This window comes from Embleya sp. NPDC055664 (genome assembly GCF_053618075.1).
Map to the genome: position 1 here is coordinate 1 of NZ_JBSHGZ010000033.1, position 115,343 is coordinate 115,343.

General features: G+C 72.7%; 91 protein-coding genes and 1 riboswitch (1 of these 92 running past the window's edge). Of the genes, 67 read left to right on the top strand and 24 right to left on the bottom strand.

The features are described from left to right. The 5 genes from ACWGR4_RS36675 to ACWGR4_RS36695 all read right to left on the bottom strand — a co-directional run. Positions 1–1,144, bottom strand: a 1,144-nt coding sequence (locus tag ACWGR4_RS36675; RefSeq protein WP_452134302.1) for an RNA polymerase sigma factor, incomplete at its 3' end; no start/stop codon positions are given. A gap of 243 nt (positions 1,145–1,387) precedes the next feature. Then, positions 1,388–2,116 carry a hypothetical protein gene (locus ACWGR4_RS36680; RefSeq protein WP_452133422.1) on the bottom strand — a complete coding sequence of 243 codons (729 nt, stop codon included), beginning with the start codon at positions 2,114–2,116 and terminating at the stop codon, positions 1,388–1,390. A 154-nt stretch (positions 2,117–2,270) separates the two neighbouring features. Continuing rightward, the gene (locus ACWGR4_RS36685; protein WP_452133423.1) at positions 2,271–3,212 is read right to left on the bottom strand and encodes a 5'-3' exonuclease; all 942 of its coding nucleotides are present in this window, start codon (positions 3,210–3,212) and stop codon (positions 2,271–2,273) included. Positions 3,213–3,288: 76 nt separating this feature from the next. Beyond that, positions 3,289–3,663, bottom strand: a complete 375-nt coding sequence (locus ACWGR4_RS36690) for an STAS domain-containing protein (protein WP_020552020.1) — start codon at positions 3,661–3,663, stop codon at positions 3,289–3,291. Between the two features lie 217 nt (positions 3,664–3,880). Next, positions 3,881–5,125, bottom strand: a complete 1,245-nt coding sequence (locus ACWGR4_RS36695; protein ID WP_452133424.1) for an amino acid deaminase/aldolase — start codon at positions 5,123–5,125, stop codon at positions 3,881–3,883. Positions 5,126–5,280: 155 nt separating this feature from the next. Here ACWGR4_RS36695 and ACWGR4_RS36700 point away from each other — a divergent pair, with 155 nt between their 5' ends. Both ACWGR4_RS36700 and ACWGR4_RS36705 read left to right on the top strand, forming a co-directional pair. Beyond that, positions 5,281–6,840 (top strand): carboxyl transferase domain-containing protein, encoded by a 1,560-nt coding sequence (locus ACWGR4_RS36700; protein WP_452133425.1) that lies wholly within the window; start codon positions 5,281–5,283, stop codon positions 6,838–6,840. 1,230 nt (positions 6,841–8,070) lie between these two features. After that, entirely contained in the window at positions 8,071–8,808 is a 738-nt protein-coding gene (locus ACWGR4_RS36705; RefSeq protein WP_380001056.1) for an SseB family protein, read from the top strand. 412 nt (positions 8,809–9,220) lie between these two features. Here the strand turns inward: ACWGR4_RS36705 and ACWGR4_RS36710 are convergent, their stop codons facing one another. Then, complete coding sequence (locus tag ACWGR4_RS36710; protein ID WP_380001054.1) at positions 9,221–9,589, bottom strand: DUF1844 domain-containing protein; 369 nt, start codon at positions 9,587–9,589, stop codon at positions 9,221–9,223. A gap of 374 nt (positions 9,590–9,963) precedes the next feature. On the opposite strand from ACWGR4_RS36710, the gene infC reads away from it, so the two are divergent. The 7 genes from infC to pheT all read left to right on the top strand — a co-directional run bounded on the left by infC (position 9,964) and on the right by pheT (position 17,356). Continuing rightward, positions 9,964–10,659, top strand: coding sequence for a translation initiation factor IF-3 (gene infC, locus ACWGR4_RS36715; RefSeq protein WP_380001155.1), 696 nt, complete (start codon positions 9,964–9,966; stop codon positions 10,657–10,659). Between the two features lie 94 nt (positions 10,660–10,753). After that, positions 10,754–10,948, top strand: a complete 195-nt coding sequence (gene rpmI / locus ACWGR4_RS36720) for a 50S ribosomal protein L35 (RefSeq protein ID WP_078978620.1) — start codon at positions 10,754–10,756, stop codon at positions 10,946–10,948. Between the two features lie 120 nt (positions 10,949–11,068). After that, positions 11,069–11,461, top strand: a complete 393-nt coding sequence (gene rplT / locus ACWGR4_RS36725; protein WP_020552013.1) for a 50S ribosomal protein L20 — start codon at positions 11,069–11,071, stop codon at positions 11,459–11,461. A 73-nt stretch (positions 11,462–11,534) separates the two neighbouring features. Next, positions 11,535–12,383 (top strand): TrmH family RNA methyltransferase, encoded by an 849-nt coding sequence (locus ACWGR4_RS36730; RefSeq protein WP_380001051.1) that lies wholly within the window; start codon positions 11,535–11,537, stop codon positions 12,381–12,383. A gap of 136 nt (positions 12,384–12,519) precedes the next feature. Continuing rightward, positions 12,520–13,569, top strand: a complete 1,050-nt coding sequence (locus ACWGR4_RS36735; RefSeq protein ID WP_380001049.1) for a sensor histidine kinase — start codon at positions 12,520–12,522, stop codon at positions 13,567–13,569. A gap of 158 nt (positions 13,570–13,727) precedes the next feature. Continuing rightward, the gene (pheS, locus tag ACWGR4_RS36740; protein WP_380001047.1) at positions 13,728–14,849 is read left to right on the top strand and encodes a phenylalanine--tRNA ligase subunit alpha; all 1,122 of its coding nucleotides are present in this window, start codon (positions 13,728–13,730) and stop codon (positions 14,847–14,849) included. Further along, positions 14,849–17,356 carry a phenylalanine--tRNA ligase subunit beta gene (pheT, locus tag ACWGR4_RS36745; RefSeq protein WP_452133426.1) on the top strand — a complete coding sequence of 836 codons (2,508 nt, stop codon included), beginning with the start codon at positions 14,849–14,851 and terminating at the stop codon, positions 17,354–17,356. Before pheS ends, pheT begins: the two co-directional genes overlap by 1 nt. Positions 17,357–17,451: 95 nt before the next feature. On the opposite strand, the gene ACWGR4_RS36750 is transcribed toward pheT, so the two are convergent. Then, entirely contained in the window at positions 17,452–19,338 is a 1,887-nt protein-coding gene (locus ACWGR4_RS36750; RefSeq protein WP_452133542.1) for a hypothetical protein, read from the bottom strand. A gap of 77 nt (positions 19,339–19,415) precedes the next feature. On the opposite strand from ACWGR4_RS36750, the gene ACWGR4_RS36755 reads away from it, so the two are divergent. Further along, positions 19,416–20,090: an SDR family oxidoreductase gene (locus ACWGR4_RS36755; RefSeq protein WP_452133543.1), complete on the top strand. Its 675-nt coding sequence runs from the start codon at positions 19,416–19,418 to the stop codon at positions 20,088–20,090. A 394-nt stretch (positions 20,091–20,484) separates the two neighbouring features. Here the strand turns inward: ACWGR4_RS36755 and ACWGR4_RS36760 are convergent, their stop codons facing one another. Then, positions 20,485–22,359: a hypothetical protein gene (locus ACWGR4_RS36760; RefSeq protein WP_452133544.1), complete on the bottom strand. Its 1,875-nt coding sequence runs from the start codon at positions 22,357–22,359 to the stop codon at positions 20,485–20,487. 79 nt (positions 22,360–22,438) lie between these two features. Beyond that, on the bottom strand, positions 22,439–24,322 hold the full coding sequence (locus ACWGR4_RS36765; RefSeq protein ID WP_452133545.1) for a hypothetical protein: 1,884 nt from the start codon (positions 24,320–24,322) through the stop codon (positions 22,439–22,441). A 463-nt stretch (positions 24,323–24,785) separates the two neighbouring features. On the opposite strand from ACWGR4_RS36765, the gene argC reads away from it, so the two are divergent. The 23 genes from argC (at position 24,786) to ACWGR4_RS36880 (ending at position 56,473) form a co-directional block, all read left to right on the top strand. Next, entirely contained in the window at positions 24,786–25,814 is a 1,029-nt protein-coding gene (gene argC / locus ACWGR4_RS36770; RefSeq protein WP_452133546.1) for an N-acetyl-gamma-glutamyl-phosphate reductase, read from the top strand. Then, a complete protein-coding gene (gene argJ, locus ACWGR4_RS36775; protein ID WP_452133547.1) occupies positions 25,811–26,965 on the top strand; it encodes a bifunctional glutamate N-acetyltransferase/amino-acid acetyltransferase ArgJ in 1,155 nt (384 codons plus the stop codon). Before argC ends, argJ begins: the two co-directional genes overlap by 4 nt. Before the next feature lie 32 nt (positions 26,966–26,997). Further along, complete coding sequence (argB, locus tag ACWGR4_RS36780; protein WP_452133548.1) at positions 26,998–27,975, top strand: acetylglutamate kinase; 978 nt, start codon at positions 26,998–27,000, stop codon at positions 27,973–27,975. Next, positions 27,972–29,189 (top strand): acetylornithine transaminase, encoded by a 1,218-nt coding sequence (locus ACWGR4_RS36785; RefSeq protein ID WP_380001030.1) that lies wholly within the window; start codon positions 27,972–27,974, stop codon positions 29,187–29,189. Before argB ends, ACWGR4_RS36785 begins: the two co-directional genes overlap by 4 nt. A gap of 45 nt (positions 29,190–29,234) precedes the next feature. After that, positions 29,235–29,798 (top strand): arginine repressor, encoded by a 564-nt coding sequence (locus tag ACWGR4_RS36790; RefSeq protein ID WP_235618828.1) that lies wholly within the window; start codon positions 29,235–29,237, stop codon positions 29,796–29,798. 113 nt (positions 29,799–29,911) lie between these two features. Beyond that, positions 29,912–31,108, top strand: coding sequence for an argininosuccinate synthase (locus ACWGR4_RS36795; RefSeq protein WP_452133549.1), 1,197 nt, complete (start codon positions 29,912–29,914; stop codon positions 31,106–31,108). Continuing rightward, positions 31,105–32,523 carry an argininosuccinate lyase gene (gene argH / locus ACWGR4_RS36800; protein WP_380001026.1) on the top strand — a complete coding sequence of 473 codons (1,419 nt, stop codon included), beginning with the start codon at positions 31,105–31,107 and terminating at the stop codon, positions 32,521–32,523. Before ACWGR4_RS36795 ends, argH begins: the two co-directional genes overlap by 4 nt. A 239-nt stretch (positions 32,524–32,762) precedes the next feature. Next, positions 32,763–34,007, top strand: coding sequence for an alpha/beta hydrolase family protein (locus ACWGR4_RS36805; RefSeq protein ID WP_452133079.1), 1,245 nt, complete (start codon positions 32,763–32,765; stop codon positions 34,005–34,007). After that, positions 34,004–35,551 carry a wax ester/triacylglycerol synthase family O-acyltransferase gene (locus ACWGR4_RS36810; RefSeq protein ID WP_452133080.1) on the top strand — a complete coding sequence of 516 codons (1,548 nt, stop codon included), beginning with the start codon at positions 34,004–34,006 and terminating at the stop codon, positions 35,549–35,551. The genes ACWGR4_RS36805 and ACWGR4_RS36810 overlap by 4 nt, the downstream gene beginning before the upstream one ends. Beyond that, on the top strand, positions 35,548–36,378 hold the full coding sequence (locus tag ACWGR4_RS36815) for an SDR family NAD(P)-dependent oxidoreductase (RefSeq protein WP_452133081.1): 831 nt from the start codon (positions 35,548–35,550) through the stop codon (positions 36,376–36,378). The genes ACWGR4_RS36810 and ACWGR4_RS36815 overlap by 4 nt, the downstream gene beginning before the upstream one ends. A 339-nt stretch (positions 36,379–36,717) precedes the next feature. Then, entirely contained in the window at positions 36,718–37,194 is a 477-nt protein-coding gene (locus ACWGR4_RS36820; RefSeq protein WP_078978635.1) for a GNAT family N-acetyltransferase, read from the top strand. Between the two features lie 381 nt (positions 37,195–37,575). Continuing rightward, positions 37,576–38,649, top strand: coding sequence for a methionine ABC transporter ATP-binding protein (locus ACWGR4_RS36825; RefSeq protein WP_380001017.1), 1,074 nt, complete (start codon positions 37,576–37,578; stop codon positions 38,647–38,649). A gap of 2 nt (positions 38,650–38,651) precedes the next feature. Next, on the top strand, positions 38,652–39,308 hold the full coding sequence (locus ACWGR4_RS36830; protein ID WP_078978636.1) for a methionine ABC transporter permease: 657 nt from the start codon (positions 38,652–38,654) through the stop codon (positions 39,306–39,308). Between the two features lie 82 nt (positions 39,309–39,390). Then, on the top strand, positions 39,391–40,212 hold the full coding sequence (locus tag ACWGR4_RS36835; RefSeq protein WP_452133082.1) for a MetQ/NlpA family ABC transporter substrate-binding protein: 822 nt from the start codon (positions 39,391–39,393) through the stop codon (positions 40,210–40,212). Positions 40,213–40,689: 477 nt separating this feature from the next. Beyond that, on the top strand, positions 40,690–42,786 hold the full coding sequence (locus ACWGR4_RS36840) for a putative cobaltochelatase (RefSeq protein ID WP_452133083.1): 2,097 nt from the start codon (positions 40,690–40,692) through the stop codon (positions 42,784–42,786). A gap of 686 nt (positions 42,787–43,472) precedes the next feature. Continuing rightward, positions 43,473–44,087, top strand: coding sequence for a cob(I)yrinic acid a,c-diamide adenosyltransferase (cobO, locus tag ACWGR4_RS36845; protein WP_395786771.1), 615 nt, complete (start codon positions 43,473–43,475; stop codon positions 44,085–44,087). Beyond that, positions 44,084–45,475: a cobyrinate a,c-diamide synthase gene (locus tag ACWGR4_RS36850; protein ID WP_452133084.1), complete on the top strand. Its 1,392-nt coding sequence runs from the start codon at positions 44,084–44,086 to the stop codon at positions 45,473–45,475. Before cobO ends, ACWGR4_RS36850 begins: the two co-directional genes overlap by 4 nt. 120 nt (positions 45,476–45,595) lie before the next feature. After that, positions 45,596–46,810 (top strand): precorrin-6y C5,15-methyltransferase (decarboxylating) subunit CbiE, encoded by a 1,215-nt coding sequence (gene cbiE, locus ACWGR4_RS36855; protein WP_380001005.1) that lies wholly within the window; start codon positions 45,596–45,598, stop codon positions 46,808–46,810. Then, complete coding sequence (locus ACWGR4_RS36860) at positions 46,807–47,313, top strand: cobalamin biosynthesis protein (RefSeq protein WP_452133085.1); 507 nt, start codon at positions 46,807–46,809, stop codon at positions 47,311–47,313. The genes cbiE and ACWGR4_RS36860 overlap by 4 nt, the downstream gene beginning before the upstream one ends. Positions 47,314–47,521: 208 nt before the next feature. After that, complete coding sequence (gene cobC / locus ACWGR4_RS36865; protein ID WP_380001001.1) at positions 47,522–48,625, top strand: Rv2231c family pyridoxal phosphate-dependent protein CobC; 1,104 nt, start codon at positions 47,522–47,524, stop codon at positions 48,623–48,625. Then, complete coding sequence (gene cobT, locus ACWGR4_RS36870; RefSeq protein ID WP_452133086.1) at positions 48,622–53,847, top strand: nicotinate-nucleotide--dimethylbenzimidazole phosphoribosyltransferase; 5,226 nt, start codon at positions 48,622–48,624, stop codon at positions 53,845–53,847. Before cobC ends, cobT begins: the two co-directional genes overlap by 4 nt. Before the next feature lie 229 nt (positions 53,848–54,076). Continuing rightward, entirely contained in the window at positions 54,077–55,300 is a 1,224-nt protein-coding gene (cobA, locus tag ACWGR4_RS36875) for a uroporphyrinogen-III C-methyltransferase (protein WP_452134137.1), read from the top strand. A 369-nt stretch (positions 55,301–55,669) separates the two neighbouring features. Further along, on the top strand, positions 55,670–56,473 hold the full coding sequence (locus tag ACWGR4_RS36880; RefSeq protein ID WP_380000996.1) for a TrmH family RNA methyltransferase: 804 nt from the start codon (positions 55,670–55,672) through the stop codon (positions 56,471–56,473). Positions 56,474–56,521: 48 nt separating this feature from the next. Here the strand turns inward: ACWGR4_RS36880 and ACWGR4_RS36885 are convergent, their stop codons facing one another. After that, positions 56,522–57,409 carry a hypothetical protein gene (locus ACWGR4_RS36885; protein WP_452129604.1) on the bottom strand — a complete coding sequence of 296 codons (888 nt, stop codon included), beginning with the start codon at positions 57,407–57,409 and terminating at the stop codon, positions 56,522–56,524. 419 nt (positions 57,410–57,828) lie between these two features. On the opposite strand from ACWGR4_RS36885, the gene ACWGR4_RS36890 reads away from it, so the two are divergent. Beyond that, complete coding sequence (locus ACWGR4_RS36890) at positions 57,829–58,950, top strand: DUF2637 domain-containing protein (RefSeq protein WP_380000992.1); 1,122 nt, start codon at positions 57,829–57,831, stop codon at positions 58,948–58,950. Between the two features lie 595 nt (positions 58,951–59,545). Here the strand turns inward: ACWGR4_RS36890 and ACWGR4_RS36895 are convergent. After that, positions 59,546–61,717 (bottom strand): protein kinase domain-containing protein, encoded by a 2,172-nt coding sequence (locus tag ACWGR4_RS36895; protein ID WP_452129605.1) that lies wholly within the window; start codon positions 61,715–61,717, stop codon positions 59,546–59,548. 196 nt (positions 61,718–61,913) lie between these two features. Here ACWGR4_RS36895 and ACWGR4_RS36900 point away from each other — a divergent pair, with 196 nt between their 5' ends. Together ACWGR4_RS36900 and ACWGR4_RS36905 are read left to right on the top strand one after the other, a co-directional pair. Continuing rightward, positions 61,914–62,141, top strand: a complete 228-nt coding sequence (locus ACWGR4_RS36900) for a hypothetical protein (RefSeq protein WP_380000988.1) — start codon at positions 61,914–61,916, stop codon at positions 62,139–62,141. Between the two features lie 797 nt (positions 62,142–62,938). After that, positions 62,939–63,514 carry a phosphoribosyltransferase family protein gene (locus ACWGR4_RS36905; protein ID WP_452129606.1) on the top strand — a complete coding sequence of 192 codons (576 nt, stop codon included), beginning with the start codon at positions 62,939–62,941 and terminating at the stop codon, positions 63,512–63,514. 46 nt (positions 63,515–63,560) lie between these two features. Here the strand turns inward: ACWGR4_RS36905 and ACWGR4_RS36910 are convergent, their stop codons facing one another. Further along, entirely contained in the window at positions 63,561–63,878 is a 318-nt protein-coding gene (locus ACWGR4_RS36910; protein ID WP_380000984.1) for a WhiB family transcriptional regulator, read from the bottom strand. Between the two features lie 301 nt (positions 63,879–64,179). On the opposite strand from ACWGR4_RS36910, the gene ACWGR4_RS36915 reads away from it, so the two are divergent. The 7 genes from ACWGR4_RS36915 (at position 64,180) to ACWGR4_RS36945 (ending at position 76,027) form a co-directional block, all read left to right on the top strand. Next, complete coding sequence (locus ACWGR4_RS36915; RefSeq protein WP_380000982.1) at positions 64,180–66,069, top strand: penicillin-binding transpeptidase domain-containing protein; 1,890 nt, start codon at positions 64,180–64,182, stop codon at positions 66,067–66,069. Between the two features lie 257 nt (positions 66,070–66,326). Next, positions 66,327–66,557, top strand: a complete 231-nt coding sequence (locus tag ACWGR4_RS36920; RefSeq protein ID WP_126640696.1) for a hypothetical protein — start codon at positions 66,327–66,329, stop codon at positions 66,555–66,557. A 121-nt stretch (positions 66,558–66,678) separates the two neighbouring features. Further along, complete coding sequence (locus tag ACWGR4_RS36925; protein WP_380000980.1) at positions 66,679–67,083, top strand: hypothetical protein; 405 nt, start codon at positions 66,679–66,681, stop codon at positions 67,081–67,083. Positions 67,084–67,328: 245 nt separating this feature from the next. Further along, complete coding sequence (locus ACWGR4_RS36930) at positions 67,329–68,741, top strand: HEAT repeat domain-containing protein (RefSeq protein ID WP_380000979.1); 1,413 nt, start codon at positions 67,329–67,331, stop codon at positions 68,739–68,741. 101 nt (positions 68,742–68,842) lie between these two features. Further along, positions 68,843–70,390, top strand: coding sequence for a hypothetical protein (locus ACWGR4_RS36935; RefSeq protein WP_380000977.1), 1,548 nt, complete (start codon positions 68,843–68,845; stop codon positions 70,388–70,390). Beyond that, the gene (locus ACWGR4_RS36940) at positions 70,387–71,235 is read left to right on the top strand and encodes a hypothetical protein (protein WP_380000975.1); all 849 of its coding nucleotides are present in this window, start codon (positions 70,387–70,389) and stop codon (positions 71,233–71,235) included. The genes ACWGR4_RS36935 and ACWGR4_RS36940 overlap by 4 nt, the downstream gene beginning before the upstream one ends. A 208-nt stretch (positions 71,236–71,443) precedes the next feature. Next, complete coding sequence (locus ACWGR4_RS36945) at positions 71,444–76,027, top strand: hypothetical protein (RefSeq protein WP_452129607.1); 4,584 nt, start codon at positions 71,444–71,446, stop codon at positions 76,025–76,027. A gap of 6 nt (positions 76,028–76,033) precedes the next feature. Here ACWGR4_RS36945 and ACWGR4_RS36950 read toward each other — a convergent pair whose 3' ends face one another. After that, positions 76,034–76,579, bottom strand: a complete 546-nt coding sequence (locus tag ACWGR4_RS36950) for a nuclear transport factor 2 family protein (RefSeq protein WP_380000971.1) — start codon at positions 76,577–76,579, stop codon at positions 76,034–76,036. A 99-nt stretch (positions 76,580–76,678) separates the two neighbouring features. Here ACWGR4_RS36950 and ACWGR4_RS36955 point away from each other — a divergent pair, with 99 nt between their 5' ends. Then, positions 76,679–77,803, top strand: a complete 1,125-nt coding sequence (locus tag ACWGR4_RS36955; RefSeq protein WP_452129608.1) for a serpin family protein — start codon at positions 76,679–76,681, stop codon at positions 77,801–77,803. Here ACWGR4_RS36955 and ACWGR4_RS36960 read toward each other — a convergent pair. Then, a complete protein-coding gene (locus ACWGR4_RS36960) occupies positions 77,755–78,378 on the bottom strand; it encodes a helix-turn-helix domain-containing protein (protein WP_452129609.1) in 624 nt (207 codons plus the stop codon). The genes ACWGR4_RS36955 and ACWGR4_RS36960 overlap by 49 nt on opposite strands. Before the next feature lie 37 nt (positions 78,379–78,415). Here ACWGR4_RS36960 and ACWGR4_RS36965 point away from each other — a divergent pair, with 37 nt between their 5' ends. Then, positions 78,416–79,687 (top strand): MFS transporter, encoded by a 1,272-nt coding sequence (locus ACWGR4_RS36965; RefSeq protein ID WP_452129610.1) that lies wholly within the window; start codon positions 78,416–78,418, stop codon positions 79,685–79,687. 83 nt (positions 79,688–79,770) lie between these two features. Then, positions 79,771–80,748: an LLM class F420-dependent oxidoreductase gene (locus ACWGR4_RS36970; protein ID WP_452129611.1), complete on the top strand. Its 978-nt coding sequence runs from the start codon at positions 79,771–79,773 to the stop codon at positions 80,746–80,748. Between the two features lie 15 nt (positions 80,749–80,763). Here ACWGR4_RS36970 and ACWGR4_RS36975 read toward each other — a convergent pair whose 3' ends face one another. The 4 genes from ACWGR4_RS36975 to ACWGR4_RS36990 form a co-directional block, all read right to left on the bottom strand. Then, on the bottom strand, positions 80,764–81,630 hold the full coding sequence (locus ACWGR4_RS36975) for an amidohydrolase family protein (protein WP_452129612.1): 867 nt from the start codon (positions 81,628–81,630) through the stop codon (positions 80,764–80,766). A 106-nt stretch (positions 81,631–81,736) separates the two neighbouring features. After that, positions 81,737–82,930: a lipid-transfer protein gene (locus ACWGR4_RS36980; protein ID WP_452129613.1), complete on the bottom strand. Its 1,194-nt coding sequence runs from the start codon at positions 82,928–82,930 to the stop codon at positions 81,737–81,739. Continuing rightward, positions 82,927–83,373 (bottom strand): Zn-ribbon domain-containing OB-fold protein, encoded by a 447-nt coding sequence (locus ACWGR4_RS36985; RefSeq protein WP_452129614.1) that lies wholly within the window; start codon positions 83,371–83,373, stop codon positions 82,927–82,929. Before ACWGR4_RS36985 ends, ACWGR4_RS36980 begins: the two co-directional genes overlap by 4 nt. Before the next feature lie 102 nt (positions 83,374–83,475). Then, entirely contained in the window at positions 83,476–84,423 is a 948-nt protein-coding gene (locus ACWGR4_RS36990) for an AurF N-oxygenase family protein (protein ID WP_452129615.1), read from the bottom strand. Positions 84,424–84,599: 176 nt separating this feature from the next. Here ACWGR4_RS36990 and ACWGR4_RS36995 point away from each other — a divergent pair, with 176 nt between their 5' ends. The 16 genes from ACWGR4_RS36995 to gcvP all read left to right on the top strand — a co-directional run bounded on the left by ACWGR4_RS36995 (position 84,600) and on the right by gcvP (position 105,160). Beyond that, positions 84,600–86,657: an acetoacetate--CoA ligase gene (locus tag ACWGR4_RS36995; protein ID WP_452129616.1), complete on the top strand. Its 2,058-nt coding sequence runs from the start codon at positions 84,600–84,602 to the stop codon at positions 86,655–86,657. Positions 86,658–86,792: 135 nt separating this feature from the next. Beyond that, positions 86,793–88,151, top strand: coding sequence for a glycosyltransferase 87 family protein (locus ACWGR4_RS37000; protein WP_452129617.1), 1,359 nt, complete (start codon positions 86,793–86,795; stop codon positions 88,149–88,151). Positions 88,152–88,299: 148 nt separating this feature from the next. After that, positions 88,300–89,733 carry a glycosyltransferase 87 family protein gene (locus ACWGR4_RS37005; RefSeq protein ID WP_380000949.1) on the top strand — a complete coding sequence of 478 codons (1,434 nt, stop codon included), beginning with the start codon at positions 88,300–88,302 and terminating at the stop codon, positions 89,731–89,733. Between the two features lie 63 nt (positions 89,734–89,796). Further along, complete coding sequence (locus ACWGR4_RS37010) at positions 89,797–90,453, top strand: CDP-alcohol phosphatidyltransferase family protein (protein WP_201260924.1); 657 nt, start codon at positions 89,797–89,799, stop codon at positions 90,451–90,453. Between the two features lie 112 nt (positions 90,454–90,565). Next, positions 90,566–93,061, top strand: a complete 2,496-nt coding sequence (locus tag ACWGR4_RS37015) for a sugar phosphate nucleotidyltransferase (RefSeq protein WP_380000947.1) — start codon at positions 90,566–90,568, stop codon at positions 93,059–93,061. 223 nt (positions 93,062–93,284) lie between these two features. Continuing rightward, positions 93,285–94,262: a DUF881 domain-containing protein gene (locus tag ACWGR4_RS37020; protein WP_452129618.1), complete on the top strand. Its 978-nt coding sequence runs from the start codon at positions 93,285–93,287 to the stop codon at positions 94,260–94,262. Further along, positions 94,259–94,591, top strand: coding sequence for a small basic family protein (locus tag ACWGR4_RS37025; protein ID WP_020548716.1), 333 nt, complete (start codon positions 94,259–94,261; stop codon positions 94,589–94,591). The genes ACWGR4_RS37020 and ACWGR4_RS37025 overlap by 4 nt, the downstream gene beginning before the upstream one ends. A 367-nt stretch (positions 94,592–94,958) precedes the next feature. Continuing rightward, on the top strand, positions 94,959–95,897 hold the full coding sequence (locus tag ACWGR4_RS37030) for a DUF881 domain-containing protein (protein ID WP_452129635.1): 939 nt from the start codon (positions 94,959–94,961) through the stop codon (positions 95,895–95,897). Between the two features lie 74 nt (positions 95,898–95,971). Next, the gene (gcvH, locus tag ACWGR4_RS37035; RefSeq protein WP_380000943.1) at positions 95,972–96,358 is read left to right on the top strand and encodes a glycine cleavage system protein GcvH; all 387 of its coding nucleotides are present in this window, start codon (positions 95,972–95,974) and stop codon (positions 96,356–96,358) included. A gap of 379 nt (positions 96,359–96,737) precedes the next feature. Beyond that, the gene (locus ACWGR4_RS37040; RefSeq protein ID WP_126640676.1) at positions 96,738–97,256 is read left to right on the top strand and encodes an FHA domain-containing protein; all 519 of its coding nucleotides are present in this window, start codon (positions 96,738–96,740) and stop codon (positions 97,254–97,256) included. Further along, on the top strand, positions 97,253–98,014 hold the full coding sequence (gene ftsR / locus ACWGR4_RS37045) for a transcriptional regulator FtsR (protein ID WP_380000941.1): 762 nt from the start codon (positions 97,253–97,255) through the stop codon (positions 98,012–98,014). Before ACWGR4_RS37040 ends, ftsR begins: the two co-directional genes overlap by 4 nt. A 160-nt stretch (positions 98,015–98,174) precedes the next feature. Then, on the top strand, positions 98,175–98,648 hold the full coding sequence (locus tag ACWGR4_RS37050) for a bifunctional nuclease family protein (RefSeq protein ID WP_020548711.1): 474 nt from the start codon (positions 98,175–98,177) through the stop codon (positions 98,646–98,648). 367 nt (positions 98,649–99,015) lie between these two features. Next, positions 99,016–99,630: a MerR family transcriptional regulator gene (locus ACWGR4_RS37055; RefSeq protein WP_380000939.1), complete on the top strand. Its 615-nt coding sequence runs from the start codon at positions 99,016–99,018 to the stop codon at positions 99,628–99,630. Between the two features lie 47 nt (positions 99,631–99,677). Further along, positions 99,678–100,364 (top strand): SanA/YdcF family protein, encoded by a 687-nt coding sequence (locus tag ACWGR4_RS37060; protein ID WP_452129619.1) that lies wholly within the window; start codon positions 99,678–99,680, stop codon positions 100,362–100,364. 97 nt (positions 100,365–100,461) lie between these two features. Further along, positions 100,462–101,871 carry a DNA polymerase IV gene (locus tag ACWGR4_RS37065; protein ID WP_452129620.1) on the top strand — a complete coding sequence of 470 codons (1,410 nt, stop codon included), beginning with the start codon at positions 100,462–100,464 and terminating at the stop codon, positions 101,869–101,871. 71 nt (positions 101,872–101,942) lie between these two features. Continuing rightward, positions 101,943–102,039: riboswitch (glycine riboswitch) on the top strand. A gap of 199 nt (positions 102,040–102,238) precedes the next feature. Then, positions 102,239–105,160: an aminomethyl-transferring glycine dehydrogenase gene (gcvP, locus tag ACWGR4_RS37070; protein WP_380000932.1), complete on the top strand. Its 2,922-nt coding sequence runs from the start codon at positions 102,239–102,241 to the stop codon at positions 105,158–105,160. A gap of 37 nt (positions 105,161–105,197) precedes the next feature. Here gcvP and ACWGR4_RS37075 read toward each other — a convergent pair whose 3' ends face one another. From ACWGR4_RS37075 to ACWGR4_RS37100, 6 genes are all read right to left on the bottom strand, one after another. Next, positions 105,198–105,797 carry a TetR/AcrR family transcriptional regulator gene (locus ACWGR4_RS37075; protein WP_380037859.1) on the bottom strand — a complete coding sequence of 200 codons (600 nt, stop codon included), beginning with the start codon at positions 105,795–105,797 and terminating at the stop codon, positions 105,198–105,200. A gap of 184 nt (positions 105,798–105,981) precedes the next feature. Then, positions 105,982–106,182: a DUF5999 family protein gene (locus ACWGR4_RS37080; RefSeq protein ID WP_126640671.1), complete on the bottom strand. Its 201-nt coding sequence runs from the start codon at positions 106,180–106,182 to the stop codon at positions 105,982–105,984. Positions 106,183–106,334: 152 nt separating this feature from the next. Then, entirely contained in the window at positions 106,335–106,904 is a 570-nt protein-coding gene (locus ACWGR4_RS37085; protein WP_380000928.1) for a hypothetical protein, read from the bottom strand. A gap of 222 nt (positions 106,905–107,126) precedes the next feature. Continuing rightward, positions 107,127–108,116, bottom strand: a complete 990-nt coding sequence (locus ACWGR4_RS37090; RefSeq protein WP_452129621.1) for a hemolysin family protein — start codon at positions 108,114–108,116, stop codon at positions 107,127–107,129. Then, complete coding sequence (locus tag ACWGR4_RS37095) at positions 108,113–109,423, bottom strand: hemolysin family protein (protein ID WP_452129636.1); 1,311 nt, start codon at positions 109,421–109,423, stop codon at positions 108,113–108,115. Before ACWGR4_RS37095 ends, ACWGR4_RS37090 begins: the two co-directional genes overlap by 4 nt. Positions 109,424–109,623: 200 nt before the next feature. Beyond that, entirely contained in the window at positions 109,624–110,460 is an 837-nt protein-coding gene (locus ACWGR4_RS37100) for a polysaccharide deacetylase family protein (RefSeq protein ID WP_452129622.1), read from the bottom strand. A 301-nt stretch (positions 110,461–110,761) separates the two neighbouring features. Between ACWGR4_RS37100 and ACWGR4_RS37105 the strand changes: the two genes are divergently transcribed. The 5 genes from ACWGR4_RS37105 to ACWGR4_RS37125 form a co-directional block, all read left to right on the top strand. Further along, a complete protein-coding gene (locus ACWGR4_RS37105) occupies positions 110,762–112,240 on the top strand; it encodes a glutamate--cysteine ligase (RefSeq protein WP_380000922.1) in 1,479 nt (492 codons plus the stop codon). A gap of 28 nt (positions 112,241–112,268) precedes the next feature. Continuing rightward, positions 112,269–113,072 (top strand): CPBP family intramembrane glutamic endopeptidase, encoded by an 804-nt coding sequence (locus ACWGR4_RS37110; protein WP_452129623.1) that lies wholly within the window; start codon positions 112,269–112,271, stop codon positions 113,070–113,072. Between the two features lie 194 nt (positions 113,073–113,266). Next, the gene (locus ACWGR4_RS37115; protein WP_452129624.1) at positions 113,267–113,845 is read left to right on the top strand and encodes a hypothetical protein; all 579 of its coding nucleotides are present in this window, start codon (positions 113,267–113,269) and stop codon (positions 113,843–113,845) included. A 99-nt stretch (positions 113,846–113,944) separates the two neighbouring features. Further along, positions 113,945–115,165 carry a hypothetical protein gene (locus tag ACWGR4_RS37120; protein ID WP_452129625.1) on the top strand — a complete coding sequence of 407 codons (1,221 nt, stop codon included), beginning with the start codon at positions 113,945–113,947 and terminating at the stop codon, positions 115,163–115,165. Beyond that, positions 115,162–115,343, top strand: the beginning of a protein-coding gene (locus ACWGR4_RS37125; RefSeq protein ID WP_452129626.1) for a VMAP-C domain-containing protein. Its footprint extends 1,831 nt past the window's final position; 182 of the gene's 2,013 nt are visible here — the first part of the coding sequence; the start codon lies at positions 115,162–115,164; its stop codon lies off the right edge, out of view. Before ACWGR4_RS37120 ends, ACWGR4_RS37125 begins: the two co-directional genes overlap by 4 nt.

Consider the following 115,343-nt stretch of genomic DNA (forward strand, 5'->3'; position numbering starts at 1 on the left):
CCCCGCTCGCGACGCCGCCCGCGCCGGTGGCGCCGACCGCCAGGCCGAGCCCGCCGGCCACCGCCGCTCCCGCCGCGGCGGCGCCGGCGGCCACGGCGGTACCGCTGAGGAAGATCGGCGCGGTGATGCCGATCAGCGCGAGCGCGATCGGCCCGTACCGGTCGCGGACGTCGGCCATCTCCGCGTAGGTGTCGTGACACCTGCTGCACTTCTTCAGGTGCGCGTCGATGGTCTCCCGGCGCCGCTCCGAGTCCATGCGGTTGCGCAGGTGCCGGCCGTAGTGCCGGGTGAACTTCTTGCACTTCTCGTCGTCGACACCGCCGGTGGCGAACGCCACGAAGTAGTTGTCCTTGAGTTCCTGGCGGGCCCGCTCCAGGATCTTGCGCACGTTGTCCGGGTTCTCGCCGACCAACGGGGCGACCTGGACGGCCTGTTCGCCCTCGATGTCGACGTGCCAGAGCACCGTTCGGGAGCGCTCGGGCAACTCCTTGAACGCCTGGTACGCCAGTCGCGTGTCGTCGGCCCTCACCAGGGGATCCTGGTTCTCGCACGCCGATTCGAAGAGGGCGAAGTCCTCGGTGAGCCATTCGCGCCGGTTGTTCCGGGTCCAGCTGATCGCCAGGTGGCGCACGGTGGTGAGCAGGTAGGCCCGGAACGCCTCCCGGGGCCCGCCGCCCGCCCGCAGCGCCTCCAGGGTGGCCGCGAACGCGTCGGCGCACAGGTCGTCGGCGGCCTCGGGGGTGCGGGTGCAGGTGCGGGCGAAGGCGCGTACCGAGCGCACGTGTCGCTGGTACAGCAGACCGTAGGCGTTGCCGTCGCCGGCGCGTACCCGCTCGGCCAACTCCAGGTCCGAGGGCCCCTCGGACACGGGTAGCGCCTCGTCGTCCCGCGGTGGGCGCCCGGCGCCGTCGCCGCCCGATTCGGGCGTGAAGGGGTCGGTCGTTGCGGCGTGGGCCGACCAGGGCTGGGCCGGTTCGGCTGCGGCCGGCTCGGCGGGCCAGAGGTCGCCGTCGTACACCCGAGGGTGATGCACGCCGCGCTGGCCGGGGACGAAGGGGGCGCCGGATCCGGTCGCCTCCGCGGCGCCGCCACCCATGTCGCCGCCGCTGGGGTCCGGGGTCGCCGAGTCGTCCTCGCGTGCCACCGTTTGCCCCCTTGTGCCCTTGCCGTGCCCGATCGTTCGCACAGCATCGTGACCATCCGGCCACGGTCTGTCCAGAAGCGGTGGGCCTCGGCAAGGCACCCGGAGTGCGCTCCGGCGCAGGTGGTGCGACACGGGCGCGGATGGTCGAGGTCCGCGCCCGTGTCGACGGTGGAACCGGGGTCGGGGTGACGCTGCGTCGTTCGGGTGACGAACGGAAGTGCGAAGAGGTGGTTCGTCACGGTGCTATCGACCCGTCGTGCCCGGCGCGGTGGTCAGGCGCACGCTCGACCGGGGGATCCGAGGCGCGCCGCCGGGCGCTCCGCCGGGGCCGTCCAGCGGGTCGACGGGGGCGCGGCACAACCGGTCGAGCCGGTCGGGCAGTTCCGGGTCGTCGCCGTCGAGCAGGGCCATCAGCCGGCCGGGCGGCACCGCGTAGGCGACGTCGCCCAGGGCCCGCTCCAGGTGGCGGGCGGTGAGCAGCAGGTGGCGCAGGTGCCCCCACAGCAGCGACTCGGGCACCTCCAGGCGCACCACGACGATGCGCACGTGTTCGCCGGCGGCGGTGCGCTCGACGAGGCGCTGCTGGAGGAGGGCGGCGGAGGGGAGTTCGGTGATCGGGTCGGTGCCGGCGGGCAGGGTGCCGGGCGGGTTGGCCCGGGCGCGGGTGCTCAGGTAGGCCTGGACGAGCGGGCCGGGGGCGCTGTGCGCGAGGGCGCACAGGAACAGCGCGTCCAGTTCGGCCAGGGCCACGTCCAGCGGGATCTCGGCGGCGGCCCGGTCCCGGGCCAGGGCCAGGCAGGCGGCGTGGACCCGGCCGCCGCGGACGAAGGCGTCCAGGCACTGCTCGACGGCGTCGCTGTGCCAGGCGACGCGGGGGGGCCAACCGGCCCGCAGGGTCACCCGCTGCCACTCGCCTCGGAGCCAGTCGCGGTCGGGTTGGGCGGTGATCGGGGTGTCACACTCGGTACGCATGGCGGTCGAGAGCAGGCTTTGCGGCGAACGTGACAAAGTTCGCCGAAGTTTTCTTGAATGTGACCCGGGTCACATTCGCGCCCGTGCGCCCGGCGCGTTCCGGAGCGACCCTTTCGAGTGGCCGGCCGCCGTCCTTAGGTGGAGATTCCGGGCATCACCGGCGGGCGGCGAGCACGTCGAGCAGTCGGTGCACCGGCCCGGTGAGGCCCCACTGCCGGCGCAGCGCGTCCAGCGCCTGCGGATCGGCCGGTTCGGTGGGCAGCGGCCGATCCCACTCGGCCGCCGGCGGCAGCGGGACGTCGCGCACCACGCGCACCACACCGGGCGCCACGTCGAGGTAGTCGCTCGCCTCGACGATCCGCGCCCGCCGGGCCGGGGTGAGCCTGGCCCGCGGATCGGCCGCCGCCCGGCGCACCCCCGCCAGGTCGCCGTATTCGACGATCAACTGGGCGGCGGTCTTGTCCCCGATGCCCTTGACCCCCGGCAGCCCGTCGCTGGCGTCGCCGCGCAACGTGGCGAAGTCGGCGTAGGCCGCCGCGGGTACGCCGTAGCGGGCCAGCACCGCCGCCTCGTCGATCACCTCGTGCGCGGCCACACCCTTGACCGTGTAAAGCACCCGGATCGCGCGCGCGTCGTCGACGAGCTGGAACAGGTCACGGTCGCCGGTGACGATGTCCACCGCCGACGGCGCCCGGGTGGCCAGCGTGGCGATCACGTCGTCGGCCTCGAAGCCCGCGACCCCCACGCGCGGGATGCCCAGCGCGTCCAACGTCTGTTCGATCACCGGCACCTGCGGACCGAGCGTGTCCGGGATCTCCTCCTCGTCGGGACCGATCTCCTCGGCGACCCGGTGCGCCTTGTAGGAGGGGATTGCGTCGACCCGGAACTGCGGCCGCCAGTCGGCGTCCATGCACGCGACCAGCCGGGTCGGCTCGCGGTCCTCGACCAGGCGGGTGATGAAGTCGAGCAGGCCGCGCACGGCGTTGACGGGCGTGCCGTCGGGGGCCTTGACGGATTCCGGGACGCCGAAGTAGGCGCGGAAGTACAGGGACGCGGTGTCGAGGAGCATCAGACGTTCGGTCACGAGCCCGATCATGCCGCACCGCACCGACGCGGGACCCGACCTTCGTGCGGTCGTGCGGGTCGCGCCGGCCCGCCCGCCGGCGCCGGCGTCAGTCGGCGAACTCGTCCAGCACTTCCTGGAGGGTGTCGCGCACCCCGAGGACGTCGATCAGGCCGGTCATCCGCAACGTCGCCCGCACGTTGCGGTCGGGCGCGGCCAGCCGCAGTTCGCCGGAGAACGCGTGCATCGACTTGAACGCGTCTATCAGCACACCCAGGCCGACCGAGTCGCAAAAGTTCAGCCCGGTGGCGTCCACCACCACCCGGCGACACCCGCCGTCGATCAACTCGATCAGGGTGCGGTGCAACAACGGGGCGTTGTGCAGGTCCAGTTCGCCGGCCAGGTGGACGACCGCACAACCGCGCCAGATCGTCACCCCGGTGACGGGATGTTCCTGCCCGAGGGTGCCCAAGCGCGCGATCATGGCTGCGACCTTTCACCGGCCGGACGTACCGCCGCGCCGATACGGCGCCGGCAATGGGCATTGTGGGCCATCCGGAGTGGTGCCCGACAGCCCCTCAACGGGTCGTTTTTTGCGCGGTGGGCAGAACGGGTGGGTCTTGTCCGGGTAACGGCAGGTCGGTTCGGTGCCGGCGGCCGACCCGAAGGGCCGCGTCGGGTCCCGGTTTCGGCTTCGCGGCCTACAGGAACGTGTGGCCCTCGCCCCGATACGTGGGCACCGTACGCACGACCCGGTCGCCCTCGACCAGATGCAGCGCGTCGAAACGTTCGCACAACTCGCCCGCCTTCGCGTGCCGGAACCACACCGAGTCGCCGATCCGCAGATCGTCGGCCGGCGCGCCGCGCAGCGGGGTCTGCACCTCGCCCGCGGCCTCCTGCGCGTGGTACGTCAGGCCCGCGGGCAGGTACGGCTGCGGCAGCCGGTCGGGCGCCGGCACACCGGACGCGGGGTAGCCGCCGCCGAGCACGCTCACGCAGCCGTGGCCGGGCCGGCGCACCACCGGCAGGGCGAACAGCGCGGCGGGCCGGCCCCGGAAGGCGCTGTAGTGGTCGAACAGACGCGGCTGGAACAGCCCGGAGCCGGCCGCGACCTCGGTGATCGAGGTCTCCGCCACGGTGCGCTCCACGCTGCCGGTACCGCCGCCGTTGACGAACTCCAGCGGCGCGACCGCCCGCACCGCGCGCACGATGTCGGCTCGGCGCCGGCTCAGTTCGGCGCCCGAGCGCGCCTGCATCGCCCGTACCACCCGGCCGTACAGCGCGCGGCCCTCGGGCGCGTCGCCGACACCCGCGATGTGCGCCTCGTAGGCCATCAGGCCGACCAGTCGAAAGCCCGGCCGCCGCACGACCGCCTCGGCGACCGCAGCCACCTGCTCCGGGGTGCGCAGCGGCGAGCGGTGTGCGCCGATGTGCACCCGGCCGCCGAGCAGTTGCCAGGAGGTGTCGATGTCCAGGCACACCCGCACCTCGGCCCGGGGCCGCACGTCGGCGAGCGCGCGCTCGATCAGGTCCAGCTGCGCCGGGTCGTCGATCATGATCGTCACCCGCGCGGCGGCCTCGGCGTCGGCGGCCAGCCGGCGATACGCCGCGCGGTCCGCGGAGGGGTAGGCCACCAGGATGTCGGTGACGCCCTCGGCGGCCAGCCACAGGCCCTCGGGCAGGGTGAAGGCCATCACGCCGCGGTAGCCGTCCATGGCCAGCACCTCGCGCAGCAGCGGCAGGCAGCGCACCGACTTGCTGGCCACCCGCACCGGCGTGCCGGCCGCGCGGCGCACCAGGTCCGCGGCGTTGGCCCGGAAGGCATCCAGGTCGACGATCGCGAAGGGGGCGTCCAGGTGCGCGGTGGCCCGGTCGTAGCGGGACCGGTCGGCGCTCGCGGTCGGCGTCGGGGCGGGAGCGGACACGGGGGGCGCGGCGGAGACCATTGCCGCAGCCTGCCAGATCGACGTACCGATCGGTAGCACTCGCGGGTAGGACTTGCGGATGGGGCTCGTGGCCCGTGGTGGGCTCGTCGGGCGGCCCTGGCCCGCCTGCGCCGAGTCGCGCCGACGGGGCGTTGACGGTGCGTTAGCTTGATCGTATGAGTCACCCCGAGCGGGTGCGGGCGCTCGACCTGATCGACCGCGTCCTGGACCCGGGCAGCTTCCGGGCCTGGAACGACCCGCTGCCGACGCTCGCCGCCCCGGACCCGGACTACGCGGCCGAGCTGGCCGCGGCCCGCGAGCGCACCGGCCTGGACGAGGCGCTGGTCACCGGCGAGGGCCGGATCCACGCGCGCCGGGTCGCGGTGGTGGCCTGCGAGTTCGACTTCCTGGCCGGCTCGATCGGCGTCGCGGGGGCGGAACGGCTCACCCTCGCGGTCGAGCGCGCCACCGCCGAGCGCCTGCCGCTGGTCGCCTCGCCCACCTCGGGCGGCACCCGCATGCAGGAGGGCACCGTCGCCTTCCTGCAGATGGTCAAGATCTCCGCGGCGGTGGCCGCGCACCGCGCCGCGGGTCTGCCGTACCTGGTCTATCTGCGCCACCCCACCACGGGCGGCGTGTTCGCGTCCTGGGGCTCGCTCGGCCACGTCACCGCCGCCCAGCCCGGCGCGCTGATCGGCTTCCTCGGGCCGCGGGTGTACCAGGCCCTGCACGATCGCCCGTTCCCCGGCGGGGTCCAGGTCGCGGAGAACCTGTACGAGCACGGGCTGATCGACGCGGTGGTGCCGCCGGAGGAGCTGCGCCGGGTGGCGATCCGGGTCTTCGACGTGCTCGGCCCGGGTGCCGCGCCGCCGGGAGTGTCCGGGCCGTCCGGGCCGTCCGGGCCGTCCGGGTCGGCCGACCCGGACGCCGAGGTCGTCGCCGAACCGCTGCCGGACGTGCCGGCCTGGACGTCGGTGCGGCGCTCGCGTGATCCGCGCCGCCCGGGCCTGCGCACGCTGCTGCGACACGGCGCGCGCTCGGTCACCCCGCTGCGCGGGACGGGGGAGGGGGAGAGCGAACCGGCGCTGCGCCTGGTGCTGGCCCGGTTCGGGGTCGGGGCCGGTCCCGGGGCGCCGTGCGTGGTGCTGGGCCAGGACCGCACCCGGCAGAGCGAACACGGCCCGTTCGGCCCGGCGGGGCTGCGCCAGGCCCGACGCGGAATGCGGCTCGCGGCCGAGTTGGGGCTGCCGCTGGTGACCGTGGTGGACACTGCCGGGGCGGCGCTGTCCCCGGAGGCGGAGGAGGGCGGGCTGGCCGGGGAGATCGCCCGATGCCTGGCCGAACTGGTGCTGTTGCCCGCGCCGACGGTGTGCCTGCTGCTGGGCCAGGGCTCCGGCGGCGGCGCCCTCGCGCTGCTGCCGGCCGACCGGGTCGTCTGCGCCCAACACGGCTGGCTGTCGCCGCTGCCCCCGGAGGGCGCGTCGGCGATCCTGTACCGCACCACGGATCGCGCCGCCGAGATCGCCGACCGCCAGGGCGTCCGAGCCGCCGACCTGCAGCGCAACGCCATCGTCGACCGCGTGGTCCCCGAACACCCGGACGCGGCCACCGAACCCGTGGCGTTCGTACACCGAGTCGCCGAAGCCCTCCGCGAGGAACTCGACACCCTACGAACCATGGACACCCCGACCCGATTGGCGAGGAGACGATCGCGCTACCGAAGCCTGGGCCTCTGACCACCCGAGCACAGAGCCAGGACACCCCCGCCCCCGGCCCCCACCTCTCGACGCGGCACACCGGAACGGCCTCCGGCCGCGACTCGGACGTGCACGGAAGGCGCAGCGGGGCGCCCCCTGTGGGGCGTGAGTGCCTCGCGACTCGGGCTGCCTCGTCTCCGGTGGGCGCGCCCCTGTGGGGCGTCAGCGCCTCGCGACTCGGGCTGCCTCGCCCAATCTGGTGGGCACACTCCTGTAGCGCGTGAGCACCCCGCGACGCGGCGTCCTACACCCGACGCGCACCCCCATCGGCGCGTCAGTGCCCACGCCTCGGGCTGCTCCCGGGATCGACGCGCGCAGCGCGGAGAGCGGCGGAGCCGCAGAACTTGGGCCGGGTGGCCCGGAGCGAAGCGGGGGAGAGAAAAAAGTGGTGCCTCGCGAGCCGGCGCGAAGCGCCCGATAAGAAGCAACGCCGCGGGATACGAGTTTGGTTGCTTGGGCGGCTGGTGCTGCGAGTGTGGTCGCTTGGGCGGCTCGTATTGCGAGCCCGGTCGCTTGGTTGGCTTGTGTCGCGGCCCTGGCGCGCCTTGGTCGCCCCGCAACTTTGGCCGGGCCCTGGCGGCCTCTGGGGCCCTGTCGGGGTGGTTGCGGAGTGGTTTCTCCTCCGCTTCGCTCCGTCGGGGGCGGAAGCGCGGGGGGCGTTGCCGCTGCGCGGCGCCTTGGGGGTTCCGGCTCCGCTGCGCTCCACCGGTGGCGGAGGGGTACGGCTCCGCTGCGCTCCACCGAGGCGCCTTCGCCCGTCCGCCTCGTGCCCCGGGCGGCCAGGATGCCTCGTGCCGTTTCGTTGGTGTGTCGACCCCGGTGCCTCGGTGGGCGCCGGCACACGATGGATGTCTGTGCGGCAGGGGCGGGGCAAGTGGGCGACTTTGGGTTCACTCGAATGGGTGAGCGTGGTGGGAGTCCCCGACGGCAAATCCCGCCGGACCTACGCTGAACGCGGTTCGGGATCCGGGCCGGTTTCAGCCCGACCCGTCCGAGCACGGGCCAGGACGGGCCGGCTCGGCCCGGCGCCTCGTCCGGCCTCCCGGGGCTGTGGCGGCTCGATCGCGCCGTCGCGGGTCGGGTGACGGGGCGGGCGAGCCGGACCTCGATAGGGAGGTCGCGGGTCGGCAAGTGGTCGCCGACCCGCGATGCTCCCGGGGGCCGGTCCGGGGTGGTGGCGGCGGTTGGTGGGTGGCCTACAGTCGACGGGTGGATTTCAGCGGCAAGAGCATTCCCGACACCGGATTCCCCGACGACGACGGCAGCGCCCACCCCGCGCTGGCACAGGCGCTGGCGGCGCCGGAGGTGGACGACGAGGCGGTCTCCCGGGCCCTGTGCGAGGCGCGACTGCTGGTTCCGGTGGTGGCGATCCTGACCGAGGAGGAGGACGTCGCGCCGGGAGAGTTGCGGCGGGAGAAGTCCAGCGACATGGCGGTGCCCACGATCCAGGGTCCGGACGGGCGGCGGGCGCTGCCGGCGTTCACGTCGGTCGCGGCGCTGGCGCGTTGGCGGGCGGACGCCCGGCCGATCCCGGTCGAGGCCGCGCGCGCCGCGCACGCCGCGTACGCGGAGGAGGCGGACACGCTGTTGCTCGACCTGGCCGGGCCGTATCCGTACGAGCTGTCGGGCAGTCGGCTGCGAGCGGTGGCGGAGGGGCGGGCGCATCTGGCTCCGCACCGGGATCCGGAGGTGCTGGGCGCGGTGCGGGAGGCGGTGCACTCCGAGAGCGCGGTGTCGGCGGTGTACCTGACCGAGGGCGGCGGCAACGATCTGACGCTGAGCCTGGTGGCGGCGGCGTCGCCGATCGAGGTGACGGAGGCCGCGCGGCGGATCGTGGGGCGGTTGGCCGAGGACGACGTGGTCCGGGCCCGGCTGGATCGTGGGCTCGACCTCGCGATGTTGCCGCCGGGCGCTTCGCTGGAGGCGGAGCCGCTCTTTTCGCGCTAGACGCGACCGGGGTTCGTCCTCAAGCGCCGGACGGGCCGAGTTGGGCTCGGGTCGCCTCCGGGGCCGGGCTGCGCCCCGCTTGTCCTCAAGCGCCGGACGGGCTGGATTGGGTTCGGGTCGCCTCCGGAGCCGGCCTCCGGCCCGGTTGTCCTCAAGCGCCGGACGGGCTGGATGGGTTGCTCGGTTTGGGATTTGGTGATGCTTTGCCGATCCTCAGTTGCCGGATGGGCTGGGGGCCGACTTGCCCCCGGGCCGGGCTGCGCCTCGCTTGTCCTCAAGCGCCGGACGGGCTGGATGGGGGGTGCTCGGCTTGGGGTTCGGTGGTGCTTTGCCGATCCGGAGTGGGTCCGTGCCGCGCTTGTTTTCGGGGGGCGGACGGGGGCCGGGCCGGGTTGTCCGGCCCGGCTTGGGGTTAGTGGACTGGGCCTGTGAGTTTTTCGCCTGGGCCCTTTCCGGGGACGTCCGGGTATGTGGAGGCCTCGCGGAAGGCCAGTTGGAGGGTTTTGAGGCCGTCGCGCAAGGGGCCCGCGTGGTAGGAGCCGACCTCCGGGGCCGCGGCGGTGACCAGGCCCGCCAGGGCGGTGATCAGTTTGCGGGCCTCGTCGAGGTCCTTGTGCGCCTCGCCGTCCTCGGCCAGGCCCAGTTTGACCGCCGCCGCGCTCATCAGGTGGACGGACAGCGTGGTGATGACCTCGACGGCCGGCACGTCCGCGATGTCGCGGGTCATGACGTCGACGTCGTCGGCCGGGCCGGGTGCAATATGGGGGGCGCTCTCGCTCATGGGGACCAGTCTCGGGTATGCCCCCGAATCGGGGAACAACGGGGCCCTTCGGCATGTTCGAGCCAGTGGTAGAGTGGTGTATCGACCGACCGGGCATCTGCATGCCCGGCCTGCAAGCGGAGGCTCCGTCTCCCACCCGATCGACCTCACGGACGACGGGTACCGGTCCGGTGCGACGCACTTCGTGTGCGTCCGTTCCACGTTTGCCGCCCTTTGGGCGGCTTCGTCAGCCGGTGGTGGAGCCTCGCATGCAACCGTGCGAGGCTTTTTCGCGTTGCCTGGATGGCTTCGCGGAGAACCTGGCTCGGGGGGAAGTAACACCGAGACACATGTGACCGCTTCGCCCGCGGTCGCTTCAGGTATGAGGAGGCCCCATCAGCGCCGAGCCCCGCATCAACGACCGGATTCGCGTCCCCGAGGTGCGACTCGTTGGTCCTGGCGGCGAGCAGGTCGGAATCGTCCCGCTGGCCAAGGCCATGGAACTTGCCCAGGAGTACGACCTCGACCTCGTAGAGGTCGCGGCCAACGCCCGGCCGCCGGTCTGCAAGCTCATGGACTACGGCAAGTTCAAGTACGAGTCGGCCATGAAGGCCCGTGAGGCGCGCAAGAACCAGGCGCACACGGTCATCAAGGAGATGAAGCTCCGGCCGAAGATCGACCCGCACGACTACGACACCAAGAAGGGTCACGTCGAGCGGTTCCTGAAGCAGGGCGACAAGGTCAAGATCACGATCATGTTCCGTGGTCGCGAGCAGTCCCGGCCCGAACTGGGCTACCGACTGCTGCAGCGTCTCGCGACGGACGTCCAGGAGCTCGGGTTCATCGAATCGAACCCGAAGCAGGACGGCCGCAACATGATCATGGTTCTCGGCCCGCACAAGAAGAAGACCGAGGCCATGGCCGAGGCTCGCGAGGCCCAGGCGGCGCGCAAGGACGCGCGTCGGGTGGCCGTCGAGTCCGGGGACGAGCGCCCCGACGAGTCGGAAGCCGGCAGGGCCGAGGCCGCCGCTCAGGCCGCCGAAGCCCCCGTCGAGTCCGACGCGGAGCCGAAGGCCGAAGAGCAGGTCTGACCCGGAACGGGTCGCCCCGCGCCGATTTGCACACACACCTGTGCCTGCCCGGTGGTACCGGGCGGGTACGGCACGACGAGGAGACTGCGGCGACATGCCGAAGAACAAGACCCACAGCGGTGCCAGCAAGCGCTTTCGTATCACCGGCTCCGGCAAGGTGCTGCGCCAGCGTGCGGGTCGCCGTCACCTTCTCGAACACAAGCCCTCGACCCTGACCCGGCGCCTCGCCGGTGTCGTCGAGGTGGCCCCGGCCGACGCCAAGAAGATCAAGAAGCTGCTCAAGAAGTAGTAGTAGGCAGCAGTCGTCGCACCGGCTGACGAGAACCCACCGGTCGGCGACAGGCGACGGTCCCAGACTTACCCGGGCCGCGGTCGACACACCGCGGTCTGACATCAAGGAGTTCATCAAGTGGCACGCGTCAAGCGGTCGGTCAACGCCCACAAGAAGCGCCGCGTCATCCTCGAGCGGGCGTCCGGCTACCGCGGCCAGCGGTCCCGTCTGTACAGGAAGGCCAAGGAGCAGGTCACCCACTCCATGGTCTACAACTACAACGACCGCAAGAAGCGGAAGGGGGACTTCCGTCAGCTGTGGATCCAGCGCATCAACGCCGCTGCCCGCCTGAACGGGATGACCTACAACCGCTTCGTGCAGGGCCTCAAGGCCGCCGGTGTGGAGATCGACCGCAAGATGCTCGCCGAGCTCGCGGTCAACGACGCCCCGGCGTTCGCCGCCCTCGTCGAGGTAGCGCAGAAGGCCCTCCCGGCCGACGTCAACGCGAAGAAGGAAGACGCCGCGGCCTGATCGTCGACCCACGTCGTCGATGTCGCAGCACTTCCCAGACCGTTGCAGGTCGAGAGCAGAGAACGGTAACGCGATGGCGAGCCCCGAGCTGACGTCCACCCGATCACCACGAGTGGCGGCGGCTCGGCGGCTCGCCAAACGCGCTTTCCGGGCCCGGGAGCGGTTGTTCCTGGCCGAGGGACCGCAGGCGGTGCGCGAGGCGGTGGCTCTGCCGGGCACGCTGCGCGAGATGTACATCACCCCCGAGGTGGCCGAGCGCTACCCCGATCTGGTCGCCGGCGCGCACGAGGCCCGGGTGCCGGTGTTCACCGCCACCGACGAGGTCGTCGCCGCGATCAGCCAGACCGTCACCCCCCAGGGTGTGGTGGCGCTGTGCCGGTTCGTGGACGTGCCCCTGGAACACGCGATGGACGCGCGGCCGCACCTGGTCGCGGTGTTGGCCAACGTGCGCGACCCCGGCAACGCGGGCACCGTACTGCGCGCGGCCGACGCCGCCGGCGCCGAGGCGGTCGTCCTCACCGACGCTTCCGTGGACCCGTACAACCCCAAGGCCGTGCGCGCCTCGGTGGGCAGCCTCTTTCATCTGCCTGTCGTCACCGGCGCCCGGATCGAGGACACCGTCGCCGCGCTGCGCGCCGCCGGGATGCGGATCCTGGCCGCGGACGGCGCGGGCGAGGCCGATCTGGACGGCGAACTGGACGCGGGCGGGCTCGCCGGACCCACCGCGTGGATATTCGGCAACGAGGCGTGGGGGCTTCCCGAGGAGACCCGCGCGCTGGCCGACGCCGTGGTGCGGGTGCCGATCCACGGACGGGCCGAGAGCCTGAACCTGGCGACCGCCGCGGCCGTGTGTCTGTATGCCTCCGCCCGCGCGCAACGCGGACACGGGGGCTGCCGCTCCGGCGCGCGAAACGCGCGATGACCCCGACGTACTCGGCTTGACCGGCGAGTGCCGGGGAACGAGTCGGTTGCGTCCGGCGCACCCGGACGGCACGCTGCGCCTTGGGATAGTGTGTCCGGCCCGGAACTCCCTCGGGCCCGAAACGGGAAGGGGGCCGATGGACGCCGACATGCTGCCCGACGGCCTGGTGGTCGCCGACGAGAACGGCACGGTGGTCACCTTCAACACCGCCGCCGCCCGGATCACCGGGACACGTCCCGAGGACGCGCTCGGCAAACACATCGCCGACGCGCTGCCGCTGGAGGACATCGAGGGCCGGCGCTGGTGGGTGTGCACCGACCCGTACGGCGGACTGTCCACCCGGACCCGCCAACCCGAGCGCAACCTGCTGCTCGCCGGGCGGGAGATCCTGGTCACCGCGTCCTACGTGCGCCCCGACGGTCCGCGCGGGCCGTTGAGCAAACTCGTGGTGTCGCTGCGCTGCACCGACGCGCGTAGGCGGATCGAGCGCGGCCACTCCGACCTGATCGCCACCGTCGCGCACGAGTTGCGCTCGCCGCTCACCTCGGTCAAGGGCTTCACCGCGACGCTGCTCGCCAAGTGGGAGCGGTTCACCGACGAGCAGAAGCGGCTGATGCTGGAGACGGTCGACGCCGACGCGGACCGGGTCACCCGGCTGATCACCGAACTCCTGGACATCTCCCGAATCGACGCCGGCAGACTGCAACTCAACCGCCAGGTCGTCGACATGGAGGAGGCGGTACACCGGCACCTGCGCGCGCTCGAATGCAACGGCCTGCCGGACGAGCGCTTCGTGGTCGTGGTGGACGGGCCGCTGCCCCGCATGTGGCTCGACGCCGACAAACTCGACCAGATTCTCGGCAACCTGCTGGAAAACGCGGTGCGCCACGGCGCGGGAACCGTCACCATCGAGATGCGCGCGGTCTCCATCGGGTCCGCGCCCGGCGCGTACGGGACGGAGATCACGGTGAGCGACGAGGGCCCGGGCATCCCGGACGAACTCCTCGAGCGCGTCTTCACCCGCTTTTGGCGCGGCAACCGCCGCGGTGGCACCGGCCTGGGGCTGTACATCGTCAAGGGCCTGGTCCAGGCGCACGCGGGCACCATCGGCGTGGATCGCGCCGAGTGCGGCGGGGCCCGATTTCGATTCACCCTGCCGGCCGCGATGCCGGACGTCCTCATGTAGCGCTCCCCGCGCGGAGGAAGTCCCACCCACGTCGTCGCGGTCCGGCGGCCGCGGACACGCACGCCCATCGGGCGTCAGTAAACTCGGAGCGCGGACGTCGCAGGACGTCATTGCCGCCTCCACCACCGGCGGATCCCCCACAGGAGCACTGGACACAGATGTCGGCACCGAACAAGTCGTACGACCCGGTCGAGGTCGAGGCGTTGAAACCCGAGGAAGTCGAGCGGGCCAGGGACGCGGCGCTCGCCGCGGTCGCGGCCGCCGCCGACCTGGCCGCGCTGCAGGAGGCGAAGGTCGCGCACACCGGCGACCGCTCGCCGCTGGCGCTGGCCAACCGCGAGATCGGCGCGCTCCCGCCGCAGGCCAAGGCCGAGGCGGGCAAGCGCGTCGGCCAGGCCCGCGGCGCGGTCAAGCAGGCCCTGGAGCGGCGCCTGGTCGAGCTGGAGGCGGAGCGTGACGCGCGCGTGCTCGTCGAGGAGGCGGTCGACGTCACGCTGCCGTGGGACCGTGCCCCGCGCGGCGCCCGGCACCCGCTGACCACGCTCTCCGAGCGCATCGAGGACCTGTTCGTGGCGATGGGCTACGAGGTCGCCGAGGGCCCGCAGGTCGAGGCCGAGTGGTACAACTTCGACGCGCTCAACATCCTGCCGGACCACCCCGCGCGGACCATGCAGGACACCTTCTTCGTGCGCGCCGAGGACGGCTCCGCGGATTCCGGCGTGGTGCTGCGCACGCACACCTCGCCCGTGCAGATCCGCACCATGCTCACCCGCACGCCGCCGATCTACGTGATCTGTCCGGGCCGGGTGTACCGCACCGACGAGCTGGACGCCACGCACACTCCGGTGTTCGGCCAGATCGAGGGCCTGGCCGTCGACAAGGGCCTGACCATGGGCGACCTCAAGGGCACGCTCGACCACTTCGTGCAGGCCATGTTCGGCGAGGGCATCGTCACCCGGCTGCGCCCGTCGTACTTCCCGTTCACCGAGCCCTCCGCCGAGCTCGACCTCAAGTGCTTCGTGTGCCGGGGCGCCTCGGTGGGCGACCCCGAGCACCCGTGCCGGACCTGCCGGTCCGAGGGCTGGATCGAGTGGGGCGGCTGCGGCATGGTCAACCCGCGCGTGCTGATCGCGTGCGGCATCGACCCCGAGGTGTACAGCGGTTTCGCGTTCGGTGTGGGTCTGGAGCGCGCGCTGATGTTCCGGCACAACGTCGAGGACATGCGGGACATGGTCGAGGGTGACGTCCGGTTCACCCTCCCGTTCGGGATGGAGATCTGATGCGGGTCCCGCTTTCGTGGCTGCGGGAGTACGTCGACCTCCCCGCCGGCGAGTCCGGGCGCGACGTCGCCGACAAGCTCGTGGCGCTGGGCCTCGAGGTCGAGACGGTCGAACAGCTCGGCGCGGACCTCAAGGGTCCGCTCGTGGTCGGACAGGTGCTCGAGATCGAGGAGCTGGAGGGCTTCAAGAAGCCGATCCGGTTCTGCAAGGTCGACGTCGGCGACGCCAACGGCACCGGCGAGCCGCAGGAGATCATCTGCGGCGCGCGCAACTTCGAGGTCGACGACAAGGTCGTGGTGATCCTGCCGGGCGGCGTGCTGCCCGGCCCGTTCGAGATCACCGAGCGCAAGACCTACGGGCGCGTATCGCGCGGGATGATCTGCTCCGCCCGCGAGCTGGGCATGGGCGACGACCACGACGGCATCATCGTGCTGCCGATCGAGGCGCAGATCGGCGCGGACGCGATCGAACTGCTCGGTCTGGTCGACGAGGTGCTCGACATCGCGGTCACCCCGGACCGCGGCTACTGCCTGTCGATGCGCGGTGTGGCCCGCGAGGCGGCGATCGCCTACGGGCAGCCGCTGCGCGATCCGGCGCTGCTGGACGTGCCCGACGCCAACGGGTACGGCTACCCGGTGCGGGTCGAGGACCCGGCCGGCTGCGACCGGTTCGTGGCGCGCACCGTGGTCGGCGTCGACCCCGACGCGCCCTCGCCGCTGTGGGTGCAGCGCCGCGTGCAGATGAGCGGCATGCGGCCGATCTCGCTGGTCGTGGACGTGACCAACTACGTCATGCTCGAACTGGGCCAGCCGCTGCACGCCTACGACCGGGGCCGGCTGCAGGGTCCGATCGTGGTGCGCCGCGCGCAGGCCGGCGAGAAGCTGACCACCCTCGACGACGTCGAGCGCACGCTCGACCCCGAGGACCTGCTGATCTGCGACAACCGCGGGCCGATCGGCCTCGCGGGCGTGATGGGCGGCGAGAGCACCGAGATCGGCGACGACACGAGCGACATCGTGATCGAGGCCGCGCACTTCGACCCGGTGGCCATCGCGCGCACCGCGCGTCGGCACAGGTTGTCCTCGGAGGCGTCGCGCCGGTTCGAGCGCGGCGTGGACCCGGAGGCGGCCCGCGCCGCGGCGCAGCGCGCGGTCGACCTGCTGGCCGCGCTCGGCGGCGAGCGGGCCCAGGCCGAGGCGGGCGTGACGGAGGTGGACGCGCCGCGCGAGCCGGTGCGGATCACCCTGGCCGCCGACCACCCGGCGAAGGTCGCGGGCGTGCCCTACACCCGCGAGACGGTGGCCCAGCGGCTGCAGGAGGTGGGCTGTTCGGTCGAGGGCATCGACACGCTCACCGTCGGCCCGCCGACCTGGCGGCCCGACCTGACCGACCCCAACGACCTGGCCGAAGAGGTCATCCGGTTGGAGGGCTACGACCGGGTGCCGGCCACGCTGCCGCAGGTGCCGGCCGGTCGCGGGCTGACGGCCGACCAGCGGCGCCGGCGCCGACTGGGCCGGGCCCTCGCGGGCGCGGGCTACACCGAGGTGCTGAACTACCCGTTCCTGGGGCAGAGCGCGTTCGACGACCTCGGCTTGGCCGAGGACGACGCGCGGCGGCGCACCGTGGTGCTGGTCAACCCGATCTCCGAGGAGGAGCCGGCGCTGCGCACCACGCTGCTGCCGGGCCTGCTGGACACGCTGCGCCGCAACCTCGGGCGCGGCAACACCGATCTCGCGCTGTTCGAGTCGGGTGTGGTCTTCCGGCCGAACGCCTCGACCCCGCCCGCGCCCGTGCTCGCCGTGGACCGGCGGCCGAGCGAGGCGGAACTGGCCGCGCTGGCCGCGGCGTTGCCGCACCAGCCGCAGCGGATCGCGGTCGTGCTGTCCGGGGAGCGCGAGCGCTCCGGGTGGTGGGGCAAGGGCCGGCCGCAGATCTGGGCGGATGCGATCGAGGCCGCGCGGGTGGTCGCGGACGCCGTCGGGGTCGAGCTGACCGTGCGGGCGGATCGGCACGAGCCGTGGCACCCCGGGCGCTGCGCCGCGCTGGTGGCGACCGCGCCGGACGGCAGCGAGCGGGTCGTCGGGCACGCCGGCGAGCTGCACCCGAGGGTGCTCAAGACGCTGCACCTGCCGGAGCGGGTCGGCGCGATGGAGTTGGACCTGGACCTGCTCACCGCCGACCTGGACGGGGAGCGCCCGGTCCAGGCCGGGCACGTCTCCTCCTACCCGGTGGCCACCCAGGACGTGGCGCTCGTGGTGCCCGACTCGGTGCCGGCCGCCGCGGTGCAGGCCGCGCTGGTCGAGGGGGCCGGGGCGCTGCTCGAATCGGTGCGCCTGTTCGACGTGTACACCGGCTCGCAGGTCGGCGAGGGCAGCAAGTCGCTGGCCTACGCGCTGCGTTTCCGGGCGGAGGACCGCACGCTCACGGTCGAGGAGGCGACGGCCGCGCGGGACGCGGCGGTGGCGCTCGCGGCGGAGCGGACCGGGGCGGTGCTGCGCGGGGCGTGACGCCTCTCGGGCCGGATCGATCGACGTGGGCCCGCACACCGTGACGGTGTGCGGGCCCACTCGCATGTGCGGGGTCGCCGGTCGGGGGCGGGTGCTCAGGGGTGGGTGGGGGCGGTGGGCAGGATGCCCGGGGCCAGGACGTCGACGCCGCAGATCTGCCTGGCGGCGGCGATCGGGTCGTTGGGGAAGCGGAAGGACGTGCGGCGCACGGCGCCGGTGAGATTGGCGACGAAGCGGTGCCGGGTCAGCGGGGCGTGGGTCGAGTCCAGCAGTTCCTTGAGCCGGCCGCGGTTCGTGTCGCCGCAGGTGAGGGTGTAGCGGGCGGCGGCGACGCGGATCGGGTCGATGCCCGGGGGTGGCGGGGCGGCCGGGTCGGCGTACTGGGCGAGCACCCAGGCCGGGTCGACCTGCTTCTCGTGCCCGGGGCGGCCCCGGGTGGACAGCCGTACGTGCGCGGCGAGCGGATAGGCCAGGCCCAGGTCGTCGAGGGCGACGCCGGTGAGCGGGACGGCCGCGCCGAGCATGCCCAGGGAGGGCCACATCGCCACGATCGGCGCGGCGATGTCCGGGCGCAGCGGGGCGTTGAGGGTATGCGCCGGCGAGCGGTCGACCAGGGTGTGCCGGTATCCCGGGCGGGGGCCGCGGACGACGGTGGGGAAGCCGGGAAAGCCGTCGATGAAGGCGTCGGCGGTGACGGGGTTGGCCACGCCCAGGACGGAGGTGTAGAAGCCGCGTTCGTCGGCGATGCCGTTCGGGCCGATGCGGTCGTAGGGGACCCGGAAGGCGGACGCGCACAGCAGGGCCCACGCGGCCAGGGCGGCCACGGCGGGGATCGCGAGTCGGCTCGCCGGGACCATCAGGATCGGCAGGAGCAGCAGGAACAGGCCCGGGAGGAGCATCCGGGCGTGCATGAAGTCGCCCCCGACGCGGACCACGTAGAGCAGCATGGCGAGACCGCACAGGACGGGGGTCGCGTAGAGCGTGCGGCGCACGCGGGTGCCCGGGGGTGTGGTCGCGGTGGTGGGGGCGGTGCGGCGTCTTGTGGTGAGCACGCCGGCGGTGCCGAGGGCGGTGAGGGTGAGCAGGGGCAGCCACAGGTGGTACGGGTCGGCCAGGTCGCGGACGTAGGCCCAGCCCCGGGTCCAGTCGCTCGCGCCGGCTTCCTTGGTGATCGCGGGCAGCGGGAGCAGGACGCCGTAGTAGCCCATCCGGAAGATTTCGTAGGCCAGCGGGAGGGCGGTCGCGGTGGCGGTGAGGGCCGCCGCGCGGCGGGGGCGCGGGCGGTGGATCAGGGCGAGGGCGGTCAGGAAGCCGAGCGTGGCGATGGCCAGTTCGGGGCGGACCGTCGGGCCCAGGCCCGCCAGGGCGGCGAGGCCGTATGCGCGGCGGGTGTGCGGGCGCGGGTGCGGGCGGGTGTGCGGGTCGGCGGCGAGGCGGACGAGCAACCACCAGCAGCCGGCGATCCACAGGGTGGTCAGGCCGGTTTCGAGGCCGGAGGTGGCGAAGTCCCAGGTCGGCGGCAGGGCGAGCAGGATCGGGGCGCCGCAGGGGAGCAGCGGGGCGTGTCCGACGGCAGGCAGGTACAGGCGGCGGCCGGCGTCGGCGGCCAGGAACCAGCCGAGTACGGCGCACAACAGGCCGAGGCGTACGGCCAGGGGCGCGGGGTCCTGGCCGGTCAGGCGCGTCGCGACCACCAGGAGCCACTGCCAGAGCGTGCCGGTGGCGGCCTCGGCGCGCTCGCCCGGGTTGAACACGGGGCCGTTGCCGGCCAGGATCTGGCGGACCGGGCGGGCGTAGATCAGGCCGTCGTCGCACACCCAGCTGCGGCTGCCACCGAGGACGGCGACGAACACGGCGGGCAGCAGGACGGCGGCGATGTTCCACCGGGCGCCGTGTGGTGTGCGCGGGTGTGGGAGAGGGGTGGGGGCGGGGCGGTCGGCGGGCGGTGGGCCCTGGTCGGCCGGGGTGGTGGTCAGGGTCATCGGCGGCCTCCGGGCGGGTCGGACGGCGCCGGTGGGATCGTCCGTTCCGCCGGGCGCGCACCTCGTAGGGTGGCGCCATGAGTACTTACGTGATCACCGGTGCGGGTAGCGGTATCGGCGCGGAGATCGCCCGGCTGTTGCGGGAGAACGGTCACGATCTGGTCGCGATCGTGCGGTCGGAGCGGCGGGCGGCGGATCTGGCTGGGCCGGGAGTGCGGACGGTGGTGGCCGACCTGGAGCGTCCGGAGACCATCGCGGAGGCGCTGGCGCCATTGGCGGACGAGACGTTCGCGGGGCTGGTGCACAGTGCGGGCGTCGCGGAGCTGGGCACGGTGGCGTCGACGGCCGTCGCGGTGTGGGCGCACACGCTGACCGTGAACGTGGTCGCGGTGGCGGAGGTGACGCGGGTGTTGTTGCCGGCGTTGCGGCGGGGGCGGGGCGATGTGGTGTTGCTGAACAGTGGGGCGGGGTTGCGGACGAGTGCGGGGTGGACGGCGTATGCGGCGAGCAAGCACGCGTTGAAGGCGTTCGCGGACGGGCTGCGGGAGGAGGAGCCGGGGTTGCGGGTGACCAGTGTGTATCCGGGGCGGACGGCCACGGCGATGCAGCGTGGTGTGCGGGAACAGGAGGGCGGGGCGTACGAGAGCTCGCGCTACAGCGATCCCGTGACGGTGGCGGGGGTCGTGGTGTCGACGCTTTCGCTTCCGGGGGATTCGGTGGTCAATGACGTGACGGTGCGCTCGCGGGGTTGACGTGAGGTTGTCGTCCTCAAACGCCGGACGGGCTGGTGTGGTGGGTTCGGCTCACGGAGCCGGGTTGTGTCCCCGGTTTGTCCTCAAGCGCCGGACGGCTGGGGTTGGGCCGGGTTCGGTTCCGGGGCCGGGCTGCGCCCCGCTTTGTCCTCAAGCGCCGGACGGGCTGATTGGGTTCGGTTCCGGTGCGGGGCTGTGGGCCTGTTTGTCCTCAAGCGCCGGACGGCTGGGGTTGGGGCGGGTTCGGTTTCGGGGCCGGGCTGTGTCCCGGTTTGTCCTCAAGCGCCGGACGGGCTGATTGGGGCCCGGTTGCGTCCCGCCTTGTTCTCAAGCGCCGGACGGGCTGGAGGCGGGCTGTGTTCCGTTTGCTTATCGAGTGCGGGTGTTTTGGGCTTCAGCGGTCGGTGTTGTCTTTGGGGAGGACGTCCTTTTGGAGGACGTCTACGCCGCAGATTTTTTTGGCTGCAGTTACCGGGTCGTTGGGGAAGCGGAATGAGGTGCGGTCCCAGGCGCCGGTGAAGTTCTTTTTGAAGCGGCTCCAGGTCATGGGTTCTTGGACCGAGTCCTGGAGTTCCTTGATTTTTCCGGTGTTCGTGTTGCCGCAGGTGAGGGCGTAGCGGGCGGCCTTGACGCGGATCGGGTCGATGCCCGGGGGGAGGACGGCGTCCGGGGAGGTGTACTGGGCGAAGACCCAGGCGATGTCGATTTCCTTTTCGTGGCCCGGGCGGCCCCGGGTGGTGAGTTCGACGTGGGCGGCCAGGGGATAGGCCAGGCCGAGGATGTCGACGGAGACGCCGTCGAGCGGGGTGTTCGCGCCGTTCATGCCGAGGTTGGTCCATACCGTGGCGACCGGGGCGGGCAGCTTCGGGTCGAGGGCGGTGACGTAGAAGCCGTCGTACCAGGGGTAGACGATCACGTGCTTGTGGTCGGCGCGGGCGGCCTGGGCGGCGGCGGGGAAGCGTGGGTAGTTGGCCACGTACGAGTAGGCGGTGACCGGGTTGGCGACCTTGAGCGCGCCGATGTAGAAGGCACGTTCGTCGGCGATGCCGCGCGGGCCGATGCCCTCGTAGGGCACCCGGAAGGCGACCGCGCAGACCACGGCCCAGCCGATCAGCACGGTGGCGGCGGGCACCGCGAGCCGGTTCGCGGGGACCACGAGGACGGGCAGCAGCAGGGTGAACAGGCCGGGCAGCAACATCCGGGCGTGCATGAAGTCGCCGCCGACGCGGATCACGTAGAGCAGCATGACCAGGCCGCACGCCACGGGGACGGCGAGGACGGTGATCCGGGTCCATCCGGCGCGGTCGATCGTGCGCGGGTCCAGTCGGGCGCGGGCGCGAGCGGGGTCGCGGCGTACCCGCAGTACCGCCTGGGCGAGCACGCACGCGGCGAGTACGACGAACGGGATCCACAGGTGGTACGGCCCGGTCAGGTCGCGGACGTAGTTCCAGCCCCGGGACCAGTCGCTCGCCGACGCCTCCTTGGTCACGGCGGGCAGCGGCAGCATGACGCCGTAGTAGCCCATCCGGAAGATCTCGTACAGCAGGGGGAGGGTGAACGCGGTGCCGAACAGGGCGAGGGCGCGGAGCGGGCGTGGGCGGCGGATCACGGCGAGCGCGATCAGGAATCCGAGGGTGGCGATGGCCAGGTCGGGGCGGACCGTCGGGCCCAGGCCCGCGACGAAGGCCAGCGCGTAGGCGATGCGGGCGCGCGGGTCGTGAGGGAGGCGGACCAGGAGCCACCAGCAGCCGGCGATCCACAACGTGGTCAGCCCGGTTTCCAGGCCGGAGGTGGCGAAGTCCCACACCGGCGGCAGCGCGAGCAGAGCGATCACGCCGAACGGCACCAGGACGGGGACGCGCGCGGTGCGTTCGTGCAGCCGACGGGTGGCCTGGAGCGCGAGGACGTAGCCGGCGGTGGTGCACAGCAGGCCCAGGTAGACCGCGAGGCGGCCGACGTCGCTCTGGGTGATCCAGGACGCGAGCACCAGGATCCACTGCCACAGCGTGCTCGTGGAGGACTCGGCGCGTTCGCCCACGTTGAACACGGGGCCGTTGCCGGCCAGGATCTGGCGCACGGTGCGGGTGAAGATCAGGCCGTCGTCGCTGATCCAGCGTCGGTGCCAGCCCAGGATCAGCACGATCAGGGCGGGCGTCAGCACCATCGCGAGGTTCCAGCGGGTCGTGCCGCGGGTGGACGGGCCGTCCTGGGGGGGATCGGCCCGTCGCCCGAAGCGCGAGCGCCCGGACAGCACACTCACGAGGCTCATGGTTCGTTGACTCCAGTCGGGGCGGGCGGGCCGACCACACCATAACCACTGATGATCGACCGCCGGTCCGATGACGGGCTCAGGAGGGCGAGCAGAATTTCTTCTCGGCCTCGATCGGGTTGGCCGGGATCCGCAGCTTGGTTCGGTCCACGGCGCCGGTCAGGTTCTTCCAGAAGCGCGATGCGGACATCGGTTCGTCGACCGAATCGACGAGTTCGGCGAGGTCGCCGCAGCGCAGCGCGGCCCGGGCGGCGCGGATGTCCTCCTGGGTGGCGGCGTCCGGCGGGACCAGCGCGTCGCCGGCCGGGTCGACGTAGAGCGCGACGTTCCAGGCGAACGGCAGCAGCTTCTTGTGGCCGGCGGCGGTGTGCCGGGTCTCGGTGATGTGCGCGCCGACGGTGTTGGACAGGCCCCACACGTCGACCACGATCCCGCCGAGCGGGGTTATCGAGCCGCCGACTCCGAGTCGGCCGATGACCAGGCCCTTGTCGTGGTCGAGGTCGGTGCGCAGCGGCAGCGGCGGCACCTTCATGTAGTTGGGGTCCACGAAGAGCAGACGTTCGCCGCCGGTCTTTTCGTTGCGGAACGCCTCTTCTATCGTCGGCAGCGTCCGGATGTGCGCTTCCTCGGTGGTGGGGTTGTCGGTCCTGGTCCACGCGGCGTAGGTGTCGCGTTCGTTCCAGACCTGGTTGCCGTTGCCGTCTGGGGCCGGCGTGGTGATCACGCCGGAGCGCAGCGTGCTGCCGCAGACCACCGCCCAGACCGCGACCAGCACGATGACGGGGGTCACGAGCCGGTCCAGGGGGGCGAGCAGCAGCGGGAGCAGGACCAGGAGCAGTACGGGCAGCCACATGCGGCCGTGCATGAAGTCGCCGCCGACCTTGAGCACGTACACGGTCTGGCCCAGCGCGGCGACCAGGGGGGTGCCGATGACTATCCAGGTGCGCCGGTCGGCGGGGCGGCGCCGGGTGAGCGCGAGGGCGACCGCGACCACGATCAGGATCATCGGGATCCACAGGTAGTACGGCTTCATGTAGTCGGTCAGGTAGTCCCAGCCGCGGCCCCACAACGATCCCGACGCCTCCTTGGTGAGGGCGGGCATCGGGAAGATCAGGCCGTAGTAGCCCATCCGGAAGATCTCGTAGGCGGCGGGCAGGAACCCGGCACAGGCAAGCATCGCCAGGGCCTTGGGCCAGCGCGCGCCGATCAGCAGGAACTGGGCGGCGAGCAGGATCACCATGGTCAGGCCCAGGTCGGGGCGGACCAGGGGGCCCAGGCCGAACCAGAAGGACAGGGCGAGGGTGTGCCCGGTGGTGTGGGTGCCGACCGGGCGCAGCCAGGTGCCGATCAGCAGCCACCACGACAGGCCGATCCAGAACAGGATCAGGCCGGTCTCCATGCCGGCGGTGGCGAAGTCCCACACGGAGGGGACGGCGATGAACACGAGTACGCCGGCGGGCAGCAGCAGCCGGGTGACCGCCAGGCCGCGGAAGAGCCGGCGGGTGCCGTCCAGGGACAACCACAGGCCGACGACCGACAGGATCAGGCCGGTGTAGACGGCGGTGGGCGCGTAGTCGAACGGGGTGATGCCGCCGAGCAGCGCGAGCAGCCATTGCCACAGCGTGCTGGTGGAGGTCTCCACACGTTCGCCGGCGCTGTAGACGGGACCGTTGCCGGCCAGGATCTCGCGGACCGCGCGGGTGAAGATGAGGCCGTCGTCGGTGATCCAGCGCTGGTGCCAGCCCATGATCGCGAAGACCAGCGTGGGCAGGCCCAGGGCGAGCAGGTCCGGCAGTGGGACGCGGGCGCGCCTGCGCTCGGCGGTGGGCCGGGTCGGCGCGGCGGTGGTGTCCGCGGTGCCCGCCTCGGGAGCCGATGGGGGCTCGCCGGTCGGGGACTGTAGGTCCGGGTCGGCGACGCGTGCGGCGTCGGCGGGCCCGGAGGTGCCGGGGGGAGGGGTCACGTGGTCTCGTTCGTTTCCTGGGCGGGGGCGCCCGCCGTCTGCTGCACGTCGTTGCCGTCCCGCCGGCCGTCGACCGCCCGCCGGGGGCGCGTATCCGAAGTCCGCTGATCCTAACGCACCGGCATGCGCCCTATTGGGTGACCCGTGGACGGGGAAGGCTTGTCCGGAGCGGTCTCGGGCGGGTCTTCGGGCCCCTGCCGGGCCTCACGACGCGCGGCGCCGCACCTGGGCGCATCGGAGAAACGGGCGAATGGGGCCACTATGCGCCTGCTTCTGCGCTGCGCCGACGCACGGCATCCGCCCGTCGGGCTCCTCGTGGCGCTCACGCCGAACGGAGCCCGGCGGGGCACCGGCGGGACACCAAAGGGGGCTCGAAGGCACGGTCGGGGGAGGGCGGTCACCCAACGTACTTGCATAGTGATTCGACCATCCGTATAGTCATGCTCCTGACAAGGAGGCGGTAATGGGGGCCAAGGCGGCACTGGCGGGGGCGAGTGGATACGCGGGTGGGGAGATCCTGCGCCTGCTGCTCGCACACCCGGAGATCGAGATCGGCACGCTCACGGCGGGGTCCAACGCGGGCCGACGCCTGGGCGAGCTGCAGCCGCACCTGCTGCCGTTGGCCGACCGCGTCCTCGTCGAGACCACGGCCGAGAACCTGGCGGGGCACGACGTGGTCTTCCTGGCCCTGCCGCACGGACAGTCCGGCGCGCTGGCCGCGCAACTGGGCGCCGACGTGCTCGTGGTGGACTGCGGCGCCGACTACCGGCTGCGCGACGGCGCCGACTGGGAGGAGTTCTACGGATCCCCCCACGCCGGGACGTGGCCGTACGGACTGCCCGAGCTGCCGGGCGGGCGCGCCGCGCTCGCCGGCACCCGGCGGATCGCGGTGCCGGGCTGCTACCCGACCGTCTCGCTGCTGTGCACGGTGCCCGCCACCGCCGCCGACCTGGTCGAGCCCGACTGGGTCGTGGTCGCCGCGTCCGGCACCTCCGGGGCGGGCAAGGCGCCCAAGCCGCACCTGCTGGGCAGCGAGGTGATGGGCTCCGCGAGCGCCTACGGCGTCGGCGGGGTGCACCGGCACACCCCGGAGATCCTCCAGGGGCTGCGCGCGGTCACCGACGCGCCGGTCACGGTGTCCTTCACCCCGACGCTGGTGCCCATGTCGCGCGGCATCCTGGCCACCTGCACCGCCCGGCTGCGGCCGGGCGTCACCGCCGAGGCGGTCCGCGCGGCCTACACCGCGGCCTACGCCGACGAGGGCTTCGTCCACCTGCTCGCCGAGGGCCAGTGGCCCGCGACCGCGATGGTCTACGGCGCCAACACGGCCGTCGTACAGGTCACCGTCGACGAGCGGGCGGGCCGCGTCGTGGTGGTCGGCGCGATCGACAACCTCGCCAAGGGCACCGCCGGCGGCGCCATCCAGAGCACCAACATCGCCCTCGGCCTCGCCGAGGACCTGGGACTGAGCAAGACGGGGGTAGCGCCGTGAGCGTCACCGCAGCACAGGGCTTTCGCGCCGCGGGCGTGGCCGCGGGCCTCAAGAGCACGGGCGCGCCCGACGTGGCGCTGATCGTCAACGACGGCCCCTCGATCGCCGGGGCGGCGGTGTTCACCGCCAACCGGATCAAGGCCGCGCCGGTGGTGTGGTCCGAACAGGTGGTCAAGGCCGGCCTCGTGCAGGCGGTCGTGCTCAACTCCGGCGGCGCCAACGCCTGCACCGGCACCGAGGGCTTTCGCAACACGCACGCCACCGCCGAGCGGGTCGCCGAGGCGCTGGGGCTGAACGCCGGCGAGATCGTGGTGGCCTCCACCGGCCTGATCGGTGTGCAACTGCCGATGGAGCGGCTGCTGCCGGGCGTCGACAAGGCGGCGGCGGCACTGAGCGCCGACGGTGGCGAGGCCGCTGCGATCGCGATCAAGACCACCGACACCGTGCACAAGCAGTCCGTGGTCACCGACCCCGCCGGGTGGACCGTCGGTGGCATGGCCAAGGGCGCGGGCATGCTCGCCCCCGGCCTGGCCACCATGCTCGTCGTGCTCACCACCGACGCCGCGGTCGACGCCGAGACGCTGGACGCGGTGCTGCGCGGCGCCACGCACACCACGTTCGACCGGATCGACTCCGACGGCTGCATGTCCACCAACGACACCGTGCTGCTGATGGCCTCCGGCGCCTCCGGTGTCGAGCCCGACCTCGCCGCGTTCGCCGAGACGGTGCGCACCGTCTGCGGCGACCTCGCCCGGCAGCTGATCGGCGATGCCGAGGGCGCGAGCAAGGACATCCGGATCGACGTGACGGGCGCCGCGACCGAGGCCGACGCGCTGGAGGTGGCCCGCTCGATCGCCCGGAACAACCTGTTCAAGTGCGCCGTGCACGGCGAGGACGCCAACTGGGGCCGCGTGCTCGCCGCGATCGGCACCACCGCCGCGACCTTCGATCCCGACCGGCTCGACGTCGCCTTCAACGGCGTGTGGGTGTGCCGGGACGGTTTCGTCGGCGAGGACCGCGAGCTGGTCGACATGACCCCGCGCGAGACGCACATCGTGGCCGACCTCAACGCCGGCGAGGCCGCCGTGACGGTGTGGACCAACGACCTCACCGCCGAATACGTCCACGAGAACTCGGCCTACTCGTCGTGACCGGTACCGACAGCCAGACGAGGGGGAGCGGGATGCGGACGGAATCGGCCGACAAACAGGGGCGCAACAACGCGGCACTGGCCAAGGCGCACACGCTGATCGAGGCGTTGCCGTGGTTGGAGCGCTTCTACGGCAAGACCGTGGTGATCAAGTTCGGCGGCAACGCCATGGTCGACGACGCACTCAAGCAGGCGTTCGCCCAGGACCTGGTGTTCCTGCGGTTCGCCGGGCTGCGCCCGGTGATCGTGCACGGCGGCGGCCCGCAGATCAGCGCGCAGCTCGACCGGCTCGGCATCGAGTCCTCCTTCGCCGGCGGCCTTCGAGTGACCACGCCCGAGGCGATGGACGTGGTGCGCATGGTCCTCGCCGGCCAGGTGCAGCGCGAGATCGTCGGCCTGATCAACCGGCACGGGCCGTTCGCCGTCGGGATGACCGGCGAGGACGCGCACACGATGACCGCGGAGAAGCGGCTCGCGGTCGTGGACGGCCAGTCGGTCGACATCGGCCTGGTCGGCGACATCGTCGAGGTCGACCCCGGCGCGATCCGGGCGCTGCTCGACGACAACCGGATACCGGTGATCTCCTCGATCGCGCGCGGCGCCGACGGGCACGTCTACAACGTCAACGCCGACACCGCGGCCTCGGCGCTCGCGGTGGCGCTCGGCGCGGAGAAGCTGGTCGTGCTCACCGACGTCGAGGGGCTGTACGCCGACTGGCCCGTCAGCGACGAGGTGATATCGCGCCTGGACGCCGACGAGTTGGCCACGCTGATGCCGAACCTGTCCACCGGCATGCTGCCCAAGATGGAGGCGTGCCTGCGAGCCGTGCAGGCCGGGGTGCCGGCCGCGCACGTGCTCGACGGGCGTGTCGCGCACTCGCTGCTTCTCGAGGTGTTCACCGACGAGGGCATCGGGACCATGGTGGTGCCCGCCCGGGACAAGCACGCGGGGGCCGCGGCCGACATCGAGCACGTGGACAACGACGACGAAGACTCCGAGGGGGCGGCGTGACCATCACCGAGAGCGGTGCCGCCGGTGCGTTGACGCAGCGGTGGAACCAGGCGCTGATGCACAACTACGGCACACCCGCGATCGAGCTGATCAGCGGCTCGGGCGCGCGCGTCGTGGACGGCGCGGGCAACACCTACGTCGACTTCCTCGGCGGCATCGCGGTCAACGCGCTCGGCCACGCGCACCCGGCGATCGCCGCCGCGGTGAGCGCGCAGCTGGGCCGACTGGGCCACGTGTCCAACCTCTACATCGCCGAACCGCCCGTGGCGCTTGCCGAGCGGCTGCTCGCGCTGTTCGGCCGCCCCGGCCGGGTCTACTTCGGCAATTCGGGCGCCGAGGCCAACGAGGCCGCGTTCAAGATCGCCCGGCGCACCGGCCGGCCGCAGATCATCGCCGCCGAGGGCGGCTTCCACGGCCGCACCATGGGCGCGCTGGCGATGACCGGCCAGCCCGCCAAGCGCGAACCGTTCGCCCCGCTGCCCGGCGGCGTCGACTTCGTGCCCTACGGCGACGTCGACGCGTTGCGCGCCGCCGTCGGTCCGCAGACCGCGGCGGTGATCCTGGAGCCCATCCAGGGCGAGAACGGCGTGGTCATGCCCGGCGAGGGCTACCTGGCCGCGGCCCGGGAGATCACCGCCGCGCACGGCGCGCTGCTGATCCTGGACGAGATCCAGACCGGCATAGCCCGTACCGGCGCCTGGTTCGCCCACCAGCCGCTCGGCATCGAGCCCGACGTGGTCACGCTGGCCAAGGGGCTGGGCGGCGGGTTGCCGATCGGCGCCTGTGTCGCCTTCGGGCCGGCGGCCGAGTTGTTGCGGCCGGGCCAGCACGGCACCACGTTCGGCGGCAACCCGATCTGCTGCGCCGCCGCGCTCGCGGTGCTCGACACGATCGAGAACGACGACCTGTGCACCCGTTCGGCGCAACTCGGCGAGCGGCTGCGGGCGGGAATCGACAAGATCGCCCATCCGCTGGTCGACGAGGTGAGCGGAGCGGGCCTGTTGATCGGTATCGTGCTCACCGCACCGGTGGCGCAGACCGTGCAACAGGCGGCGCAGGACGCGGGTTTCCTCGTCAACGCCGCCGTGCCCACCCGGGTCCGGCTCGCCCCGCCGCTCGTCGTCGACGACGCGGACGTGGACGCGCTGCTCGGGGCGCTGCCCGCAATCCTGGACGCCGGCCTCGCCGCCGCACCCGCCGGAGGAACTTCGTGAACACCGTCCGACGACGACGCGTGCGGCGCTAGGCGGGGTCGGCCCATGAGCAGCGAGCCCGGCGCCGGCGAGCCCGGCACCGACGCGACCCCGGTCGAGGGCGTATATGCGGTGCCCAGCACCCGGATCGCCCGCCACCGGCGGATCGTCGACATCCTGACCCGACACCCGGTCCGGTCGCAGAACCAACTCGCCCGGCTGCTCGCCGAGGACGGCCTCGCCGTCACCCAGGCCACGCTGTCGCGGGATCTCGACGAACTCGGCGCGGTGAAGATCCGCGACGCGGAGGGATCGCTGATCTACGCCGTGCCGGCGGAGGGTGGTGATCGCACTCCGCGGGCACCGCTGGAGGAGTCCGCGGTCGAGGGACGGCTGTCCCGGCTGGCCGGCGAACTGCTGGTGTCGGCCGAGGCGTCGGGCAACCTCGTGGTGGTGCGCACACCGCCCGGGGCGGCCCAGTTCCTGGCCTCCGCGATGGACCACGCCGAGTCCCGGCTGATCCTGGGCACCATCGCCGGCGACGACACCATCCTGATGGTCTCGCGCGACCCGGAGGGCGGCGCGGCGCTCGCCGCGCACCTCCTGGCGCTCGCCGAGCACAAGGGATAGCCGGGCCCGGTCCGCCCGCGACCATCGACTTCCGCACACCGCCCGATCGCTCGGCTCGGGCCGAAGCCGGCACCACATCTGCCGAATCGCTCATTCGTAAGGAGAAATCGCTCGTGACCGAGCGCGTCGTACTCGCCTATTCCGGAGGTCTAGACACCTCCGTCTGTATCCCATGGATCGCCGAGGAGACCGGCGCCGAGGTCATCGCGGTGGCCGTCGACGTCGGCCAGAACGGCGAGGACCTGGACATCATCCGCAAGCGGGCGCTGGCCTGCGGCGCGGTCGAGGCCGAGGTCGCGGACGCCCGCGACGAGTTCGCCGACGGCTACTGCCTGCCGGCCATCCGGGCCAACGCGCTCTACATGGACCGCTACCCGCTGGTCTCCGCGCTGTCTCGACCGGTGATCGTCAAGCACCTGGTCGCCGCCGCGCGGAAGCACGGAGCGACCACGGTCGCGCACGGCTGCACCGGCAAGGGCAACGACCAGGTCCGCTTCGAGGTGGGCATCTCCTCGCTCGCCCCGGACCTGACGTGCATCGCCCCGGTCCGCGACTACGCGATGACCCGGGACAAGGCGATCGCCTTCGCCGAGGCGAAGAACCTGCCGATCGTCACCACGAAGAAGTCGCCGTACTCGATCGACCAGAACGTCTTCGGGCGAGCCGTGGAGACCGGCTTCCTGGAGGACATCTGGAACGCGCCGATCGAGGACGTGTACGAGTACACGCAGAATCCGGCCGACGCGCGGGACGCCGACGAGGTGGTGATCACCTTCGAGCACGGCGCGCCGGTGGCCGTCGACGGCCGCGAGGTCACCGTGCTCCAGGCGATCGAGGAGCTGAACCGGCGGGCCGGCGCGCAGGGCGTGGGCCGGATCGACATGGTCGAGGACCGGCTGGTCGGCATCAAGAGCCGCGAGGTCTACGAGGCCCCGGGCGCGATCGCGCTGATCACCGCGCACCAGGAGCTGGAGAACGTCACCGTCGAGCGCGAGCTGGCCCGCTACAAGCGCACCGTCGAGCAGCGCTGGGCCGAACTGGTCTACGACGGCCTGTGGTTCTCCCCGCTCAAGCGGGCCCTCGACGGCTTCGTCGCCGAGGCCAACCGGCACGTGTCCGGCGACGTCCGAATGACCCTGCACGGCGGGCGGGCCGTGGTCACCGGTCGGCGCAGCGACCAGTCGCTCTACGACTTCAACCTCGCCACCTACGACACCGGCGACACGTTCGACCAATCGCAGGCCAAGGGCTTCATCGAGCTGTTCGGGCTCTCCGGCAAGATCGCGGCGCGTCGGGACGGTGAATCGTGACCGAGAACACCGACCGGGTGAGCCTGTGGGGCGGCCGTTTCTCCGGCGGCCCCTCCGAGGCTTTGGCCCTGCTCTCCGCCAGCGTGCACTTCGACTGGCGGCTCGCGCCGTACGACATCGCCGGCTCCCGGGCGCACGCCCGGGTCCTGCACGCGGCCGGACTGCTCACCGACGACGAGCTGACCCGCATGCTGGCCGGCCTGGACACGCTGCAAGAGCATGTCGAGTCCGGTGTCCTGGTCGCCACGATCGCCGACGAGGACGTGCACACCGCGCTGGAGCGCGGCCTGCTCGACATCCTCGGCCCCGACCTGGGGGGCAAGCTGCGCGCGGGCCGCTCGCGCAACGACCAGATCGCCACCCTGGGCCGGATGTACCTGCGCGACCACGCGCGGATCCTGGGCCGGCTGCTCGCCGACCTCCAGGAGGCGCTGATCGAGCAGGCCGCGGCGCATCCCGACGCGGTGATGCCGGGTCGCACCCACCTCCAGCACGCCCAGCCGGTGCTGCTCGCGCACCACCTGCTCGCGCACGTGCAGGCCTTCGCGCGCGACGCCGACCGGCTGCGCGACTGGGACCGGCGCGCCGACGTGTCGGCGTACGGGTCCGGCGCGCTCGCCGGGTCCTCCCTCGGGCTCGACCCCGAGTCGGTGGCCCGCGACCTCGGCTTCTCCGCTTCCGCGGCGAACTCGATCGACGGCACCGCCTCGCGCGACTTCGCCGCCGAGTTCGCGTTCGTCACCGCGATGCTCGGGGTGAACCTGTCCCGGCTGGCCGAGGAGATCATCGTGTGGAACACGAAGGAGTTCTCCTTCGTGACGCTGGACGACGCCTTCTCCACCGGTTCCTCGATCATGCCGCAGAAGAAGAACCCCGACATCGCGGAGCTGGCGCGCGGCAAGTCGGGCCGGCTGATCGGCAACCTGACCGGGTTGATGGCCACCCTGAAGGCGCTGCCGCTGGCCTACAATCGCGACCTCCAGGAGGACAAGGAGCCGGTCTTCGACTCGTGCGACACGCTCGAAGTCCTGCTTCCGGCGTTCACCGGGATGATCGCCACGCTCACCTTCCACCGCGAGCGGCTGGCCGAACTGGCGCCGGCCGGCTTTTCGTTGGCCACCGACATCGCCGAGTGGCTGGTCCGCCGCGGCACTCCGTTCCGGGTGGCACACGAGGTGGCCGGCGCGTGTGTGAAGTATTGCGAGCCGCGCGGGATCGAGCTGTGGGACCTGACCGACGATCAACTCGCGGAGATCTCGCCGGAGTTGACCCCGGAGGTGCGCTCGGTACTGACCGTGTCCGGCTCGGTCGCCTCGCGTGACGGACGCGGGGGCACCGCCCCGGTCCGGGTCGCCGAGCAACTCGGCGAGCTTCGGGCGGACCTGGCCGGCCAGCGCAAGTGGGCCGGCGGGTAACGCCGTACGGCACCGGGATCGACCTGAGACGATGGGCCCGCAACCTCCGGGGGGAGGTGGCGGGCCCATCGTCGTGTCCGCATGTCATGGGGCGTCCGGTTTCGGGGTGGTTGCACGAGTGTGAGCGGAAGTTGCGGTTCCAGTCCCAATTGTGAAATCGCGGTTACCAAAAGCGATTGCGTGTGTTCGCTCCGTTGATTCCGTACTAGGGTCGGTTCACATCGAGGGGAGGGATCGGCATGCTCGATCACCTGCGTCGAATACGTTCCCAGGGGGAGAAGTCCGCCGCCATGACGGCGGATCTCCCGGTCGGCGCGCTGCTGCGCAGTGTTCCCCCCTCGGTGGGCTTCGGGGTGCGCTCCTATGTGCGGTCGTTGCGCGCCGAGCGGCGCCGATATCCAGAGATGCCCACCGTGTTCCCCACCCCGGGACTGGTCTCCGCGGCCTTCCTGGACGAACTCGTGGTGGCCGTCCTGGCCGGCGGCCGGCTGTCCCCCGACCCCGAGGACGCCCAGCGGATCCGGACCGAGATCGCCGACGCGCTGGCCAAGTTCCGCGCCGAGGGCTACCTCGACGATCCGACCCGCTTCCATCCCGAACCGCCCGCCCCGGAGGACCCGGTGTTCCGGGACCGGCTCTACGGCACCATCGGCTACGAGCAACTGACCTTCGACAGCGGGTACATGCCCCGCGCCGGGGTACCGGGGGCCACCCGGTGGCAGGGCGCGGGAGCGAATCAGCGGGTGTGGGCGTACGTACTGCGCCACCCCGGAGCGCCGCGACCGTGGCTGGTGAACCTGCACGGCTTCGGCATGGGCCGACCCGGCGACCTGGCCGCTTTCCGCTCGCCGCGGCTGCACCGCGAACTCGGCGTCAACGTGATCCACCCGGTGCTGCCCATGCACGGGCCGCGCAAGAGCACGCGCACCCACGACGGCACGTTCATCTCGTTCGACTACCTCGGCAACGTGCACGGCCTGGGACAGGCCGTGTGGGACGTGCGCCGCTGCCTGGACTGGGTGCGCGCGCAGGGCGACGGCGACACCCCCGTCGCCGTGCACGGGCTCTCGCTGGGCGCCTACGTCGCCGCCCTGGTCGCGGGCCTGGAGGAGCTGGACTGCGTGGTCGTCGGCGTGCCCTCGGTCGACATGGCGTGGGTGATGTCGCACCACGTACCCGAGGACATCGAGCGCGAGGTGCGCGCGGCGGGCCTGCTCGGCGCGGACGCCGAGACGGTCCACCGCGTGGTCTCGCCGCTGGCGGTGACGCCCCGGGTGCCGCTGGAGCGGCGCTTCGTCTACGCCGGCCTGGCCGATCGTATGGCCACGCCGCAGCAGGCGTATCGGCTCTGGAAGCACTGGGAGGAACCATCCGTCTGCTGGTACCGCGGCTCGCACATCGGAGCCGTGTGGAACCGGCAGGCGCACCGCTTCATCGAGGATGCCCTGACCTCGTCGGGCATCGGGAGGAGGAATACCTGGTGAAGCTCTCCGGTCTGGATTCGGCATTCCTGGCCCTGGAGTCGCAGGAGTGGCCGGCGCACGTCGTCTGCCTGACCATCGTCGACGCCTCGGACACCGGGGGCCGCGTCGACCGCGCCGCGTTCGCGCGCACGCTGGCCGCCCGGCTGCCCCGACTGCCGCTGCTGCGCCGCAAACTGGTCCGCGGCCCGTGGGGGCTGGCCCGGCCGCACTGGGTCGAGGACCCCGACTTCGAGCTGGGCAACCATCTGCGTCGGGCCACCCTGGCGGCTCCCGGCGGCCGGCGTGAACTGACCGCCATGGCCGAGGAGATCTACCGCCACCGCCTGGACCGCGACCGCCCGCTGTGGGAATGGTGGATCGTCGACGGCCTGGAGAACGGGCGGGTCGCGCACCTGTGGAAGGTGCATCACGCGTGCATCGACGGGCGTTCCGGCGCCGCGATGCAGGAGATCTTCTTCGACGCCGTCCCGAACCCGCCGGCCGAGCAGGCGCCCGCGCCGGTGCCCGGGCCGAGCGAGCCGGGGGCCGTGCCCGAGGGGTGGGAGGCGATCCGCGAGGGCGCACTCTCGCTTGCCGGCACGCCCGTGCGGGTGGGCCGGCAACTCGGCCGCCTGGGACAGGGCGTGCTGCAGGCCGCGCTGACCGGGCGGCTGAGTCGGGCGCTGCCGCTGAACGTGCCCAGGACCCGGTTCAACGCGCCGATCGGCCCGCGCCGCGCGTACGGCTTCTGCAGCGTCTCGCTCTCCGACGTCAAGCTGGTCAAGAACGCCTTCGGGGTCAAGGTCAACGACGTGGTACTCGCGATGGTGGCCGGCGCGCTGCGCGAACACCTGGATGCCCTGGACGAGTTGCCTGAGCGGGAACTGGTCGCCACGGTGCCGGTGGACGCCACGCACGGCGGCGAGCGAGCCGGCGGCAACCTGATCACCGGGATGCTGGTGGGGCTGGCCACCGATGTGGCCGAGCCCGGTGAGCGACTGCTGTGCGTGCACGAGAACTCCGACGCGGCCAAGGCCGTACAGAGCGCGATGGGCAGCGAGTTGCTCACGGGTCTGGCCGAGGCGCCGCCGCCGGCGCTGCTCGGTGCGCTCGGCGGGCTCTACCGCGAGGCCCGACTCGCGTCCGTGCTGCCGGCGTTGTGCAACGTCACGGTGTCGAACGTGCCCGGTCCGCGCAGGCCGCTGTATGCCCACGGGCAGCGAGTGGAGGCGTTTCATTCGATGGGGATCATCGCCGACGGCTTCGGACTGTTCATCGGTGGCATGAGCTACGACGACCGGATCGACATCGGTGTGCTGGCCGACCGGGACGCGCTGCCGGACCCGTTCGCCCTGGCGGACGCCATCGTCGAGCAGTTGAACCACCTGCTGAAGGCGGCGGACGAGGTCGCGCCGCCGCGCCCGACGCGGGATCTGCCGCCCGAGCCCTACGGCGCGGCTGACCCGGAGGGTGGGGCCGGGGCCGTGCCCAAGGTGCCCGGTCCGCGACGGGTCGAGGAGGATCGTGCGGTCGATGCCGCCGGGTTCGAGGCGGATCGCGCGTGAGCAGGACGGCACTGGTCACCGGGGCCAACTCCGGACTCGGCCTGGCCACCGTGCTGGCGCTGGCCCGGGCGGGCGTGGACACCGTCGGCAGCGTGCGCACGGCGGCCAAGGCCGAGTCGGTCCTGGCCGCGGCGGACGCGGCCGGGGTCGAGGTCCGCACCGTGCTCCTGGACGTCACCGACGCGGCCGGCGGCAAGGACGTGATCGAGCAGGTCCGTCCCGACATCCTGGTCAACAACGCCGGCGGCACCTCGTTCGCCCCCGTGCTCGACGTGTCGGAGGAGGACGCCCGCCACCAGCTGGAGACCGCGCTGTTCGGCCCGATGCGGCTGGCCCGCTTCGCCGTTCCGCACATGCGCGAGCGCGGGTGGGGCCGGGTGGTGCAGATCTCCTCGCTGGCCGGACGGGTCACGTATCCGCTGCTCGGCTGGTATCAGGCCGGGAAGCACGCGATGGAGGCGGCGTCCGACGCGCTTCGGGTGGAACTGGCCGGGGCCGGGATCGACGTCGTGGTGGTCTCGCCCGGCGGCTTCCGCAGCGGCGCCACCGAGGAGATGGCCGACGCGGTCGAGCGCCATCGCGGCACCGCGTTCGCGACCGCGTTCCGCCGGATGGACCTGGGCTTTTCGATCATGAAGCCGCTGTGGAGCGAGCCGGAGACGATCGCCGACACGATCGCCCTGGCCGCCACCACGAAGTCGCCGAGATCGCGCTACGTGGTCGGGGCCGACGCACACCTGACGCTGCTCGTACACCAGGCCACCGAACCGTTCGCGATGGTGCGCGCGCTCAAGGAGGGAGTCGTCCGCCGCGTCACGGGTCTGTAGCCGGCCGGGCCGCGGCCGGCCGGATCGATCGGCCGGGTCGCCCCGGAACGGGCGTGAACGCCGCGCGTAGTGGCCACAGCGCGCGTTCCGCGACACGCATTTTTCCGGCGATTCACCCCATCGGGGGGCACTTCGTCGAACACGCTGCCTGAACGCCGGATTGCGCGTAGGTGAGGGCCGGGTAGAAGTCCGGGAAAAGCCGTGTGGAACAGTGACGAACGCAGTGTTCACGCGCGTGTTCGAGAAGGGGACAACCCTCCCCCTTCGCATCGGGCACGGGGCTCGACGCTGCGGCACACACATCCGCGCGGTGATCAGGGCGATCAGGGGAGCAATCCGATGGGGCAGAACGTGGGTATCGGCACGGCGGACGTATCCGACGCCGAGCAGATTCTCAAGCTTCAGTACCTCTGTTACCAGGGCGAGGCCGCCCTCTACAACGACTACGGCATCGAGCCGCTGACGCAGAGCCTGGAGAGCCTGCGCGCCGAGTTCGAGACGCACACCGTGCTGGTGGCGCGCCTGGGCGAGGAGGTCGTCGGCTCGGTGCGCGGCACCATCGACGACGGCGTGGCCCGGATCGGCAAACTGATCGTGCACCCCCGGCTGCAGCGGCACATGCTCGGCACCCGGCTGCTGCGCGCGATCGAGGCGAAACTCGCCGACGCCGCCGAGTACGAGCTGTTCACCGGCCACCGCAGCGAGAACAATCTGCGGCTGTACGAACGCCTCGGCTACGTCTCCGGCCGGATCGAGAAGGTCAGCCCCCGGCTGAGCCTGGTCTACCTGCGCAAGACCGCCGTCCTCGCGGCCTGATCGACGCCCGCGAGGCGAGCAGCACCCCCGAAGCCCCGGCAACCATGGAATCCATGGCCGTCGGGGCTTCGTCGGCTCCGGTCGCAGGTGCTCGGCGGGATGACATTTCCTTTGCGAGGCGTGTGTCTGCTTTAATCGGATCATGTTCACGACGGCTCACATCTCCGGCACCGCGGCTACCGCCACGGGTTGTCGTTGCATGCGCCGTTCGTGTCAGATGTGTCGAATGTGTGGCTGTTGAGGATTTGAGGGCCTGATCCCTCTCCCGGGCCGAGCGCTCCGCGCCCCCGGTGCAACCCCCGCCACGCCCCCTGTGTGATCGAGTCGCGCGGCCCTTCGTCGGGCCCGATTCGGCGCGCACATCCACCCGAGGACTTCACGGTGATCCGTACCACTGCCCTGAGCAAGGTCTATCGCAGCCGAGAACGGCAGGTGACCGCGCTCGACGGGGTCGACCTGCACGTGCGCGAAGGCGAGATTTTCGGTGTGCTCGGCCGCAGCGGCGCCGGCAAGAGCACCCTGATCCGCTGCGTCAACCTCCTGGAGCGCCCCACGTCGGGCACCGTCGAGGTGGGCGGGCGCGAGCTGACCTCGCTGTCGGCGAGCGCGCTGCGCGCCGAGCGGCGCGGCATCGGGATGATCTTCCAGCACTTCAACCTCCTCTCCAGCCGCACCGTCGCCGGGAACGTCGCGGTACCGCTGGAGATCGCTGGGGTGCCGCGCCGGGACCGGGCCCGCCGGGTCGCCGAACTGCTCGACCTGGTCGGCCTCGCCGAGCACGCCAAGGCGTACCCCGCGCAGTTGTCCGGCGGGCAGAAGCAGCGGGTGGGCATCGCCCGCGCGCTCGCCGCCGAACCGCGCGTACTGCTGTCCGACGAGGCCACCTCGGCGCTCGACCCGGAGACCACCCGCTCGATCCTGGCCCTGCTGCGCGACCTGCGCGACCGACTCGGCCTGACCATCCTGCTGATCACCCACGAGATGGACGTGGTCAAGAACATCTGCGACTCGGCCGCGCTGATGGAGGGCGGCCGGATCGTCGAGTCGGGGACGGTGCCCGAGCTGCTCGGCCGCTCCGACTCGCGGCTGGCCCGGGAGATGTTCCCGCTGGGTACGCCCGCCGTGCTCGCGGGCCGCACGCTGGTCGACATCACCTTCCGCGGCGAGGAGACGGCGCAGCCGTTCATCTCCACCCTCGCGCGCACCTACAACGTCGACGTCAACGTGCTCGGCGCGGCCGTGGAGAGCGTCGGCGGGCGGCAGATCGGCCGGATGCGGATCTCGCTCGACGGCACCTTCGAGCGCAACGTGGTGCCGATCGGCTACCTGCGCGAGCAGGGCCTCCAGGTCGACGTGATCGACGAGGCCGAAGCCGAGTCGGGGACCGACCACACCACATCGGACGCCGACGTCGCCGCCGCCGACGGCGTGGCGCTCGCGGGCAAGGAGCTCTGACGATGACCTGGTCCGAGATGCGGCCACTGCTGGAGACGGCCACCCAGGAGACGTTGTACATGGTCGGCGTCGCGACGCTGATCACCGTACTGATCGGCCTGCCGATCGGGCTCCTGCTCGTGCTCACCGACCGCGGCGGGCCGTTGTCCTTCGCGCCGGCGAACAAGCTGCTCGGCCTGGTGGTCAACGTGGGGCGGTCGATCCCGTTCCTGATCCTGCTCGTCGCGCTGATCCCGTTCACCCGCTGGGTGACCGGGACCACCATCGGCACCGACGCCGCGATCGTGCCGCTGACCGTGGGCGCCATCCCGTTCTTCGCGCGCCTGGTGGAGACCGCGGTGCGTGAGGTGGATCGGGGCCTGATCGAGGCCGCCCAGTCGATGGGCGCGGGCACGTTCACCGTCGTGCGCAAGGTGCTCGTGCGCGAGGCGGTGCCGTCGATCATCTCCGCGATCACCGTGACCGTCGTCGCGATCGTCGGCTACTCCGCGATGGCGGGTGTGGTCGGCGGCGGCGGGCTCGGCGACCTCGCCATCCGCTACGGCTACCAACGCTTCGAGACGAACCTGATGCTCGTCACCATCGCGGTGCTCGTCGTCCTGGTTCAACTCGTGCAATTCCTCGGCGACCTGCTCTCCCGCAGGCTCGCCCACCGCTAGACACGCGGCACTTCGCCCGCGCCACCGTACGACGCGAGGCATTCCGCCCGCGTACACCGCACCACCAGGAAAGGCACTCTTCGTGCGTATCGACAAGTTTGTCGCCATCTCCGCCGTCGCCGCCCTCGGACTCGGTCTCGCCGCCTGCGGCAGCGACGACAAGAAGGGCTCGTCCGCCTCCGACCCGCTCAAGGTCGCCGCCTCCGCCGTCCCGCACGCGCAGATCCTGAAGTACATCAAGGACAACCTCGCCGCGAAGGAGGGCCTGAAGCTGGAGATCAAGGAGTTCTCGGACTACACCCAGCAGAATCCGGCCCTGGACGAGGGCGCGGTCGACGCCAACTTCTTCCAGCACAAGCCGTATCTGGCGGAGTACAACAAGGAGAAGGGCAAGAGCCTGACCCCGGTGGTGCCGGTGCACCTGGAGCCGCTCGCGCTCTACTCCAAGAACGTCAAGTCGCTCGCCGAGCTGAAGGAGGGCGCGACGATCGCGTTCCCGAACGACGCCACCAACGGCGGTCGTGCGCTCAAGTTGCTCGCCGACAACGGTGTGATCAAGCTCAAGGACGGCGCGACCACCACGGCGACCGAGAAGGACATCGCCGACAACCCGAAGAAGCTGAAGTTCAAGGCGATCGAGGCGGCGCAGCTGCCCCGCGCGCTGGACGACGTGGACGGCGCGGTGATCAACGGCAACTACGCGCTGGACGCGGGGCTGACCCCGGGCAAGAACGGCATCGCGGTGGAGAAGGCCGACAACAACCCCTACGCGAACGTCCTGGTGGTCAAGAAGGGCAAGGACACCGACCCGCGCGTGCAGAAGCTGGCGAAGCTGCTGAACTCGCCCGAGGTGAAGAAGTACATCGCCGACGAGTACAAGGGCAACGTGCTCGCCGCGTTCTGATTCCCGCGGCGTGACCCCGCCGCCCGCGCCGCGGCGCACACCCACCACGGCCCCCGCCCGATTCATCCGGCGGGGGCCGTGGCGTGTTTCGGGGCATGTGAGAGGGTGTGGCCGACAGCAGGGAAGGAATCCGGCGGATCGCGCGGAGCACCTTCGGGCCCGGTGTCGAGGTGTGTTCGCGGCCGTACCGGACGCGGACCACACCTCGATGCCGGTACATCCGGAGGCGACGGCGCGATGCGGCAACCCGGAGCGGTCCCGCCACTGTGAACGCACGCCCTCGGGCGGGCGTGAGCCAGAGACTTGCCGCTGTCCGGGACCCCGAACGCGGGTCCCGCCACCGACCAGGGCGTGGACACCCGAGGGAGGCCGACGGCGCATGCCTGCGTGCTTGATACCGATGTTCCCGGCGATCGTCGTACCGATGGGTACGGTACGGACATCCGACGGCGGATCGACGATGCCGGGCCGGCGCCGATGAGCGCCGCCTATCCGTTCTCCGCCATCGTCGGACTGGCCGACCTGCGCCTGGCCCTGGTGTTGAACGCGGTCTCGCCCGCGGTCGGCGGGGTGCTGGTGCGGGGCGAGAAGGGCACCGCCAAGTCGACCATGGTGCGCGCGCTGGCGAGCCAGCTGCCCGAGGTCGCGGTGGTGCCGGGTTGCCGCTTCTCCTGCGAACCGGTTCGGCCGGACGAGCACTGCCCCGACGGGCCGCACGATCCGGCGGTCGGCGGCGCCTCGCGCGCCGCGCGTCTGGTGGAACTGCCGGTCGGCGCCAGCGAGGACCGGCTGGCCGGCTCGCTGGACATCGAACGTGCGCTCACCGAGGGCGTCAAGGCGTACGAACCCGGGCTGCTGGCCGCCGCGCACCGGGGCGTGTTGTACGTCGACGAGGTCAACCTGCTGCACGATCACCTCGTCGACCTGCTCCTGGACGCGGCGGCGATGGGTACCTCGCACGTGGAGCGCGAGGGGGTGTCCGTGCGGCACGCCGCGCGGTTCCTGCTCGTGGGCACGATGAACCCGGAAGAGGGCGAGCTGCGGCCGCAGTTGCTGGACCGGTTCGGGCTGACCGTGGAAGTGGCGGCGAGCCGGGAGCCGCGCGAGCGGGCCGAGGTGGTGCGCCGCCGGTTGGCCTACGAGGCCGATCCGGACGGGTTCGCGGCGCGGTGGGCGGACGAGGACGCGGCGTTGGCCGGGCGGATCCTGGCGGCCCGGAAGGTGCTGGCCGATGTGCGGTTGCCGGACGCCGAGCTGGAGCGGATCGCCCGGGTGTGCGCGTCGTTCGAGGTGGACGGGATGCGGGCGGACCTGGTCACGGCGCGTACCTCGATCGCGCTGGCCGCCTGGCACGGGCGGACCGAGGTCACGGCGGAGGACGTGCGGCAGGCCGCGCTGTTGGCGCTGCCGCACCGGCGGCGACGCAATCCGTTCGATGCGCCCGGGTTGGACGAGGCGCTGCTCGATGAGGCGTTGCGGGATCCGGAGGAGCCGGAGCCCGAGCCGGACCCGGAGCCTGAAGGGGATGGGCCGGACGGGGGCGGGGAGCCGCCGGCGGGGGCGGACGGGTCGGAGCGGACGGACGGTGCGGACCGGTCGGATGCCTCGGATGGGGCGGACGGCTCGGATCGGGCGGACGGGTCGGCGGGCGACGGGTCGAAGCCGACCGAGGCGGCGCCGAGTTCGGCGCCCGGTACCGAGGATGCTCCGGTGGCGGGGACGCCGGCCGGTTCGGACGGTGGGCGGGAGCAGGCCGCGGTGGCGGCGGCCGAGCCGTATCGCACCCGGTTGTTCGCGGTGCCCGGGGTCGGGCAGGGCGCGGCCGGGCGCCGTTCCCGCGCGCGGACCGCGAGCGGGCGTACCACCGGCGCGCAGGTCGCCGCGGGCCGGGTGACCCGGCTGCATGTCGCCGCCACGGTGCGGGCGGCGGCGCTGCACCAGAAGGCGCGCGGACGTACCGGCGCGGGGCTGCTGCTGCGGCGCACCGATCTGCGCGAGGCGGTCCGCGAGGGGCGCGAGGGCAACCTGGTGCTGTTCGTGGTGGACGCGTCCGGGTCGATGGCGGCGCGCAAGCGCATGCAGGCGGTCAAGGGCGCGGTGTTGTCCCTGTTGCTGGACGCCTATCAGCGGCGGGACAAGGTCGGGCTGGTCACCTTCCGGGGCGCGGGTGCGTCGTTGGCGTTGCCGCCGACGTCGTCGGTGGAGATCGGCGCGGCGCGGCTGGCGGCGTTGCCGACCGGGGGGCGGACGCCCGTGGGGGCCGGGTTGTTGCGTGCGCACGAGACGTTGCGGGTGGAGCGGCTGCGTGATCCGCTGCGTCGGCCGCTGCTCGTGGTGGTCACCGACGGGCGGGCCACGGGTGGGCGGGACGCGCTGGGGGAGAGCCGGCGGGCGGCTCGACTGTTGGCGGCCGGGGGTGTTGCGACGTTGGTGGTGGACTGCGAGAGCGGTCCGGTGCGGTTGGGCCTGGCGGCCCGGCTTGCCGGGGATCTGGGTGGGCCGGTGGTGACGTTGGACGAACTCGCGGCGGAGGGGCTGGCGGGGCTGGTGCGGGATGTGCGCTCGGTGGCGTGACGTGGTTGGTCCTCACACGCCGGACGGGCTGGAATCGGTCGGTCCTGGGCGGTGGGTCGGCCGGGGTGTGGTTGGCCGGCCGGCGGCCCGCCGGTCCTCAAGCGCCGGACGGGCTGGGATTGGTGCGTTGGGCGGTTGGGTTGCGGTTGTCGGGTGCCTGCGGCGAGCGTCCTCAAGCGCCGGACGGGCTGGGGTTCGGCCTGGGTCGGGCTTCGGGAGCCGGGCTGCGCTCCGCTTTGTCCTCATGCGCCGGACGGGCTGGGATTGGTGCTTTGGGCGGTCGGGTTGCGGTTGTCGGGTGCCTCCGGTGGGTGTCCTCAAGCGCCGGACGGGCTGGGGTTGAGACTGGGTCGGGCTTCGGGAGCCGGGCTGCGCTCCGCTTTGTCCTCATGCGCCGGACGGGCTGGGATTGGTGCTTTGGGCGGTCGGGTTGCGGTTTTCGGGCGCCTGCGGCGAGCGTCCTCAAGCGCCGGACGGGCTGAATTTGGTTGCGTCGGGCGGGTTGGGGTGGGGTTTTCGGGTGCTTGCGGCGAGCGTCCTCGAACGCCGGACGGGCTGAAGTTGGTTGGCTTGGGTGGGGTGGGTTGAGGCTTTGGGTGTTTGCTGCGGGTGTTTTTTAGTGCCGGCTGGGTTGGATTGGTTGGCCTGGGGCTTTGCCCTGGGTCTTTGGGTTGAGGGAGGTTGTTGTGCCGCAGGGTGTTCCCGTGCATGTGCCTGCTGATGGGCTGACTACGCGTCAGCGGCGGAATCGGGCGTTGGTTGTCGTGCATACCGGGGCCGGCAAGGGGAAGTCGACCGCCGCCTTCGGGCTCGCCCTGCGGGGGTGGAATCAGGGGTGGGCGGTCGGGGTGTTCCAGTTTGTGAAGTCGGCCAAGTGGAAGGTCGGCGAGGAGAGTGTGTTGCGCACCCTCGGGCGCCTGCACGACGAGACGGGGGAGGGTGGGCCGGTCACCTGGCACAAGATGGGTGAGGGCTGGTCCTGGATCCAGCGCGAGGGTACGCAGGAGGACCACGCGGAGGCGGCTCGGCAGGGCTGGGAGCAGATCAAGCGGGACCTGGCCGCGGAGACGTATCGGGTGTACGTGCTCGACGAGTTCACCTATCCGATGAAGTGGGGCTGGGTGGACGTGGACGAGGTGGTCGCGGTGTTGCGGGATCGGCCGGGCAGCCAGCACGTGGTGATCACCGGTCGCGACGCCGATCCGCGCCTGATCGAGGCCGCCGACCTGGTCACCGAGATGACCAAGATCAAGCACCCGATGGACGCCGGGCAAAAGGGCCAGCGGGGTATCGAGTGGTGAGTGCTCCGCCGCGGGTGGTGATCGCCGCGCCCGCCTCGGGGCATGGGAAGACCACCGTCGCCACCGGGCTGATCGCCGCGTTCACCCGGCGCGGGGATGTCGTGTCGCCGCACAAGGTGGGGCCGGATTACATCGATCCCGGGTATCACGCGTTGGCGGCCGGCCGGGTCGGGCGCAATCTCGATCCGTTCCTGGTCGGGGAGGACCGGATCGGGTCGCTGTTCGCGCATGGCGCGCGCGGGGCCGATCTGGCCGTGATCGAGGGTGTGATGGGGCTGTTCGACGGCGCGGCCGGGCGTGGTGGATACGCCTCCACCGCGCACGTCGCGCGGTTGCTCGGGGCGCCGGTGGTGCTGGTCGTGGACGCGCGGGCGCAGAGCCGTTCGGTGGCCGCGCTCGTGCGCGGGTTCGACACTTTCGAGCCGGCCGTGGGCGTGGCCGGGGTGATCCTGAACCGGGTCGGCTCGGACCGGCACGAGAGCATGCTGCGCGAGGCGCTGGACGAGATCGGCATGCCCGTCCTGGGCGTGCTGCGCCGGCACGACACGATCGCCAAACCCGCCCGGCACCTGGGCTTGGTCCCGGTCGCCGAGCGGCATGCGGACGCGGTGCGCACGGTGGAGGCGCTCGGCGAACTGATCGCGCGCAGTGTGGACTTGGCCGCCGTACGACGGATCGCGGCGGGTGCGGGGGCGCTGCCGGACGCGCCGTGGGACGCGGCCCGGGAGGTCGGCGGCCCGGTTGCCGGCCGGCCGAGAATCGCCCTCGCGGGCGGCTCGGCGTTCACCTTCGCCTACGCCGAGACCGCCGAACTGCTGAGCGCGGCCGGGGCCGAGGTGGTCACCGTCGATCCGCTGCGCGACGAGCGCTTGCCCGAGCGGACCGCGGGCCTGGTGGTGGGCGGCGGGTTTCCCGAGGTGTACGCGGCCGAGTTGGCGGCGAACGCGACGCTGCGCGCGGACGTGGTGGCGCTGGCCGGGCGCGGCGGGCCGATCGCGGCGGAGTGCGCGGGGCTGCTGTACCTGGCCAGGAGCCTGGACGGGGTGCCGATGTGCGGGGTGTTGCCCGCCGAGGCGCGGATGACCGAGCGGCTGACCCTGGGCTATCGCGAGGCGACGGCGGCGCACGACTCGGTGCTCGCGGCGACCGGACGGGTGGTGCGCGGACACGAGTTCCATCGCACCACGCTCACCCCGAGGGCGGGCGGCCGGCCCGCGTGGAGCCTGGGGGAGACGGGCTTCGAGGGGCATGTCGCGGGGTCGGTGCACGCGTCGTACCTGCATACCCATTGGGCGGGCGCGCCGGACCTGGCCCGGCGGTTCGTCGACGCGTGTGCGGGGACGGGTGTGACCTCGGGGACCGGGGAGGGAGTAACTCTCGGTGCGTGATCGGCGCAACCTCGGGTGGGGGAGCCGACGTCGTGTCGGGTACAGGTGCCCGGCCACGGGCGCCGTCGCGGATCCGCGCGGAACCTCCCCCGGGGTTCGGCGCGGTGAGGGGGGATGGCCATGGCTGATCGGGTGACCGTGATCGGGTACGACGGCGGGCCGCTGTCGGCGCCGGCCGTCCAGGCGCTGCGGGCGGCGACGTTGGTCGCCGGGCCGGAGCGGGTGTTGGCGGCCGTCGAGGTGCCCGACGGGGCCGAGCGGGTGGTGTTGGGCAACGTACACGTGGCCGCGCAGCGGATCGGCGCGCATCGCGGCATCGCGGTGGTGCTCGCGATCGGCGATCCCGGCTTCTTCGGGATCGTGCGGTTGTTGCGCCGGCCCGAGTACGGCCTGGAGTTGGAGATCGTGCCCGCCGTGTCCTCGGTCGCCCTGGCGTTCGCCCGGGCTTCGATGGCGTGGGACGACGCCCGCGTGGTCAGCGCGTTGGGCCGGGACGTGCGTCGGGCGGCGAACCTGTGCCGGGCGTTCGGCAAGGTCGCGGTGCTGACCGGTTCGGGTGCGGGGCCGGCCGAACTGGCCGCGCTGCTCACCGACGTGCCGCGCACGTTCGTGGTCTGCGAGCGGCTGGGCACCGAGGACGAGGAGATCTCGATGGTCTCCGCGGAGCATGCGATCGGGCACGAGTGGTCCGACGTGGACGTGGTGATCGTGATCGGTCCGGCGCCGCGCGCGGGCGCCGCGGCGGGCTGGCTGGCGGGCGAACGGCCGGGGTTTCCGGGGCCGGTACGCGGCTGGGCGCTGGCCGAGGAGTCGTACGCGCATCGTGCGGGCGCGATCACCCGCGCCGAGGTGCGTGCGCTCGCGGTGGCCCGAATCGGGCCGCGGCTCGGCGATCTGGTCTGGGACGTCGGCGCGGGCAGCGGTTCGGTCGGCGTGGAGTGCGCCCGGCACGGCGCAGCGGTGGTCGCGATCGAGCAGGACGCGTTCCGGTGCGACCTGATCGCGGAGAACGCCTCCCGGTTCGGTGTCGAGGTCCAGGTGGTGCACGGCAAGGCGCCCGAGGTGCTGGCCCGACTGCCGCTGCCCGACGTGGTGTTCGTCGGCGGGGGCGGGCCCTCGACGCTGGCGGCGTGCGCGGCGCGGCGTCCGGAGCGGATCGTCGCCGGGTTCTCCGAGGTGGACCGGGTGGCCGAGGCGCGTGCGGTGCTGGAGCGGGCGGGTTACACGGTGGACGGCTGTCTGTTGCAGGCCTCGCGGTTGTCGGCGCCGAGCGGTGGGGCGCTGGGGTTGGAGCCGGCGCACCCGGTGTTCGTGGTGTGGGGGGATCGTTCTTGACGGGTGAGCGGCGGGCGGATGATCCGCGGGCGAGTGACGCCCGCAAATCATCCGACTCCGGGGCGGACGCCCGGGTGTGGGTGGTCGGGATCGGGGCGGCGCGCGGGGTCGGCGCGGAGGAGGTGCGCGCGAGCGTGTGCGCCGCGTTGGCGCGGGCCGGTGCGGCGCGCTCGGCGGTGCGCGCGTTGGTGACCGTGGCGGCGCGGGCGGACGAGCCGGGCCTGGTGGCCGGCGCGGCGCTGCTCGGACTGCCGCTGTACGCGCGGCAGGCGGCGGAATTGGCCCAGGTGCCGGTTCCCCATCCGTCCGAGCGGGTGCGGGCGGCGGTCGGCACGTCGAGCGTCGCGGAGGCCGCGGCTCGGCTCGGGCCGGTACCGGGCGCGCCGCCGGGCGAGTTGGTGGTGGGGAAGACGCGCGGCGTGGGGGCGCGTCCGCGCTGTACGGTGGCGATTGCCCGTCACGTGGGGTCGACGGGTGGTGAAGTGGACCGACAAACGTCGTGATCGGTGCAGAATCGAGCCGACTCGGCGCCGTGGCGATCGAATTCGTATGGTGAATCGATCGGGAAGTGCTCGCTCGCGATCAACGCCGGGACCCCGGCCGTCGGAGCGGGCACCATCACCACCATCATGGACACGAACGACACGGGCGGGGCAGGGGCACCGGGCGATGACGCCGGGCAGGGGCACGGGAAGCCGGGAAAGCACGAGCATGGGCAATGACGCGATGACGGACCCGGACGGGCCCACTCCCGACGATCGGGACGGCACGTCGGGCGCGCGCGTGAGCCCGGACGTGGACCTGCGCCATCACGGCGACGCGGAGATCGGGCCCGGCCTGGTCGACCTCGCGGTCAACGTGCGGCTCGCGGAACCACCGTCGTGGCTGGTGCACCGACTCACCGCGAGCCTGCGCGACCTGGCCGCCTACCCCGACACCACCCGCGCCCGCGCCGCGATCGCCGCCCGACACCGGCGCCCGATCGCCGAGGTGTTGCCCACGGCGGGCGCCGCCGAGGCATTCGTCCTGCTCGCCCGCACCCTGACCCCCCGGCACGCGGTGGTCGTACACCCGCAGTTCACCGAGCCCGAGGCGGCACTGCGCGCCGCCGGGCACACCGTGGACCGGGTACTGCTCGACGAGCGCGACGGCTTCGCGCTCGACCCGGCGCGGATCCCCGCATCGGCCGACCTGGTCGTGCTCGGCAACCCCACCAACCCCACCTCGGTGCTGCACCCGGCGGCCACGATCGCCGCGCTCGCGCGCCCCGGCCGAATCCTCGTGGTCGACGAGGCGTTCGCCGACACCGTCCCCGGTGAACCCGAAAGCGTGGCCGATCGGCGCGACCTGCCCGGGCTCGTCGTTGTGCGAAGTCTCACGAAAACCTGGGCGTTGGCCGGACTTCGGATCGGTTACGTCCTGGCTTCCCCGGATCTGGTGCGCATCCTCACGGACGCTCAGCCGTTGTGGTCGGTGTCGACACCGGCGCTGATCGCCGCCGAGGCGTGCTGCACGCCGGAGGCGCTGGCGCAGGCGGAGGCGTTGGCCGTTACGCTCGCGGCTGACCGTTCGTACCTCGTGGAGAGATTGCGCACGGTTGCGGGGATGCGGCTACCGGTCGTTCCCCGATCCTCGTTCGTGCTCGCGCGGACCGAGGGGGGCCCAGAGATCCGCGAGCAGCTGAGGGAGCGAGGCTACGCGGTTCGGCGGGCCGACACCTTTCCGGGCCTGGGCCCGGATTGGCTTCGGATCGCGGTGCGGGATCGTGCCACGACGCTGGCCTTCGCGGCTGCCCTGGAAGGAGTAGTTCGATGAGCGAAGCCGACGAGCGCCGACCTGCCGGGGAGGGCGCGGGCCCTGCCCCCGCCGGGCACGCCGCCGGCACCGGTCCGGTCGGGGAACCGGCCGGTCCGTATCCGTACGACGATCTGGACGACGAGGACTCGCTGTTGATGCCCGGCCCGCAGGCCGGTTGGGCCGATCCGAACGTACCGACGGCCCCCGGGATGTCGCTGGCCGACCGCATGGTCGCCGCCGGTGAGGACGCCTCGGGACAGGCCCCGGTACCGCCGGTCGAGCAGGCGTACGACGCCGTGCCCGGCCCGCAGTCCGGCATGTTCGCCGCGATGATCATCGACGAGCCCGAACTGCCGGAGACCTACGTCGAGCCGGCCGCGCCCATGACGGCCGGTCAGATTCCGTATCCGCCCGGTCCCATGACGCCGCATCAGGAAGTTCCGCAGCCGGTGCAGGGGTTCGGCGCGGGTGCGTACGGGGTGGCGCCGGGCGTTGCCGAGCCTTATCCGGCGCCGGCGCAGGCTCCGGGTGGGGCGATGCCGGGCGCGGCCGAGGCGGCCGCGGGCGGGCCGGGCGCGGGTGTGCCGGTGCCGGTTCCGCCGCAGGCGGTGCCCGTGGTGCCGCCGCCGCTCGCACCGCAGTTCGTGCCGCCGGGTGCGGTCGTGGGCGAGTACGGTCCGGCCGACGGCGCGGTGCCGGTGGGCCGGGGTGTGGTCGGGCAGGCGCCCGAGCATGCGTCCGGGGGAGCCGAAGCGGCGCCCGCCGTCAATGGTGGTCGGTTGCGGCAGCGGGTGCGCGCGGCGCAGAGCGCGGAGCCGGTGCCGGGGCAGCCGGTGCAGCCGGAACCGGAGTCGGTACAGGTGCCTGCGGCGCCGGATCGGTCGCAGGCGCAACCGGTGGTTCAGGCCCAGGCGCCGGCGCCCGAGCAGCCCATGGGTGGGAATCCGGTCGACACACCGCCGTTCCCGGTGGCCGCCGCCGTGCCGCAGCGCACCACGCTGCCGCCGCGCCGGCAGCGCCGGGTGGGCCGTGGGCCGGTGCCGCAGCAGGCGGGGCCGCACAGCGGTGCGCATCCCGTGGGCGACGCGGTGAACACCGGCATCCCCGCCCAGGGTCCGGCGGCGCAGCCGCCGTCGGGGGTGCCGGTGGTGCCGCAGCAGGCCGCGCCGCAGCAGGCCGCGCCGCAGCAGGCCGCCGCGGCGGGGACGCCGCCGGTCGAGCAGGGTGCGCCGGTCGCAGCCGAGGGTGCCGCGGCGTCGAGTGCGCCCGTCGAGCAGGTCGAGCAGAGCGTGGTGGTCGAGCCCGCGGCGCCGGTCGCGCCGGCCGCTCCCGTGCAGGGGGTGACCGCGCCGGCCATACCGCAACCGTTGCCCGGCGTGCCGACGCAGGCGGTGCCGCCGAGGTTCGTACAGGCCGCGCCGGACACGGTCGCGAGCGTGCCGGCGGGGGTCGCTCCGGCGGTCGCCCCGACGGCGACGCCGACCGCCGAGCCGGTTCCGGTGCCCGCTGTCGCGCCGACGCCGGATGCCGGGGTCGCGGCGCCGGCGGCGGGTGTCGAATCGCCCGTGCCCGAGCAGGCCGCGGTCGCGCAGCCGGTGGCCCCCGTCGTGCCCGAGGGCACCGGTGGGCGTCGGCGGCGTCCGGAGCGGGCGGTGGAGGCCGAGCAGGGGGCGACTCCCGCTGCCGCCACGCCGATCGGGCCGGTGGCGCCGCCGGAGCCGGTGGCCGTGAACGAGGGCCCGGCGGAGGCGGCGGTCGCCGCTGCGCCGAGCCCGGACGAGGCCGCGGCCGTGGCCGCGCAGCCGGTTTCGGCTCCTGTCGGGCCGGTGGTGACGCCCGCGGAGGCGGCGCCGGCCGAGACCGTGGTTTTGCCCGCGGGTGGTGTGGCCGGTGGACAGCCGGCCGCGGTGGCGCAGGTGCCGGTACCGGTGCCGGCGCAGGAGTCGTCGCCCGCCGTGGTTTCGACGCCCGACGTGCCCGGGCCGGTGGAGCAGCCGGCCGAGTCGGCAACGGTGGTTGCGGAAGCGCCGGTTGTGGAGAACGTGCCGGCTTCGGAGGTGGCGCAGGCGGCACCCGCCGCGAGTGCGCCGGTCGAGCCCGCCGCACCGGCGGAGCCGGTCGCCGGGGCTGTGACGGACGCGCCGGATGCGCCGGTGGTGGCTGTCGCTGCGCCGGACGCGCAGGTTGTCGCGGCTGCGGCTGCGGATGTGCCCGCGACGGTGCCTGCCGGGTCGGATGCGCAGGCGGCACCGGCGGATGTCACGGCCGGGGCGGCCGAGGCGCAGGCGGTGCCCGATTCGGGTGCCGTCGCGACGGTGCCCGCCGGTCCCGACGCGCAGGCGGTGCCGGTTGCCGAGACGCCGGCGGATGTGCCGGTGTCGGCCCCCGTCGCGGAGGCGGAGGTCGTCGAGGCTTCGGCGAGTGTGTCCGCGGTGCCGCAGGCCGGGCCCGAGGGCGCCGAGGCAGCGGCCGGGCCGGCCGCGGGGAATGCGGCGGCCGATGCGGCCGCCGTGCCCGTGGTGCAGGCGTCGGTCGGTGCGGATGGGGCGGCTGCGCCGGTCGCGGCCGCCGGTTCCGAGGCGCAGGCGGTGGCGGCTGCGGTCGCCGAGGCGGCGCCTGTCGGGGCGGATGCGGCGCAGGCCGTGCCGGCTCCCGAGGTTCCGGCGAGTGCGCCCGTCGGGTCGGAGGTTTCGGCTCCGGCGGCGAATGTGCCGGACGCGCAGGCGGCTTCCGCCGTCGGGTCCGAGGCTTCCGGGGGTCCGGCGAGTGCGTCGGACGTACCCGGCGCAGATGGTGCGGCGTCCGTGGCCGCGAATGCGCCCGCCGAGACGGTCGGTGCCGACGTGCCCGCCGCTGCGGAGGTGCCGGTCGAGGTGCCGGCCGCCGCTCCGGTGCGTGCGGCCGGGCCGACCACGCGGGCCATCGCGGCGGAACTCCTCGCCGAGGAGGTACCCGTCGAACAGCCGCCCGCGCCGGCCCCCGAGCCCGTCGCGGGGCCGGCCGAGGCCGACTCCGGCGCCGGCGTCACGCCGGCGGTTCCCCGTACGTCCGACGAAGGCACCGCCATGCACGGCCCCCAGGTCACCCCCACCGCCGACGCCGAACAGCGGCCGCAGCCCGCGGCCGCCGCCGGGACCGGCGAGATCCCCAGGATTCCGCCGCCGCCGGCCGAGCCGGTCGGCGTGGTCGCCGACGGCGCGGTCGACGCCCCGGAGGCGACCCCGCAGCCGGACGCGGCCGTCGGGGCCGCAGGCGCGCCGGAGCCGGCGATCGCGGGCGCGCAGGCGTCGGCGACCGCCGAGACCGTGCTGCTGCCCACCACTCCCGCCGAGCCGGCGACCGCCGAGGCGGCGCAGCAGGCCGAGCCGGTGCAGGCGCAGGCCGCGGCGACCCCGGTGGCGGCCGAGGGCGCCCAGGGCACAGAGGGTGCCGAGGGCGCCCAGGGCACGGAGGGCGCGGAGGCGGAGGTCGTCGAGGAGGAGGCGCCCGAGGTCGATCGTGGCCCCGCCGCCCCCGGCTACGACGATGCGGCGCGCGAGGCGGTGCACCGCGTCATGCGCGAGCGGCGCGACGTGCGGGCCGGGTTCCGGCCCGACCCGGTGCCGGACGACGTACTGGTCCGGGTTCTCGAGGCGGCGCACGCGGCGCCCAGCGTGGGCTACTCGCAGCCGTGGGACTTCGTGGTGATCCGCTCCGAGGAGACCCGGGTCACCGTCCAGGAACTGGCCCAGCGCCAGCGGGAGGCGTACGCCACCTCGCTGCCCAAGGCCCGGGCCAAGCAGTTCCTGGAGATCAAGGTCGAGGCGATCCTGGAGACCCCGGTCAACATCGTGGTGACCGTGGACGCCACGCGTGGCGGTCGGCACACCCTCGGTCGGCACACCCAGCCGCAGATGGGCCCCTACTCCAGCGCGCTCGCGGTGGAGAACCTGTGGCTCGCCGCCCGGGCCGAGGGCCTGGGGGTCGGCTGGGTGAGCTTCTTCGACGAGCGCGAGCTGGCCACGGCGCTCGGGTTGCCGGAGCACATCGACGTGGTGGCGTACCTGTGCGTCGGCTACGTGGACGCGTTCCCCGACGAGCCCGAGCTGGCCACCTCGGGCTGGGCCAAGGCCCGCCCGCTGTCGTGGGTGGTGCACGAGGAGACCTACGGTCGGCGCGGCCTGCCCGGCGAGGACCCGGTCAGCCTGCTCGACGAGACGCTCCAGTCGGTGCGTCCGCTCGACGCCAAGGCGCTCGGCGCGGCCTGGGAGCACCAGCGGAACATGACCAAGCCGCCGGGCTCGCTGGGCATCCTGGAGACGATCGGCGCGCAGCTGTCCGGCCTGGCCCGGACGTTCCCGCCGCCGATCCCGGAGCCCGCGGCCGTCGCGGTATTCGCCGGCGACCACGGGGTGCACGCGCAGGGCGTGTCGCCGTGGCCGCAGGAGGTCACCGCCCAGATGGTGGGCAACTTCCTCGCGGGCGGCGCGGTGGTCAACGCGTTCGCCAAGCAGGTCGGCGTCGAGGTGTGCGTCGTCGACGTCGGCGTCGCCACCGAGCTGCCGGACGCCACCGGACTGCTCCCGCGCCGGATCCGGCCGGGCACCGCCGACATGACCCAGGGCCCCGCGATGACCCGCGAGGAGGCGATCGCCGCCATCGAGGTCGGCATCGAAACCGCGCGGGACCTGGTCACCGCGGGCAACCGGGGCCTGCTCACCGGCGACATGGGGATCGCGAACACGACCGCCTCCGCCGCGCTGATCTCGGTGTTCACCGGGGCCGACGTGGCCGAGGTGACGGGTCGCGGCACCGGGATCGACGACGCCACGCACCGGCGCAAGATCGAGGTGGTCAAGGCGGCGCTCGCGCGGCACGAACCGGACCCGGGTGACCCGATCGGCGTACTGGCCGCGATCGGCGGCCTGGAGCACGCGGCGATCGCCGGCTACATCATCGGCGCGGCGGCGCTGCGCGTCCCGGTCGTGCTCGACGGCGTGATCGCGGGCGCGGCGGCGCTGGTCGCGCAGGCGATCGCGCCGGAGGCGGTACAGGCGTGCGTCGCCGGGCACCGGTCGGCCGAGCCGGGGCATGCGGCGGCGTTGGCGAAGTTGTCGCTGCGTCCGCTGGTCGAGCTGGAGATGCGGCTCGGCGAGGGCACCGGCGCGGTGTTGGCCCTGCCCCTGGTGCAGAGCGCGGTGCGCGTGCTGCACGATGTGGCCACGTTCGACTCGGCGGGAGTCAGTGGCAAGACCGACTGATATCGACTGATACCGACTGGTTCGGCTATTTTTCGAGTCCCGCCCGCAGCAGCAGAAGGGCACCTCGGCCACGATGGAGTGGCCGAGGTGCCCTTTCCGCGCGGTGAAACGTGGTGACCCGGAGCGGGCCGGAACCAGCCGGCCGGCTCCCGGGACACCGCGGAGCACCACAGACCCACCGAGCACCGCGTACGCGGAGCGCCCCGCCCCACCCGGAAAAGTGAGAACGATGTCCCGACTTCCTGGTCCCCCCGCCTACCCCGCCGGCCTGCGCCTGGAGGGCCGGCGTGTCGTCGTGGTCGGCGCCGGTACGGTCGCCCAGCGTCGCCTGCCCGCGCTGCTCGACGCCGGCGCGGACGTGCTTGTGGTCGCCCCCGAGGCGACGCCCGCGGTCGAGGGCATGGCGAGCGGCGGCGAACTGCGCTGGGCGCGGCGGGCCTATGCGCCCGGCGACCTGGACGGGGCGTGGTACGCGCTGGCCGCGACCGATGTCGCCGAGGTCAACGAGGCGGTGGCGGCCGACGCCGAGGCGCGACGGGTGTTCTGCGTGCGTTGTGACGACGCCTCACACGCGAGCGCCTGGACGCCGGCCAGTGGGCGGCACGACGGGCTGACCGTGGCGGTGCTGGCGGGGGGCGATCCGCGGCGGGCGGCGGGAGTGCGGGATCGCATCGTCGAGGGTCTGCACGACGGGTCGCTGGCCGCGCGCAAGGAACGCCCGAGCGGGGTGCTGCCGGGGGTGGCGCTGGTCGGTGGCGGTCCGGGCGACCCGGACCTGATCACCGTGCGTGGGCGGCGGCTGCTGGCCGAGGCCGATGTGGTGATCGCGGACCGGCTCGGGCCGCGGGCGCTGCTCGGCGAGTTGCCGCCGCATGTCGAGGTGGTCGACGCGGCGAAGATCCCGTACGGGCGGGCGATGGCCCAGGAGGCGATCAACGACGCGATGATCACGCACGCGAAGGCGGGGCGCTTCGTGGTGCGGCTCAAGGGCGGCGACAACTATGTCTTCGGACGGGGCTTCGAGGAGGCGCTGGCCTGCGCGGAGGCGGGCGTGCCGTGTCAGGTGGTGCCGGGGATCACCAGTGCGATCTCGGTTCCGGCGATAGCCGGCATCCCGGTCACCCACCGGGGTGTGGCGCACGAGTTCGCGGTGGTCTCGGGGCATGTCGCGCCGGAGGACCCGCGGTCGCTGGTGGACTGGGCGGCGTTGGCGCGGCTGCGCGGGACGCTGGTGTTGCTGATGGCGGTGGAGCGGCTGGGGCCGATCACGGCGGCGCTGGTTGCGCATGGCCGTGCGGCCTCGACTCCCGTCGCGGTGATCCAGGAGGGCACGATGGCCACGCAGCGGGTCTTGCGCACGTCGCTGGGCGCGGCGGCGGGGGACGTGGCCGCGGCGGGGATTCGCCCACCGGCGATCGTGGTCATCGGCGAGGTGGCCGCGCTCTCGGGTTGACGGGCCGGCCCGGTCCTCAAACGCCGGACGGGCTGGGGGGGTTCGACCTGGGCCAGGATCGCCTGCCGGCGCGCCTGGCCTTGCGGCCGGCCGGTCCTCAAGCGCCGGACGGGCTGAGGGTTTGGCTTCGGTTCCCGGGTTGGCTTGGCGTTCCGGTTTGGTGGTGCCGGGTCTGTGGCCGGCTTGTCCTCAAGCGCCGGACGGGCTGAGGGGGTGGTCTTGGTTCCCGGGTTGGCTTGGCGTTCCGGTGTGGTGGCGCCGGGTCTGTGGCCGGCTGGTTCTCAAGGGCCGGGCGGGCTGCGGGGTTCGTTTTGTGTTGTGGGGTTGGGTGGCGGGCTGTTGGGGTGTGGGGGCTGGGAGACTGGGGGGATGTCCGTGATTTTGGTTGATGATCCTGGGGATCCGCGGCTTGTCGACTACACCGATTTGACCGATGTCGAGTTGCGTCGTCGTCGTGAACCGGCCGAGGGGCTGTTCATGGCGGAGGGGGAGAAGGTGATTCGGCGGGCGTTGGGGGCGGGGTATCCGATGCGGTCGATGTTGCTTTCGGAACGCTGGCTCGAGGTCATGGCGGAGGTGATCGAGCGGGCCGACGTGCCGGTGTACGTGGGCAGTCCCGAGGTCGTCGAGCGGGTGACGGGGTATCAGGTGCATCGGGGGGCGCTGGCCTCGATGGGGCGCAAGGTGTTGCCGGCGGCGGGTGAGCTGGTGGCCGGTGCGCGGCGGGTCGCGGTGCTGGAGGGGGTCAACGATCACACCAACGTCGGGGCGATCTTCCGTGGCGCGGCGGCGCTGGGCATGGATGCGGTGTTGTTGTCGCCGGACTGCGCGGATCCGCTGTACCGGCGGTCGGTGAAGGTTTCGATGGGCGCGGTGTTCTCGGTGCCGTATGCGCGCCTGGACCCGTGGCCCGGCGGCCTGGACGTGCTGCGTGGGGCGGGGTTGACGCTGCTGGCGCTGACTCCGGGCGAAGGGTCGGTGGCGTTGAACGAGTTGCCGACCGCGGACACCGATCGATGTGCGTTGATGCTGGGCGCGGAGGGGCCGGGGCTGACCGCGAAGGCGTTGGCCGCGGCGGATCGGCTGGTGCGGATCCCGATGTCGCATGGGGTGGACTCGCTGAATGTCGGTGCTGCCGCGGCCGTCGCCTTCTATGCGGTGGCGTTCGGCTGAGTGGGGGACGGCCGAACGGCGGAAACGTGCGCGATGGGCTCGGCGGGCTCAGGTGTTCGACGGGGCGTCGTAGTGGCGTTCGCCGGCGGTTTCGCCCGAGCGTTGGATGTCGTTGATCGAGCGGGTGTGGTACAGCTCGGGGCGGGCGTGGACGCGGCGCCCCCGCATCCGGGCCATCCGGATCTCGGTGCCCCGGTCCCAGATGTGCAGGTGGACCGCGTCGCTGTCGGCGTATCTCCAGGGGGCGAACCGGTCCGGCGGCGTGGGCAGTTCCTCGATCTCGCGGCGCGCGGTCCGGGCCGCGCTCACCCGGCGCCGGTAGTCGTGGAAGACCTGGAACCGGTAGCGGTACAGGTACTCGTAGGCCATCGGTGTGGTGGCGGACACCTCCATGCCCGCGATGCACACCGCTTCGCGGCGCAGCGCGTCGGCATCCGCGGGCAGTACGAACAGGCCGTCGCGCACCGTGTCTTCCAGCCTGCGCTTGCGCCAACGTTCGCGCTCCCAGTCCCACATGGGCTCCGGGTGCCGCCGCATCCAGGCGTCGCGGTCGGCGAGCGCGGCGTCCAGGCCGTGGGTGCGCCAGTACACGGTGCCGTCCGGTCGGCCGAGCGTGGGCAGCAGTCGGCGCAGGTCGCGGGCGGCCCGGCCGCCGAAGGGGGTGCGCTCGCCGGCGAACAGCACGATGGGCGGCGAGGGTTCGGCGTCGAACGGGTTCGGGTCGAGGTGACGGCGGTCGATCACCACGAGAGTGTTCGGGTATCGCTCGTGTGCCAGGCCCCACATCAGCCGGGCGAAGAGCATGGCGCCGGCCCGGTCGGTCACCACGTGCCACAAGTCGTGCCAGAGGTTGACGGCGAACCGGGTCGTGTTCGACGGGCGTGGGGTGATCAGCCGGTAGGGTCGTCCGTCCAGGTAGGCGGTGATCCGATGCATTTTGATCCGATCACCTGCGTCCCGATTGACGCCCGATTGCTTTCGTTTGTGTACTTGGTTGGTAGTGATCCGCTTCCCTCTTCCTTGCGTTCGATGAGATGTTTCTTCCGATCGCCCCGGAATTCGAGGCAACGGCCTTCCCTGATTTGTCTCATGACATGCCGATCGCGTCATGCCAATTTCGATCGAATGTGATCTTGGACTAGCGTGTGCGCGGAAGTGCAGTACGGTCGAGCGTCGCCCAAAATGGCGCAGTGGCCTGTTCGGGTCGCACGGGCGGCCGAAAAAGTGGATGTGCGGGGGAATGTCCCGTCACCCACACGCGGGATATTCGGTGGATTCGACCCGCACCAGGCGAAATTCCGCCAGTATGGGGCGCCGCGCAATCGGATCAGGAACGGGAAGCGAGGCAAAGCTCGTTGGAGATCATGGGTGTACCCCTGGCCTGGGCCCTCGTCGGCTTGGCGGAACTGGTCGCCCTTATGGCGCTTGTGGCGTATCTGGTCGTCCGACGCCGCAAGGCCGATGCGACGGATACCGGGGAAGGATCCGACAACTGGGAGCGTGAGCAGGATCGCCGACGGCGCAAGGAGCTGATGTACGGGGTCGCCTCGTACACCCTGCTGTTCGTCTGCGCCGGCGTCGCGGCCGCGCTGTCGTTCCACGGCCTGGTCGGCTTCGGCCGGGAGAACCTCGGGCTCGCCAACGGCTGGGAGTACCTGGTGCCGTTCGGGCTCGACGGGGCGGCGATGTTCTGCTCCGTGCTCGCGGTGCGCGAGGCCAGCCACGGTGACGCGGCGCTCGGCTCGCGGATACTGGTCTGGACGTTCGCGGGTGCCTCGGCCTGGTTCAACTGGGTGCACGCGCCGCGCGGCGACATGCACGCCGGTGCGCCGCAGTTCTTCGCCGGCATGTCGCTCTCCGCAGCCGTCCTGTTCGACCGCGCGCTGAAGCAGACCCGTCGGGCCGCGTTGCGCGAACAGGGCTTGGTGCCACGTCCGTTGCCGCAGATCCGGATCGTGCGGTGGCTGCGCGCCCCGCACGAGACGTTCAACGCCTGGTCGCTCATGCTGCTCGAAGGCGTGCGCACCCTCGACGAGGCGGTCGAGGAGGTCCGCGAGGACAAGCGGGCCAAGCAGGACGACCGCGAGCGTCGGCGGATCGACGGCAAGCGCGAGCGGGCGCAGCTCAAGGCGCTCAGCCGCGGCGAGGGCACCGGCCACTTCGGTCGGCGCGGCGCCGCACGTCAGGAAATGGCTGCTCTGCCGGGAGGTGGCGGCTCCGAAGCACTCTCGGAGCCTGCTATAGCCGGAAACGACGTTTCCGGCCACGGCGGCTCAGCCGATGCGAACGGCCCTTCCGGCCGTCCGGCTCTTGCATCCCCCACGCGAGCGAGCGAACTCCCGGCGGCGACGGGCACTTCCGCCGATGCCGAGCGGCGCGACGTCATCGACCTCACCGCCGAGGACGACACCATGACGCTGCCCCGGCTCGACTCGCTGGAGCGCAAACTGAAGGACCTGGAACGCCAGTTCGGCTGAGGCCGGACACCGCGTGATCCGACGCGGTGCGCGAGGCAGTGCGGTACACGAACGAGGGGCATCCGGCTCGGGCCGGGTGCCCCTCGTCGTAGTTGTGGTGGGTGGTGGGTACGCGGGCCGAGCGCTCGGTGGCGCATCGGGCGGAGGCGGGTCGGCCGGAGTCGGGGCGCGTGGAGCCGGGCCGGGTCGGCCGAGGGGCATGGCGCGGGTCGGTCCGAGTCGGGCCGGCACGAGGCGGCTCGCCCGGACGCGGCGCGGCACGATGCGCGAGGGCACGGGGCCGGGTGTCCGGTCGGCGCGGACGGTGGGCGGGCGGAGCACGCGGTCCGGTACGAGCCCGGGCGGGGCGACGCCGGGCGCCAAGGGTCGGCCCGGCACGAGGCGCGCCCCGACGGGGGCTGGCACGACACGGGGCGGCCCGATGCCGGTCGGCGGCGAACGCTCCGAGGCGTCACGCGGCTCGACCGCGGAACGCCTCGACCGGGCCGAGCGTGCGGAGTGGCCGAATCACTCGGATCGTTCGCATCACCCGGATCGCCCCGACGGGGATCGTGCTCGCGCGATGGAGGCCGTGTTCGGGCGGTGGGCGCCGTGTTCAGGCCGTGGGGACCAGGACGCCGGAGGGGCCGACCACGTAGCGGGTGGTCACGTCGGGGACGTCCAGGTAGGACTGGATGCGCGAGATGCCGCCCTCGACCACCGTCCAGCGGGTGGCGACGGCTTGCGGATCCGCGCCCGCGGCGAGCGCGGCCACCGTGGTCGGCGCGCCGTTGGCGAAGCGGAAGAGTTCCACCAGGTGCGTCGCCGGGCCGCCCGCGCCGGGGGTACGGGTGAGCACCACGACCACTGCCGGGGCGCCGTCCAGGCTCGCCGGGACCACGTCGCCGAGGGTGACCCGGTCGCTGCCGACCACGGCCGTGCCGTCGGTCAGGGTGACCGTGGCGCCGCTCACCGACGGGTCGGAGTAGGTGCGGTCCGACCAGTCCGCGATCGGGATCGAGCCGTGCGCCGGGCCGATCCGGAACGGCCCCGGGGCCTGCGGCGGGGCCGGGTCGGCGGCTGCGGGCACCTTCGGCCCGTCGTCGCCGCCGTCGCTCTGGAACGCGGCGATCGCGAACGCGGCGATCGCGGTGACGACCACGAAGACGATCAACTGCTGGATGAGCAACCGCCGTCGCTCCTCGGGCCGGCGGCGGCGCGGAGTGCCGGACGCGGTTCCCGTGCCGGAGCCGGTGCCGGACCCCGCGCGGGAGCGTGGGCCGTGGTCGAGCCGGCCGGGCCGCTTGCCGTCCGGGCGATCCGGGTGATGCGAACGATCCGAGTGGTTCGGCCGCTCCGTGCGCTCGGCCCGTTCCGCCCGGTCGGGGCGTTCCGCGGTCGAGCCGCGCGACGCCTCGGAGCGTTCGCCGCGGCCGGCGTCGGGCCGCCCCGTGTCGTGCCGGCCTCCGTCGGGGCGCGTGTCGTGCCGGGCCGACTCCTGCCGCGGCTCGTGCCGCCCGGCGTCGCCCCGGCCGGGCTCGTGCCGGACCGCGTGGTCCGCCCGCCCGCCGTCCGCGCCGCGCCGATCGGATCCCTGGCCCTCGGAACCGTGCGCCCGTGCGTCGTGCCGCGCCCCGTCCGGACGCGTCGCCTCGTACCGCGCCCCGTCCTGCCGACCCGACTCCGACCGACCCGCGCCGTGCCCCTCCGCCGACCCCCGACCGGGCTCCACGCGCCCCGACTCCGGCCGCCCCGTCTCCGCCCGCTGCGCCGCGGAGCGCTCGGCCCGTGTGTCCTCGTCCCGCCGTGCCCCCTCGCGCCGCGCCGCCTCGCGCCTGGCCCGTTCCCGCTCCCGCTCGCGGTCTCGCTCCCTCGGCCCCGCCGCGAGCGTCGCGCCGCCCTTCATCGCGGCAGGAGCCGCGGTCGACGGCGCCGCCGCCGTGCCGCGCGCCGGCGTACCCCGTTCGGCCTCGCGCCGCCGGGCGATCGCGGCCAGCCGCTCGCGGACCTGCTCGGCGGTCGGCCGCATCCGCGGATCCTTGGACAGGCACGCCGAGATCAACGGCACCACCTGCTCCGGCACACCCTCCAGGTCGGGTTCCTCGTGCACGACCCGATACAGCAGCGCGTCCACCGGCCCCGACCCGAACGGCGGTGCCCCGCGCCCCGCATAGGCCAGCGTGACGCCGAGCGCGAAGATGTCGGTGGCCGGCGTCACGGTCTGCCCGCGCACCTGCTCGGGGGCCAGAAATCCCGGTGAGCCGACGGCCGTTCCGGTGACGGTCAGGGTGCCGGCGCCGTCCGCGTAGGCGATGCCGAAGTCGATGATCTGCGGCCCGTCGGGGGACAGCAGGATGTTGGACGGTTTCACGTCGCGATGCACGACGCCGACCGCGTGTACGGACACCAGGCCGTCGGCCACCGCCGAGCCGATCCGGGCCAGGTCCAGACAACCCATCGGGCCGCGTTCGCCGACTCGGCGCTGGAGGGACGGGCCGGGCACGTACACGGTGGCCAACCAGGGCCGGTCGGCGCCCGCGTCGGCGTCCACGAGGGCGGCCGTACGGTTGCCGCGCACCATCGCCGCCGCGGCCACCTCGCGCGCGAAGCGGGAGCGGAACTCCGGGTTCCCGGCCAGCTCTTGGCGGATCAGCTTGAGCGCGACCCGGGTGCCGTGCCGGTCCACCCCGAGGTAGACCACGCCCATGCCGCCGGCCCCGAGACGACGCAGCAACCGATACGAACCGACGATGCGCGGATCCTGCCGTCGCAGCCGCACCATCGTCATGTGTGCCCGATCCCCTCGCGTGGTGCCGTCGTCCGGGTTTCGTCTGCCCGAATTCCCTGTGCGAGACACGTTAGAGGAACCCCGGCGCCCGGCGCGGTAAGGCGCCCCGGAGTCGGTGCCGGACCACCCCGCCGCAGCGCCCGCCGATGTCGGACCTGTGGGAGAAGATGGAGGTAATCGGTCGAAGGGGGCACGAATGAAGGGCGATCGGGTCGAGATAGTGGTCGACGCGGGCGACAGCACCAAAACCTACGAGATGACCGCGACCCGCGCGGGGCGCCGGCTCGACGTCGCGGTCCGGCGCGGCGTGGTCGAGGTGAGCGAGCTGACCCGGACGGGCACGGTGGTGCGCACGGCACGATTCATGGCCAGCCGCGTACTGGCCCTGGTCGAACAGCCGTTGGACCGCCCCGACACCGACTGACCATGCGGCGACGGCAGCCGAACCACCCGACTGCCGTCGCCCACAGTCGGCAACCACAGGCCATCACGTCCCGCGCAGGCGGCCCAAGTCCGCGCGGCAACCGCAGCCCGGTCTGCGTGCGGCGAAGAACGCGGCCCAAACTCGCGCGTCCATCGCGAGCGGCCCAAGCGGCGCAGCCACCGCAGGCTGCCAAAGCCCGCGTGCGGCAACCGAGCACGGCCCAAGCTCGCACGCACCGACCGCCCAACCCCGCATGCGCCAACCACAGGCCGCGCCGGCCTGCGCGCACCAACGGCTGCCGAAGCCTGTGCGCCGCAACCGCAGGACCGCTCAAGCCCGGCACGCGCCGACGGCGGCTGCCGAAGCCTGCGCGCACCAACGGCAGGCGGCCCGGGTCCGCGCGCGCCAACGGCCGCCGAAGGCTGCGTGCGGCAACCACCCGCTCCCGAAACCTGTGCGCCGCAACCGCAGGACCGCTCAAGCCCGGCACGCGCCGACGGCGGCTGCCGAAGCCTGCGCGCACCAACGGCAGGCCGCGCCGGCCTGCGCGCGCCAACGGCCGCCGAAGGCTGCGTGGGGCAACCGAGCACGGCCCAGGTCCGCGCGCGGCAACCGCCGGCAGCCCGAGGCGCGTGTGGCAGGCGCTGGGCGGACGGGCCTGCCTGGGTATCGATCGTGCGCCGTCCAAACCCCCATGTGCCGAGTGGGCCGGGCGTGGGGGCGTGGGCGTTTCGGTAGTCTGTTCGGTCGAAGATCGACACGGGTCGGTGCGGGGGACGAGACGGGGTGGCACCGAGGTGACGAGTCGTCAGGGCGGCCTGGGAGCGGTCGCGCGCCGACTCGCCGACGCGTTCACCTGGCGGGAGACCCCGTGGGGCACCTTCGCCGACGCGTCCGAGTGGTGGCACGACCCCGAACTGCTCGCGATGCTCGGTCCCGGGCTCGGCGCCCTGCACGCCGACGCGCGGCCGACGCTGATCGTCGGCATCGAGACGCGCGGCCTCGTCCTCGGTCCGATCACCGCGCTGCATCTGGGCGTCGGCTTCGTGGAGATCCGCAAGGATCGACGGATCGTGGGCGAGCACCGGGGGCCCGCCGCCGATCCCATGCTGCGTGCCGCCACCCCGCCCGAATACCAGGACGGCGGCCTCACCCTCGTGGTCCCGGGCCGGTTGTTCCGCCCGGGCGACCGGGTGTTGCTCGTCGACGAGTGGATCGAGACCGGCGCACAGGCGAGCGCGGTGCGCCGCATGGTCACCGAGGCCGGCGCCGAATGGATCGGCGCGGCGGTGGTGGTGGACGCCTGCGCACCGCACGTGCGGGCCCGACTGGACGTGCGTGGTCTGCTCACCGAGGACGATCTGCCGGCGTGACCCCCCGGTCACCGGCGTCCGCGGCGGGACCCGACGGTCGGCCCGGTCAGGCCGCCGTCGTGGTCTCCTCCCGGTCGTGCCCCTGCTCCTGCTCCTGCTCGCGCAACAGCGCGGCGCGTTCGGTCTCGCCGAGACCCGCCCACACACCTCGGCGTTCCGGGACCGACATCGCGTGCTCGTGGCAGCGCCGCCGCACGGGGCAGGAGATGCAGACCTTCTTGGCGACTCGCTCGCGCGCCCGGCGCTCGCCGGGTCGCTCCTGGTCGTCGCCGAAGAAGAGGCCGGCGTCCAGGCCCCTGCATGCCGCGTCCTCCTGCCACCCGTAACGCGGTGGTGTCGGTATGGCGATCCGTGTGGTCCCCATCGCCCCGTTCTCCTCCTGCTCGACGGTGCCAACGGTCAATGCGGGGCCCCCGTCCCGGCTGACCCTCTTGCTCCTACCGACGCATCGGATGAGAGACCGGTTTCCTCCCGCGGGGAATTCGGCTCCCGTTCGCGCAGGGTTGAGGGCGATCCCTCACTCCCTCGTTCGGAGCACCTCAACAACCAGGTCACAAGTGGGTCGTACACCTGCCCGATGACCGATTCGCCCCGACGGCCCCGGTAGCGTGACCGGAGGCCGCCGGCGGTTGTCGGGGGTTCGCGGAACGTACGGGAGGAATCTGGTGGGCAGCAGGATGCGACGGTTGCCGTCGGCCGTGCCGTTGATGGTGTCGGTCGTCGTGGTCGCCGGGCTGACCTCGTGCAGCGGCGGAGAAGACAAGAAGGACACATCGGAGACGACGGGCAGGGACTTCCTGACCGCGTGGCAGAGCGGCGACCTGACCAAGGCGGCGTCCTTCACGGACAACCCCGCAACGGCCAAGCAGGGTCTCGACACCACGAGCAAGCAACTGGGGATCGTCAAGGCCGAGTACAAGGCCGGTACCTACACCAAGGGCAAGGACAACGCGCCGGCCACGCTCGCGTACAACGCGACGTTGACCCTCAAGGGGGTGGCGGACCCGGTCAAGATCGCGTCCACGGTCCCGATCGTCACCGCGAACGGCAAGACGACCGTGCACTGGACCCAGACCATCGTGCACCCGCAACTGGCGGACAGCGGGAAGATCAAGCGGGATCGTACGCTGCCCAAGCGCGGCGAGATCCTGGACCGCTCGGGCAAGTCGCTGGCCACCACGACGCCCGTGGTGGCGTTGTCCCTGTGGCCGGCCAAGATCACCAACGCGGACGCGCTGTACGCGGCGCTGTCGGACCCGATGTTCGACCTGGACATCCCCAAGCTCAAGGGCCGGGTCGCGGCGGCGGATCCGAACCAGTCGCTGCCCCTGGTGACGCTGCGCAAGGACAAGTGGGACGGCGGCGGCCAGGTCAAGCTGGCCGGTCTGGGCGGGATCCAGGTCAAGGAGGGGGCGACCCAATCCGGCGACGTGGCGAAGCAGATCGTCGGCACGGTCGCCTCGGGTGACAACGCCGACCTGCTCAAGAACGCCGACCCGAGCGCCTCGTCGGCGGACCAGGTGGGCGCCTCCGGTCTGCAGTACCGCTACGAGAAGAAGCTGGCCGGCGTCGCCGACCTGAAGATCACCGTCGTGGACGCGGGCGGCGCGGAGAAGGCGACCCTGGTCGACGTCAAGGGCAAGCCGGCGGAGTCGCTGAAGACGACCCTCGACCCGGGCGTGCAGGACCAGGCCGAGAAGGCGCTCAAGTCGGTGACCGGCGGCAACAACGCCTCGATCGTGGTGCTCGACGCCAAGTCGGGCGGGATCCTGGCCGCCGCGAACACCCCGTCCAATGGCGACAATCGTGCCTTCACCGGGCGCTACCCACCGGGCTCGACCTTCAAGACCGTCTCCTCGGGCGCGCTGTTGCAGGCCGGCATCAAGCCGACCGACAAGGTGCCGTGTGAGAACACGCTGGTGGTCAACGGGCAGACGTTCAAGAACTACGACGGCCTCAAGCCGATGCCCGACGCGCTGTTCCAGGACGACTTCGCGCAGTCCTGCAACACGGCCTTCATCGGCAACCGCGCCAAGATCCAGAACGACACGCTGAGCAAGCTGGCCGGCGACCAGTTCGGGATCGGCGCCAAATGGGACGTCGGCACGGTCACCTTCGACGGCTCGGTGCCGACGGCCAACGGCGAGAACGACAAGGCCGCGTCGATGATCGGTCAGGGCCGGGTGCTGGCCAGCCCGCTGGTGATGGCCTCGGTCGCCGCGACGATCGCCTCCGGCAAGTTCAACCAGCCGGTGCTCGCGCCCGACGACGTGCCGGGCCGGGTGCCCTCGCATCCCCTGGACCCGTCGATCGCCGGCCAGCTCAAGGCGCTGATGCAGGGCGTGGTGGCGAACGGCTCGGGCAAGATTTTGCAGGGCATCCCGGGCACGGTGGGCGCCAAGACCGGTACCGCCGAGTTCGACGAGAAGGGCGAGACCCTGACCCACGGCTGGATGATCGCGTTCAAGGACGACGTCGCGGTCGCGGTGCTCGTGGAGAAGGGCAAGTCCGGTGGCTCGGCGGCGGGTCCGGTGGTGAAGGCCTTCTTCGGCTAGCCGACCTCCGACCGATGCGGGCCCTCCTCCCGGGGTCCGTGTGGGCCGTTCTCCCGGGTCCCCCACACGACCGGTCGACCGAAGCGAAGCCCCGGCGCGCGATGCGCGTCGGGGCTTTTCGGTGCGTCGAGGCGCGCCCGGCACGCTCCTTGTGACACCGGGATGCACCTGGACACCGTCCGTGTCCGATGCGAGCGTGAGGAGTGACCGGCAATGACAGCGGCGATCGTTTTCGCTCTCCGAAGGGAGTCGACGTCATGTCGAACAATGTCACCCTGGTGGCCCGGGTTCCGGTGCTGCCGTCCGCCGACGCCGAACGTCCGATCGAGCTGAGATTCGGCCCGCACACCGACGAGCACGGTCGGCCCACCGACGAGTGGACGGTGGAACGACTGACTCCGGACCAGGCCGCGAACCTCGTCGAGGACCTGGCCGCGGTGCTCGGGCTGAGCGTGGTCGGTCCGGCCGAACTCCGGGTGGTCTCCTGACCGGACGCACCCCCCACACGTCCCATCCGCGTGGCGCCCCCGTGCGCCGTACGGGTGGGACGCGTGTGTGCGGCGACGCGTTTCGGGCCGGCGGATCGTTCCGGCGCCGCACAATGGCCGCGTGAGCAGCCAGACCGCAGCAGTACGGAATTTGGCCGTCGGCGGCGACTCGCCCATGCCGGCCACGGAACCGCTCGGCGTCCGCGAGCCGCGGCCGAGCCGGGTCGGCGAGCGCCGCAAGGAGGCCGATGCGCACCCGACCGGCCCCCGGGTGCGCATGGTCCTCCCGGACGGGCAGCACCTCGAGGTCACCCTGGTGAGTTGGCACCAGTACCGGGACGGCAGTTGGCGCGCCCGCGTGCGCTGGCCCGTCTGGGGGGCGTACGGCTTCGCCGCCGACGTGGAGACGCGGGCGTGGGCGATGGAGTCCTTCGTACCCGCGAGTGTGCTCGGCGCGCTCGACGGCGAGGACTACGGCACCGTCCGCCGCGACCGCCCCCGCATCCCGGTCCCCAAACAACCCTGACCGCCCCGGGCCCGCCCTCGCGGCCCCGGTCGGCGGTCCCCACACCCACGTGGTCGCCCCCCGCACCCGTCCGGCCCCCCTTGCATGCCCGGGCGGCCGGGGGGCCAACGGGGGCGGTACAGTTCGTGGCTTCGGGTGACGAAAGGGTGACAACGGCGCCCGGTGGTTCGTCGAAACAACGGGCAACGGGTACATGTGTCCTAAATCCTGTTGCTCCAGGGTTGCCGGCCACCGATGCTTGCGGCATGTTCGATCCGGTCATCACCTCGCATGACGCCCTCCTCGGCCTGCTTCGCAGCGGCCACGGACAGGGCGCCCGGCGGGCCCTCGTCGCCGACCGCGTCGCCGTGCTCGACGCGCTCGACGGTTGCGTGGTCCGCGATCCCCGTGCCGTTCCGGCCACCGAGTCCCGCTCGCTCTATTACGCGCGCCTGTACGCGGACCTCGACGCCGGCCTCGACGGCCTCGCCCGACATCTGCTGTGCGAGGAGGACTGGACCGACGAGGACGCGGACCGCACCGCGCTCCCGCTCGCCGTCCTCGGCACGCTCGCCCGCCTCGGCCGCACCGACGCGACCGAGTTGTTGCGCGCCTACGTGGAGGAGGGCCGCGACTGGCCGGAGGCGCTGGACCGGCTCGCCGCCATCGGACAGGACGCGGCGCTGACCGGCATGCTCGACGTCGTGCTGGAGCGCGGCGAGGACGACGAACTCTACGACTGCGTCAAGCGCTCCACCGGCATGCGCCCGTGGCGGATCTGGGCGGCCGAGGACGAGCGGGTGCGCGCCGTGGTCGAACAGGTCGACCTGGACTGGTGGCGCTGGGAGTTGACCCGCTCCGTGCGTACCGGCACACCGCCGACCGCGCCTGCGCAGACCGTCGACCAGGTGCTCGCCGAGGCCGCCGACGGCCCACGCCAAGCGCTCGCCTGCGGCAGACGGCTCGCCGCCGTCGCCGGTCCGGAGCACCGCGGCGCGATCCTGGCCGCGGCCTGGGCCGGACCCGACGGCGCCAGAGCCGCCGCGCTGCGCTACCTCGGCGAACAGGGGGACGGCGCGCTGCTCGACCTGGCCGAGGGCGCGCTCGCACCCGACGCGCCCACCGGGGTGCGGCTCGCCGCCGCACACGCCATCGGCGGCCTGCGCACCCCCGCCGCGGTCGCCCGGGCCCGCACCTGGGCCGCCCGCGAGGACCTGCTCGGCGAGGTGGCCGTGCGGATACTGGCCGGTGCCGGGGAACCCGCCGACGGACCGATTCTGCTGCACGCGTTGCGCGCCAGGGTGGCCGCGGTGCCCCCGGTCGGCGCGGCGGACGCCGACCAGGCCGACCACTTCCGACTGCGCGACCTCGTCACCGGCATAGGGCGCCTCGCCCTCGTCGACGCGCTCGACCTGATCCGCGACGTCTACCGCGACGCCGCCTCCGCCGGCCTGCGCGCCTGCGCCGTGGAGACCCTCGCCCGGATAGAGCCCTCCTTCGCCGCCGAGACGGCCGTGGAAGCCCTCTGGGACTGCCAGGCCGACACCCGACTGATCGCCGCGCGCCATGTGGACGCGCGCCGCCCCGAGGCCGTGACGCGACTGCGCCGGCTCGCGGGCGACCCGGCCGAACACGCCGAGGTGCGCACCGCCGCCAAGGCCAGGCTGAGCGAGATGTGAGCGAGATGTAGCCGGCCCGCGGTCGAACCCGCCCCCGTTCGGCCCCATCCGGGGTGGGCGGGCGCCGAAGCTGTCGGCCGAACGTCCTAGGCTCTACTCCCATGACCGTTTCCGCCCGAGCCGTCCGGCCCGGGGAGCTGCCGCCGCCCGCCGGCCCGGCGCTGCCCCCGGGCGCGGCGCACCCCCGCTCAGGGGTGACCGAGGAGGGCCTGGCCCGCCGCCTCAAGGCCCTCGCCTGCACCGCGCCGCTGCACGACCTGGAGGCGCGCAAGGCCAACCTGGCGGGCGAGTACACCGTCTACGCGATGGCCGAACTCGGCCTCGCCGCGATCGACCTGGTCACGGTCACGATGGACTTCGACACCGGGGCCGACCACGACGAGATCGTGAGCCGGCTCCGCCCGCGCGTGGCCGCCCAGGCCCCCGGGCGCGACCCGGCCGAATACGAGCGCGTCGCCCGCTGGGTCCTGGAGAACCTGATCAACGTCGGCAGCGTCGACCGGGGCTTTCGCGCCGTCTACGGCATGTGGACCCGTGAGGGTGAATACATCCGGCGCGACTACGACTTCAAGCTCCTCGAAGAGGTCCCCGGCCCCGACGGGCACATCTTCCTGCGCGCCACCGACGAGGCGATCAACGTCCTGGTCGGTGCCCTCGACACCGACGTGACCAGTGCGCAGATCGCCGCCGACGTCAAACTCGACCACCTGATCCGACGCGGCCGGCTCGCCGAGGCCAGGTTCGCCGCCGAGCAGGCCCGCTACCGCACCGTGCAGTACGCCGAATCGCTGCGCCGCGCGCTGGACGCGACCCGGCGCAACGTGCGCGCCGTGGACTGGCTCCAGGCCGTACCGGACCTGATCGACGAGGCGTTCGACCACGTCGCGGACCGCTACCGGCACGAGAACGCGATCCTGATCAACATCCGCCGGGCCCGGGACGAGGCCGAGGAGAGCGAGCGCAAGCGCGGCGCGGCCGAGCTGGTCGACATCGTGCAGGACTGCATTCGCCGGCACACCCAGTTGCAGACCCGGCTGATGGAGGCCGGACCGCTGTTCCGGGCCGAGCAGGACCGGCAGGCGTTCGCCGCGCCGAGCACCCGCACCGGGCTCGACCTGTACGGGCAACTGCTGCGCCCGCTCCTGGAGTTGCCCGTCGGCGACGCACGCCGGGTGACCGACCGGTTCTTCGCCGCCGGCACCGGCCTGCGCACCCCCGTCGCGGTGCGCCTGCACGATCTGACCGAGATGTTGCTCACCCCGCCCGCGCCGCGCGACCACCTCGGCGCCGAACTGCCCGAGCCCGACGTGTCGCTCACCCCCGACGACAGCCGGTACAGCGAGCGCCAGCACGACGCGGCGGCGCTGCTCCTGGACATCCCGCCGGAGACTCCGCGCCGGTTGTCCGGGCTGCTCGCCGAGGCCCGCGAGGCCGATCCCGACCTCGGCTACCTGGTCGCGCTGCTCGCGTTCCACGCGGCCTCGCCGCCGGTGGGCACCGCGCTGCGCCAGGGCGATCGCACCCTGCTCGTGGCCGTCGACGACGGCACCGAACTCGACGACCCCGAGGTCGGCGGCGCCGACCTGATCATCGGCACGGCGGTTCTGACCGGCGCGCGACCCGAGCCGGAAGGGCCCACCCCCGGATGACCCACGACACGGCGGCCGACGCCGCCCCGATCACCTCCGCCGACGTCGGCGACGCGGCCCGCCTGGTCGCCTTCGGCCTCCAGCCCAAACTGCTGCCGGCGCGCGACGCGGAATACGCCGACCTGATCCGCCGACACCGCGAGGATCCGCGCTTCGCGGCGCTGGCCGCGGCCGTCGCGGCGGGTCTGGGCCTGGTCGTCCTGGAGGTGTCGCCGCGCGCCGGGATGGCGGTCACCGCCGGTGAGGACTCGGTGTTCGCGGTCCGGATGGGCGACTACGCGCGCCGGGCCGGTACCGAGTCGGCCGACCGCTTCCTGCACGGCCTGGCCCACCTGGCGGTGGCCGCGATGGCCTTCCCCCGCCCGGAAGACCTGGCCGACGACGCCTACGTGGGCCGGCTCAGCGTGCACGGCGTGGACGCCTTCGTCCGCCAGGCCTGCCGGCGCCTGGAGGAACGCGCCGAACTGCGCGGCGAGATCAGCGACCCCGAGGTGGACGGGCCGAGCCTGGAGGCGGCCTGGCGGGTCTACGCCAGACGCAGCGCCACCGGCGCGACCAAGGACGCCCGCCGACTCGCCGCCTCCACCGTGGGCATCGTGGCCAAGGCGGTGGCGTTCCTGGTCGACTCCGGCTTCCTGCAGCGGGTCTCCGACGACGGCGGCGGCACCTACCGCACCACGGCGCGCTACCAGCTCCAGGTCCGCGACACGGCCGGCTCGGCGGCGATGTCGGAGCTGCTGGAGCTGGGCGTGGTGGCGGTCACCGACGGCAGCCCGAGCCTGCTGGCCGCCGCGGTCGACGGCGAACTGGTGCCGGGGGCCGGGTTGCCCTTCCACGGCGTCTGACCGCGTGCCGGGGCGGCGGCGAGCGGTGCGGCGTGGGCCCCGATCGTCCGGGCGTGCCGCGCCGGGTGTGCCTCGCACCCTCCGTTCGCCCCCTCGCCCGCCCGTCCGTCAGCGCGTGCGTTGTTCCGATGGCGCGCGACGTGCGTGTTTCGCCCCGTTTGTTCGACCTGTTCCGTCCTGTGCTTCGATCAGAGAGATTTGACCGCCGATGTACGAGCTGTCCCGGGTCCGCCTGTTCTCCATCGGGCCCGCCGGTGCGCGTTACGCCGACACCGTGCTCGACCTGCGCGGGGTGGGTGCGCCCGTGCCCGACCCGGCGCCCAGGCAGGCGCAGTTGTTCGAGGGCGAGCCGGTCGGGCCGCCGCGCCGACCCGCGCCCGCGGGCGTGTTGTTCCTGGAGAACGGCGGCGGCAAGTCGGTCCTGCTCAAGCTGATCTTCTCGGTGATGTTGCCCGGACACCGCAACACCCTCGGCGGGGCCAGCTCGGGTGTGCTGCGCAAGTTCCTGCTCGCCGACGACTGCGGGCACGTCGCGCTCGAATGGCAGCACGTGCTCACCGGCGAGACGGTCGTGGTCGGCAAGGTCAGCGAGTGGCGCGGCCGACAGGTCTCCTCCGACCCGCGCAAGTTCGCGGAGAGCTGGTACTCCTTCCGACCCGGGCCCGGGCTCACCCTGGACGGGCTGCCGGTGCAGGTCGGCGGGCGGCGGCGGACCATGCGCGGCTTCCGCGACGCGATGACCGAACTGCACAAGGTCTACCCGGACGTGGACGTGGTCTGGGAGGAGATCCACGACCGCTGGATCGAGCACCTGAACGTGCTCGGCCTGGACCCGGAACTGTTCCGCTACCAGCGCGAGATGAACGCCGACGAGGGCGAGGCGGCGGGCCTGTTCGCGGTCAAGAACGACGCGGACTTCGTCGACCTGCTGCTTCGCGCGGTCTCCGACCCGGCCGACACCGACGGACTCGCCGACCTGGTCGACGGGTTCGCGGTCAAGCTCGCCCAGCGCGCCGAGCTGACCGCCGAGCGGGACTTCGTCGAGGGCGCGGTGGAACTCCTGGACGCGGTCGGCGAGGCCGCCTCGCGGCGCACCCGGGTACGGGCGGTGCACCGCAACGCCGAGGACGCCGCGCGCGGGCTCGGCCGCGAACTGGGCGCCCGGGCCGAACGGGAGCGCGAGCGGGCGGCCGAACTGGCCCGGCGGGTGGCCGACTCCGCCGCGGCCGTGGACGCCGCCGAGCGGGCCCGGGCACACGCGGCGCTCGTCACCGCCGAGATCACCCACCGGCACGCGGGCATGCGACTGACCGCCGCGGAGAAGGACGCCGCCCGGATCAAGCGCGAACTCGGCGACGCGCGCGGGCTGCACGCGGCCTGGCTGGCCACCGAGGCGGTGTTGCGGCATCGGGCCGCGGTGGACCGGGCCGAGCGGGTGGACGTGGCGATCCGGGCCGCCGAGCGGGACGCCGCGCCGGCCCTCGCCGCCCGCCAGGACGCCGCCTCGGCGCTGGTACGTGCGCTGCACGCGGCCGCCGCCGGGGCGGAGGGGCGGGCGGACACCGAGGAGCGGCGCGCGGCCGAACTCCAGGAGCGGGGCGAGCGGGCGCAGCGGGCCGCCACCACCGCCGCCACCGAGGCGCAGCGCACCCGCAGCGAGGCGGCGCATCTGCGCGCCCGGCTCGTGGAGGTGGGCGCCGAACTCGATCTCGCGGTCGAGGCGGGCTGGATCGACGACGACGGCGACCCGGCCGAGTCCGCCGCGCGCGCCTCGGACGAGGAGCAGGCGGCCTCCGCCGCCTGGACCGAGGCCCGGACGGCGGCCGAACAGGCGGCGGCGCGGGTGCGCGAGGCCGAATCCGCGCGCGGCCGGGCCGAGTTGGCCGCGGCCCGGGCGGCGGACCGGCTGGGCGTGGCCGAGGCCGACCTGACTGCCGTGCACGACAACGCGACGGCGCTGGCCGCCGAGCCGAGGGTGCGCGAACTGCTGGGCCCCGACGCCGAAACGGCGATCGGCGAGCAGGCCGCGCGCACCTTCGACCGGGCCGCCGACGTGCTGCGCGAACTGCTCGCCGAGGCGGTCGGCGACGGCGAGCGCACCCTGTTCCACCTGCGCACCGACGCCGCCGACGACTCGCGGATCCTGGCCGCGCTGGGCGACGGCGGCCTGCTGCCCGCCGGCCCCGACGTGCTGGCCGCGGTCGAACTCCTGGGCGAGCACGGCATTCCGGCCCTGCCGGGCTGGCGCTACCTGGCCCAGTCGGTGCCCGCCGAGCGGCACGCCGCGGTGCTCGCGGCCCGCCCGCAGCTGGTCGACGGCGTGATCGTCACCATGCACAACGCGATGGACCGGGCCCGGGACGTGCTGGCCGAGGCCGCGCTGCTGCCGCGCTCGGCGGTGGCGGTGGGCACCCCGCAGGCGCTGTTGGAGCCGGGCGAGGAGCGGGCGGACACGTTCCTGGTGCCGCCGAACCCCGCGATGCACGACGAGCGGGCCGCCGACACCGAGCGGGACGCGCTGCGCAGGCGGGCGGGCGAGCGGCAGGAGGCGATCCGCGAGCGGGCCGCGCGCCTGGAGGCCGATCGGGCGCTGGCCGGACGCCTGGCGACGTGGCGGGCGGCGTGCCCGGCGGGCCGGCTCGACGAACTGTTCGAGGCGGTCGCCGACGCGCGGGTCGAGCTGGCCGCCGCGCAGGCCGCGGGGGAGGCCGCCGAGATCGCCGCGGTGACCGCCGAGCAGGACCGGGCGCAGGCGGTGGACCGGCGCGATCGGCGGATGGACGCCGCGCAGACCGCGCGCCGCCGCGCCGACGCGCTGGCCGGACTCGCCTTCCGGCTGCGCGAGCGGGCCGGGTGGGCGCGCCGGATCCGCGAGCTGGAGCAGGAGACCACCGAACACGAGGCAGGCGCCGAGGCGGACCGGCTGCTGGCCCGCACCGCCGACGAGGACCGCCGGCAGGCGCAGCGCTCGGCCGACGACGCGCGCCGCACCGCCCGCGCGCTGCGCGAGGAACGTGCCGAGATCACCGGCGCGTCCGAGGAGCCGGGTGCCGACGAGGCGGCCGACGAGGCCGCAGCGCGGGCGTCGTTGCCCGCGCTGCGCGAGGCGTACCGCACCGCCCGCGCGCTGTACGAGAAGGTGGGCGTGGGCGCCGACCTGCGGGCCGAGCAGGCCCGCGCGGAGAGCGAGGAGTCGGCCGCGCAGGGCACCCTGGACCGGCTCACCGCCAAGGTGCGCCGACAGGCCGCCGAGCTGCTTGACGGATTCGACGGCTCCGACGGCCCCTCGCGCCTGGCCGCCGCCGGCCGCGCCGAGGACCACGTACGCACCCTGGAGGGGCGCGCCGACGCGGCCAGCGAACTGCTCGGCCGACTGCGCGGCGAGGTGGAGCGGCACGCGCCCGCCGAGGGCCACGAGCACCACCTGGACCTGCCCGAGGAGCAGCGACCCCGCGACGGCGCACACGCACACGAGTTGTTGCGGGCCGCCGGCGCCGAACACGCGACCCGGACCGAGGAGGTCGCGTCGGCCCGCGAGACGCACGTCCGCCTGGTGCGCGAGCACACCGAGGCGGAGCACGCGGCCGGCGCGTTCGGCGAGGTGGCGGGCTCCCTTACGGACACGCTGCCGGCGGTGCCGGTGGACCCCGAGCAGCCGGCCGCGACGCCGTTCGCGGGTCCGGTCGCCGACGCGCGGGACGCGGCGACCACGTGCCGGCGCGCGCTGCGGGCCGCCGCGGCCGACCTGTCCGCCGCCGAGGCCCAGGTCCGCGAGCGCACCGAGACGCTGGTGCGGCACGCGGGCGCGACCCGGTTCGAGCAGGTCCGGATGCCCGCGCGGCAGCAGATCCGGGAACTGCCGCCGGCCGCGCTCGCGGAGCATGCGCCCGCCTGGTCGGCGGCGTTCGCGCCGCGCCTGCGGGTGCTCACCGACGAGCTGCGCCAGATCGAACGCAACCGGGACAGCATCGTGGACCGGATGCGCGGGATGGTCGAGGCCGCGCTGACCACGCTGCGCGCCGCGCAGCGGTTGTCCCGGCTGCCGGAGGAGCTGGGCGAGTGGTCCGGGCAGGAGTTCCTGCGGATCCGCTTCGACGAGCCGGACGCGGCGGCCCTGGTCGAGGCGCTCGGCGAGGTGGTCGACGAGGCGACCCGGACGATTCGGCGCGGTCGCGACGGCACGGTCGGCGGGGTGCGGCGGGACGGGATGACGCTGCTGCTGCGCGGGGTGCACGCGGCGCTGCGCCCGCGCGGGGTGCAGGTGGAGATCCTGAAGCCGGACTCGGTGTTGCGGGCCGAACGGGTGCCGGTGGGGCAGATGGGCGACGTGTTCTCCGGCGGCCAGCTGCTGACTGCCGCGATCGCGCTCTATTGCACGATGGCGGCGCTGCGCAGCAACGACCGCGGCCGGGCCCGGCACCGGCACGCCGGGACGTTGTTCCTGGACAACCCGATCGGGCGGGCCAACGCGTCGTATCTGCTGGAGCTCCAGCGCGCGGTGGCGGATGCGCTCGGAGTGCAACTGGTGTACACCACGGGGCTGTTCGACACCACGGCGCTGGCCGAGTTCCCGCTGGTGGTGCGGTTGCGCAACGACGCCGACCTGCGGGCGGGGCTGAAGTACATCTCGGTCGAGGAGCACCTGCGGCCCGGGCTGCCGGTGCCGCAGGAGCCGGACGCGCCGCAGATCGTCGGCGAGATCCACGCGACCCGGGTGTTCCGCAAGCCGGTGGAGCAGGTGGCTCCGGTGGAGCCGGTCGAGGCGATGGAGGCGGCGGAGCCGATCGGCTGAGGCCGATCAGGCCGGCGGGCCCGGGTCGGCGGGGAACGGCGCGTACACCGCGTCGGTGCGATCGCGTCGGCCCGTGCGCAGCCCCTCGGGCACCGGCCACTGCCCGGCCGCGTCGTCGACCCGGACCCACTCGGTGGTGGCCACCCGGCGGGCGATCCGCCACACGCCGTCGCGCCGGGCGAAGTCGTCGATGTAGCGGAAGCCGGTGGTCAGGTTGCCGCGCGGCGCCGGGTCGGCACTGCGGTGGAAGGCGATCCCGTACGTCTCCGAACGGGCGAGATCGGGCGTGTCGTCGCGGAAGTCCACCAGGTGGTTGCCGGTCAGATGCATGGTCGAGGTGTATCGGGGGAGCAATCGCCCGATCCATGCGAGGTATTCGTCCACCGTCCCGGTGAAGGCGCCGTGTTCGTCGGTGGCGTCGGGGTGGTAGCACGCGCGGACGGCGTCGAGGTCCATCCGGTCGATGCCCCGGCAGTACCGCGACACCACGTCGCGGATCGCCTGACGGTCGATGAGTCTGCGCAGCTCCACGTCCCCGCCGAAGTCGTCCATGACGCACGACACTACGGTCGGGAGGCATACATCTCCTCGGCCGGGGGGACACCGAACACCTCCGGGCAGCGACGACGTGGCGACGACAAGGGTGATCAGATGGAACCGGCTCTGCGCGAACACGCGGGCGCCGTACGGGAGCTGGCCTCGCGTCTGCTCGACGCGATGCTGAGCGACGCCGGGGTGCGGGCGGCCGGTGGCGACGTGGTGTGCTCGCCGACCGGCCTGTGGCTGGCGCTCGCGGTGCCGGCCGTCGGCGCGGACGGGGACACCGCCGAGGAGTTGGCCGACGTGGTCGGTCTCGCCTGGCCGGAGGCGGCGCCCGCGGTGGACGCGGTGGCGCGTGAGCTGGCCGGGATCGAGGCGCTTGCGGTGGCCACCGGGGTGTGGAGCGCGGCGCCGCTGCGGGCGGAGTTCCGGGCCGCGCTGGCGGAGGTCGAATTCGGGTCGCCGGTGGATCCGGCCGCGCTGGACCGGTGGGTCGCGCGGGCCACGGATGGGCTGATCGAGCGGATACCCGTGCGGATTTCCGAGGCGACGCGGCTGCTCGTGGTCGGCGCGCTCGCGCTGCGCGCCCGCTGGCGGGACGGGTTCGATCCCGCGCGCACGCGCGATCGGCCGTTCCACGCCGCCGACGGCACCCGGGCGCCGGTCCCGATGATGCACCGGGAGGTGCCCGCCGCCGACGTGTGGACGATCGACGGCCGCGACGGCGAGGTCACCGTGGTGGAACTGCCGTGTGTGGGGGAGCGGCCCGCACGGGTGCGCTTCGCGCTGGGCCCGCCGCAGGCCCCGCCCGCGTCGGTGATCACCGCCGGGTGGGCGCCGCGCGAGACGGGGAAGCCGTACGAGGGCGCGGCGGTGGAGGTGGCCGTACCGCGCTTCGAGCTGCGCACCCGGCTCGACGTGGTGCCCCGGCTGCGGGCGCTGGGCGTGACGGCGCCGCTGGGCGACGCCGCGGACTTTCGCTGGGCGACCGACGAGCCGGTGCGGATCGACGCGATGGTCCAGGAGTCGCTGCTGCGGGTCACCGAGGAGGGCGTCGAGGCGGCGGCGGTGAGCGCCGTCACGCTCACTCCCGTGAGCTTTACGCCCAAGCCGCGTCCGGTGTGCTTCGACCGGCCGTTCGCGTGTGTGGTGACGGATCCCACCGGCTACGTGCCGCTGTTCGCCGGCTACCAGGCCACGGTGCCTCGGGAGGCGGCGGCGCCGACCTCCCGGTAGCGGGGGTCGGGCACACCCGCGTAGACCACGGTCATGGTCAGCCGGACCGGCTCGGCGCGGGTGTTGCGGTACACGTGTGGCCGATCGCCGCGCATCCGCAGTGCGTCGCCGGGCCCGACGGTGAACGTCGCGCCGCCCACCTCGACGGTCACCGTGCCCTCGTGCACGTGCAGAAGCTCACGCGTACCGGTCGGGTGCGCGTCGGCGGACACTTCGTCGTGTGCCGCCAGGCGCAGTTCCCACAGCTCGGTGAACGGCGCGGTGGTGTCGTTGATCAGCAGGCGGAAGACGCTCTCCCGGCCGCCGGGGCGGGTCGGCGCGTCGTCGCGGCGGGCCACGTGGCCCAGTTCCTCGGGCGGCTCGACCAGCCGGCCGATCGCGATGCCGAGGGTGGCCGAGATCCGGGCCAGGGTGGCGATGCTCGGGTTGGTCCGGCAGGTCTCGATCTGCTGGAGCATGTTGCGGCTCACCCCGGAGCGGCCGGCGAGTTCGTCCAGCCGCCAGCCCCGGGCCTGCCGGGCGGCGCGCAAATTGGCGGCGAGGGTGTAGCCGACGGCTTCGGCGGGATCGGTCATGGCGCGATTGTGTCCTTGGGTCCAAAATACTGTGTCCATGACACAGAATAATGTGCACGGACCGGAAGTCGGGCAGGACACGACCGAAGTCGAGGCCGCGGGGGGCCGCGCCGAAGTCCGGATCCGGCGTCCGGTGCGGCGGTTGCTCGGGGTGGGGCTGGTCGACTACCTGGGCGTGGGGTTGTTCGTTGCGTTCTCCGCCGTCTACTTCACCCGAATCGTCGGTCTGTCCACCGGCGGTGTGGGTCTGGGCCTCGGGCTGGCCGGACTGATCGCGCTCGGTACGGCGGTGCCGATCGGCCGGCTCGCCGACCTCGTGGGGGTACGCAACACCCTGGTCGCCCTGCACCTGGCCCGCGCGGCCGGCACCGCCGGCTATGCGGCCGTGGGCGAGTGGTGGGGCTTCCTCGTCGCGGTCGCCGTGGTCACCACGGCCGACCAGAGCGTGTCCGCGCTCACCCAGGCGTTCGTGGCCGAACTCGCCGACGGCGCCGACCGGGTGCGCACCCTGGCCGCCTACCGCACGGTGGCCAACCTCGGGATCAGCCTCGGCGCCCCGCTCGGCGGCCTGGCCATCGGCCTGGACGACGCGGCGGCGTTTCGCGCGGTCGTGCTGGTCAACGCCGCCGCTTTCGTCCTCGTGGCCGCACTGCTCGCGACCATCCCGGTGCCGCCGGCCCGGGGCGCGGCGCCGCGGGTGTCCGGGTGGGGCGCGCTGCGCGATCGGCGGGTGTGGGGGCCGGCCTCGATCGACACGCTGCTCCAACTGTGGCTGCCGGTGCTCAATCTGGGCATCCCGCTGTGGCTGACCACCCGCGGCGGGTTGTCCGCGTCCTGGCTCGGCGCGCTGTACGCGGTCAACACCGTCTTCGGCGTGGTGTGCCAGATGCCGGCCGCCCGGCTCGCGATGTCGGTCCGCGCCGCGCGGCGCTGCCAGGTGGCGGCCGGCGCGCTGCTCGCGGCGGCGTGCGTGCTGCTGTGGTCGGCCGAACGGGCCCCCGCCGCCGTGGTGTTTCCGATCGGCGTACTGCTGCTGTCCTGCGGCGAGGTGATCGCGGTGTCCGCCGCCTGGACGTTGTCCTACGCCGTCGCACCGGACGACCGCCGGGCCGAATACCTGGCCGCGTTCGGCATGGGCCGCTCGGTCGGGCGCCACGTACTCGGCCCGATCCTGATCACCGGACTGCTCCAGGCCGTGGGCGGCATCGGGTGGGGCGTCCTGGCGGCCCTGTTCGCGAGCGCGGGCGTCGGCACGCTGTTCGTCCGCCTCCCGCCCGATCGCCCGGCCGCCGACGCACGCGAAGCCTGAGCGGCACGTCGTGCGCACGCCCGCGCTGTGGTAGTCCTGATCGACCACCACGACCGTCTTCGGGAGTACGCGGAGGAGCACGCATGGATCAGGCCCGCTTCGGGATCACCGTTCCGCTCGACGCCCCGCTCACCGAACACCCGCGCCTGATCCGCGAGTTGCGCAGGGCCGGCTACACCGACGTCTGGTCGGCCGAGGTGGATGGCTCGGACGGCTTCACCCCGCTCACCGTGGCGGCCCTCGCCGACCCGGACGTGCGCCTGGGCACCGCGATCGTCTCGCCGTACACACGCGGCCCGGCCACCCTGGCGATGAGCGCGGCGGCGCTCGCCGAGGTGGCCCCCGGCCGCTTCCACCTGGGCCTGGGCGCCGGCTCCGCGCCGATCGTCGAGGGCTGGAACGGGGCCGAGTTCGACCGGCCCTTTCAGCGGGTGCGGGACACCGTGCGGTTCCTGCGCGCGGCGTTCGCGGGGGAGAAGGTCACCGAGGAGTACGAGACCTTCGCGGTGCGCGGCTTCCGGCTGTCCCGGCCGCCGCAGAGCCCGCCGCCGATCCTGGTCGCCGCGCTGCGCCCGGGCATGTTGCGGCTCGCCGGCCGGGAGGCCGACGGCGCGATCCTGAACTGGCTCTCCGCGAAGGACGTCGAACGTGTGGTGCCGTTCGTGCGCGAAGGCGGCCCGGACAAGGAGATCGTCGCGCGGATCTTCGTCGTGCCGACGGGAGACCGGGACACCGCGCGGGCGATCGGCCGACGGATGATCACCGCCTACCTCACCGTCCCGGTCTACGCCGACTTCCACCGATGGCTCGGGCGCGAGGAGCAGTTGGCGCCGATGTGGGAGGCGTGGGCCGAGGGCGACCGCAAGCGGGCCCTCGACCTGGTCCCGGACGCGGTGCTCGACGACCTGATCGTGCACGGCGAACCGGCCGAGTGCCGGGCGCGGATCGCCCGCTACGTCGCGGCGGGCGTCACCGTCCCGGTCCTGGCCGTCATCGACCCCCGCCCCGGCGCCGACCCGATCGAGGCGGCACTCGCCCTGGCCCCGACGACGGCCGGCTGAGCGCCGGCCGGCCGATCAGAGCCCGAGCACCCGCAGGGCGTTGGTCCGCAGGAACTTCGGCCACACCTCGTCCTTGAAGCCGACCCCGGGCAACTCGGCGAAGATCCGGTCCAGGGTCAGCCCGTACGGGAAGTAGCCCGCGTACATGACCTTGTCCGCCCCGCGCGTGTTCGCGTAGTCGACGATCGCGCGCGGGTAGTGCTTGGGCGCGAACGCCGACGAGGACCAGTGCAGGCCCGGCCACTTGAGCATCAGCTTGACCGCCAGGTCGCACCACGGCTCGCCGCCGTGACGCAGCACCACGGTCAGCTCCGGGAAGTCGTAGCAGACCCGGTCGAAGCGCATCACCTCCTGCGCCGCGGCCGGTACCCGGGGCCCGGGGATGCCCGCGTTCACGAACACCGGCAGGCCCAGCTCCACACAGGTCGCGTAGAGCGGATACGCCAGCCGGTCGTCGATCGGCACCGGGGGTGTGCAGCCGCACGGGAAGAAGGTCGCGGCCAGGATGCCCACCTCCTCGCGTGCTCGGCGCAATGCCCGCACGCCCGCCATCACGTCGGTCGGATCCACCTGGAAGCTGCCGAGCAGCCGATCCGGGTGCCGGCGCACCGCGTCGAGCGTGTCCGGGTCCTCGAACGAGACCGGGATCAGCGCCTTCTCCACCCCGAACCGGTCCATCTCGCGCAGCAGATCCTCGGCCGAGGAATCGGTGCGCTCCATGTCGGGCAGATCCTTGAACATGTAGCCGGCCGGGTGGGTCATCCCGGTCCGGCTGTCCTCGTCCCGCAGGGTGCCCGCCATCGCGGTCGCCCACCAGCGCCGGTCCCGATTCGGCAGACCCATCAGCAGGTCGACCACGCCGATGCCGTCCGGAATACCCATGCACACCTCCGTACAACGGAAACGATCCCGGAGCCGGCCCGAGCCGTGGCGCGGTCGGGACTCCGGGATCGTTTCGTGGCTTGATCGGTTCGTGGCCGCGCGGACCCTAGCGGGTGACCACGATCGACGAACCGTGCCCGAACAGGCCCTGGTTGGCGGTGATGCCCACCCGGGCGCCCGCCACCTGGCGAGCGCCGGCCTCGCCGCGCAGTTGCCAGGTCAACTCGCAGACCTGGGCGATCGCCTGCGCGGGCACCGCCTCGCCGAACGAGGCCAGGCCGCCGGAGGCGTTGACCGGGATCCGGCCGCCGATCTCCGTCGCGCCGTCGCGCAGCAGCTTCTCCGCCTCGCCGGGCGCGCAGATGCCCAGGTCCTCGATCCAGTCCAACTCCAGGGCGGTGGACAGGTCGTAGACCTCGGCCAGGCTCAGATCCTCGGGCCCGATGCCGGCCTCCTCGTACGCGGCGTGCGCGAGCGAGGCGCGGAAGGACAACTCCTGCGGGGCGACCGCCGCCGACGAGTCGGTCGCGATGTCGGGCAGCTCGATCAGCGCGCTCGGGAAGGTCGGGGTGACCGTGGAGACCGCCGAGATGCGCACCGGGTCGGTGGTGTGCCGGGCGGCGAACTCCTTGCTGCACAACACCACGGCCGCCGCGCCGTCGGAGGTGGCGCAGATGTCCATCAGCCGCAGCGGGTCGCACACGATCGGCGAGGCGGCCACGTCCTCGGCGGTGAACGCCTTGCGGTAACGGGCGTTCGGGTTGCCCAGGCCGTTGCGCGCGTTCTTGACCTTGACCCTGGCGAAGTCCTCGACCGAGGCGCCGTACAGGTCGATCCGACGCCGGGCGTACATCCCGAAGTAGGCCGGGTTGGTGGCGCCGAGCAGGTGGAAGCGCACCCAGTCCGGGTCGTCGGGACGGTCCCCGCCGACCGGCGCGAAGAAGCCCTTGGGGGCCGCGTCGGCGCCGACCACGAGGGCCACGTCGCACAGGCCGGCGAGGATCTGCGCGCGAGCGCTCGCGATGGCGTGCGAGCCGGACGCGCAGGCCGCGTACGAGCTGGAGATGCGCGCCCCGGTCCAGCCCAGCGCCTGGGCGAAGGTGGCGCCGGCGACGAAGCCCGGGTAGCCGTTGCGGATGGTGTCCGCGCCCGCCACGAACTGGATGTCCTGCCACGCCAGTCCGGCGTCCTTCAGCGCGTCCTGGGCGGCCTTGACGCCGTACTCGACGAAGTTGCGGCCCCACTTGCCCCACGGGTGCATGCCCGCGCCCAGGACGACGATCTCGCGGTCGTTGCTCATGCCCGAACCTCCACCGGCCGTACGTTCCACGTGGTGTGCACGTACTCGTCGTCCTCGTACAGCACGCCGGGCACGATCTCCACCGGGTCGCCGACCTTCAGGTCGTCCACGCCCACCCCGGGCGCGCCCTGGCCGAGCACGATCAGGCCCTCGGCCTCCAGGCGCACCGCGACGATGGTGTACGGCCGCCATTCGACGTCCGGATCGGACACGAACGGCGCCGGCGGGCGGTAGCCGGCGTTCGTGTACGACCACACGGTGCCGCGCTTGGACAGCGGCACCTCGGCGAACTCGGTGCCGGAGCACGCCGGGTTGCCGCAGAACGTCTCCCGGCGCGGGAAGAACACGGTCCCACAGGCGGTACACCGGGTGCCGAGGAGGGAGAAATCCTCCCCGGACGTGGTGAACCAACCGGGGACCACGGGCTTGTGGTCCTTCGTCACGGGGCCCTCCAACTCGTCTGGCCGTCTCGTCCGATGTGTGTACGGACCACAGTCTGACGGATCGTCAGTTCCGTGCGCCAACCCGGCCGGGGGTATTTACGGTCACACCCGCCGGCGTGCCGGGGTGGGTATTCCACGTCCCATCAGACCCGACGCCCGCCACAGTCGCAGGCCCGGCCCGCCGAGCAGGCCCTGCTCGTCGTAGAAGGCGATCAGCCGCCGCGACCAGTGGGCGAGCGTGTCCGACCGGTGCGGATTGGCCCGCGCGGTGCGATACGCCTCGGCCGGATCCAGACCCACCGCCGCGTACACCCCGGGGTGCACCAGACGGGTGGCGATGATGTGCGCGGCGCGGGCCAGCGCGAGCCGGGTGATCGCCCGCTCCGCCCGGGACAGGTGCGGCGCGCCCCGAGCCACCTCGTCGCGCGCGTAGCGCACGTGCCGGGCCTCCTCGACCACGTGGATCCGGGCGGTCCGCCGGGTGATCGGCTGCAGCGACTCGTCGGCCATCATCTCGCGCTGCATCGTGTCCAGGACCTCCTCGGCGATCAGTGCCATCGCGAAGGCCTGCACGCCCGAGCCGAACGTCTTCATCGCCCGCGCCGCCATGTGCGCGTACGGGCCGGGTCCGTACTCCGGGCACTCCAGCTTGTCGATCAATCGGCCGAACATGGTCGAGTGCCGGCACTCCTCGGCGATCTCCATGAACGCGTACTGCACGTGTCGCGAGGTCAGCGGCCGGTCGTAGACGTGCCGGATGAGCAGTTGCATCAGCACGACCTCGAACCAGATGCCGACACTGGCCATCGAGGCGACCTCGTGCCGGGACAGGTCGACGCGCTGCCGCTCGCTCATCCGCTCCCACAGCGGCGTGCCGTACAAAGTGACCCGATGCGCGGGCAGGAAGTAGGCGCCGTCGACCAGTGGGGCGTCCCAGTCGACGTCGGTGATCGGGTCGAACGCGTGCGCGTGGGACGCGGCCAGCAGCCGTTCCGCGACGCGTTCGCGGTCGGTGCCGCAGTCGCTGACGATGGGGTGTGGGCCGGGCATGCGGGGCCTCCTTCGCCGGATGTGCCGCCGGACTTGTTTCCCGTCGGTAACATCCCGCGTTCGCTCCGCCGCGTCCAGAGTCCCCACGAAGATCCTTTCCGACTCGCCCGGGGGATGCGCGCGCGGGCGCGAGATGGCAGGGTCGGGGGGCACACCGCGTGGAGGGGGCAACAAAGATGACGGAATCGAGCGAGCGGGCCGAGTTGCTGTGGCAACCGTCGGCCGAGCGGGTCGCCGCCGCGGCGGTCACCCGCTATCGCGCGTGGCTCGCCGCCGAACGCGGCGTCCACGCCGAGGACTACGCCCGCTTGTGGGAATGGTCGACCACCGAACCCGAGGCGTTCTGGGCCTCGCTGTGCGATTGGTTCGACCTCGACCTGGGCGATCGTGAGGTGGTACTGGCGGACCGGACCATGCCCGGTGCCCGCTGGTTCCCGAACGCCCGGCTGAACTACGCCCGGCAGGCGCTGCGGCACACCGAGGACGGCGACCCGGAGCGCCCGGCGATCGTCCACCTGGACGAGGAGCTGATCCCGCGCGAGATCTCCTGGGCCGAGCTGCGCCGCCAGGTGGCGTCCTGTGCGGCCACCCTGCGCGAGCTGGGCGTGCGCCCCGGCGACCGGGTCGCGGCCTACGTGCCGAACACCCCGCACGCGGTGATCGGGCTGCTCGCCTGCGCCTCGATCGGCGCGGTGTGGTCGGCCTGCGCGCCCGACTTCGGCGCGCGCAGCGTGCTCGACCGGTTCCAGCAGATCGAGCCGGTGGTGCTGCTCGCGGTGGACGGCTACCGCTACGGCGGCAAGGAGGTCCGCCGCGCCGACGTGGTCGCCGAACTGCGCGAGGGCCTGCCGACCGTGCGACACGTGTTGCATGTACCGCTGCTCGACGAGCCGACGCCCGACGGCGTGCTGCCCTGGGCCGAGGTGATCGGGCGCGACCTGCCCGCCGACGGGATCGACTTCGAGTCGGTCGGCTTCGACCACCCGCTGTGGATCCTGTACTCGTCCGGCACCACCGGTCTGCCCAAGGCGATCGTCCAGGGTCACGGCGGGATCGTGCTCGAACACCTGAAGGAGGCCGCGCTCCAACTCGACCTGGGCCCGAACGACCGCTTCTTCTGGTACACCTCCACCGGCTGGATGATGTGGAACATGCTGGTCGGCGGCCTGCTCGCGGGCACCACGATCGTGCTCTACGACGGCAGCCCCGGCTACCCGGGCCCCGAGGCCCAGTGGACCGTGGTGGAGCGGGCCGGGGTGACCTGGTTCGGCACCTCCGCCGCCTACGTGATGGCCTGCCGCAAGAAGGGGCTGACCCCGCGCGTCTCGCACGACCTGAGCCGGGTGCGGGCGCTGGGCACCACCGGCTCGCCGCTCCCGCCCGACGGCTTCCGCTGGGTCTACGACGCGGTGGGCGCCGACATGTGGCTGGCCTCGGTCAGCGGCGGCACCGACGTGTGCAGCGCCTTCGTCGGTGGCAGCCCGGACCTGCCGGTGTATCTCGGCGAGATCCAGTGCCGGGCCCTGGGCTGTGCGGTCGAGGCATGGGACGAGCAGGGCCGGCCGGTGGTCGACGAGGTCGGCGAGCTGGTGATCACCCAGCCGATGCCCTCGATGCCGATCCACTTCTGGAACGACCCCGGCGACGCGCGCTACCGGGCCAGCTACTTCGACACCTACCCGGGCGTGTGGCGGCACGGCGACTGGATCACGCTCACCGAGCGCGGCACGGTCGTCGTGCACGGCCGCTCCGACTCGACGCTGAACCGGCAGGGCGTGCGGATGGGGTCGAGCGACATCTACGAGGCCGTCGAACGCCTCCCCGAGGTGCGCGAGTCGCTGGTGGTGGGCCTGGAGCTACCCGACGGTGGCTACTGGATGCCGCTGTTCGTGGTCCCCGCGCCCGGCCACACGCTCGACGAGGCGCTCCAGGCCCGGATCCGCGCGGTGATCCGCGAGGAGGTCTCGCCCCGGCACGTCCCGGACGAGATCATCGCCGCGCCGGGCGTGCCGCACACCCTCACCGGGAAGCGGATCGAGATCCCGGTGAAGAAGCTGCTCCAGGGGCGCGCCCTGGAGGACGCGGTCAACCCCGGCTCGGTCGACGACCTCGACGTGCTGCGCTTCTACGCCGAGGTGGGCCGCTCGCGGGCCCGGGCGCAGGAGAGCAGGCAGGCGGACAAGCCGGCCGACAAGCCCGAGGACAAGCCCGTGGACAAGCCTCTGGACAAGTAGGTCGAGAATCCGACGTAGGCGGTGGAACGGGCCGGACCGGTGCGGAACGGCCCGCAACATCCGATGAACACAACACTGTGACGCGTACGGAGTAGTGCGGAGCAAACGGGCGTCGGCGGTGGCACGATCAGGTGCATGCCCGAGACGTCACGTCGCACCCAGCGCTTCCTCGGACGTCTCCCGGTGTTGGCCGCGGTCCTGATCGCGGGGTCGGTCACCGCCTACGTCGCGCTCGCGCTGACCCGACCGGCGACCATGTGGTGGCTCGGCGACCTGCGGGTCTACCAGGCCGGCGGGCGGGCCATCCTGGACGGTCGGGGGCGGCTCTACTCGATGTCGGTCGGGATGGCCCACCTGCCGTTCACCTACACCCCGTGCGCCGCGCTGCTGTTCACCCCGCTGGCCTGGTTGCCGTGGGGCGTGCTGCGCTGGGTGTCGGTCGCGGGCAACCTCGCGTTGCTCACCCTGGCCGCGCACCTGGCCTGGGGCATGGTCGGCGTGCGCCGCCCGCGCCGACTGCCCGCGGCGGCGATCACCGCCGCCGTGCTGTTGTGGAGCGAACCCGTCCAGGAGACGCTGCGGTTCGGCCAGATCAACCTGCTCCTGCTGGTGGTGATCCTGGCCGACCTCTCCCGGGCGCCCGATGCCCGGCTGCGCGGCTGCGGGGTGGGCCTGGCGGCCGGGCTCAAGCTCACCCCGGCGATCCTGATCCCCTACCTGTTCCTGACCGGCCGCATGCGCGAGGGGCGCAACGCCGTCCTCGCGCTCGGGACCGGGCTGTTCGTCGCCTTCGCCGTGCTGCCGCGCGAGTCGCTGCGCTACTGGGGCGGCCTGTTCCTCGACGACACCCGGGTCGGCCCGGTCCAGGTACCGGGTAACCAGTCGCTGCGCGGGATACTGATCCGCCTCACCCACGAGGCACCCCCGCCGGGGCCGCTGTGGTTCGCGATCGCGGGCGCGGTCGGCGTCGGCGGCCTCGCCCTGGCCGCGGTGATCGGCCGCAGCCGACCCGACGACCCGCGACGCGACCTGGCCGGACTGTGCGTCACCGCGCTGACCGGACTGTTGGTGTCGCCGATCTCGTGGACCCACCACTGGGTGTGGATCGTGCCGGGTGGTGTGCTCCTGGTCGACGCCGCCCGCCGGGCCGGTCCGTTCCGGACCCGGGCCGGGCTCGCCGCGCTCGCCCTGGTCGTGCTCACCGCCGCGGTGCCGGGACGCCGGGTGGAGCTGCCGGTGCCGGTGCCGACCGGGCTGATCTGGCAGGTGCCCTACCGCGACGGCCGCGAACTGCGGCTCGCCGGGTGGGATCTGGTGCTGGCCGACGCGTACACTCTCGCCGGGCTGGCCGCGCTGCTCACGATCGCGGTGGGTCTGGCCGCGAGCCGGCGAAAGTGCGCGAGCGCGTCGGTGGAAGCCGTTACGCTCGATCCGCCGGAACCGGTGGGCCGACCGTCCCCGGGGAGTTCCACGCCCACCCCGGCCGGGGTGTAGCCCCCGTCCGGACGGACGTGGGGTCACGGTCCGCGGTTCCCGTCCGCGGCACTGGACGCCGGGCCGTTTCGACCGTGTGGATATCCTGACCCGGCGCCACCCGGACTGGCGCCCATTGAACCGTGCAGTTGTGGAGTCCCCGACCGACATGTCCTTGCCCCGCGTGCTCGTCACCTCCTGCCGCGAGTTGTTGACGCTCGCGCCCCGCGTCCCGTTCGGGCACGAGCACAGCCGGGAACCCCGTCGGCCGGGACGCGTCGCGCTCGTCGGCGGCGCCCTGATGGTGCTCTCGCTCGGCCTGTGGGCGCTGTGGACCTACCTCAACCGCCGCGACATGTGGCACATGCTCGACCTGAGCGTCTACCACGACGCCGTGCACAGGTTGCGCGACGGCGACCGGATCTACACCGAGAACTACGGCAAGTGGGAACTGCCCTTCATCTACCCGCCGATTTCCGGGCTGCTCTTCTACATCGTGCTGCCGCTGGGCTTCGCCGGCCTCAAGTGGTTCATGGCGTGCCTGAGCCTGCTGTCGCTGTTCGCCGTGGTCTGGGCCTCGTGGGGGATGCTCGGCTACCGGCGCGGCGCGGGCCGGTTCGGGGTCAGCGCGGCCACCTTCGCCGTGGTCCTGTGGCTGGAGCCGGTGGAATGGACGCTCGTGTGGGGGCAGATCAACCTGCTGCTCCTGGCGCTGATCGTGCTCGACCTGGCGCTGCCCGACGATCGCCGCTACAAGGGCATCGGGGTCGGCGTCGCGGCCGGCCTCAAGCTCACCCCCGCGATCTTCGTGGTGTACCTGCTGATCACCCGCCGGTTCCGGGCCGCCGCGGTGGCCTCCGGCGCGTTCGTCGGCACCGTCCTGGTGGGTCTGGTCGCCGCGCCGTCGGCGTCCGCGTACTACTGGGCGAACCTGGTGTCGATCAGCGGCAAGGTCAATTCCAAGCTCAGCGTCGGCACCCTCAACAACCAGTCGGTGCAGGGCATGTTCACCCGTATGCTCGGCGACGGCGGGCCGGCCAAGGGGCTGTGGTTGCTGCTCTGCCTGGTCATCGGGGCGCTGGGCCTGCTGGCCGCGGCCCGCGCCTCGCTGTACGGCAACGAACTGGTCGGCGTGGTGATCACCGGCGGCCTGTCGCTGTTCGTCTCGCCCATCTCGTGGTCGCACCACTGGGTGTGGGTGGTGCCCGTGTTCGTCCTGCTCACGCACACCGCGCTGACCCGGGCGAGACCGCTGTGGTGGTGGCTGACCGGCGCCTTCTTCGCGTTCTTCGCGGCCTGGCCGATGCGACTGAACGTCCTCGGCGACTGGGACGGCACGCAGACGCTCCAGCCGTGGGGCCTGATCTGGCTCGCCCCCCGGGACGGCGACCGCGAACGGCACTGGACGCCGCTAGAGTTCGTGCTCGGCAACGGCTACCTGTTCGCCGGCATCGGGCTCACCCTGATCCTGGTCCTGCGCATCCTGCGCGACCGCGGCCCGCTGCCGACGCTTCCCGGGCCGGCCGCCGAGAGCACGACCACGACCGCCACGCCCGACAGCCCCGCCCCGGACCCGGTCTCCGGCGGCTCCGGGCGTCGCTGAGCCCGTCCGGCGCGACATAGGCTGACCTCGAACGAAGACCCACCGGAAGAAAGCAGAGGACCCGTGGACGCCCACGTGGACGCGGCCCCGCCGCCTACCCGGGAGGGCGGCGTCGACGCTCCCAGCGACCGGATCGTGACGATCCCCAACCTGCTCAGCTTCGCCCGCCTGCTCGGTGTCCCGGTCTTCCTGTGGCTCATCCTGGCGCCCGAGTTCGGCGGCCCCAAACACGACCTGTGGGCGCTCGCGCTGCTCATGCTCAGCGGGATCAGCGACTACCTGGACGGCAAACTGGCCCGCCGCTGGAACCAGGTCAGCAAGGTCGGCGCGATCCTGGACCCGGCCGCCGACCGGCTCTACATCCTCGCCACCCTGGTCGGCCTGACCTGGCGCGAGATCCTGCCGATCTGGCTGACCGCGATCATCCTGGGTCGCGAGTTGTTCATGGGCGTGGTGCTGTTGATCCTGCGCCGGCACCGCTACGGCGCGCTCTCGGTCAGCTTCGTCGGCAAGGCCGCGACCTTCAATCTCATGTACGCCTTCCCGCTCCTGCTGCTCAGCGACGGCACCGGACGTGTCGCAACTCTCGCCGCGATCTTCGGATGGGCGTTCGCGTGGTGGGGTACTGCGCTGTACTGGTGGGCAGGAGTCCTCTACGCAGCCCAGGCCAAACGGCTCGTGGCCGCGGACAAGGCGAGTCGCACAGCGACCGCCGGGTAGCGAAGGGATCGCCGGACAACGCGGCGATCACGAGATACTCAAACCACGCCACCCGGCCCCGGCAATTCAGCCGTGGGTGCGGGTGGTGTGACGCGATAGGAGGACGAGACCGATGAAGGCCGTCGTCATGGCCGGAGGCGAAGGCACCCGCCTGCGCCCGATGACCTCCAGCATGCCCAAGCCGCTGCTGCCGGTGGTCAACCGACCGATCATGGAGCACGTGCTACGGCTCCTCAAGCGCCACGGGCTTTCCGAGACCGTCGTCACCGTCCAGTTCCTCGCGTCGCTCGTACGCAACTACTTCGGCGACGGCGAAGAACTCGGCATGAGCCTGACGTACGCGAACGAGGAGACTCCGCTCGGCACCGCGGGCAGCGTCAAGAACGCCGAGGAGGCGCTCAAGGACGACACGTTCCTGGTCATCTCCGGCGACGCACTCACCGACTTCGACCTCACGGCGCTGGTCGAGTACCACCGTGCCAAGGGGGCCCTGGTCACCGTCTGTCTGACCCGGGTGCCCGACCCCCTCGAATTCGGCATCACGATCATCGACGACGAGGGGCGGGTGGACCGGTTCCTGGAGAAGCCGACCTGGGGTCAGGTCTTCTCGGACACCGTCAACACCGGCATCTACGTGATGGAACCCGAGGTCTTCGACTACGTCGCCGCGGGTGTGTCCGTGGACTGGTCGGGTGACGTGTTCCCCAAGCTGCTCAAGGAGGGCAAGCCGATCTACGGCTATGTCGCCGAGGGCTACTGGGAGGACGTCGGCACCCACGAGAGCTACCTCAAGGCCCAGGCCGACGTGCTCACCGGCAAGGTCGACGTGGACATCGACGGCTTCGAGCTGTCCCCGGGCGTATGGGTCGCCGAGGGCGCCGAGGTGGACCGCGAGGCGATCCTCAAGGGCCCGCTCTACATCGGCGACTACGCCAAGGTCGAGGGCGGCGTGGAACTGCGCGAACACACCGTGCTCGGCTCCAACGTGGTGGTCAAGCGCGGCGCGTTCCTGCACAAGGCGGTGGTGCACGACAACGTCTACGTCGGCCCGCAGACCAATCTGCGCGGCTGTGTGATCGGCAAGAACACCGATGTGATGCGCGCCGCCCGGATCGAGGAGGGCGCGGTCATCGGTGACGAGTGCCTGATCGAGGAGGAGTCGCTGGTCGCCGGCGACGTGCGGATCTACCCGTTCAAGACGATCGAGGCCGGCGCGGTCGTCAACACCTCGGTGATCTGGGAGTCGCGCGGTCAGAAGTACCTGTTCGGCCCGCGCGGGGTCTCCGGCATCCTCAACGTCGAGATCACCCCCGAACTCGCCGTCCGGCTGGCCGGGGCCTACGCCACCACGCTCAAGAAGGGCGCCACCGTCACCACCGCGCGCGACCACTCGCGCGGTGCCCGGGCGCTCAAGCGCGCGGTGATCTCCGCGCTCCAGGCCAGCGCGATCAACGTGCGCGACCTGGAGAACGTGCCGATGCCGGTGGCCCGTCAGGAGACCGCGCGCGGCTCGGCCGGCGGGATCATGATCCGCACCACGCCCGGGGTGCCGGACTCGGTGGACATCATGTTCTTCGACGAGCGCGGGGCGGACCTCTCGCAGGCCGCGCAGCGCAAGCTCGACCGGGTCTTCTCACGCCAGGAGTATCGCCGGGCCTTCCCCGGCGAGATCGGTGAACTCACGTTCCCCGCGCGGCCGTTCGACAGCTACTCCGGATCACTGCTGAAGGCCCTGGACATCACCGGGGTGCCCGAGTCCGGGCTCAAGGTGGTGGTGGACGCCGCGCACGGCAACGCCGCGCTGCTGTTGCCCAGCATCCTGGGCCGGCTGGGCATCGACGCGCTCACCGTCAACTCCGGGCTCGACGACGCCCGGCCCACCGAGACCGTCGACGAGCGGCACGAGGGGCTGTTGCGGCTCGGCGAGATCGTGGCCTCCTCGAAGTCCGGGTTCGGCGTGCGCTTCGACCCGGTCGGCGAGCGCATGTCGCTGGTGGACGAGCGCGGGCGGATCATCGACGACCACCGCGCGTTGCTCGTACTGCTCGACTGCGTGGCGGCCGAACGCGGCGGCGGCAAGATCGCGCTGCCGGTGACCACGACCCGGATCGCCGAGCAGGTTGCGGCCTATCACGGTGTCCAGGTGCAGTGGACCACCACCTCGCCCGACGACCTGGCGCGGGCCGCCCAGGCCGAGGACACGATCTTCGGCGGCGACGGGCGCGGCGGGTTCGTCATCCCCGAGTTCAGCACCGTCTTCGACGGCACCGCCGCGTTCGTCCGGCTGATCGGCCTGGTCGCGCGCACCCAACTGACGCTGAGCCAGATCGACGCGCGCATTCCGCGCGCACACGTGCGCCGGCGGGACGTGGCCACGCCGTGGGCGGCCAAGGGCATGGTGATGCGCCGCGTGGTCGAGGCCGCGGGCGACCGGGAGATCGACACCACCGACGGCGTGCGCGTGGTGGAGACCGACGGCCGCTGGGCGCTGGTACTGCCGGACCCGGCCGAGGCGGTCACGCACGTGTGGGCCGAGGGTCCCGACGACGACGCCGCGGACGAACTCCTCGACGAGTGGAGCCGGGTGGTGGAGCACGCGGGCGACTGACGCCCGGTCACCCTCGCTCCGATCCCGCTCGCCGGCCGCCGCCGTCGGCGGTGGCCGGGAGTGTCTTGTAGGGTCTCTTCCGGCCGTGGATCGCCGCACGCGATCCGCGGCCGGATCCCGTATCGGACCCTGCAACGGGCACTCCGACCGGCATGGAACGATGGGGCGCATGTCAACGCGGGAGACACCGGGAACAAGCCGGTACAGGCGGCCGGACGCCTCGATGTCCCTGCTCGTGGACATGATGACCAACAGCCTCGACGCCGGCTACGCGGAGGCCACCGCGCGGCGTGCGGTGCGCGGCGACACCGGCATGAACAAGGGCCCGCTGGCCCGGATGCTCGCGGTCGTCGGGGTCGCGCTGATCGCGATGATCCTGATGGTCGCCGCGATGAAGGTGCACGCCGCCGCGCCGCAGGCCGAGCGCGAGCGGCACCAGCTGGTCGACCGCATCCACGCCGACGAGGCCGAGGTGGACGGCCTCCAGTCCACCGTGGAACGGCTGCGCGACGAGGTGGACGCGATCCAGGAGGTCTCCCTGCCCAGGGGGGCCAAGGACCGCGTCGAACTGCTCGCGCTGCTCACCGGATCCGAACCGGTCGAGGGGCCGGGGCTGAAGGTGGTCGCCGACGACGCCAAGGGCTCGGACAACAGCAACGGCACCAGCGACCCGCGCCAGGCCGAGGCCGCGGCCAACGGCCGGATCCTGGACCGGGACCTCCAGCGGCTGGTCAACGGCCTGTGGAAGGCCGGCGCCGAGGCCATCTCGATCAACAACCAGCGGCTGACCGCGCTGTCCGCGATCCGCGCCGCCGGCGCCTCCATCCTGGTCGACAACCGCCCGCTGGCGCCGCCCTATACGATCCTGGCGATCGGCAACGCGAAGCCGATGCAAGTGGAGTTCATGGTCGGCGCGGACGGGCGGTATCTGCGCCAGTTGCAGGAGAACTACGGGATCCGGGTCAACCTGAGCGCGCAGAAGAAGATGAAGCTGCCCGCCGCCCTGGGTACCTCGCTGCGCTACGCGAACCCGGCGGGCGCACCGCCGCCGGCCCCGCCGCCGAGCACCCCGGCCAAGCCGACCCCGAGCCCACCGCCCGCCACGCCCACGGGCACCGGCGGACCGCCGAGCGGTTCGGCCCGGCCGACCGGCGCGCCGACAACGTCGCAAAAGGCGACCGAACGAAAGGGTAAACAGTGATCGCGGTCCTCGGCCTGGTCCTCGGGGTCGTGGTCGGGTATCTCGCCCGACCCGTGATCCCGCACGAGCTGGAGCCGTACCTGCCCATCGCGGTCGTGGCCGCCCTCGACGCGGTCTTCGGCGGCCTGCGCGCACTGCTCGACGGCATCTTCGACGACAAGGTCTTCGTGGTCTCGTTCCTGTCGAACGTGGTCGTGGCGGCCCTGATCGTCTTCCTCGGCGACAAGCTGGGCGTCGGCGCGCAGTTGTCCACCGGCGTGGTGGTCGTGCTCGGCATCCGGATCTTCTCCAACGCGGCGGCCATCCGGCGGCACGTCTTCCGGGCCTGACGGGGAGTCACACATGGCCGACGAAACGGACGAGACGCGCGGGCGACACGCCCGCCATGACGAGGACCCCCGTGAGTTGGGGCTCCCGCGCCCGCCGGAGGAGCCGCAACGCCCGCCGGCGCGGGAACCGGCTCCGGCTCCGGCTCCGATTCCGGATCCGGACCCCGATCCGGAACCGGTGCCGGCCCCCGGGATCGAGCCGGAGCCGGAGGCGCCGTCCGCCCGCAAACCCACGATCGAGACCCGGCGCCCGGTCGACCTCTACCACGAGGGTCGGCACATCCGGGAGCGGATCCGCGAGCAGGCCGCCGAGGTGACCTCGGAGATCGCGCCGATCATCGCGCCGGTGCGCGAGTCCGCACACGAGATCCGGCACAAGCTCCCGGCGCGCGAACCGCGTGAAACACCCGAACCGGGCGACCCGTCCGAACTCCCGCACGCGGGGGCGCGCGCCGAAGCGCGCGACACGCCCGGGCCGGAATCGGATTCGGTCGGGGCCGCGCCGCCCGACGGGGCGGACCGGGTCGATCCGCATCCGGTCGCGTCGCACGCCGCCGAGCCGGTCGACGACCAGCCGGGTCGGCGCCGGCTGATCGAGGCGTTCTGGCCACCGCGCGTGAGCCGGGCCCAACTCGTGGGCGCCGTGCTGCTGTTCGCGCTCGGCGCCGGGCTGGCCATCCAGGTCAGATCGAACAACGAGTCGGACCCGCTGCGCGGCGCGCGGCAGGAGGACCTGGTCCGGGTGCTGGACGAACTCAACGCGCGCACACGGCGGTTGGAGGACGAGAAGCACCGCCTGGAGAACAGCCGCACACAGCTGCAGAGCAGCAACGACCGGGTCCAGGAGGCCCGGCAGCAGAACGCGGCCAAGGCGGACGCCCTGGGCGTGCTGGCGGGCACCGTCAAGGCGAGCGGGCCCGGCATCACACTGACGATCACCGATCCGCAGCGGCAGGTCACCGGCGACGTGCTGCTCGACACGCTCCAGGAACTGCGTGCGGCGGGCGCCGAGGTGATCCAGATCAACGATGTCCGCGTGGTGGCCGGTACCTGGTTCAATGGCACGCCGCCGGGTGACATCGTGATCGACGACGTCAAGGTGCTGCCGCCGTACGTGTTCAAGGTGATCGGCAATCCGCAGGATCTCCAGCCCGCGCTGAACATCCCCGGAGGCGTGGTGAAGACGCTGGAGAAGAAGCAGGCGGGGGCCATCGTCACCCCCTCGCAGGACGTGCAGATCGACGCCTTGCGGCCTGCGAACAAGCCTGGTTACGCTCGCTCGGCACCGGGCGCCGGTAACGGGTGAGCACACCTGACAGAATCAGTCCGCCGGTCGCCGTCGGTGCATCACTCATCAGGCAAGAAGGGCAGGCTGTCCGCATGTACCCCGCAGATCTCGCGTACACGACGGAGCACGAATGGGTGCGCGTCATGGAAGAGATCTCCGGGACGGTGCGGATCGGCATCACCGAATTCGCGCAGGACGCGCTCGGTGACATCGTCTACGTCACGCTGCCGCCGGTCGGCACCCGCGTCGTGGCCGGAGAGCCCTGCGGCGAACTGGAATCGACCAAGAGTGTCAGCGACCTCTTCGCGCCGCTCGACGGCGTCGTGACCACCGTCAACGACGCGCTCGACGGTGCACCGGAGTTGGTCAACTCCGATCCCTACGGCGATGGTTGGATGTTCGAGGTGCGCCTCGACGACCCCGCCGCCCCGGCCGCGCTCTTGGACGCGGCCGCCTACCAGAACAGCCTGGGCTCCTGACGGCCCGGCGAAGCGGTAGGCAGTCCATCACCACGACCCACTCCTCCTGCCCCACGGGCGGGCCAGGTTCTCTCGGGGAGGTTCGCCCGTGAAGTTGTTCGCGAAATTGTTCGGTCGTTCCCGTCGCTCCGGCGACGCGCCGGCTGCCGATGCGGGAAGGTCCGGCAATCCGCCGGCCGCCCCGCCGACGATGCCGCCGGGTTCCCCTTACGGGGCCTCCACCGGCGCGTCGCCCGCTCCCGCCCCCGCCCCCCGGATGGGCGAATCCGACGCCACCGCCGGGCATGTCGCTGTTGACCAGGAACACACGGCGCGCATAAGTTTCGGACAACTCTCGACCGAAGGTCGAGGTTCGACCGGGACGGGTCAGGAGGCCGACGTGGTCGTGTGCGGCACCTGTGGGCATCACAACCCGCCCGGCGGCCGATTCTGCTCCAACTGCGGCGCGCGCCTGGGCGCCGGCGCCGAGCGGGCGTCGGAGCAGACCTCGACCATCTCGATCAGCGGCATCGAGGCGCTGGACGCGGAACCCGCGCCCCGCGAGATCCTGACCCCCGAGGCGCAGGCCGCGGTGGACGCGCTGCCGCCGGGGACCGCGCTCCTCGTGGTGCGTCGGGGCCCCAACTCCGGCAGCCGCTTCCTGCTCGACTCGGACCGCACCACGGCCGGTCGGCACCCGCAGAGCGACATCTTCCTCGACGACGTGACGGTCTCGCGCAAGCACGCCGAGTTCCGCCGCACCGCCGGGGGCTTCGCGGTCGCCGACGTGGGCAGCCTGAACGGCACCTACGTGGGCCGCGAGCGCATCGACGAGGTCCCGCTGGCGCCGGGCGACGAGGTCCAGATCGGCAAGTACCGGCTGGTCTTCTTCCCGAGCAGGCAGGGGCTGATGGGGTGAGTCCGGCGGCGGCCGGATCGGTCTCCTCGAGCATCGGCGGGGTGTTGACCCTGTTGCGTCCCGAGTTCCCGGACATCAGCATCTCCAAGATCCGGTTCCTCGAGGCGGAAGGGCTCATCGAGCCGCAGCGGAGCCCGTCGGGCTACCGCAAGTTCGGCCCCGCCGACATCGAACGACTGCGCTACGTGCTGCGTGTGCAGCGCGACCGCTACCTGCCGCTGCGGGTGATCAAGGACCAGCTCGACGCGATGGATCGTGGGCTCGAACCGGCCGGCCCGACCCCGGCCGAATCCGAGCACCCCCAAAACGGGGGCGGCGATCCCGGAGCGGCCGGCCGGGACGGGGGCACGGTGCTCCTGGACCGGCCGGGGCTGATCGCCGCGGCCGGCATCCAGGACGCGGACCTGGCCCGCCTGGAGGAGTTCGGCCTGATCCAGCCGCACCGGCCGCGCCCCGACGAGGCCGGTGCGGACGCGGCCCAGGAGGGTGTGGTCTACGACGGGGACGCGCTCGTGGTGGCCCGCCTGGTGGCCGCGCTCGGCCGCTACGGCGTCGAGCCGCGCCACCTGCGCCAGGCCAAGGCCGCGGCGGACCGCGAGGCCGCCCTGGTCGAGCAGATCGTCGCGCCGCTCCTGCACCGCAGGGGCGCCCGCGCCAAGGCGGGCGCCGAGGAGACCGTCCGCGACCTGCTGGCGCTCACCTCGCGCCTGCACACCGTCCTGGTCACCTCCGCGCTCGCGCCACGCCTGGGCCGCTGACCGGCGCGCCCGCTCGGCGCCCTACCCCGGCGTACGGTCGCCGCCGGGCCCCGGACCCGAGCCGACCCCCGGCGGCGCCACGAAGAAAAAACGACGAATCCCCGACCTATTCGGCCCCCGGGGATCGGTCACCGACAGTCGGGCGCGCTAGTGTGGCGATGTGAACGAGCTAGAGGTTGTGGGCGTCCGGGTGGAGATGCCCTCTAACCAGCCGATCGTGCTCCTACGGGAGACGGGGGGCGATCGTTATCTCCCCATCTGGATCGGCCCGGTAGAGGCGACGGCCATCGCGTTCGCCCAACAGGGCGTGGTACCCGCGCGTCCTCTGACGCACGATCTCTTCCGGGACGTGCTGGAGGCGTTGGGGCAGGAATTGACCCAGATCCGGATCACCGACCTGCGCGAGGGCGTGTTCTACGCCGAGCTGGTCTTCTCCGGCGGCGTGGAGGTCAGCGCGCGCCCGTCGGACGCGATCGCGCTCGCGCTACGCACCGGGACGTCGATCGTGGGCAGCGACGCGGTCCTGGACGAGGCCGGCATCGTGATCCCCAACGAGCAGGAGGACGAGATCGAGAAGTTCAGGGAGTTCCTGAACGACATCTCGCCCGAGGACTTCGGCACCACGAGCCAATAGCCGGCCCGCCCCGGCCCGGCGCATCCTCGGAACCGTCGACCGACCCCCTCGCCTCCTCGGCGACCGGGTCCCGGTCGGCGGTTCTTCGCGTCTCGGACCGATCAGGGTCGATCGGTTCCGGGCAGAAGCGATCAGTGGCAAAGCCGGCAGACCTACCCGTGTGCGCCGGGATCAAACCACTCGTGCGAGCAGCGTCACTCGGCGTGCCGAACGGCCCGGTCGTTGACGCGCTGTTGGTGACTGCCTACCGTCGAAATCGACAGTTCCGGGATGACCCCTGCGCGTTGCACCTCGCCGCCTGCGGCCCGGGACTGAAAGAGACTCCTCGCGCCGTACCCGGGCGCGCGGGGACGAAAGGGAGGTCGGCGTGAGCAGCACCGGCGACATCACGGCGGCGGAGCGCGCCCGCACGGCACGTCCTCTGCCGGCGACCGACCCCGGTGCGGGCCTCCGGCGGCCGGACGTCGTCCCACCCGGCACTCCGTCGGAGGACGTGGGCTACCGCGGCCCGACCGCCTGTGCGGCGGCCGGCATCACCTACCGGCAACTCGACTACTGGGCCCGCACCGGCCTGGTCGAGCCCACGGTCCGCTCGGCCCACGGCCCGGGCACGCAGCGGCTGTACGGCTTCCGCGACATCCTCGTGCTGAAGATCGTCAAGCGGCTCCTGGACACCGGCGTCTCGCTGCAGAACATCCGGATCGCGGTCGCCCACCTGCGCGGACGCGGCATCGGCGACCTGGCCGGGATGACCCTGATGAGCGACGGGGCGAGCGTGTACGAGTGCACGTCCTACGACGAGGTCATCGACCTGGTCCAAGGCGGCCAGGGGGTCTTCGGCATCGCGGTGGGGGCGGTGTGGCGCGAGGTCGAGGGCTCGCTCGCGCAGCTCCAGGGCGAGCACACCGGCACCGGGGAGCCGACCCCGCAGGTTCATCCGGGTGACGAATTGGCCCGCAGGCGTCGAGATCGCGCGGTCTGAGCGGCGACACCGCCGATGGGAACCGGCGCGCGGGGCGGGACGTCCACGTGGATGTGCCCCTTCGTCGCCCCACCCTGCCCCGCTCACGGCGTGCCCAACGGCGCGGCTACCAGGCCGTCGTCCTGCTCACGGCGGTCGGACTGGCCCCGATGACGGGGCTGCATCTGTACGCCGGGGACCGGGTGCGCTCGGTGGAACGGGTGCCCGCGCGCGACGTCACGATGGTGCTCGGCGCGGGCGTGCGGGGGGATCGGCCGTCGGATCTGCTGGCCCGCCGCCTCGACGTGGCGTTGCGGCTGTACCGGACCGGCAAGACCCGGGTGATCCTGGTCAGCGGCGACGGCGGCGGCAACCGCTACGACGAGACCGGGGTGATGCGGCGCTACCTCGTCGAGCGCGGAGTCCCGGACAAACGTGTCGTGAGCGACGATTCGGGATTCTCCACCTGGGAGTCCTGCGCCCGGGCGAAGCGGATCTACGGCATCGAGCGGATGATCGTGGTCACGCAGAGCTTCCATCTGCGGCGTGCGCTGGCGCTGTGCAAGGCCGCCGGCATCGATGCCTACGGTGTTCCGGACCGATCCCTGACGTGGGGCCACATCGGGCCCACCGTGTACGGAACCGGTCGTGAGGTGCTCGCCGCGATCAAGGCGACCGGAACGATCGTGTTCAAGCCGGACCCCCGGGTGACCGCCGGCCCCAGCGACGCGATCCGGCGCGCGCTGGAGGACTGACCGCCGGGACGACCGGCCGCCGCCCGGTGTCTCGCTTCGGCGCGTCCGAACGACCGTTCACCGAAGATGTCGGACCGGTGCGTCATGATTGCGCGGTGTGAGACAGGCGCCGGGCATCCTCCACCTCGACATGGACGCGTTCTACGCGTCGGTCGAGCAGGTCGCCAAGCCCAGCCTGGCCGGCAAGGCGGTCATCGTGGGCGGCATCGGCGCCCGGGGCGTGGTGGCCACGGCCTCCTACGAGGCCCGGGTCTTCGGCGTACGCTCCGCGATGTCCATCGGCGAGGCCCGTCGGCGCTGCCCCAACGCGGCCTTCCTCAGCCCCCGCTTCGGCCTGTACCGGCAGGTCAGCGACACCGTGATGGAGCTGCTGCACCGGCTGTCCCCGCTGGTCGAACCGCTCAGCCTGGACGAGGCGTTCATCGACCTGGACGCGGGCCCGCACGGCGACGCCCTGGACACCGCCCGGGTCACCGAGATCGCCGTGTGCCTGCGCGCCGACATCCACGCCGCCACCGGCCTGACCTGCTCGGTCGGCGCGGCGACCTCCAAACTGCTGGCCAAGATCGCCTCCGAGGCGGACAAGCCCGACGGGTTGTGCGTGGTGGTGCCCGGCACCGAACGGGCGATGCTCGACCCGCTCCCGGTGCGCGCGCTGCCCGGGGTCGGCCCGGCCACCGGCGACGTGCTGCGCCGGGCCGGCCTGGACACCGTTGCCGACCTGGCCGCGGTGGACGAGAGCGAACTGGTGCGCCTGCTGGGCCAGGCGCACGGACACGGCCTGCACGTCCTGGCCGCGGGCCTGGACGCGCGCCCGGTGGTGGCCGACCGGGACGCCAAGTCGGTGTCGGTCGAGGACACCTTCGCCACCGACCTGGTCGACCGTGAGCGGATCACCAGGGAGTTGGACCGGCTCTCGATCCGCTGCGTGGAGCGGTTGCGCGCGGCCGGCCGCTCCGGCCGCACCATCGTGTTGAAGCTGCGCCGCTACGACTTCAGCACGCTCACCCGCTCGGAGACGTTGCGCGGCCCCACCGACGACCCGGGCGTGGTGCGCGAGACGATCCGTCGCCTGGCCGCCCAGGTGGACGTCACGGGCGGGGTGCGGCTGCTCGGGGTGGGTGTCAGCGGCCTGGCCGACTTCGCCCAGCAGGACCTGTTCGGCGTCGCCGACACGCCGGCGGAGGGACCGGAGGACGACGACGCGGGGCGGACGGGGGAGGAGCCCGCCGAGGCCGGCCCCGAGCGGGTCTCCTGGTCCCCCGGCCAGGACGTGGTCCACGAGGACTTCGGCCCCGGCTGGGTCCAGGGCAGCGGCATCGGCCGCGTCACGGTGCGCTTCGAGGTCCCGGGCGGAAAACCGGGCCGGGTGCGTACGTTCGCCCTCGCCGACCCGGCGCTGCGACCGGGGGAGCCGCTGCCCCTGCCGGGCACGGGCGCCGCGGGCGACCGGCCCGCCGAGCCCGCCGACCCCGGCCCACCGCCCCCGTCACTCCCGTCGACCTGACAACCCGCACCCCTCCGGCCTGGCGTCCCGTCCGCATCCGATGCCACGCTGATACCGTTGAAGCCGCCCATTACGTTCGCGCGGGAGAGTCCTCGTGTCGTCCGCACGAGGCGCCGAAGGAGCAACTCCTCCCCGGAATCTCTCAGGCACCCGTACCGCGTGGTCGTGGGCACTCTGGAAAGCAGGATCCGCACGTGGCTCGCCGAGTCGGGTCGGATCCTCGCCGACGGTGCAAATCGCGTTCGTGGGACCGGCCCCGCCGGTGTTCCGGGCGGGGTGAAGCTCTCAGGTACCGATGACAGAGGGGGAGGCCGGTGGGCGCGCGACCCGCGTGTCCGTCCAGGAGCGATCCAGGAGGCCTTTCGCGATGACACCGCGCACCCCTGCCCCGACGCGTGCTCACGCCGTACTCCCCTCCGGCCCCGGCTCGTTGACCGGCCTGGAGGCCGCGTCGCCGTTCACCGGCCGGCACATCGGTCCGGACACCGACGAACAGGCGAAGATGCTCGCCGCGATCGGCTACGGGTCCCTGGACGAGCTGACCGACGCGGCGGTGCCCGCCGCGATCCGCGCGCTCGCGGGCTTCGAGTTGCCGGCCGCGCGCACCGAGGCCGAGGTGCTGGCCGAACTGCGCGAGCTGGCCTCCCGCAACACCGTGCTGACCTCGATGATCGGGCTCGGCTACCACGGCACCTTCACCCCGCCGGTGATCACCCGCAACGTGCTGGAGAACCCGGCCTGGTACACCGCCTACACGCCCTACCAGCCGGAGATCTCCCAGGGCCGGTTGGAGGCGCTGCTCAACTTCCAGACCGTGGTCACCGACCTGACCGGCCTGGACGTGGCCGGCGCCTCGCTGCTCGACGAGTCCACCGCCGCCGCCGAGGCGATGACGCTGGCCCGCCGGGCGGGCCGGGCCAAGAGCGACGTGTTCGTCGTGGACGCGGCCACGCTGCCGCAGACCATCGCCGTGGTGCGCACGCGCGCGCAGGCGCTGGGCATCGAGGTCGTGGTCGCCGACACCGCCGACGGGTTGCCCGAGGGCGGCTGCTTCGGGGTGCTGCTCCAGTACCCGGGCACCGACGGTCTGGTCCGCGACCTGACCCCGGTGATCGAGGCCGCGCACGCGCAGGGTGCCCTGGTGGCGGTCGCCGCCGACCTGCTCGCGCTCACCGTGCTGCGCGCGCCCGGCGCGATGGGCGCCGACATCGCGGTCGGCACCACCCAGCGGTTCGGGGTGCCGATGGCCTTCGGCGGCCCGCACGCGGGCTACCTGGCGGTCCGCGAGAAGCTGACCCGCAGCATGCCGGGCCGCCTGGTGGGGGTGTCGGTGGACGCCGACGGCGCGCCCGCGTACCGGCTCGCGCTGCAGACACGCGAGCAGCACATCCGCCGGGAGAAGGCGACCAGCAACATCTGCACCGCACAGGTGCTGCTCGCGGTGATGGCCGGGATGTACGCGGTCTACCACGGGCCGGACGGGCTCGCCTCGATCGCGCGCCGCACGCACCGCTACGCGGCGGTGCTGGCGGGCGGGCTGCGGGCCGGCGGCGTAGAGGTGGTGCACGGCGACTTCTTCGACACGGTCACCGCCCGGGTGCCCGGTCGGGCCGAGCAGGTGCTCGCCGCGGCCCGCGCGGCCGGCGTCAACCTGCGGCCGGTGGATGCGGACCACGTGGCGATCACGTGTGACGAGACCACGCTGCGGGCGCACGTCGAGGCGGTATGGGGTGCGTTCGGGGTGAGCGGCGACGTGGCCGCGCTCGACGCCGAGACCGCCGACGCGCTGCCCTCGGGGCTGCTGCGCGACACCGAGTTCCTGACCCACCCGGTCTTCCACACGCACCGCTCCGAGACCGACATGCTGCGCTACCTGCGCCGGCTCGCGGACAAGGACTACGCGCTGGACCGGGGCATGATCCCGCTCGGCTCGTGCACGATGAAGCTCAACGCCACGGTCGAGATGGAGCCGATCACCTGGCCCGAGTTCGCGAACATGCACCCCTTCGCGCCGGTCGACCAGGCGGCGGGCTACCTGGAGTTGATCGACGGGCTGGCCGACTCGCTGGCCCGGATCACCGGCTACGCCAAGGTCTCGCTCCAGCCCAACGCGGGCTCCCAGGGCGAACTCGCCGGGCTGCTGGCGGTCCGCGCTTACCACCACGCCAACGGCGACACCGCGCGCGACGTGTGCCTGATCCCCTCCTCCGCGCACGGCACCAACGCGGCCAGCGCGGTGATGGCGGGGATGCGCGTGGTGGTGGTCAAGACCGGTGAGAACGGCGACGTGGACCTGGCCGACCTGCACGCGAAGATCGAGCAGTACCGGGACACCCTCGCGGTGCTGATGGTGACCTACCCGTCCACGCACGGCGTGTTCGAGGAGGGCATCGAGCAGGTGTGCGCGGCGATCCACGAGGCCGGCGGCCAGGTGTACGTGGACGGGGCGAACCTGAACGCGCTGGTCGGCCTGGCCCAGCCCGGCGGCGCGATCGGCGCCGACGTGTCGCACCTGAACCTGCACAAGACCTTCTGCATCCCGCACGGCGGCGGCGGTCCCGGCGTCGGCCCGGTCGCGGTGCGCGCGCACCTGGCGCCGTACCTGCCCAACCACCCGCTCCAGCCCACCGCGGGCCCGGAGACGGGCGTGGGACCGATCTCGGCGGCCCCCTGGGGCTCCGCGGCGATCCTGCCGATCCCGTGGACCTACCTGCGCCTGATGGGCCCGGAGGGGCTCAAGGAGGCCACCCAGGTGGCCGTGCTCGGCGCCAACTACATCGCCAGGCGGCTCGCGCCGCACTTCCCGGTGCTCTACACCGGCCCGAACGACCTGGTCGCCCACGAGTGCATCATCGACCTGCGCGGGATCACCAAGGCCACCGGCGTCAGCGTGGACGACGTGGCCAAGCGGCTGATCGACTACGGGTTCCACGCGCCGACGATGTCCTTCCCGGTGCCGGGCACGCTGATGATCGAGCCGACCGAGAGCGAGAACCTGCACGAGATCGACCGGTTCTGCGACGCGATGATCGCGATCAAGGGCGAAATCGACCGGGTCGCCTCGGGTGACCTGCCGGCCGACGACAACCCGCTGGCGAACGCCCCGCACACCGCCGCGCTGCTGGCCGGCGAATGGGCGCACGCCTACACGCGCGAGGAGGCGGTGTTCCCCGCCGGCGTGGTGCCGGCCGAGAAGTACTGGCCGCCGGTGCGTCGGATCGACGGCGCCCAGGGCGACCGCAACCTGGTCTGCTCGTGCCCGCCGATCGAGGCGTACGGCGCCAACTGATCCGCAGCGCCCGCGCGGCCCGTCCCCGAGCCACCGCTCAGGGGCGGGCCGCGCCGTATGTCAGCAGCCGGGCCACCGAGGCGGCGAAGCCGGGCTTGGCGGCCAGGTCGCTGCCCAGGACGCCGAACATCAACGCGCCGCTGAGCGATTCGAACAGCAGATCCGCGTCCAGGTCCGGGCGGGCCTGACCACGCGCGATCGCGTCCGCGACGAAGGCCCGGAAGATTGCCCGGACCGGATCCATCCGGGCCACGAGCAGATCCTTCAGCTCGGGCTGGTCGCGGTACTCGGCGAGCAGCCCGGGCACCGCCGCCGCGGTCTCCGGGCGGCGGAAGGAGTCGAGCGCGGCCTCGGCGAAGCGCGACACGCCGGTGGCGAAGTCCTCGTGCGGCAGCGGCCGAAAGCTCATCTCGCGGGCCGGGTACACCGCCTCGTGCACCAGGTGCGCCTTCGACGGCCAGCGGCGGTACACGGTCGGCCTGGTCACCCCCGCGCGGCGGGCGACCGCGTCGATACTGACCCGGTTGTACCCCTGCTCGGCGACCAGTTCGCGGGCTGCGGCCAGGATCGACTCGTCGGTGCGCGGGTCACGCGGGCGACCGGGCCGAGGGGTGTCGCCAGTGTCGCCAATGCCCATGGGGACAAAACTCCGAGTCGTCGCGCGTAGCCGGTGCCGCTCGGACTGTATCGGGACCGCGGGCGCGGGGATGCCGGGTCGACCCGGGCTCCGGCCACGAGCCGCCGTCGGACCGGGTTGCGGGCAGACGAGAGCCGGAGGTCGTTCCGAGGGACCTCCGGCTCGTCAGGGCCGTGCGAACGGTTCAGGCCGCCGAAACCAACCCCACCCGGGGTCGGTGCGGGGCGATGGTGCGTCCGTCCGGCAGCAGTTCGCCCGTGTCCTCGAACAGGACGACGCCGTTGCACAGCAGGCTCCATCCCTGTTCGAAATGAGCGGCCACGACGACGGCGGCCTCACGATCGGGGCTGTCCGCCGGGGGGCAATGCGGTCGGTGCTGGCACATCCTCGTACCTTCTCTGTCTGCGCGGAGCGCGCCGGGCCCCATTGCCCGGCAGATCACAGTCTCCGCCTTGAAACCGCCTCGCGCAGGACTTATCGCGGTTCTCACCCGACTGCGCCCAAGATGTGACCACACGTGTGAACGGTCGGGTGTGATCAGCTGTCCGGAGCCCCCACGGCGGCCGGCCGGCGGGTACGCGCGGCCAGGACTTCGGCCAGTTCGGCCGCGGTGTATCCGCGCAGCGCCTGCACCCCGCAGGGCGCCGGGGCGAGCGGGATGAGCAGGTCGACACCGCCCGCCTCGTCCGCCAGCCAGAGCGCGACCATGTACATCCCGGGGACGTTCAGCAGGCGCGCCTCGTCGCGGCGCAGCAGGGTCCCCGGCAGTGCGCGGGCCGCTGCGGCGGCGGGCGCGGTGGCGACGGTGAACGGGCCCTCGACGAATCGGCCGACGCCGTGGCCGGTCGGGCCGGTGCGGACCTCGATGCCGCCGACGACCGTGTCGCCGGACCACATGAGCCAGCGCCAACCCACCTGCCGAGCGCTGCGGACACCGCGCTCGGAGACCAGGTCGAGCAGGTCGATCTCGAAGACGCGGTGCGGGAATCCGGCCGTGAGCGCGGCTTGATCGGCGCGGCAGTCGACGGGAAGCGATTCACGGGAATCGAGCACGGCTCGCGCCGCTCGTCGGGCCGATTCGGGAGCCTCGGGCACACGCAGGACCATGAGACCGCCTCATTTCGATGCAGAGTCCAAGAAACCCGGAAAATCCGGGGAGGGGAAAGCGGCGCTGTGCTGTGGGGAACCGGGTATCCGACCGGGGGACGACCCGGCGGCGTACAAAGGGACCCGGCAGGGCCGGTCAGCGCATTGTACCGAAACGGCTGCGAAAAGTAACGGTGTATTGCGAACTGACACCCGATTGAAGACCTTTTGGAACAGTCTCGATCAGGGGAAAAGTGAGGACATCACGTCGTCGAGGGTGACCAGGCCCAGCGGCGCGGAGTCCGGCGCCAGTACCAGGGCCAGATGGGTGCGGGAGCCGCGCATGCGGGCCAACAGGCCGGTCAGCGCGGTGTCCGGGGTGACGGTGACAAGCGGATAGACCGGTACCAAACTGTCCGTTTCGGGCGCCAGTACATCGAGCACGTGGACGTAGCCCTCGGGGTGCCCGGCGGGGTCCAGGACGGGGAAGCGGGACAGGCCGGTGCGTACCGCGACCTCTTCGAGGGCGGCCGCCGACACCGGAGCGGGCAGCGCCACCACGTCGGACCACGGGCGCAGTACCTCGGCGGCCGTACCGGAGTGCAGCGCGAGCGCGCCGGCGAGCCGGTCGTGCTCGTCCACGTCGAGCAGGTCGTGCTCGCGCGACTCGGCGAGCAGCGCCGGAAGTTCCTCGACCGTGTACACGCTGCGCACCTCGTCCACCTGCCGCACCCCGAAGACGCGCAGGCACAGGTTGGCGGCGTGGTTGAACAGCCACAGGATCGGCGCGGTCACCCGGGCGAACACCAGCAGCGGCGGGGTCAGCCACATCGCGCACTCCTCGGGCCCGGCCAGTGCGATGTTCTTGGGCACCATCTCGCCGAGCACCATGTGGCAGAACACCACCACGGCCAGACCCACCACGAAGGCGATCGGGTGCACCGCGCCGGCGGGCAGGCCCAGTGCCTCGATCGGGGCGCCGAGCAGGTGCGCGAGCGCGGGTTCGGCCACGGCGCCCAGGCCGAGCGAGGCCACCGTGATGCCGAGTTGGGCGGCGGCGAGCATGGTGGACAGCCGGCCCATCGCGGTGAGCACCATGGTCGCCCGGCGCGAGCCGGCCTCGGCCCGGGGCGCGATCCGGGTGCGGCGGGCGGAGATCACCGAGAACTCGGCGCCGACGAAGAACGCGTTGGCCGCGAGCAGGACCAGCGACAGCAGCAGGTCGCCCATCATCCGTCGGTCTCCGTCCGCAGTTCCACCTCGTCGATCCGGTGCCGGTCCATCCGGACCACGGTGAGCCGTCGGCCGGCCACGTCCACGTGGTCGCCCACCTGTGGCAGCCGACCCAGTTCGGCCAGGACCAGGCCGGCCAGCGTGTTGTAGTCGCCGACCGGCATGCGCCAGCCGCCGGCCTCCTCGACCTCGTCGGCGCGCAGCAGGCCGGACAGGCGCAGCACGTGGGTGCTCGGGGGGCGCTGCGGCGGCGCGTCCGGCTCGTCGGCCGGGTCGTGTTCGTCGGCGAGGTCGCCGACCAGTTCCTCGGCCAGGTCCTCCGCGGTCAGCACGCCGGCGGTGCCGCCGTATTCGTCGACCACGACGGCCAACTGGGTGCGGCCCTCGCGCAGGCGCTCGACCGCGCGTTGGAGGTCGAGCGAGGTGGGCACCAGGACCGGGGCGCGGGCGATCCGGGTGAGCGGGGTGTGTGGGCGCTCCGCGGCGGGCACCCGCAGCGCGTCGCGGACCACGGCCACGCCGACGATCTCGTCCAGGTCCTGGCCGCGCACCGGGATGCGGCTGTGGCCGCACGCCCGGGCGGTGTCGAGGAGTTCGGTCACCGATGCGGTCGCGGGCAGGGTGACCAGTTCGGTGCGCGGGGTCATCGCCTCGGCGGCCTGTTTGCCGGCGAAGCGCAGGGCGCGGTTCAGGATCCGGGCGGTGCCGACGGGCAGCGCGCCGGCGCGGGCCGAATGCCGGACCAGTTGGGCGAGTTCGTCGGGGGAGCGGGCCGAGCCGAGTTCCTCCTGCGGCTCGATCCCGAGCTTGCGTACGAGGACGTTGGCGGAGCCGTTGAGGAAGACGATCAGCGGGCGGCAGAGCCGGGAGAAGCCGATCTGGAACGGGCCGGCGACGCGGGCGACACCCAGGGGGCGGGCGATCGCGGCGTTCTTGGGCACGAGTTCGCCCAGCACCATCTGCAACGTGGAGGCCAGCACGAGGGCGGCGAACCTGGGGAGGCGGAACGCGGCTTCGGCGAGGTAGCCGGCGATCAGCGAGGTCAGCGTGATGCCGAGTTGGGCGCCGGAGAGTTGGAAGGAGAGGGTGCGCAGGCCGTGGAGTACCCGACGGGCGCCGCGGTCGCCGGCTTCGGCTCGGGCGGCGACGTCGCTGCGCTCGACGGTGACGAGGGAGAACTCGGCGGCGACGAACATGCCGTTGCCGGCGATGAGGAGTAGGAGGAGGCCGATGGCGAGGGGGGTGTCGATGGGGGCCTCCGGGGGAGCGAGCGCTTGTGCGCTCCTGCCCGGTGGGCGCGGGAGTATGCGTTCGGCCGCCCATCCGGGGGCCTTGTCCTCAAACGCCGGACGGGCTGGGTTTGGTGGCGCCGTGCCTGGAGGTTGCGGCTGCGGGTTGCTTTGTCCTCAAGCGCCGGACGGGCTGGGTTTGGTGGCGTCGTGCCTGGAGGTTGCGGCTGCGGGTTGCTTTGTCCTCAAGCGCCGGACGGGCTGGATTGGTCGGGGGGCTACGGGGTTACGAAGGTGTAGCCGTTGGACTTTAGTTCGGGGATTATCTGTTCGAGCATTGTCATGGTTTGGCTGCGTTCGCCGCCGCCGTCGTGGCACAGGATGATGCCTCGGGGGCCGAGTTGGCCGTGGACGTTCTGGAGCATCTTGGGGACGCCGGCCTTCTGCCAGTCGTTGGTGTCCACCGTCCAGTGCAGTGAGCCCATGCCGAGCGACGCGGCGGTCTGGCGGACCTCTTCGGACCAGTTGCCGCCCGGGGCGCGGAACCAGCGCACGGGCGTGCCGGGGGAGGCCTTGTGGATCCACTCCAGGGTCTCCTGCATCTGGCCGTGCATCTCCTGCGGCGTGCGCTTCTTCAGGTTGATGTCGTGCGTCATGCTGTGGTTGCACAGCGTGTGGCCGGCCGCGACCACCTTGCGGACCAGGTCCGGGTGGTCCTTGGCCTGCTGGCCGACCATGCAGAAGGTGGCCTTGACGTCGTTGCGGGCGAGGATCGACAGGGCCTTGTCGGTCCACTCGGGCCACGGCCCGTCGTCCAGGGTCAGGGCGACCACCTTGCCCTCGCCCTTGACCTTGCTCACCAGGGTGGAGTCGACCGGCGGCTGCTGCGCGGCCGGCGGTGTGGCCGGCTCCTGTGCGTTCGGGCTGCCCGGTTGCAGCGGTGCCTGTATCTCCTTGGGCGCGTTGCCGGCCTGGGGCGAGGCCGCCGCCGAAGACCAGCGACCGTCGCCGGCGACATTCCACACGAGTGCGCCACAGACGAGGATCGCGATGACCGTGACCACTGCCTGGAACCGCAGACCCTGTATCGGCAGTGCCCGAATCAACCCCCGCACGACAACCCCCAAAAAGATCTCGCTTCGGCGCCTTGGGAAGAGGCCACCCTAGGTGATCGCCGACAAGGCTTGAAGATCGACCACCGGATGCATCCTCGATGTGATCAGTGACGTGGTTGTCGGCCTCGTGGTTCCCCTGTGATTCGTCACGGTCGATCGGTAATGTTCCCAATGTCGGCCCGATGCATCGGTTGAGGGGAACGTCGGCGGGAACGTTCGGCACGTCCCGATCCGACAGGTACCGGATTGCGACCACTCGACCGGCTCCGTACCGGAGTCGGGTTCCTGGGGAGGGGCATTCATGGGCGAAAAGGTCGAGGTCACCGAGTTCGGCCGGTCCGACCGGCAGCGCTACCGGCACAAATTGCGTCGATGTCTGGAAACACTCCAACGCATGCTCGACGAGAACCGGTTCGAGAGCGCTCGAAAGCTCATGGGTGTCGAGATCGAACTCAACCTGGCCGATGCCGCGGGGCGGCCTCGGATGAGCAATGCCGAAGTACTGCGCCGGATAGCCAGCCCCGATTTCCAGACCGAACTCGGCCTCTTCAACATCGAGGTCAACATTCCGCCGCACCGGCTGACCGGACCGGTGTTCTCCGAATTGGTGGAGGAACTGCGCACGAGCCTGGACTACGCGGATCGCAAGGCCGCCGAACTCGACGCGCGGATCGTGATGATCGGAATTCTGCCGACCCTCACCGACGCGCACATGGCGTTCGAGACGATATCCGACAATGCGCGCTACACGCTGCTCAACGACCAGATCCTGAACGCCCGGGGCGAGGACATCCGGCTGCGCATCGACGGCGTCGAGCGGCTGGACACCACCTCCACCACGATCGTCTCCGAGGCCGCGTGCACGTCCGTGCAGTTCCACCTCCAGGTCACGCCACGCAATTTCGCCCCGCTGTGGAACGCGGCGCAGTCCATCACCGGAGTGCAGTGCGGCATCGGCGCGAACTCGCCGTTCCTGTTCGGTCGCGAGTTGTGGTGCGAGACCCGGCCGATCCTGTTCGAGCAGGCGTGCGACACCCGGCCGGAGGAATTGATCGCGCAGGGTGTTCGGCCGCTGACCTGGTTCGGCGAACGCTGGATCGATTCGGTGGTCGACCTGTTCGAGGAGAACCTGCGGTATTTCCCGTCGCTGTTGCCGATCTGCGACGACGAGGATCCGATCGAGGCGCTGGATCGGGGCGACGTGCCGCATCTGCGTGAACTCAAGCTGCACAACGGCACCATCTACCGGTGGAACCGCCCGGTGTACGACGTCGCGCGCGGAAAGCCGCATCTGCGGGTGGAGAACCGGGTGTTGCCGGCCGGGCCGACCGTGGTCGACATCATGGCCAACGCGGCGTTCTATTACGGCCTGGTGCGCTCGCTGGTGGACGACGAGCATCCGGTGTGGGAGCGGATGCCGTTCGAGGTGGCCACCGCGAACTTCCACGCGGGTGCCCGCTTCGGCATCGACGCCGAGTTGAACTGGCCCGGCCACGGCACCGTTCCGGTCACCCGACTGGTCCTGGACGACCTGCTGCCGCGCGCGTACGAGGGGCTGGATCGGTGGGGCATCGACCCGCGCGAGCGGGACGAGTACCTGGGCATCATCGAGCAGCGCTGCCTGCTGCGGGTCAACGGGGCCGGCTGGCAGAGCGCGCAGTACCACCACTACCGCGACGCCAAGGGCATGGACCGGCTGGAGGCGCTGCGTGCGATGACCCTGCGCTATGCCGAGCACATGCGCGGCGGGGACCCGGTGCACACATGGCCCGTGGGCTGACGGCGGGCTTATCCGCGCTCGATACCGTGTGCCTGTGATCACCGAGCCCGCGTCCGAGACCGTCGAGACGCCCACCGAGCCCCGGCGCCGCGTGCTGCGCTCCGAGGTGGTGCTGGTGCTGGCCCTGTCCCTGGGGGCGTCCGGGGTCTCCTCGCTGATCTCCTTCCTGGGTTCGCTGACCGCGCCGGGCGGGCTCGGCCACAAGGCCGCGGTGTTGAACGGTTCGCGCGCGGTGGATCGGCCCTGGTTGGACCTGGCCTGGCAGCTGTTCGGGATCGCCACCGCCCTGGTGCCGGTCTTCCTGGTCGCGCACCTGCTGATGCGCGAGGACTCCTCGCTGCGCGTCCTGGGGGTGGACCGAACCCGTCCGTGGTGGGACCTGGGGCGCGGGACGGCGGTCGCCGCGGCGATCGGCGGGTCCGGCCTGGCGCTGTACCTGGGCGCGCACGCGGCCGGGGCGAACCTGACCGTGGTGCCCACCACGCTGCCCGACGTGTGGTGGCGGATCCCGGTCCTGGTCCTGTCCGCGATCCAGAACGCGGCCCTGGAGGAGGTGATCGTCCTCGGCTATCTGCTGCGCCGGCTCGACCAGTTGCGGGTGCCGTGGGTCAAGGCGGTGGCGATCAGTGCGGTCGTGCGCGGCTCCTACCACCTGTACCAGGGCATCGGCGGGTTCTTCGGCAACGTGGTGATGGGCGTGCTGTTCTGCCTGCTCTACCGGCGCTGGGGACGGGTGATGCCGCTGCTCGTGGCGCACGCGCTGATCGACATCGTGGCGTTCGTGGGATACGTGCTGCTGGCGGGCCGAGTGGACTGGCTGCCGACGGCCTGACCCGGCGGCCGCCCGGCCCGACTCCGGGGTCGGGCGGCCTTGTCGTGGTCGGTCGCGACGATCGATTTGTGGACTCGTGGGTACGTCTTGTGGGCGTCGTTGGTGTCTGATGGGCATTGTGGGCAGACCTCCATCGAGCGGGGTTCGCCGGCGGACAGGCGCATATCGGGCGACGCGGGGACGCAGGGGGTCGTATGGACAACCGGAGGCGGGCGGAGTTCTTCTCCACACCGAACCCCATCGGCGGGCGGCCGCGCGGGCGGTTCGGGTTGAACGCGCTGAGTCGACACCCGGTGCGGATCCTGATGGTGGCCGGCGGGTTGATCCTGCTGGTGATCGTCTTCTTCGTGGCGCTGCTCACGGTGGACGGCGGCGGATCCGACGACAAGAAGAAGTCGGCGGACACGACCGGCGGCAAGAGTTCGTCGGCGTCGGCGAGTGCGAGCAAGTCGGGTACGGGCAAGGCCACCACCGGGCCCGGGCAGAGCGCGGCGGGGCCCAAGCCGGGCTCGGTCGCGGCCACCGTGCACACCGGCGGCCAGTTGGTGCTGTACAAGGGCACGTCTTACCAGTCGGACAAGGTCGTGCAGATCAAGACCGGCACCGAGGTGCGCGCGAACTGCCACACGGAGGGCTCGATCGCCTACTACGCGGGCTCCTCCAGCAAGACCTGGGCGCAGATCGACGTGGAGGGCAGGACCGGCTTCGTGCCCGCGATATTCCTGGACACCGGCGGCGACGTGAGCAAACAGATCCCCGCCTGCACACATTGAGCGATCGCGGGGGCGCCTCGGAACACACTCCATCGAGTCGGTTGGATCACTAGCGTACGGCGGGCGGGGCGGATCGAGATCGACTCCGGGGGAGAGCCCATGACCACGCTCGTCTTCGTGCACGGAACCGGGGTGCGCGATGTGACCGACTCGGCTGCGGTCCGCACCATCACCGCCAGGGTCGCCGCGCGGCTGCCGGGGGTGCGGGTGGAACCGGTGGACTGGGGCGCGGCGTTCGGCGTCGAGGTCTCGCCCGCACTGCGCGCGCTGATCGGGATTGCCGACCCCGCCGAGGGCGGACCGGCCGCCGAGGTCGACCCCGAGGAGGCCGAACTGCGGTTGTGGGCGGTGTTGGAACGACACCCCCGCCACGAACTGCGCGAAGTGGCCGCGGGCGCGGTGCCCGGCGGGCGGCGGACCGAGGCGGCGGAGGACCTGCGCTGGGCGGTGGAGCACGACGTGGTCGGGATCGACCTTGCTGCGGTGTTGCCCGGCGTGCCGCCCGAGTGGCCGGACGTCTTCGCCGCGGCGGCGCGGGACGTCGCCGACTCGGCCGAATTCACCGCCGCCGTCGAGGCGTTGGCCGCGAGCGCCGACTACGACGTGATCGGCCGGGCGGTGGTGGCCGGCTTCGAGCAGGCGCTCGCCGCGCGGTCCAAGGCGCCGACCGCGTGGTCGCCGGAGTGGCGCGACACCCTCGTCGCCGCCGTGCGCGACGCGTGCGGCGGCACCACCGCCGGCGGCACCTGGGTCGGCCGGACCTTCAAGAGCGGCCTGATGTACGCGAGTTGGCCGCTGCAGAACACGCTGCGCGGCGGCACCCTGGGCGGCAGCGTGCCCGCGATCGGCGACATCCTCCACTACCAGGCGCACGGCGCGACGCTGCGCGCCTACCTCGCGGCGCGGATCGCCCGGATCGAGGGGCCGGTGGTGCTGCTCGCGCACTCCCTGGGTGGGATCGCCTCGTTCGAGACGCTGGCCGAGGCGGCCGGACCGGACACGGCCGAGCGGCGGCGCCATCCGCTCCCGGGCGTGCGGGCGCTGATCACCGTCGGCTCGCAGATCGGCTACCTCGGCGCGGTCGGCGCGCTCGCGACCCATCCGGCGCAGGCGGACCCGCCGAGCCGGTTGAGCATTCCGTGGACCAACGTGTGGAACGCCCGCGACTGGTTGTCGTTCCGCGCCGCGCCCGTCTTCGGGACGGCGGTGCGCGACGTCGAGGTCCGGGTGCGCCGACCCTTCCCCCGGTCCCACGGCGCCTACTGGCGCTGCTCGCGGCTCTACGACGAGATCGCGCGCGCGGTGGAGGGCGCTCGGTGACGGTGCACGCCCTGTTCGTCTGCGTCGAGCACTATCCGGCGCACGAGGGAGGGCCGGGCGATCTGCCGGGCGCGCTCGCGCAGACCCTGGAACTGGTCGAATGGCTGCACACGAGCGGTGCCTCCGGTGCCGAGCGGATCACCGTGCTCGCGTCGGTGCGGGCCGCGTCCGAGCCGAC

Excerpts from the sequence above, each read along its gene's own strand:
- ACWGR4_RS36710 (WP_380001054.1), bottom strand. The coding sequence starts at position 9,589 with ATGAGCGAGAGCGCCCCCCATATTGCACCCGGCCCGGCCGACGACGTC.
- ACWGR4_RS36960 (WP_452129609.1), bottom strand. The coding sequence starts at position 78,378 with ATGACCGATCCCGCCGAAGCCGTCGGCTACACCCTCGCCGCCAATTTG.
- ACWGR4_RS36955 (WP_452129608.1), top strand. The coding sequence starts at position 76,679 with ATGGAACCGGCTCTGCGCGAACACGCGGGCGCCGTACGGGAGCTGGCC.
- ACWGR4_RS37115 (WP_452129624.1), top strand. The coding sequence starts at position 113,267 with ATGGACAACCGGAGGCGGGCGGAGTTCTTCTCCACACCGAACCCCATC.
- gcvH (WP_380000943.1), top strand. The coding sequence starts at position 95,972 with ATGTACCCCGCAGATCTCGCGTACACGACGGAGCACGAATGGGTGCGC.
- pheS (WP_380001047.1), top strand. The coding sequence starts at position 13,728 with ATGTCGGCACCGAACAAGTCGTACGACCCGGTCGAGGTCGAGGCGTTG.
- ACWGR4_RS36680 (WP_452133422.1), bottom strand. The coding sequence starts at position 2,116 with ATGCGTACCGAGTGTGACACCCCGATCACCGCCCAACCCGACCGCGAC.
- ACWGR4_RS36945 (WP_452129607.1), top strand. The coding sequence starts at position 71,444 with ATGTACGAGCTGTCCCGGGTCCGCCTGTTCTCCATCGGGCCCGCCGGT.
- ACWGR4_RS36840 (WP_452133083.1), top strand. The coding sequence starts at position 40,690 with ATGAGCGCCGCCTATCCGTTCTCCGCCATCGTCGGACTGGCCGACCTG.
- cbiE (WP_380001005.1), top strand. The coding sequence starts at position 45,596 with ATGGCTGATCGGGTGACCGTGATCGGGTACGACGGCGGGCCGCTGTCG.
- ACWGR4_RS37005 (WP_380000949.1), top strand. The coding sequence starts at position 88,300 with ATGTCCTTGCCCCGCGTGCTCGTCACCTCCTGCCGCGAGTTGTTGACG.
- ACWGR4_RS36910 (WP_380000984.1), bottom strand. The coding sequence starts at position 63,878 with ATGGGGACCACACGGATCGCCATACCGACACCACCGCGTTACGGGTGG.
- ACWGR4_RS36965 (WP_452129610.1), top strand. The coding sequence starts at position 78,416 with ATGACACAGAATAATGTGCACGGACCGGAAGTCGGGCAGGACACGACC.
- ACWGR4_RS37015 (WP_380000947.1), top strand. The coding sequence starts at position 90,566 with ATGAAGGCCGTCGTCATGGCCGGAGGCGAAGGCACCCGCCTGCGCCCG.
- ACWGR4_RS36935 (WP_380000977.1), top strand. The coding sequence starts at position 68,843 with ATGACCGTTTCCGCCCGAGCCGTCCGGCCCGGGGAGCTGCCGCCGCCC.
- ACWGR4_RS36750 (WP_452133542.1), bottom strand. The coding sequence starts at position 19,338 with ATGACCCTGACCACCACCCCGGCCGACCAGGGCCCACCGCCCGCCGAC.
- ACWGR4_RS36920 (WP_126640696.1), top strand. The coding sequence starts at position 66,327 with ATGTCGAACAATGTCACCCTGGTGGCCCGGGTTCCGGTGCTGCCGTCC.
- ACWGR4_RS37080 (WP_126640671.1), bottom strand. The coding sequence starts at position 106,182 with ATGTGCCAGCACCGACCGCATTGCCCCCCGGCGGACAGCCCCGATCGT.
- pheT (WP_452133426.1), top strand. The coding sequence starts at position 14,849 with ATGCGGGTCCCGCTTTCGTGGCTGCGGGAGTACGTCGACCTCCCCGCC.
- ACWGR4_RS36735 (WP_380001049.1), top strand. The coding sequence starts at position 12,520 with ATGGACGCCGACATGCTGCCCGACGGCCTGGTGGTCGCCGACGAGAAC.
- cobA (WP_452134137.1), top strand. The coding sequence starts at position 54,077 with ATGTCCCGACTTCCTGGTCCCCCCGCCTACCCCGCCGGCCTGCGCCTG.
- ACWGR4_RS36885 (WP_452129604.1), bottom strand. The coding sequence starts at position 57,409 with ATGCATCGGATCACCGCCTACCTGGACGGACGACCCTACCGGCTGATC.
- ACWGR4_RS36980 (WP_452129613.1), bottom strand. The coding sequence starts at position 82,930 with ATGAGCAACGACCGCGAGATCGTCGTCCTGGGCGCGGGCATGCACCCG.
- ACWGR4_RS36695 (WP_452133424.1), bottom strand. The coding sequence starts at position 5,125 with ATGGTCTCCGCCGCGCCCCCCGTGTCCGCTCCCGCCCCGACGCCGACC.
- ACWGR4_RS37020 (WP_452129618.1), top strand. The coding sequence starts at position 93,285 with ATGTCCCTGCTCGTGGACATGATGACCAACAGCCTCGACGCCGGCTAC.
- ACWGR4_RS36755 (WP_452133543.1), top strand. The coding sequence starts at position 19,416 with ATGAGTACTTACGTGATCACCGGTGCGGGTAGCGGTATCGGCGCGGAG.
- ACWGR4_RS36880 (WP_380000996.1), top strand. The coding sequence starts at position 55,670 with ATGTCCGTGATTTTGGTTGATGATCCTGGGGATCCGCGGCTTGTCGAC.
- ACWGR4_RS36900 (WP_380000988.1), top strand. The coding sequence starts at position 61,914 with ATGAAGGGCGATCGGGTCGAGATAGTGGTCGACGCGGGCGACAGCACC.
- ACWGR4_RS36950 (WP_380000971.1), bottom strand. The coding sequence starts at position 76,579 with ATGGACGACTTCGGCGGGGACGTGGAGCTGCGCAGACTCATCGACCGT.
- ACWGR4_RS36975 (WP_452129612.1), bottom strand. The coding sequence starts at position 81,630 with ATGGGTATTCCGGACGGCATCGGCGTGGTCGACCTGCTGATGGGTCTG.
- ACWGR4_RS36990 (WP_452129615.1), bottom strand. The coding sequence starts at position 84,423 with ATGCCCGGCCCACACCCCATCGTCAGCGACTGCGGCACCGACCGCGAA.
- ACWGR4_RS36820 (WP_078978635.1), top strand. The coding sequence starts at position 36,718 with ATGGGGCAGAACGTGGGTATCGGCACGGCGGACGTATCCGACGCCGAG.
- ACWGR4_RS36830 (WP_078978636.1), top strand. The coding sequence starts at position 38,652 with ATGACCTGGTCCGAGATGCGGCCACTGCTGGAGACGGCCACCCAGGAG.
- ACWGR4_RS37120 (WP_452129625.1), top strand. The coding sequence starts at position 113,945 with ATGACCACGCTCGTCTTCGTGCACGGAACCGGGGTGCGCGATGTGACC.
- ACWGR4_RS37085 (WP_380000928.1), bottom strand. The coding sequence starts at position 106,904 with ATGGTCCTGCGTGTGCCCGAGGCTCCCGAATCGGCCCGACGAGCGGCG.
- ACWGR4_RS36790 (WP_235618828.1), top strand. The coding sequence starts at position 29,235 with ATGAGCAGCGAGCCCGGCGCCGGCGAGCCCGGCACCGACGCGACCCCG.
- ACWGR4_RS37000 (WP_452129617.1), top strand. The coding sequence starts at position 86,793 with ATGCCCGAGACGTCACGTCGCACCCAGCGCTTCCTCGGACGTCTCCCG.
- ACWGR4_RS36940 (WP_380000975.1), top strand. The coding sequence starts at position 70,387 with ATGACCCACGACACGGCGGCCGACGCCGCCCCGATCACCTCCGCCGAC.
- ACWGR4_RS36970 (WP_452129611.1), top strand. The coding sequence starts at position 79,771 with ATGGATCAGGCCCGCTTCGGGATCACCGTTCCGCTCGACGCCCCGCTC.
- ACWGR4_RS36805 (WP_452133079.1), top strand. The coding sequence starts at position 32,763 with ATGCTCGATCACCTGCGTCGAATACGTTCCCAGGGGGAGAAGTCCGCC.
- ACWGR4_RS37105 (WP_380000922.1), top strand. The coding sequence starts at position 110,762 with ATGGGCGAAAAGGTCGAGGTCACCGAGTTCGGCCGGTCCGACCGGCAG.
- argC (WP_452133546.1), top strand. The coding sequence starts at position 24,786 with ATGGGGGCCAAGGCGGCACTGGCGGGGGCGAGTGGATACGCGGGTGGG.
- ACWGR4_RS36690 (WP_020552020.1), bottom strand. The coding sequence starts at position 3,663 with ATGATCGCGCGCTTGGGCACCCTCGGGCAGGAACATCCCGTCACCGGG.
- ACWGR4_RS36685 (WP_452133423.1), bottom strand. The coding sequence starts at position 3,212 with ATGATCGGGCTCGTGACCGAACGTCTGATGCTCCTCGACACCGCGTCC.
- argB (WP_452133548.1), top strand. The coding sequence starts at position 26,998 with ATGCGGACGGAATCGGCCGACAAACAGGGGCGCAACAACGCGGCACTG.
- cobT (WP_452133086.1), top strand. The coding sequence starts at position 48,622 with ATGAGCGAAGCCGACGAGCGCCGACCTGCCGGGGAGGGCGCGGGCCCT.
- ACWGR4_RS36700 (WP_452133425.1), top strand. The coding sequence starts at position 5,281 with ATGAGTCACCCCGAGCGGGTGCGGGCGCTCGACCTGATCGACCGCGTC.
- ACWGR4_RS37090 (WP_452129621.1), bottom strand. The coding sequence starts at position 108,116 with ATGATGGGCGACCTGCTGCTGTCGCTGGTCCTGCTCGCGGCCAACGCG.
- ACWGR4_RS37075 (WP_380037859.1), bottom strand. The coding sequence starts at position 105,797 with ATGGGCATTGGCGACACTGGCGACACCCCTCGGCCCGGTCGCCCGCGT.
- ACWGR4_RS36930 (WP_380000979.1), top strand. The coding sequence starts at position 67,329 with ATGTTCGATCCGGTCATCACCTCGCATGACGCCCTCCTCGGCCTGCTT.
- ACWGR4_RS36730 (WP_380001051.1), top strand. The coding sequence starts at position 11,535 with ATGGCGAGCCCCGAGCTGACGTCCACCCGATCACCACGAGTGGCGGCG.
- rpmI (WP_078978620.1), top strand. The coding sequence starts at position 10,754 with ATGCCGAAGAACAAGACCCACAGCGGTGCCAGCAAGCGCTTTCGTATC.
- ACWGR4_RS36895 (WP_452129605.1), bottom strand. The coding sequence starts at position 61,717 with ATGACGATGGTGCGGCTGCGACGGCAGGATCCGCGCATCGTCGGTTCG.
- gcvP (WP_380000932.1), top strand. The coding sequence starts at position 102,239 with ATGACACCGCGCACCCCTGCCCCGACGCGTGCTCACGCCGTACTCCCC.
- ACWGR4_RS36760 (WP_452133544.1), bottom strand. The coding sequence starts at position 22,359 with ATGAGCCTCGTGAGTGTGCTGTCCGGGCGCTCGCGCTTCGGGCGACGG.
- ACWGR4_RS36995 (WP_452129616.1), top strand. The coding sequence starts at position 84,600 with ATGACGGAATCGAGCGAGCGGGCCGAGTTGCTGTGGCAACCGTCGGCC.
- cobC (WP_380001001.1), top strand. The coding sequence starts at position 47,522 with ATGGGCAATGACGCGATGACGGACCCGGACGGGCCCACTCCCGACGAT.